The sequence below is a fragment of the Microbacterium paludicola genome (assembly GCF_039529675.1).
GTDB classification, from domain to species: domain Bacteria; phylum Actinomycetota; class Actinomycetes; order Actinomycetales; family Microbacteriaceae; genus Microbacterium; species Microbacterium paludicola.
The window spans coordinates 167,524-273,865 of record NZ_BAAANG010000018.1 but is presented as its reverse complement, the minus strand read 5'-3'; the positions used below and the strand labels follow the sequence as shown (position 1 = coordinate 273,865).

At 70.6% G+C, this 106,342-nt stretch carries 100 protein-coding genes, 2 tRNA genes, 1 pseudogene and 1 riboswitch (1 of these 104 cut by a window edge); of the genes and pseudogenes, 27 read left to right on the top strand and 76 right to left on the bottom strand.

What is annotated here, in order from left to right:
* Positions 1 to 59 precede the first annotated feature (59 nt).
* The 9 genes from ABD161_RS09640 to ABD161_RS09600 all read right to left on the bottom strand — a co-directional run bounded on the left by ABD161_RS09640 (position 60) and on the right by ABD161_RS09600 (position 7,086).
* Positions 60 to 890 carry a hypothetical protein gene (locus ABD161_RS09640; RefSeq protein ID WP_344001889.1) on the bottom strand — a complete coding sequence of 277 codons (831 nt, stop codon included), beginning with the start codon at positions 888 to 890 and terminating at the stop codon, positions 60 to 62.
* 27 nt (positions 891 to 917) lie between these two features.
* Entirely contained in the window at positions 918 to 1,316 is a 399-nt protein-coding gene (locus ABD161_RS09635; protein ID WP_344001887.1) for a TIGR03618 family F420-dependent PPOX class oxidoreductase, read from the bottom strand.
* A 64-nt stretch (positions 1,317 to 1,380) separates the two neighbouring features.
* A complete protein-coding gene (locus tag ABD161_RS09630; protein WP_344001885.1) occupies positions 1,381 to 2,325 on the bottom strand; it encodes a hypothetical protein in 945 nt (314 codons plus the stop codon).
* 53 nt (positions 2,326 to 2,378) lie between these two features.
* On the bottom strand, positions 2,379 to 2,693 hold the full coding sequence (locus ABD161_RS09625) for a DUF7882 family protein (protein WP_135115245.1): 315 nt from the start codon (positions 2,691 to 2,693) through the stop codon (positions 2,379 to 2,381).
* Between the two features lie 108 nt (positions 2,694 to 2,801).
* Positions 2,802 to 3,065, bottom strand: a complete 264-nt coding sequence (locus tag ABD161_RS09620) for a hypothetical protein (RefSeq protein WP_344001883.1) — start codon at positions 3,063 to 3,065, stop codon at positions 2,802 to 2,804.
* Between the two features lie 74 nt (positions 3,066 to 3,139).
* A complete protein-coding gene (locus ABD161_RS09615) occupies positions 3,140 to 4,171 on the bottom strand; it encodes a DUF4232 domain-containing protein (protein WP_344001881.1) in 1,032 nt (343 codons plus the stop codon).
* Positions 4,172 to 4,398: 227 nt separating this feature from the next.
* Positions 4,399 to 4,470, bottom strand: a tRNA-Gln gene (locus tag ABD161_RS09610).
* A gap of 89 nt (positions 4,471 to 4,559) precedes the next feature.
* A complete protein-coding gene (gene gltX / locus ABD161_RS09605; RefSeq protein WP_344001879.1) occupies positions 4,560 to 6,071 on the bottom strand; it encodes a glutamate--tRNA ligase in 1,512 nt (503 codons plus the stop codon).
* Between the two features lie 10 nt (positions 6,072 to 6,081).
* Positions 6,082 to 7,086: a LysR family transcriptional regulator gene (locus ABD161_RS09600; RefSeq protein WP_344001877.1), complete on the bottom strand. Its 1,005-nt coding sequence runs from the start codon at positions 7,084 to 7,086 to the stop codon at positions 6,082 to 6,084.
* Positions 7,087 to 7,167: 81 nt separating this feature from the next.
* Between ABD161_RS09600 and ABD161_RS09595 the strand changes: the two genes are divergently transcribed.
* Positions 7,168 to 8,235: an aminotransferase class V-fold PLP-dependent enzyme gene (locus ABD161_RS09595; RefSeq protein ID WP_344001875.1), complete on the top strand. Its 1,068-nt coding sequence runs from the start codon at positions 7,168 to 7,170 to the stop codon at positions 8,233 to 8,235.
* A 6-nt stretch (positions 8,236 to 8,241) separates the two neighbouring features.
* Here the strand turns inward: ABD161_RS09595 and ABD161_RS09590 are convergent, their stop codons facing one another.
* From ABD161_RS09590 to ABD161_RS09570, 5 genes and pseudogenes are all read right to left on the bottom strand, one after another.
* A complete protein-coding gene (locus tag ABD161_RS09590; protein WP_344001873.1) occupies positions 8,242 to 9,498 on the bottom strand; it encodes an MFS transporter in 1,257 nt (418 codons plus the stop codon).
* Position 9,499: 1 nt separating this feature from the next.
* On the bottom strand, positions 9,500 to 10,273 hold the full coding sequence (locus ABD161_RS09585) for a fumarylacetoacetate hydrolase family protein (RefSeq protein ID WP_344001871.1): 774 nt from the start codon (positions 10,271 to 10,273) through the stop codon (positions 9,500 to 9,502).
* A 143-nt stretch (positions 10,274 to 10,416) separates the two neighbouring features.
* Entirely contained in the window at positions 10,417 to 11,520 is a 1,104-nt protein-coding gene (locus tag ABD161_RS09580; RefSeq protein ID WP_344001869.1) for a branched-chain amino acid aminotransferase, read from the bottom strand.
* A gap of 34 nt (positions 11,521 to 11,554) precedes the next feature.
* Complete coding sequence (locus ABD161_RS09575) at positions 11,555 to 12,607, bottom strand: 3-isopropylmalate dehydrogenase (protein ID WP_344001867.1); 1,053 nt, start codon at positions 12,605 to 12,607, stop codon at positions 11,555 to 11,557.
* 34 nt (positions 12,608 to 12,641) lie between these two features.
* Positions 12,642 to 13,936, bottom strand: a pseudogene (locus tag ABD161_RS09570) (MFS transporter); the annotation flags it as partial.
* On the opposite strand from ABD161_RS09570, the gene ABD161_RS09565 reads away from it, so the two are divergent.
* Positions 13,923 to 14,474: a TetR family transcriptional regulator gene (locus ABD161_RS09565; protein ID WP_344001865.1), complete on the top strand. Its 552-nt coding sequence runs from the start codon at positions 13,923 to 13,925 to the stop codon at positions 14,472 to 14,474. The pseudogene ABD161_RS09570 and the gene ABD161_RS09565 sit on opposite strands and share 14 nt — an antisense overlap.
* A gap of 6 nt (positions 14,475 to 14,480) precedes the next feature.
* Here ABD161_RS09565 and ABD161_RS09560 read toward each other — a convergent pair whose 3' ends face one another.
* From ABD161_RS09560 to prfB, 5 genes are all read right to left on the bottom strand, one after another.
* Positions 14,481 to 14,957 carry a DUF2867 domain-containing protein gene (locus tag ABD161_RS09560; RefSeq protein WP_344001863.1) on the bottom strand — a complete coding sequence of 159 codons (477 nt, stop codon included), beginning with the start codon at positions 14,955 to 14,957 and terminating at the stop codon, positions 14,481 to 14,483.
* A gap of 1 nt (position 14,958) precedes the next feature.
* Complete coding sequence (gene serA, locus ABD161_RS09555) at positions 14,959 to 16,548, bottom strand: phosphoglycerate dehydrogenase (protein WP_344001861.1); 1,590 nt, start codon at positions 16,546 to 16,548, stop codon at positions 14,959 to 14,961.
* A 151-nt stretch (positions 16,549 to 16,699) separates the two neighbouring features.
* Positions 16,700 to 17,044, bottom strand: a complete 345-nt coding sequence (locus ABD161_RS09550; RefSeq protein WP_344001859.1) for a hypothetical protein — start codon at positions 17,042 to 17,044, stop codon at positions 16,700 to 16,702.
* Positions 17,041 to 17,514: a DNA polymerase III subunit gamma/tau gene (locus tag ABD161_RS09545; protein ID WP_344001857.1), complete on the bottom strand. Its 474-nt coding sequence runs from the start codon at positions 17,512 to 17,514 to the stop codon at positions 17,041 to 17,043. Before ABD161_RS09545 ends, ABD161_RS09550 begins: the two co-directional genes overlap by 4 nt.
* An 11-nt stretch (positions 17,515 to 17,525) precedes the next feature.
* Positions 17,526 to 18,635, bottom strand: a complete 1,110-nt coding sequence (gene prfB, locus ABD161_RS09540; RefSeq protein ID WP_344001855.1) for a peptide chain release factor 2 — start codon at positions 18,633 to 18,635, stop codon at positions 17,526 to 17,528.
* A 76-nt stretch (positions 18,636 to 18,711) separates the two neighbouring features.
* On the opposite strand from prfB, the gene ABD161_RS09535 reads away from it, so the two are divergent.
* Positions 18,712 to 20,031, top strand: a complete 1,320-nt coding sequence (locus ABD161_RS09535; protein ID WP_425560852.1) for an MFS transporter — start codon at positions 18,712 to 18,714, stop codon at positions 20,029 to 20,031.
* Positions 20,032 to 20,044: 13 nt separating this feature from the next.
* Here ABD161_RS09535 and ABD161_RS09530 read toward each other — a convergent pair whose 3' ends face one another.
* Together ABD161_RS09530 and ABD161_RS09525 are read right to left on the bottom strand one after the other, a co-directional pair.
* Positions 20,045 to 20,377, bottom strand: coding sequence for an STAS domain-containing protein (locus tag ABD161_RS09530; RefSeq protein ID WP_344001853.1), 333 nt, complete (start codon positions 20,375 to 20,377; stop codon positions 20,045 to 20,047).
* Positions 20,378 to 20,380: 3 nt separating this feature from the next.
* Positions 20,381 to 22,417 carry a glycosyltransferase gene (locus ABD161_RS09525; protein ID WP_344001851.1) on the bottom strand — a complete coding sequence of 679 codons (2,037 nt, stop codon included), beginning with the start codon at positions 22,415 to 22,417 and terminating at the stop codon, positions 20,381 to 20,383.
* A 227-nt stretch (positions 22,418 to 22,644) separates the two neighbouring features.
* Here ABD161_RS09525 and ABD161_RS09520 point away from each other — a divergent pair, with 227 nt between their 5' ends.
* Positions 22,645 to 24,690, top strand: coding sequence for a SpoIIE family protein phosphatase (locus tag ABD161_RS09520; protein WP_344001849.1), 2,046 nt, complete (start codon positions 22,645 to 22,647; stop codon positions 24,688 to 24,690).
* A gap of 14 nt (positions 24,691 to 24,704) precedes the next feature.
* Here ABD161_RS09520 and ABD161_RS09515 read toward each other — a convergent pair whose 3' ends face one another.
* From ABD161_RS09515 to ABD161_RS09485, 7 genes are all read right to left on the bottom strand, one after another.
* Entirely contained in the window at positions 24,705 to 25,130 is a 426-nt protein-coding gene (locus tag ABD161_RS09515; RefSeq protein WP_344001847.1) for a pilus assembly protein TadG-related protein, read from the bottom strand.
* Positions 25,127 to 25,588: a TadE family protein gene (locus tag ABD161_RS09510; RefSeq protein WP_135115228.1), complete on the bottom strand. Its 462-nt coding sequence runs from the start codon at positions 25,586 to 25,588 to the stop codon at positions 25,127 to 25,129. The genes ABD161_RS09515 and ABD161_RS09510 overlap by 4 nt, the downstream gene beginning before the upstream one ends.
* Positions 25,563 to 25,964, bottom strand: a complete 402-nt coding sequence (locus ABD161_RS09505) for a TadE/TadG family type IV pilus assembly protein (protein ID WP_135115227.1) — start codon at positions 25,962 to 25,964, stop codon at positions 25,563 to 25,565. The genes ABD161_RS09510 and ABD161_RS09505 overlap by 26 nt, the downstream gene beginning before the upstream one ends.
* A gap of 2 nt (positions 25,965 to 25,966) precedes the next feature.
* A complete protein-coding gene (locus ABD161_RS09500) occupies positions 25,967 to 26,173 on the bottom strand; it encodes a hypothetical protein (protein WP_344001843.1) in 207 nt (68 codons plus the stop codon).
* A 71-nt stretch (positions 26,174 to 26,244) separates the two neighbouring features.
* Positions 26,245 to 27,189 carry a type II secretion system F family protein gene (locus ABD161_RS09495; protein WP_344001841.1) on the bottom strand — a complete coding sequence of 315 codons (945 nt, stop codon included), beginning with the start codon at positions 27,187 to 27,189 and terminating at the stop codon, positions 26,245 to 26,247.
* The gene (locus ABD161_RS09490; RefSeq protein WP_344001839.1) at positions 27,186 to 28,046 is read right to left on the bottom strand and encodes a type II secretion system F family protein; all 861 of its coding nucleotides are present in this window, start codon (positions 28,044 to 28,046) and stop codon (positions 27,186 to 27,188) included. Before ABD161_RS09490 ends, ABD161_RS09495 begins: the two co-directional genes overlap by 4 nt.
* Positions 28,043 to 29,209, bottom strand: a complete 1,167-nt coding sequence (locus ABD161_RS09485; RefSeq protein ID WP_344001837.1) for a TadA family conjugal transfer-associated ATPase — start codon at positions 29,207 to 29,209, stop codon at positions 28,043 to 28,045. Before ABD161_RS09485 ends, ABD161_RS09490 begins: the two co-directional genes overlap by 4 nt.
* Before the next feature lie 126 nt (positions 29,210 to 29,335).
* On the opposite strand from ABD161_RS09485, the gene ABD161_RS09480 reads away from it, so the two are divergent.
* Positions 29,336 to 29,417, top strand: a tRNA-Leu gene (locus ABD161_RS09480).
* A gap of 91 nt (positions 29,418 to 29,508) precedes the next feature.
* The gene (locus tag ABD161_RS09475) at positions 29,509 to 30,255 is read left to right on the top strand and encodes a DedA family protein (RefSeq protein WP_344001835.1); all 747 of its coding nucleotides are present in this window, start codon (positions 29,509 to 29,511) and stop codon (positions 30,253 to 30,255) included.
* A gap of 41 nt (positions 30,256 to 30,296) precedes the next feature.
* Here the strand turns inward: ABD161_RS09475 and ku are convergent, their stop codons facing one another.
* A complete protein-coding gene (gene ku / locus ABD161_RS09470; RefSeq protein WP_344001833.1) occupies positions 30,297 to 31,181 on the bottom strand; it encodes a non-homologous end joining protein Ku in 885 nt (294 codons plus the stop codon).
* Between the two features lie 78 nt (positions 31,182 to 31,259).
* Here ku and ABD161_RS09465 point away from each other — a divergent pair, with 78 nt between their 5' ends.
* The gene (locus tag ABD161_RS09465) at positions 31,260 to 33,755 is read left to right on the top strand and encodes an ATP-dependent DNA ligase (protein ID WP_344001832.1); all 2,496 of its coding nucleotides are present in this window, start codon (positions 31,260 to 31,262) and stop codon (positions 33,753 to 33,755) included.
* Here the strand turns inward: ABD161_RS09465 and ABD161_RS09460 are convergent.
* Together ABD161_RS09460 and ABD161_RS09455 are read right to left on the bottom strand one after the other, a co-directional pair.
* Positions 33,752 to 34,663, bottom strand: a complete 912-nt coding sequence (locus tag ABD161_RS09460) for a cation diffusion facilitator family transporter (RefSeq protein ID WP_135112986.1) — start codon at positions 34,661 to 34,663, stop codon at positions 33,752 to 33,754. The two genes, ABD161_RS09465 and ABD161_RS09460, sit on opposite strands and share 4 nt — an antisense overlap.
* Positions 34,664 to 34,740: 77 nt before the next feature.
* Positions 34,741 to 35,067 (bottom strand): DMT family transporter, encoded by a 327-nt coding sequence (locus ABD161_RS09455; protein WP_344001829.1) that lies wholly within the window; start codon positions 35,065 to 35,067, stop codon positions 34,741 to 34,743.
* Between the two features lie 9 nt (positions 35,068 to 35,076).
* Positions 35,077 to 35,141: riboswitch (guanidine-III (ykkC-III) riboswitch) on the bottom strand.
* 63 nt (positions 35,142 to 35,204) lie between these two features.
* Between ABD161_RS09455 and ABD161_RS09450 the strand changes: the two genes are divergently transcribed.
* Positions 35,205 to 35,831 (top strand): LysE family transporter, encoded by a 627-nt coding sequence (locus ABD161_RS09450; RefSeq protein WP_344001827.1) that lies wholly within the window; start codon positions 35,205 to 35,207, stop codon positions 35,829 to 35,831.
* Positions 35,832 to 35,844: 13 nt separating this feature from the next.
* Here the strand turns inward: ABD161_RS09450 and rdgB are convergent, their stop codons facing one another.
* The 3 genes from rdgB to murI are packed head-to-tail and all read right to left on the bottom strand — an operon-like array spanning position 35,845 to position 38,041.
* Entirely contained in the window at positions 35,845 to 36,438 is a 594-nt protein-coding gene (gene rdgB / locus ABD161_RS09445; RefSeq protein WP_344001826.1) for an RdgB/HAM1 family non-canonical purine NTP pyrophosphatase, read from the bottom strand.
* A 3-nt stretch (positions 36,439 to 36,441) separates the two neighbouring features.
* Entirely contained in the window at positions 36,442 to 37,182 is a 741-nt protein-coding gene (gene rph / locus ABD161_RS09440) for a ribonuclease PH (protein ID WP_344001824.1), read from the bottom strand.
* A 25-nt stretch (positions 37,183 to 37,207) separates the two neighbouring features.
* Entirely contained in the window at positions 37,208 to 38,041 is an 834-nt protein-coding gene (gene murI / locus ABD161_RS09435; RefSeq protein WP_344001822.1) for a glutamate racemase, read from the bottom strand.
* Between the two features lie 100 nt (positions 38,042 to 38,141).
* On the opposite strand from murI, the gene ABD161_RS09430 reads away from it, so the two are divergent.
* Entirely contained in the window at positions 38,142 to 39,473 is a 1,332-nt protein-coding gene (locus ABD161_RS09430) for a nicotinate phosphoribosyltransferase (RefSeq protein ID WP_344001820.1), read from the top strand.
* 19 nt (positions 39,474 to 39,492) lie between these two features.
* Here ABD161_RS09430 and ABD161_RS09425 read toward each other — a convergent pair whose 3' ends face one another.
* From ABD161_RS09425 to ABD161_RS09415, 3 genes are read right to left on the bottom strand one after another with little or no spacing between them, the layout of a single operon-like run.
* Positions 39,493 to 39,759 (bottom strand): DUF3039 domain-containing protein, encoded by a 267-nt coding sequence (locus ABD161_RS09425; protein ID WP_135112970.1) that lies wholly within the window; start codon positions 39,757 to 39,759, stop codon positions 39,493 to 39,495.
* A gap of 50 nt (positions 39,760 to 39,809) precedes the next feature.
* Positions 39,810 to 41,345, bottom strand: coding sequence for a hypothetical protein (locus ABD161_RS09420; protein WP_344001818.1), 1,536 nt, complete (start codon positions 41,343 to 41,345; stop codon positions 39,810 to 39,812).
* Between the two features lie 11 nt (positions 41,346 to 41,356).
* Positions 41,357 to 42,541: an ABC transporter ATP-binding protein gene (locus ABD161_RS09415; RefSeq protein WP_344001816.1), complete on the bottom strand. Its 1,185-nt coding sequence runs from the start codon at positions 42,539 to 42,541 to the stop codon at positions 41,357 to 41,359.
* A gap of 544 nt (positions 42,542 to 43,085) precedes the next feature.
* Here ABD161_RS09415 and ABD161_RS09410 point away from each other — a divergent pair.
* The 4 genes from ABD161_RS09410 to ABD161_RS09395 are packed head-to-tail and all read left to right on the top strand — an operon-like array spanning position 43,086 to position 46,452.
* The gene (locus ABD161_RS09410; RefSeq protein ID WP_344001814.1) at positions 43,086 to 43,778 is read left to right on the top strand and encodes a phosphocholine cytidylyltransferase family protein; all 693 of its coding nucleotides are present in this window, start codon (positions 43,086 to 43,088) and stop codon (positions 43,776 to 43,778) included.
* A 44-nt stretch (positions 43,779 to 43,822) separates the two neighbouring features.
* Complete coding sequence (locus tag ABD161_RS09405) at positions 43,823 to 44,734, top strand: hypothetical protein (RefSeq protein WP_344001812.1); 912 nt, start codon at positions 43,823 to 43,825, stop codon at positions 44,732 to 44,734.
* 39 nt (positions 44,735 to 44,773) lie between these two features.
* On the top strand, positions 44,774 to 45,079 hold the full coding sequence (locus ABD161_RS09400; RefSeq protein ID WP_344001810.1) for a hypothetical protein: 306 nt from the start codon (positions 44,774 to 44,776) through the stop codon (positions 45,077 to 45,079).
* A 50-nt stretch (positions 45,080 to 45,129) separates the two neighbouring features.
* Positions 45,130 to 46,452, top strand: coding sequence for an HNH endonuclease signature motif containing protein (locus tag ABD161_RS09395; RefSeq protein WP_344001808.1), 1,323 nt, complete (start codon positions 45,130 to 45,132; stop codon positions 46,450 to 46,452).
* A 21-nt stretch (positions 46,453 to 46,473) separates the two neighbouring features.
* Here ABD161_RS09395 and ABD161_RS09390 read toward each other — a convergent pair whose 3' ends face one another.
* A complete protein-coding gene (locus ABD161_RS09390; RefSeq protein ID WP_167760691.1) occupies positions 46,474 to 46,827 on the bottom strand; it encodes a helix-turn-helix domain-containing protein in 354 nt (117 codons plus the stop codon).
* Positions 46,828 to 46,901: 74 nt separating this feature from the next.
* On the opposite strand from ABD161_RS09390, the gene ABD161_RS09385 reads away from it, so the two are divergent.
* The 5 genes from ABD161_RS09385 to ABD161_RS09365 all read left to right on the top strand — a co-directional run bounded on the left by ABD161_RS09385 (position 46,902) and on the right by ABD161_RS09365 (position 53,936).
* Positions 46,902 to 47,120, top strand: a complete 219-nt coding sequence (locus ABD161_RS09385; protein WP_344001805.1) for an SCO4848 family membrane protein — start codon at positions 46,902 to 46,904, stop codon at positions 47,118 to 47,120.
* 115 nt (positions 47,121 to 47,235) lie between these two features.
* Positions 47,236 to 47,991 carry a hypothetical protein gene (locus ABD161_RS09380; RefSeq protein WP_344001803.1) on the top strand — a complete coding sequence of 252 codons (756 nt, stop codon included), beginning with the start codon at positions 47,236 to 47,238 and terminating at the stop codon, positions 47,989 to 47,991.
* A complete protein-coding gene (locus ABD161_RS09375) occupies positions 47,988 to 49,574 on the top strand; it encodes a DNA polymerase Y family protein (RefSeq protein WP_344001801.1) in 1,587 nt (528 codons plus the stop codon). The genes ABD161_RS09380 and ABD161_RS09375 overlap by 4 nt, the downstream gene beginning before the upstream one ends.
* 16 nt (positions 49,575 to 49,590) lie before the next feature.
* Positions 49,591 to 52,995, top strand: a complete 3,405-nt coding sequence (locus ABD161_RS09370) for an error-prone DNA polymerase (RefSeq protein ID WP_344001799.1) — start codon at positions 49,591 to 49,593, stop codon at positions 52,993 to 52,995.
* A 23-nt stretch (positions 52,996 to 53,018) separates the two neighbouring features.
* Positions 53,019 to 53,936: a 5'-3' exonuclease gene (locus ABD161_RS09365; protein ID WP_344001797.1), complete on the top strand. Its 918-nt coding sequence runs from the start codon at positions 53,019 to 53,021 to the stop codon at positions 53,934 to 53,936.
* Positions 53,937 to 53,961: 25 nt separating this feature from the next.
* Here ABD161_RS09365 and ABD161_RS09360 read toward each other — a convergent pair whose 3' ends face one another.
* The 3 genes from ABD161_RS09360 to trpD are packed head-to-tail and all read right to left on the bottom strand — an operon-like array spanning position 53,962 to position 57,263.
* The gene (locus ABD161_RS09360; RefSeq protein WP_344001795.1) at positions 53,962 to 55,179 is read right to left on the bottom strand and encodes an MFS transporter; all 1,218 of its coding nucleotides are present in this window, start codon (positions 55,177 to 55,179) and stop codon (positions 53,962 to 53,964) included.
* Positions 55,176 to 56,168, bottom strand: a complete 993-nt coding sequence (locus ABD161_RS09355; protein ID WP_344001793.1) for a PHP domain-containing protein — start codon at positions 56,166 to 56,168, stop codon at positions 55,176 to 55,178. Before ABD161_RS09355 ends, ABD161_RS09360 begins: the two co-directional genes overlap by 4 nt.
* Before the next feature lie 21 nt (positions 56,169 to 56,189).
* A complete protein-coding gene (gene trpD / locus ABD161_RS09350; protein WP_344001791.1) occupies positions 56,190 to 57,263 on the bottom strand; it encodes an anthranilate phosphoribosyltransferase in 1,074 nt (357 codons plus the stop codon).
* 131 nt (positions 57,264 to 57,394) lie between these two features.
* Between trpD and ctaE the strand changes: the two genes are divergently transcribed.
* Genes ctaE through qcrB form a run of 4 tightly spaced genes read left to right on the top strand, consistent with a single transcriptional unit; the run spans position 57,395 to position 61,663 of the window.
* Positions 57,395 to 58,024: an aa3-type cytochrome oxidase subunit III gene (gene ctaE / locus ABD161_RS09345; RefSeq protein ID WP_344001789.1), complete on the top strand. Its 630-nt coding sequence runs from the start codon at positions 57,395 to 57,397 to the stop codon at positions 58,022 to 58,024.
* A 21-nt stretch (positions 58,025 to 58,045) separates the two neighbouring features.
* A complete protein-coding gene (qcrC, locus tag ABD161_RS09340; protein WP_344001787.1) occupies positions 58,046 to 58,849 on the top strand; it encodes a cytochrome bc1 complex diheme cytochrome c subunit in 804 nt (267 codons plus the stop codon).
* Positions 58,850 to 58,898: 49 nt separating this feature from the next.
* Positions 58,899 to 59,972 (top strand): cytochrome bc1 complex Rieske iron-sulfur subunit, encoded by a 1,074-nt coding sequence (gene qcrA, locus ABD161_RS09335; protein WP_344001785.1) that lies wholly within the window; start codon positions 58,899 to 58,901, stop codon positions 59,970 to 59,972.
* Positions 59,972 to 61,663 carry a cytochrome bc1 complex cytochrome b subunit gene (gene qcrB / locus ABD161_RS09330; protein WP_344001783.1) on the top strand — a complete coding sequence of 564 codons (1,692 nt, stop codon included), beginning with the start codon at positions 59,972 to 59,974 and terminating at the stop codon, positions 61,661 to 61,663. The genes qcrA and qcrB overlap by 1 nt, the downstream gene beginning before the upstream one ends.
* Before the next feature lie 323 nt (positions 61,664 to 61,986).
* Here the strand turns inward: qcrB and ABD161_RS09325 are convergent, their stop codons facing one another.
* The 6 genes from ABD161_RS09325 to ABD161_RS09300 form a co-directional block, all read right to left on the bottom strand.
* Positions 61,987 to 62,481: an endonuclease domain-containing protein gene (locus tag ABD161_RS09325; protein ID WP_344001781.1), complete on the bottom strand. Its 495-nt coding sequence runs from the start codon at positions 62,479 to 62,481 to the stop codon at positions 61,987 to 61,989.
* A gap of 752 nt (positions 62,482 to 63,233) precedes the next feature.
* Positions 63,234 to 63,653, bottom strand: coding sequence for an aa3-type cytochrome oxidase subunit IV (gene ctaF, locus ABD161_RS09320; RefSeq protein WP_344001779.1), 420 nt, complete (start codon positions 63,651 to 63,653; stop codon positions 63,234 to 63,236).
* Entirely contained in the window at positions 63,653 to 65,398 is a 1,746-nt protein-coding gene (gene ctaD, locus ABD161_RS09315) for an aa3-type cytochrome oxidase subunit I (RefSeq protein WP_135112933.1), read from the bottom strand. Before ctaD ends, ctaF begins: the two co-directional genes overlap by 1 nt.
* Entirely contained in the window at positions 65,398 to 66,321 is a 924-nt protein-coding gene (ctaC, locus tag ABD161_RS09310) for an aa3-type cytochrome oxidase subunit II (RefSeq protein WP_344001776.1), read from the bottom strand. The genes ctaD and ctaC overlap by 1 nt, the downstream gene beginning before the upstream one ends.
* A 158-nt stretch (positions 66,322 to 66,479) precedes the next feature.
* On the bottom strand, positions 66,480 to 66,866 hold the full coding sequence (erpA, locus tag ABD161_RS09305; protein WP_135112922.1) for an iron-sulfur cluster insertion protein ErpA: 387 nt from the start codon (positions 66,864 to 66,866) through the stop codon (positions 66,480 to 66,482).
* 96 nt (positions 66,867 to 66,962) lie between these two features.
* Positions 66,963 to 68,357, bottom strand: coding sequence for a dipeptidase (locus ABD161_RS09300; protein ID WP_344001773.1), 1,395 nt, complete (start codon positions 68,355 to 68,357; stop codon positions 66,963 to 66,965).
* Between the two features lie 77 nt (positions 68,358 to 68,434).
* On the opposite strand from ABD161_RS09300, the gene ABD161_RS09295 reads away from it, so the two are divergent.
* Complete coding sequence (locus ABD161_RS09295; protein ID WP_406918015.1) at positions 68,435 to 69,025, top strand: DUF3043 domain-containing protein; 591 nt, start codon at positions 68,435 to 68,437, stop codon at positions 69,023 to 69,025.
* 181 nt (positions 69,026 to 69,206) lie between these two features.
* Here ABD161_RS09295 and ABD161_RS09290 read toward each other — a convergent pair whose 3' ends face one another.
* The 26 genes from ABD161_RS09290 to ABD161_RS09165 all read right to left on the bottom strand — a co-directional run bounded on the left by ABD161_RS09290 (position 69,207) and on the right by ABD161_RS09165 (position 97,662).
* The gene (locus ABD161_RS09290) at positions 69,207 to 70,229 is read right to left on the bottom strand and encodes a quinone-dependent dihydroorotate dehydrogenase (protein ID WP_344001771.1); all 1,023 of its coding nucleotides are present in this window, start codon (positions 70,227 to 70,229) and stop codon (positions 69,207 to 69,209) included.
* Positions 70,230 to 70,257: 28 nt separating this feature from the next.
* Positions 70,258 to 70,746 (bottom strand): transcriptional regulator NrdR, encoded by a 489-nt coding sequence (gene nrdR, locus ABD161_RS09285; protein ID WP_344001769.1) that lies wholly within the window; start codon positions 70,744 to 70,746, stop codon positions 70,258 to 70,260.
* An 11-nt stretch (positions 70,747 to 70,757) separates the two neighbouring features.
* Positions 70,758 to 72,098, bottom strand: a complete 1,341-nt coding sequence (gene hisD / locus ABD161_RS09280; RefSeq protein WP_344001767.1) for a histidinol dehydrogenase — start codon at positions 72,096 to 72,098, stop codon at positions 70,758 to 70,760.
* Between the two features lie 50 nt (positions 72,099 to 72,148).
* Positions 72,149 to 73,636 (bottom strand): hypothetical protein, encoded by a 1,488-nt coding sequence (locus ABD161_RS09275; RefSeq protein WP_344001765.1) that lies wholly within the window; start codon positions 73,634 to 73,636, stop codon positions 72,149 to 72,151.
* Between the two features lie 93 nt (positions 73,637 to 73,729).
* Positions 73,730 to 77,242, bottom strand: a complete 3,513-nt coding sequence (gene dnaE / locus ABD161_RS09270) for a DNA polymerase III subunit alpha (RefSeq protein ID WP_344001763.1) — start codon at positions 77,240 to 77,242, stop codon at positions 73,730 to 73,732.
* 154 nt (positions 77,243 to 77,396) lie between these two features.
* Positions 77,397 to 78,017 carry a cyclodeaminase/cyclohydrolase family protein gene (locus ABD161_RS09265; protein WP_344001762.1) on the bottom strand — a complete coding sequence of 207 codons (621 nt, stop codon included), beginning with the start codon at positions 78,015 to 78,017 and terminating at the stop codon, positions 77,397 to 77,399.
* Between the two features lie 44 nt (positions 78,018 to 78,061).
* A complete protein-coding gene (locus ABD161_RS09260; RefSeq protein ID WP_344001760.1) occupies positions 78,062 to 78,634 on the bottom strand; it encodes a GNAT family N-acetyltransferase in 573 nt (190 codons plus the stop codon).
* Between the two features lie 274 nt (positions 78,635 to 78,908).
* Complete coding sequence (locus ABD161_RS09255) at positions 78,909 to 79,829, bottom strand: RluA family pseudouridine synthase (RefSeq protein WP_344001758.1); 921 nt, start codon at positions 79,827 to 79,829, stop codon at positions 78,909 to 78,911.
* On the bottom strand, positions 79,829 to 80,449 hold the full coding sequence (locus tag ABD161_RS09250) for a signal peptidase II (protein WP_135112899.1): 621 nt from the start codon (positions 80,447 to 80,449) through the stop codon (positions 79,829 to 79,831). Before ABD161_RS09250 ends, ABD161_RS09255 begins: the two co-directional genes overlap by 1 nt.
* 7 nt (positions 80,450 to 80,456) lie before the next feature.
* A complete protein-coding gene (locus tag ABD161_RS09245; RefSeq protein WP_344001756.1) occupies positions 80,457 to 81,095 on the bottom strand; it encodes a DivIVA domain-containing protein in 639 nt (212 codons plus the stop codon).
* 118 nt (positions 81,096 to 81,213) lie between these two features.
* On the bottom strand, positions 81,214 to 81,513 hold the full coding sequence (locus ABD161_RS09240) for a YggT family protein (protein WP_344001755.1): 300 nt from the start codon (positions 81,511 to 81,513) through the stop codon (positions 81,214 to 81,216).
* A gap of 21 nt (positions 81,514 to 81,534) precedes the next feature.
* Positions 81,535 to 82,002 carry a cell division protein SepF gene (locus tag ABD161_RS09235; RefSeq protein WP_135112893.1) on the bottom strand — a complete coding sequence of 156 codons (468 nt, stop codon included), beginning with the start codon at positions 82,000 to 82,002 and terminating at the stop codon, positions 81,535 to 81,537.
* A gap of 34 nt (positions 82,003 to 82,036) precedes the next feature.
* The gene (locus ABD161_RS09230) at positions 82,037 to 82,723 is read right to left on the bottom strand and encodes a YggS family pyridoxal phosphate-dependent enzyme (RefSeq protein ID WP_344001753.1); all 687 of its coding nucleotides are present in this window, start codon (positions 82,721 to 82,723) and stop codon (positions 82,037 to 82,039) included.
* Positions 82,724 to 82,729: 6 nt separating this feature from the next.
* A complete protein-coding gene (ftsZ, locus tag ABD161_RS09225; protein WP_344001752.1) occupies positions 82,730 to 83,902 on the bottom strand; it encodes a cell division protein FtsZ in 1,173 nt (390 codons plus the stop codon).
* A gap of 225 nt (positions 83,903 to 84,127) precedes the next feature.
* Positions 84,128 to 85,078 carry a cell division protein FtsQ/DivIB gene (locus ABD161_RS09220; protein WP_344001750.1) on the bottom strand — a complete coding sequence of 317 codons (951 nt, stop codon included), beginning with the start codon at positions 85,076 to 85,078 and terminating at the stop codon, positions 84,128 to 84,130.
* Positions 85,075 to 86,487: a UDP-N-acetylmuramate--L-alanine ligase gene (murC, locus tag ABD161_RS09215; RefSeq protein WP_344001749.1), complete on the bottom strand. Its 1,413-nt coding sequence runs from the start codon at positions 86,485 to 86,487 to the stop codon at positions 85,075 to 85,077. The genes ABD161_RS09220 and murC overlap by 4 nt, the downstream gene beginning before the upstream one ends.
* A 62-nt stretch (positions 86,488 to 86,549) precedes the next feature.
* Entirely contained in the window at positions 86,550 to 87,623 is a 1,074-nt protein-coding gene (locus ABD161_RS09210; RefSeq protein WP_344001748.1) for a UDP-N-acetylglucosamine--N-acetylmuramyl-(pentapeptide) pyrophosphoryl-undecaprenol N-acetylglucosamine transferase, read from the bottom strand.
* Positions 87,624 to 87,627: 4 nt separating this feature from the next.
* Positions 87,628 to 88,932: a putative lipid II flippase FtsW gene (gene ftsW, locus ABD161_RS09205; protein ID WP_344001747.1), complete on the bottom strand. Its 1,305-nt coding sequence runs from the start codon at positions 88,930 to 88,932 to the stop codon at positions 87,628 to 87,630.
* Positions 88,886 to 90,433 carry a UDP-N-acetylmuramoyl-L-alanine--D-glutamate ligase gene (gene murD / locus ABD161_RS09200; RefSeq protein WP_344001745.1) on the bottom strand — a complete coding sequence of 516 codons (1,548 nt, stop codon included), beginning with the start codon at positions 90,431 to 90,433 and terminating at the stop codon, positions 88,886 to 88,888. Before murD ends, ftsW begins: the two co-directional genes overlap by 47 nt.
* On the bottom strand, positions 90,430 to 91,542 hold the full coding sequence (gene mraY, locus ABD161_RS09195) for a phospho-N-acetylmuramoyl-pentapeptide-transferase (RefSeq protein WP_135112878.1): 1,113 nt from the start codon (positions 91,540 to 91,542) through the stop codon (positions 90,430 to 90,432). Before mraY ends, murD begins: the two co-directional genes overlap by 4 nt.
* Positions 91,539 to 92,951 (bottom strand): UDP-N-acetylmuramoyl-tripeptide--D-alanyl-D-alanine ligase, encoded by a 1,413-nt coding sequence (locus tag ABD161_RS09190; protein ID WP_344001743.1) that lies wholly within the window; start codon positions 92,949 to 92,951, stop codon positions 91,539 to 91,541. The genes mraY and ABD161_RS09190 overlap by 4 nt, the downstream gene beginning before the upstream one ends.
* A gap of 88 nt (positions 92,952 to 93,039) precedes the next feature.
* On the bottom strand, positions 93,040 to 94,833 hold the full coding sequence (locus tag ABD161_RS09185; protein WP_344001741.1) for a peptidoglycan D,D-transpeptidase FtsI family protein: 1,794 nt from the start codon (positions 94,831 to 94,833) through the stop codon (positions 93,040 to 93,042).
* Positions 94,834 to 94,902: 69 nt separating this feature from the next.
* Complete coding sequence (gene ftsL, locus ABD161_RS09180; RefSeq protein ID WP_344001740.1) at positions 94,903 to 95,511, bottom strand: cell division protein FtsL; 609 nt, start codon at positions 95,509 to 95,511, stop codon at positions 94,903 to 94,905.
* Entirely contained in the window at positions 95,508 to 96,461 is a 954-nt protein-coding gene (rsmH, locus tag ABD161_RS09175) for a 16S rRNA (cytosine(1402)-N(4))-methyltransferase RsmH (protein ID WP_344001738.1), read from the bottom strand. Before rsmH ends, ftsL begins: the two co-directional genes overlap by 4 nt.
* 115 nt (positions 96,462 to 96,576) lie before the next feature.
* The gene (gene mraZ, locus ABD161_RS09170; protein WP_135112870.1) at positions 96,577 to 97,008 is read right to left on the bottom strand and encodes a division/cell wall cluster transcriptional repressor MraZ; all 432 of its coding nucleotides are present in this window, start codon (positions 97,006 to 97,008) and stop codon (positions 96,577 to 96,579) included.
* A gap of 258 nt (positions 97,009 to 97,266) precedes the next feature.
* Entirely contained in the window at positions 97,267 to 97,662 is a 396-nt protein-coding gene (locus ABD161_RS09165; protein WP_344001736.1) for a DUF3040 domain-containing protein, read from the bottom strand.
* 64 nt (positions 97,663 to 97,726) lie between these two features.
* Here ABD161_RS09165 and ABD161_RS09160 point away from each other — a divergent pair, with 64 nt between their 5' ends.
* Positions 97,727 to 98,812 carry a polyprenyl synthetase family protein gene (locus ABD161_RS09160; protein ID WP_344001735.1) on the top strand — a complete coding sequence of 362 codons (1,086 nt, stop codon included), beginning with the start codon at positions 97,727 to 97,729 and terminating at the stop codon, positions 98,810 to 98,812.
* 18 nt (positions 98,813 to 98,830) lie between these two features.
* Here ABD161_RS09160 and ABD161_RS09155 read toward each other — a convergent pair whose 3' ends face one another.
* Positions 98,831 to 99,178, bottom strand: a complete 348-nt coding sequence (locus ABD161_RS09155; protein ID WP_344001734.1) for an Rv2175c family DNA-binding protein — start codon at positions 99,176 to 99,178, stop codon at positions 98,831 to 98,833.
* A 267-nt stretch (positions 99,179 to 99,445) separates the two neighbouring features.
* Between ABD161_RS09155 and ABD161_RS09150 the strand changes: the two genes are divergently transcribed.
* Positions 99,446 to 100,951, top strand: a complete 1,506-nt coding sequence (locus ABD161_RS09150) for a LysM peptidoglycan-binding domain-containing protein (protein ID WP_344001733.1) — start codon at positions 99,446 to 99,448, stop codon at positions 100,949 to 100,951.
* A gap of 101 nt (positions 100,952 to 101,052) precedes the next feature.
* Entirely contained in the window at positions 101,053 to 103,230 is a 2,178-nt protein-coding gene (gene pknB, locus ABD161_RS09145) for a Stk1 family PASTA domain-containing Ser/Thr kinase (RefSeq protein WP_344001731.1), read from the top strand.
* A gap of 148 nt (positions 103,231 to 103,378) precedes the next feature.
* Here pknB and ABD161_RS09140 read toward each other — a convergent pair whose 3' ends face one another.
* Positions 103,379 to 104,728 carry a class II 3-deoxy-7-phosphoheptulonate synthase gene (locus ABD161_RS09140; RefSeq protein ID WP_135112862.1) on the bottom strand — a complete coding sequence of 450 codons (1,350 nt, stop codon included), beginning with the start codon at positions 104,726 to 104,728 and terminating at the stop codon, positions 103,379 to 103,381.
* Between the two features lie 44 nt (positions 104,729 to 104,772).
* Positions 104,773 to 105,498, bottom strand: coding sequence for a lysophospholipid acyltransferase family protein (locus tag ABD161_RS09135; protein ID WP_344001729.1), 726 nt, complete (start codon positions 105,496 to 105,498; stop codon positions 104,773 to 104,775).
* Positions 105,499 to 105,568: 70 nt separating this feature from the next.
* Here ABD161_RS09135 and ABD161_RS09130 point away from each other — a divergent pair, with 70 nt between their 5' ends.
* On the top strand, positions 105,569 to 106,342 hold the 5' end (the start) of the coding sequence (locus ABD161_RS09130) for an AMP-dependent synthetase/ligase (protein ID WP_344001727.1). The gene runs 1,050 nt beyond the window's last position; only the first 774 of its 1,824 coding nucleotides appear in the window; its start codon is at positions 105,569 to 105,571; its stop codon lies beyond the right edge, outside the window.

Genomic DNA, 106,342 nt, shown 5'->3' with positions numbered 1-106,342 from the left:
CCCGCCGGCGTCACCCTCTGCGCCATCCTCACCTGGGTCCGACTATTGGGAGACACGACCTAGCCGGCCTGCGCGGGCGTCGGCACGGGCGGTTCAACCCTCCACACCTTCACGACGTCGCCGACGAGCTCGAGCCGGAAGATCGTCCCCTCAGGGGCATCGCCGACCCGCTCGCTCCGGAACGGGTACGCGTCGTCCTGGATCTCGTTGTGCACCTGACCGTCGAGCACAACGTTGAGGGACTGCGCCGCACACGTCGACCAGACGTATGGCGCCGACTCCAGGGGCAGAACGGCGATGCAGCGGAAGCCCTGCATGTGCGGATCCGTCCACGAGCGGATGTCGAGGTCGTGATAGCGCTCGTATATGACGGCGTCCGCCGGCACATCCTGGCGCGCCGGACGATCCTCGTCGACGATCCTCAGCACGGCATCCGGCTGCGGCCCGCTCTGCGCCACGGCGGTGGAAAGCCCTCCACCGAGGAGGAGTCCGGCCAAGAGAGCGCCGGCGATCCACGGCCAGCGCCTGCCGTTCGCCACCGGGGCGGGCCCCGGGGCCGCTGACGGCAGTTCGGCGGGGCCCGCGTGCACGGCGGACGCCGCGGCGGCGGGCGTGGCGCCGTCGGCTGCGACGCCGTCCGCCGATGCGCGAGCGCGACTCTCGAGCTCGCGCAGCCGTTCGAGACCCGCGGCATCGATGCCGCCCTCCGGGCCATAGGCCCGGCGCATCAGCTCGGCGCGCTCGCCGGCATCGACGACGGGGCGTGCCGGCGTCGGCGCCTGCGCGCGGCCCTCGAGCTCGCGCAGCCGTTCGATTCCCGCGGCATCGATGCCGCCTCCCGGGCCGTACGCCCGGCGCCTCAGCTCCGCGAGTTCGGCTGCTTCGTCCACGGGCTCATTCAAGCACCCGCCGGGAGATCACTCGTCCGAATAGTCGAGCGCCCACCACGAGGTCGGCCGCACCACCATCACCGCGAGCCCTTCCCGCAGCTCGTACGGCTCCCCGGTGTACTTCCGCGCGATGCGGTCCACCGTCGGCAGCGCGGCATCGCCCTCCAGCCGCTCCACCACCCCGCCGCGCACCGTCGCCATGTGCAGGGGTTTCCCCGGCTCGGTGATCGAGATGGCGACCCGCGGGTCCCGCGCGATGTTCCGATCCTTCAGCGACCCCGCGACGGTGAAGAACACGAGATCCGACTCACCCTCGACATCGATCCACAGCGGCACCGAGCGGGGACCGCCGTCGGCGCCGACCGTCGCAAGGTGCGCGACCGCGGTGGTGGTGAAGAGGGGCGCGACATCCGACCAGCTGATCATGCTGTCAACGCTAGATCCGCCCGCGCGTCCGAGGGTCAGACGTCGGCGAAGGCCGTCCCGCGGGTCAGCCGCGCAGGATGGCGAGGCGCTCGGCCTCCGCGCGGTCGAGCTCGCGCGCGACATCGCTCGCCTGCGTCTCGAGCCGCTGGTCGATGCTGTCGACCAGATGCTGCGCGGCGGCGACGCGCTCCTGCGCGTCCTGGATCCGGCCGCGTACCGCCCAGGACGAGAAGATGTCGTCGAACCACAGGTCGAACGCGCTCAGGCCGTCGCGGAAGTCGAGGTCGAAGCTCGCGCGCTGACTGATGTGCCCCAGCTCCGCCGACAGGAACCGCAGTGCACGATCGGCGACCTTCAGCTCCTGCGCGGCGGCCTCCATCCGATCGCGCTTGGCGAGGTCGGTGAGGATGCCCGAGTCGAAGAAGGTGTCGTAGGTCGCCCATCCCGACGCCTCCTTGAGCACCCTCGCCGCCGACGCAAGCGGCGGGCGGGCCGCCTCCGCCGCGGCACGCGCCTCGGCCACCTCGCGCTGCTCGGCCTCGAGCTGCGCGACCCGGTGGAGGATCGACGTCAGGGTCTCCGCATCGACGCCGCCGTGGCGCAGCACCCATTCCTCCACGGCGCGTCGCGCCTGCTCCTGCTGGCCGGAGACGTCGCCCAACGCCGCATGACGCTGCTCGACGAGGCCCGCCTGCTCCTCGGCCGCTCGCAGGCCCTCGGTCGCGGCATCGAGGCGGTAGAGGGCCGCCTGCTGCTCGGCGCGCTCGCGGGCGAGCCGCTCCCCCGTGTCCCCGCGGAGATCGGCCCACACCCGCGCGAACGAGACGCGCTCGAGCCGCTCCACATCCGCGGCTTCCTTGCCCAGTTCACTGCGCGCCGCGGCCACGGCGTGGCGGGCGGCGTCGACCTGCGCACGATGTCCGTGCAGCAGCGCGGCGAGCCGCTCGGCTTCGGCGACGGCCCGCTCGGCGCCCGCGAGCGCGCCGCGGGGATCCTCGGTGTTCAGCACACCGCCATCCTGTCGCATCCGGCACGAACCACCGCGCCGGAGGCATTGCGAAGTCAGCTGACGGGCGCGCTCGTGTCCTCGTGCTCGCCCGTGAGGATGATGCCGCCTCCGTTGTTGGCGGAGTCGACCAGGCGCTGGATCCACGCGCGGTTGAGGTCCGTCGGCTCCGCGTCGTCGAAGTCGAACTTCACGGGAATCGCGGGATGGATCCAGATCGTCGTGCGACCGAACTCGTCGGGGCGCGTCCAGGAGAGCGTGAAGCTCTCGTGACGGCGGAGCTTGGTCGTGATCACCACCTGCAGGTGAGCGAGCGTGCGGTCGTCGATCTCGACGGCAGGTCCGATGTGGTCGTAGATCAGTCGTCCCATGTCGGGCCTCCTCGTTAGAAGGCCGACACTACATCGTGGGCTAAGTTTTCGGTGCCTCCTCCATGGGCTGAACCGGCAACACGCCGTGGCTCGCTCGAGGCGACCCCGTCAGAAGGCGTCGAACCCGGTGTCGTAGGGCTCGCCGTCGCGCGGATCCAGTTCCACTGTCTCCGTCGTGACCACAATCTGCACGCCGCTCGAGATGAGCACGCTCACCTTCCTGTCACCCCCGAGCGCCAGTTCCACGAATGTCCCCGGCGCCGCTTCCTGGATGCGCCGCTTCACGTCCTCGGGGTCCTGCCCCGGCGCGAGGACATAGCTGCGCCCATTGACATCGACCTCGATCCTGACCACCGTCTCCGCGTCCCCCATACGCGCCACGGTAGGCCCCGAGGCCCGCTCGGCTCAGGGGGTTGCGCATTCGGCAGAATGCGGAGTGGGCGGCCTCACGATGCGATGTACCAGGGAGTCAGCGTCATCTCGGCGCCGTCGACGATGTCGAGCGTCTCGGTCGCCGGCGTCCGCTGCGCACCCGCCCAGGGAGCCATCAGCACCGTGAGCTCACTCGGGCGTCCCGTCGGTGCGCGCCACACGAGATCGGCGCGTGCGGCGCCACCCGGATCGAGAGTCACTGCGCCTGCGCCGATCGGCCCGCCGGTCGAGGTGCTGTCGCGAGGCGCGATCATCGGTCGGATGGCGTTGCCCTCCGGGGACGCGAACGCGAGGTCGGGCAGGCCGCTCAGATCGCAAGCCTCTGCCGAGACGTTGCGTGCCTCGAACGCGAGATAGCGCGTGCCGGATGCGGCGTCGGAGCCGGCGATCGTCACGACGACGTCCTCGGCCGAGCAGCGTCCGGGGAAGTCCGGGGCGGGGGTCGCTGCGACGTCCGACGGCGGGTCGGTGGCAACCGGCGCCGGTTGCTCGGACGGCTCAGGCTGCGCCACCTCGGTGGTCGCGGAGAGCGCCGCCCCGCGCGTGGCTGCGGCGAGACATGCGCCGGCGACCGCGGCGGCGACCACCAGCGCCAGGATCAGGATGCCTCGGTGTCGTCCCTGGGGATGCCGCGGGCCGCTCAGCACGGCGACGAGGGCGGGACCCCACCCCCAGATCAGCCCCCAGCGCGCAGCTTCCGTCAGCGCGGGAAGGGTGAAGGTGCGCAGGAAGGAGCCACCGAGACCACCGGCCCGCTCCGTCCACAGCAGCCACTCGCCGAGCTGTGCGATCCCCACGACGCCGATCGCGACCACCACCGCGCCGCACCACAGGAGGATCACGCGGACCCACCGGCGTTCCATGCCCCTCGAGCCACGGAGAACCGGGATCGACACGGCCGCCAGCGCGAATCCGAGCGTGAACAGCAGTGTCACCCAGATCAGTGCCGGCCATGGAGCGACGGTGTACCCCGCGTGCGCGGGGACGATGGTCGGCAGCCAGACCTCGATCACCCGCCACGCCTCGATCGGGCTGCGGGACGCCACTGTCCGATGAAGAAGATCGGCGGCGATGGCTGCGAGCACGCCGGTCACAGCGAACGCCGCCCATCCGAGCCAGCCGATGCCCGATTGCCGATCTGTGCCGTGCGATTCGAGGCCCCCCTGAGTCATCACCGGCCAAGTGCGGCATGCGCGATCCGCTGACTCCCCTCGACGACGGCACTCGCACCGGGAACGAGAAAACCCCCGCCTGAGCGGGGGTTTTCTTGAAGCTGGGGTACCTGGACTCGAACCAAGAACAACTGAACCAGAATCAGCCGTGTTGCCAATTACACCATACCCCAAGGGCGTCCGGCCGAAGCCGTACCGAGGGTCTAGCTTACCCGACGGTGCGGGTGCCTCCAAACCGGACGGATCGCCATGGCGTGTCGGGCTAGGACAGCTCCTCCACGAGGGCGACGAGACGACGGATCGACTCGGGCTTGCCGAGCAGCTCCATCGACTCGAACAGCGGCGGCGAGACGCGGCGGCCGGTGATCGCGACGCGGGGCGGGCCGTAGGCGACCCGCGGCTTGAGGCCGAGGCCGTCGATCAGGGCGGCCGACAGCGCGGCCTGGATCGCCGCAGCGTCGAACCCGTCCTCGGCGAGAGGCTCGAGGGCCTCGGCACAGGCCGTGAGCACCTCGACCGCGTTCTCGGGCAGCCCGGCGCGAGCGTCCTCCTCGTACGTGATGTACTCGGCGAACAGGAAGCCGAGCAGGCCGGGGGCATCCCCGAGCAGCGGCAGACGCTCCTGGATGAGCGGCGCGGCCGCGACGATCAGCGCGCGCTGCTCGTCGGTCGGGTTCTCCCCCACCACGTCGGCCTTCACGAGGTACGGCGTGATGCGCTCGGCGAAGTCCGCCGGCTCGAGCATGCGGATGTGATCGCCGTTGATCGACTCGGCCTTCTTCTGGTCGAAGCGCGCCGGGTTCGGGTTGACGTCGGCGATGTCGAACGCCGCGGTGAACTCGTCGAGCGAGAAGACGTCGCGGTCGGGTCCGATCGACCAGCCGAGCAGCGCGAGGTAGTTGAGCAGCCCCTCGGGGATGAAGCCGCGCTCGCGATGAAGGAACAGGTCGGCGCGCGGGTCGCGCTTCGAGAGCTTCTTCGTGCCGTCGCCGAGCACGAGCGGCATGTGACCGAAGCGCGGGATGAAGCTGGTCACGCCCGCGTCGATGAGGGCCGAGTACAGCACGAGCTGACGCGCCGTCGACGGCATCAGGTCCTCGCCGCGCAGCACGTGGGTGATGCCCATGAGCGCGTCGTCGACCGGATTCACGAACGTGTAGAGCGGCGCGCCGTTCGGGCGCACGATCACGAAGTCGGGGAACGACCCCGCGGGGAAGGTCACCTCGCCGCGGATGAGGTCGACGTACGTGATGTCCTCGTCCGGCACGCGCAGGCGCAGCGCCGGCTGGCGCCCCTCCGCGCGGAACGCGGCCTTCTGCTCGTCCGCGAGGTCGCGGTCGTAGTTGTCGTAGCCGAGCTGCTTGGCGCGGCCGTTCGCCTCGTTGCGCGCGTCGATCTCCTCGGCGGTCGAGTAGCTCTCGTAGACCGCTCCCGCGGCCTTGAGCTTCTCGAGCACCTCGAGGTAGAGGTCGGTGCGCTGCGACTGACGGTACGGCGCGTGCGGGCCGCCGACCTCGACGCCCTCGTCCCAGTCGATCTTCAGCCAGCGGAGCGCGTCGAGCAGTTGCTGGTAGCTCTCCTCGCTGTCGCGCGCGGCATCCGTGTCCTCGATGCGGAACACGAGCTTGCCGCCGTGGTGGCGTGCGTAGGCCCAGTTGAACAGGACGGTGCGGATCAGGCCGACGTGCGGCAGACCGGTGGGCGACGGGCAGAAGCGCACGCGGACGTCCGCGCCGGTGGCGGTCGTGGTGCGGGGATCGGGTGCAGAAGACATCGGATCCAGCTTAGTTGCGCGGATCCTCCGCCCGAGGGCCGCGAGCGGAACCCGCCGGCGACGACTCCGGGCCCAGGATGCCGGGAAGGACGCGCTCGACCACCTCGCGCACCGCCCGCACCGACGGCACCCGCTCGGCCCCGCGCGCCGAGACCAGGTGAAGCGTGCGCCGCTCGCGTCCCGGCAGCGACCGGATCGTCACGCCGGCGTGCCGTGGCGTCGCCTCAAGGGCCATCCGCGGCAGGGTCGCGACGCCGATCCCCTGCGCGACGAGGCTCTCCACGGCCACGAAGTTGTCGGTCTCGAACGTGATGCGCGGGGCGAAGCCGGCGCGCGCGCAGAGTTCGAGCAGGTGACGGCGGCACCGGGGACATCCGCCGATCCAGTTCTCCCCCGCGAGCCGCGCGACGTCCACGCCCTCCTCGCCCGCCGCGGGGTGCGCCGCCGGCAGCACGAGCAGCAGGTCATCGTGACCGACGACCTGCACCGACAGGCCGCGCGCACTCTCGCCGTGCGGGTCCTCCCGGTCTCCGGGGAAGCTGAAGGTCAGGGCGAGATCGGCGCGCCCGTCGCGCACGGCGTCGACGGCCTCCGGCGGCTCCGCCTCCACGTACTGCAGCTGGATGCCCGGATGCTTCTGCGCCAGGGCGGCGAGCAGCCGCGGAAGCACGGTGGCGGAGGCGGACGGGAACCCGGCGAGCCGGACTCTCCCGGCCCCGCCGCCGCGCAGCAGGTCGAGGTCGCCCTGCGCCGCCTCCAGCGCGGTGGCGACGGCGGGCGCGTGGCGCGCGAGGACGCGGCCCGCTTCGGTCAGGCGAGCGCGTCGCCCCACCCGCTCGACGAGCGGCAGCCCCGTGCGGGCCTCGAGCCGCTTGAGGTGCTGGCTCACCGCCGGCTGGCTGTAGCCGAGCACCGCGGCGGCGGCCGTGATCGAGCCGCCGTCGGCGACCGCGCGTATAAGACGCAGATCCTGGATGTCGAGGCCGGATGCCCTCGTCCCGTCGGTGTCGTCCACGCGACAACCATAACCCCGCATGATGGACGTCATCCATAACCTGCTGTAGACGAATGGGTGGCGTCCGGCGAGGCTTGAGTCATGCCCGCCACTCCCGCCGTCGCCACGACCTCTCCCCTGCGTGACCGCTTCGCCGGCGGCGCCGGCTACCTCGCCGCGTGCACGGTGGGCCCGCTGCCGGTCGCCGCGCGCGACGCCCTCATCGCCGATGCCCAGGCGTCGGCCGAGGCCCGCGTCGACGCGGCGGCGTACTCCGCGACCGTCGAGCGCACTCGCGGCCACTTCGCGACGATCGTCGGCACATCCCCCGATCGGATCGCGATCGGGTCCCAGACGTCGCCATTCGTCGCGCTGATCGCCGCCGCGCTGCCGGAGGGTGCGGAGGTGCTCATCCCTGATGGCGACTTCTCGTCGCTGCTGCTTCCATTCGTCCACTCCACGCGGCGACTGCGTGTGCGGTCCGTTCCGCTCACGGAGCTCGCCACTGCGGTGAGCGCACAGACGGCGCTCGTCGCGTTCTCGCTCGTGCAGTCGGCCACCGGCGAGGTCGCCGACCTGCCCGCGATCACGGAGGCAGCGCGACGTCATGGTGCGCGCACGCTCTGCGACGGCACGCAGGCGGTGGGCTGGCTGCCCGTGGCGGCCTCCTCCGTCGACGCGCTCGTGTGCCACGCCTACAAGTGGCTCTGCGCGCCGCGGGGCGTCGCCTTCCTCGCCGTGACCGAGGAGTTCGCGCGGGAGATCCCTCCGCTGTTCGCCGGGTGGTACGCCGGGCAGGACCCGTGGACGTCCTGCTACGGCCATGAGGTCGCCCTCGCGGAGGACGCGAGCCGGCTGGATGTCTCGCCGGCCTGGCAGGCGTTCGTGGGGGCCGAGCCCTCCCTCGCCATGTTCGCGGAGGCCGACCCCGAGGCGATCCACCGCCACACCACCGGCCTCGCCCGCCGCTGCCGCGAGCTTCTCGGCCTGCCCGAGCCGGCGATCCCCAGCGCGATCGTGTCCTGGCCGGATGAGGGCGGCGACGACCTCGCCCGCCTCACCCGCGCGGGCATCACCGCGTCGGGTCGCGCCGGTCGCGTGCGCCTCGCGTTCCACGTGTTCAACGACGAGGCGGATGTCGACCGCGCCGTCGGCGCCCTACGCGGCTGATCCCGGTCAGCGCCGGCCGAGCGGCGACAACAGCGCGGTGACGGCCACGATCGCGAGCGCGATGAGGGCGAGCGCGCCGTAACCGGGGCCCCCGAGCACGATGCCGGCGAGCACCGACCCGACCGCCGCCGAGGCGGTCATCGTCGTGTCGCTGAGGCCCTGCCGACGCGGGCGGCGGGCGATCGGCGTGCTCTCCGTCAGCAGCGCCGATCCGGCGACGGTCCCGGCGCTCCAGCCGAGGCCGAGCAGGAACAGGCCCACCACCACCGCGGGCTGCTCGTCGGGCCAGAGCGTCAGGGTGCCGAGCGCCAGCGTCAGGATGCCGAGCCCCGCCAGGATCGTGGTGACGCGTCCGATCCGGTCGGCGAGCCAGCCGAACAGCGGCGAGGCGCCGTACATCCCGAGCACGTGCAGCGCGATCGTCGTGCCCACGAGCAGGGTGATCTCGGTGGTCTCCACTGCGTGTCCGCCGTGCGCCGCGTGCGCGATGTGCGACAGGTGGATGGGCGTCATCGCCATCACCGAGGCCATCACCACGTGCGACGCGGCGACGGCGAGCATCGCGTAGCGGGCCGCCACGGGGCGATCCGACTCGACGACGGGGCCCGACGGGCCGGCGGACAGCGCGATGCGCTGCGCGAGCGCGAGCGGATCCGGTCGCAGCGCGACGAGGTACAGCACGAGAGCGGCGACCTGCGCGACGATCGAGAACAGGTACGCGCCCGTGAGCGGCGGCATCCCGACGACCGCGCCCAGTGCCTCGCCGGGAGTGATCATGAGGGGCCCGAGCACGCCGCCCACCGTCGTCGCCCACACGACAGTGCCGAGATCGCGCCCGCGCCGCTGCGGCGTCGCGAGGTCGGTCGCCGCGAAGCGCGACTGGAGGTTTCCGGCATTGCCCGCGCCGATCAGGATCACTCCGGCCAGCAGCAGTGGGAACAGCCGCAGGGCGGCGGAGAGGATGACGATCGCGATGCCCGCCAGCGCGAACGTGTTGCCGAGGGTGAGGGCGAAGCGCCTGCCCCGCACCCCCGCGAGCCGCGCGAGCGGGATGGCGCACAGCGCCGCGCCCAGCGTGACCGCCGCCGTCGCGAAACCCGACAGCGACTCCTCGCCCGACAGATCCGCCGCGAGCAGCGCCCCGAGCGACACCGTGGCGCCGAACGACACCCCGCCCAGCACCTGGCCGGCGGCGAGCACCCGGACGGTGCGCCCCTGGACGCGCGCGATCTCCTCGATGCCGGGGACGACCGCCGTGCTCACGTCAGGAGGCCAGCGCGTCGCGCGCGGTGTTGCGCAGGATGCCGAGGCCGGGGATCTCGACCTCGATCGTGTCGCCCGCCTGGAACGGCCCGACGCCCGCGGGCGTGCCCGTCAGCAGCACGTCGCCGGGCAGCAGCGTGAACGCCGCGGACGCGTACTCGATCAGGAACGGGATGTCGAAGATCATGTCGGTGAACGGCGCCTGCTGCTTCACCTCGCCGTTCAGCCGGGTGATGACCTCGCCCTCGCGGTAGTCGAAGTCGGTCTCGATCGCCGGCCCGAGCGGGCAGAACGTGTCGAACCCCTTCGCCCGCGCCCACTGCCCATCCGGCTTCTGCAGGTCGCGCGCCGTGACGTCGTTCGCCACGGTGTACCCGAAGACGTAGTCGAGCGCGTTCTCGGCCTTGATGTTCTTGGCGATCCGGCCGATCACGACCGCGAGCTCGCCCTCCCACTGCGTGTCGCTGCTCTGCGCGGGGCGCACGATGGCGTCGCCCGGGCCGATGACGGCCGTGTTCGGCTTGAAGAACAGCATCGGCTGGGTCGGCACGTCGTTGCCCAGCTCGGCGGCGTGGTCGCGGTAGTTGCGCCCGACGCACACGACCTTCGAACGCGGGATCACCGGCGCGAGCAGGGCCGCATCGGCGAGGGAGACGCGCTCGCCCGTGGTGTCGAACCCGGCGAACATCGGATCGCCCGCCAGCACGACGAGCTCTGTCCCGTCGAGGACTCCGTAGCGGATTGTGTCGTTGTGGCTGAACCGAGCGATCTTCACCCGCTCAGCCTAACCAGCAGTGCAGCCGGCGGCACTCGACTCCCCATCTCGTCTACGGCCCGTCATCTCGACTCGCTTACGCTCGCTCGATAACCATGCTCGGTTGCTGAGTGAGCTTGCGAGCCGAAGCGACCGGCCGCAGCTCAGCCCAGCCGGTGCAGCCAGCCGTGTGTGTCCTCGATGCGGCCGTACTGGATGTCGGTCAGCTCCTCGCGCAGCGACAGGGCGAGCTCGCCGGTCGGCTGCGTGTCCTCGAAGCCGGCGCCCTTGAGCGCGCCGATCGGCGTGATGACGGCGGCCGTGCCGCACGCGAACACCTCGGTGATGTCGCCCGAGGCGACCCCCTCGCGCCACTCGGTGAGCGAGACGGGACGCTGCTCGACCGTGAGACCGCGGTCGCGCGCGAGCTCGAGGATCGAGTTGCGCGTGATGCCGTCGAGGATGGTCTCGGAGGCGGGCGTGACGAGCGTGCCGTCCTTCTTCACGAACAGGATGTTCATGCCGCCGAGCTCCTCGATGTTGCCATCGGCGTCGAGGAAGACGACCTGGTCGCAGCCGTTCTCGTAGGCCTCGGCCTGCGGCAGGAGGCTCGCCGCGTAGTTGCCGCCGGTCTTCGCCGCGCCGGTGCCGCCCTTCGCGGCACGCTGGTATCGCTCGGACAGCCAGATCGTGACGGGCTTCACGCCGCCCGTGAAGTACGAACCGGCCGGGCTGGCGATGACGTAGTAGGCGACCTTGTTCGCCGGGCGCACGCCGAGGAACGCCTCCTTGGCGAACATGAACGGACGCAGGTACAGGCTCTGGTTCTCGCCGGACGGCACCCAGGCGCCATCCACCGCGATCAGCTCGCGGATCGACTGCAGGAAGTACTCGACGGGCAGCTCGGGCAGGGCGAGGCGGCGCGCGCTGCGCTGCAGGCGGAGCGCGTTCTGCTCGGGACGGAACGTGTGGATGCTTCCGTCGGCGTGGCGGTACGCCTTGATTCCCTCGAAGATCTCCTGCCCGTAGTGCAGCACGGCCGCGGCCGGATCGAGGCTGATCGGGCCGTACGGCTGCACGCGCGGGCGGTGCCAGCCGCCCTTGACCGACCAGCAGATGTCGACCATGTGGTCGGTGAAGTGCGTGCCGAAGCCGGGATCGGCGAGGATCTGCTCGCGCGCGGCGGGCGACTTCGCCGCGAGGTTCTTGGTGACGGCGAACTCGAGCGGGGCGAGTGCTGCGTCGGTCTGAGCGAGGGTGTCAGTCATGTCGGGTCCTGTCTCGGGCACGTGTGCGCCCAGATTACGCCTGCAGACGGGCGGCGATGGCGTCGCCGATCTCGGTCGTGGTGCGGGGCTCTGCGCCCCGTTCGCTGATGTCCTCCTCGATCGCGCGCGTCACGCGATCCGCCTCTTCGCGCAGCCCGAGGTGATCGAGCAGCAGGGCGACGGAGCCGATGGCGGCCGTGGGATCGGCCTTTCCCGTGCCGGCGATGTCCGGCGCCGAGCCGTGGACGGGCTCGAACATCGAGGGGAAGGCGCCGGCGGGGTTGATGTTCCCCGAGGCGGCGAGGCCGATGCCACCGGTGACGGCGCCGGCAAGGTCCGTGAGGATGTCGCCGAAGAGGTTGTCGGTGACGATCACGTCGAAGCGGCTGGGGTTCGTGACCAGGAAGATCGTCGCCGCGTCGACGTGCAGATAGTCTACGGCGACGTCCGGATGGCCAATCGCCACCTCCTGGACCGTGCGCTGCCACAGTGCCCCGGCGTTGACCAGCACGTTGGTCTTGTGCACGAGCGTGAGCCTCTTCGACCGGCGCTCGGCGAGCTCGAAGGCGTAGCGCACGACGCGCTCGACGCCGTAGGCGGTGTTCACGCTCGTCTCGTTGGCGACCTCGTGCGGGGTGCCCTTGCGGATCGATCCGCCGTTGCCGACGTAGGGTCCCTCGGTGCCCTCGCGCACGACGACGAAGTCGATGTCGCCCGGGTCGGCGAGCGGCCCCGGCTGGCCGGGATAGAGCTTCGAGGGCCGCAGGTTGACGTAGTGGTCGAGCTCGAAGCGCAGCTTCAGCAGCAGGCCGCGCTCGATGTTGGCGTCCTTCAGGCGCGGATCGCCCGGCACTCCCCCGACGGCGCCGAGCAGGATCGCATCGTGCTCCTTGATCGCCTCGAGGTCGTCGTCGGTGAGGGTGTCACCCGTCTCGAGGAAGCGACCGGCCCCCAGCGAGAACCGGGTCTTCTCGAACGCGACATCCGATCCGGCGGTCACGGTGTCGAGCACCTTCTCGGCCTCAGCGACGACCTCCGGGCCGATCCCGTCGCCCGGGATGACGGCAAGCTTCACGACACGCGACATTGCTCTCCTTCTGCCTCCGCCGCGGTCCGGGCGGTCAGCGCTCCGCGGCCCCTCGGCGTCCTCCCAGCGTAATGGCGGCGATGAGGCCGCTGAGCACCACGAGCGCCGCGCCGATGTACGCGGTCACGGCGACTCCCCCGCCGAACGCGGCAGCAGCGGCGTCGCGCAGCGCGGCCCCGACGTCGCCACCGAGGGAGTCCGCCGCGTTCATCGCGCCGGCGAGCGTCTCGCGGGCGTGCGACGCGAGCGGCCCCGGCACGCCGTCCGGGATGACGAGGCTCGAGCGGTAGCCCGCGGTGAGGATGCCGCCAAGGATCGAGGTGCCCAGCACGGCGCCCAGCTCGTAGGCGGTCTCGGAGACCGCACTGGCTGCTCCGGCCTTGGCCGCCGGCGCGTTCGCCAGGATGAGCTCGCCCGAGACCGTCTCTGCGGCGCCGATGCCCATCCCGAGCAGGGCGAACGCCACGACGAGCAGCCACAGGTCCTGCGCGCCGGCGATCCCCACGAGCAGGTACCCGGCAAGCGCGAACGCGAGGCACGCCGGGACGACGATTCCCGCCGGGTGACGGCGGGCGATCGGCGTGACCGCCAGGCCGCCGAGGATCGACAGCACCATGCCGGGCGCCGGAACAGCGACATGTCGAGCATCGGCGCGGTCATCCGCAGCTGCCTCCGCACGAACAGCCACGCGAACACCGCTCCGACGAGGATCGGCAGGGCACCCGCGAACCCGTGGATCGCGACCTCCTTGATCCCGTACGCGATGGGCGCGAGGGCGAGCATCGACAGCGCGATGCTCGCGACATCGACGGGGCCGGGTCGCGGATCGCGGCTCTCGCGCACGAAGAACGGGGCGAGGATGAGCAGCAGCGCGAGCACGGGCACCGCGAGCAGGAACACGCTCTGCCAGGGCAGGTGCTCGATCAGGAATCCGTCGACGATCGGTCCGAGGGCCGCGCCCGCCGAGAACATCCCGGCCCAGATCGCGATCCGGCGCTGGTCGCGGTCGGGGAAGATCCCGCGCAGCAGCGACATCGTCGAGGGCATGAGGCACGCGCCGAACAGGCCCATCGCGGCGCGCGCGGCGATCAGCCAGCCGGCGGTGGGCGCGAACACCGCGAGCACGGACACGATCGTGAAGCCCACGGCGCCGATCAGCAGGATGCGGCGCCGCCCGAAGCGGTCTCCGAGCGATCCCATCGTCACCAGCAGTCCGGCGAGCACAAGCGAGTACGCGTCGATGATCCACAGCTGCTCGGCGCTTGACGGCTCGAGGTCCCTCGCGATGGCCGGGAGCGCGAAGTTGAGGATCGTGTTGTCCACCGAGAGCCGCCCACCGCACGCCCGCGAGAAGGTGCTCGACGCCTTCGAGCAGCTGCTGATCGCCGAGGGAGAGCGTGCCGCGACGCTTGAGAGCGTCGCCCGCGAGGCGGGGGTGTCGAAGGGCGGCCTGCTGTACCACTTCGGCTCCCGCGAGGCGCTCGAGGAGGGCATGTACGCGCGACTGAGCGCCCTCGCCGCTCGCGACATCGAGGCGGTGCGCTCCGCGCCGGAGGGTCCGATCGCGTACTTCCTCTCGACATCGGGCGATGTCGGCCTCCCCCTCGACCGCGCGATCACGGCGGTCGGCCGGCTCGCGCACGGCGGCAACAGCACGGCCTCCGCGGAGCTGGCGGCCGTGCGCGACAGCTGGGCAGACGCCCTCCGGCCCCATGTGCGCGACGATGCGGCACTCGACCTCGTGATGCTCGTGAGCGACGGGATCTACGTGAACTCGGCACTCATGAACGACCTGCCGGGTCCGGTGCCGCGCGGCGAGGCGCTCACCGCGCTGATCCGCCTGGTCGAGACGGCCGCGCGCGACTGACGCGACTCAGCGTTCCGCGCGGCCCCGCTCGACCATCAGCCGGCGGCAGCGCCGCAGCATGGCGTGCACGATCCACGGATGCAGCAGCCCGACCGGCGTGAAGTAGAGCCTGCCGCGCCAGTTGCGGAACCGGACGACCGTGGTCATCCGCACGACTCCCGCGACCGGGTCCACGCCCACCGCGCACCGGAAGTCGAGATGGTCGTCGTCGAACGCCATGAGCGCCTCGTCGCCGACCACCTCCCGCACGTCGAACACGCCGCGTGGCGCGGGGCGGAGCCCGAGGAGCGGCGCGAGCGCCATCCTGACGCCGAACAGCACCCTCACCGCGGGCGGGATCGAGGCGATCGAGAACACCGCCTCGGCCCACTCGCGCGGATCGTCGCTCGTGCGCGGCGGCTTGGCGACGAGGATGACGTCGCCGTAGTCGAAGCGCTCCCGGTCGCGCAGCGCGAGGCTGCGCAGACCGGGAGCGTCGGACATGTCAGGCTTCCGTGATCTCGATCTGGGTGATCAGCGTCGCGTCGATGTCGCGGCCGATCTCCTCGAGCACCTCGTCGGGCACGCGCTGGTCGACCGTCACGATGCTGAGGGCGAGGCCGGCCTTCTCGCGGGCGACCTGCATTCCCTCGATGTTGATGCCGGCGGCCCCGAACTTCGCGCCGTAGATCGCGACGATGCCGGGAGCGTCCTTGTAGATCAGCACAACGTGGTGCTTCTCGATCGGCACCTCGATCTCGTAGCCGTTGATGCCGACGATCTTCTGCACCATCCGCGTGCCGGCGAGGGTGCCGGACACGCTCAGGACGCTGCCGTCGGACAGCGCGCCGCGCAGCGTCGTGATGTTGCGGTACTCGGGGCTCTCGGCCTCGACGGTCATCCGCGTCTCGATGCCGCGCTGCTCGGCGAACAGCGGCGCGTTGACGTACGAGACGTTCTCGCTGACCACGTTCGTCAGGATGCCCTTGAGCGCCGCCAGGCGGTAGACGCTGACGTCGTAGGCGGCGAGCTCGCCGCGCACCTCGAGGTCGAGGCTCGTGACGGCCGCCTTCGCGAGACCGCTGAAGACCTGGCCGAGCTTCTCCACGAGCGCGATGCCGGGGCGCACGAACGGGTCGATGACGCCGCCGGCGACGTTGACCGCGTCGGGAACGAGGTCGCCCTCGAGCGCGAGCTTGACCGAGCGGGCAACGGCGACGCCCGCCTTCTCCTGCGCCTCGTCCGTCGACGCGCCGAGGTGCGGGGTCGCGATGACATTCGGCAGGCCCGTCAGGCGCGTGTCGGCCGGCGGCTCGCTCGAGAACACGTCGAGACCGGCACCGGCGATCTCGCCGTCCTTGAGGGCCTGCTCGAGCGCCGCCTCGTCGATGAGCCCGCCGCGCGCGACGTTGACCACGTACGCCGTGGGCTTCATCTTCTTGAGCTCGTCGGTCGAGATCATGCCCGTGGTCTCGGGGGTTTTCGGCATGTGGATGGTCAGGAAGTCGGCCTGCTCGAGGACCTCGTCGAGCGTGCCCAGCTCGACGCCGAGCTGCTGGGCGCGCTGCGGCGTGACGTAGGGGTCGTAGGCGATCACGCGCATCCCGAACCCCTGCATGCGGGCCGCGACGAGCGCGCCGATCCGGCCGAGACCGACGACCGCGAGGGTCTTCTCGAACAGCTCGGTGCCGGTGTACTTGCTGCGTTTCCACTCACCGCCCGCGAGCGCGGTCGCGGCCGGCGGGATGTGGCGCGCGAGGCTCAGGATGTGACCGCAGGTCAGCTCGGCCGCCGAGATGATGTTCGAGGTCGGCGCGTTCACGACCATCACGCCGGCCGTGGTGGCGGCCTTGATGTCGACGTTGTCGAGGCCGACGCCGGCGCGCGCGATCACCTTGAGCTGCGGCGCCTTTCCGATCGCCTCCTCGTCCATCTTCGTGGCCGACCGGATCAGCACGGCGTTCGCGTCCGCGAGGGCGGAGAAGAGGGCGGGACGGTCGGTGCCGTCGACGGTGCGGATCTCGAAATCGGGACCGAGAGCCTCGATCGTTGCGGGAGAGAGTTCTTCGGCGATGAGGACGACGGGCTTCGGCACGTGGTGGATCCTTCGAGGCGTGCGCGTGGGGACTGCGCTGCTTTACATGGGCGGGGGTGGATTCTGTCCTTCGCGCCACGCCATCGGAGCGCGATCCTGCCCTGCCACTCTAGCCGAGGCGCTCAGGCCGACCCGACGTCATTACGCCGCGTCAGCCGATGATCGGCACGGTCGTCGTGTAGGCGACGACGTCGAGCCAGAACACCGCCACGAGCGCCAGCGCCGTGAGCAGGAAGAGCGTCAGCGTCAACAGCCCGCGCCGCCGACCGAGTGCCACCGCCACCGCGAAGAGCAGGATCGGCAGGATGATCGCGAGCACCCAGACCACCCAGCCCATCGACAGCAGCGAGAGCCCGGCGGCGCCCGCCGCCTGCAGGGTGGCGACGAGGTAGTTGACGGCCGTCCAGACCGCGTAGGCGAACAGCAGGCCGAAGAACCCAGCGATCGTCGCGACCGCCCACAGCGGCGGGCGTCTGCTCGTCGTCGTGGTGCTCATCGGCCGATCGCCCCCATCATCACGAAGGGCCACGGCACAAGAAGCACGATGCCGATCGCCAGGCCCGCGAAGCGCCGCCACAGCGGCCCGCGCCGCGTGACGTGCATGGTCACGAGGAACCAGATCAGGGGCGAGAGCATCCCGAGCCACATCGCGCCCTGGAACATCATGTCGGCGACGGCTCCCGTGTCGCTCTGGATCCGGTCGCGGAGGCGGAACCCGCCGAGCGCCCAGCCGACCGCGTAGAGCGTGTAGATGCCGGCGAGGACGCCGACGCTCACGAGCGCCGCGTTCCCCAGGGGCGTGGGCTCGGCCTCGTCCTCGGTCTCCTCGGGCTCAGCGAGGTCGTCGCTGCCCTTGCCGACGGCGCGCCAGCCGCGCGGCAGCGCGTCCTTCCGCGCAGTCGGGGCCGGATCCTTCAGGTCGTCGTCGCCGTCCCAGGAGAGGGCGTCGTCGTCACCGGAGCTCATGCCGTCTCTGCTCAGTCGTCCGTCTTGCGCTTGCGCCAGCGGATGCCCGCGTTGATGAACCCGTCGATGTCGCCATCGAAGACTGTCGCGGGGTTTCCCGACTCGTGGCCGGTGCGCAGGTCCTTCACGAGCTGCTGACCGTAGAGGAAGTAGGAGCGCATCTGGTCGCCCCAGCTCGCCGTGATCGTGCCGGCGAGCTCCTTCTTCTTCGCCGCCTCCTCCTCCTTCTGCAACAGCAGAAGGCGGGTCTGCAGAACGCGCATGGCGGCGGCGCGGTTCTGGATCTGCGACTTCTCGTTCTGCATCGACACGACGATGCCGGTCGGAAGGTGGGTCAGTCGCACGGCCGAGTCGGTCGTGTTGACCGACTGACCACCGGGGCCGGACGAGCGGAACACGTCCACGCGCAGGTCGCCCTCGGGGATCTCGACCTCGACGGCCTCCTCCATGACGGGGATGACCTCGACGGCGGCGAAGCTCGTCTGGCGCTTGTCGGCGGAGCCGAACGGGCTGATGCGGGCGAGGCGATGCGTTCCCGCCTCGACCGAGAGCACGCCGTAGGCGTAGGGGGCGTCGACCTCGAACGTCGCCGACTTGATGCCCGCGCCCTCGGCGTAGGACGTGTCGAGCACCTTCACCGGGTACTTGTTGCGCTCTGCCCAGCGCAGGTACATGCGCATGAGCATCTCGGCGAAGTCGGTGGCGTCGTCGCCGCCCGCTCCGGAGCGGATCGTCACGACGGCCGAGCGGTCGTCGTACTCGCCGTCGAGCAGGGTCTTCACCTCGAGGTCGCCGATGACCTTCTCGAGGTCGGTGATCTCCTTGCGCGCCTCGGAGACCGAGTCCTCGTCGCCCATCTCGTTGGCGAGCTCGACGAGCACCTCGAGGTCGTCGAGCCGGCGCTCCACGCTCTCGACGCGCGCGAGCGCCGACTGCGCGTGGCTGAGCGCGCTCGTCACGCGCTGGGCGTTGGCGGTGTCGTCCCACAGCCCCGGCTCGGACGCCTCCGCCTCGAGCCGCGCGATCTCGGCGCGCAGCGAGTCGACGTCGACCACCTCTCGGATGTTCGCGAACGTTGTGCGCAGCGCCTGGATCTCGGCGGAAGGATCGTATTCAAGCATGACGCCCCAGCCTATCGCGGCCGGGCCTCCGGCCGCGCCGGGACGGACTGGCCTGCCCCCGGCTAGCGTGGAGGTGATGAGCGCCGACCAGGGATCCGGATCCGGCGACGACGCCCGCGGGCCGGGCAGCGCCGCGGACGCGATCCGCCGTTACGCGCCGATGGTCTACGGACCGACGGCGATCTACTCGCTCGGCCAGGGCGCCATCCTGCCGCTGCTGCCGATCATCTCGCGCGAGTTCGGCGCCGACCTCGCAACCGCCGCCCTGGTGACGGCGATGATCGTCGTCGGCCAGCTGTGCGGCAACCTGCCCGCGGGATGGCTCGTGCCGCGGCTCGGCGAGCGGTACACGATGGCGCTCGCCTCCGCGGTGTCGCTGCTCGGCATCGCCGGCATGCTGCTCTCGCGTCACCTCGGCGTGCTGATGCTGTCGGTGTTCGTGATCGGCCTCAGCGCCGCCGCGTTCGCCCTGGCGCGGCACATGTTCATGACGACGCGCGTACCGGTCGCGTACCGCGCGCGGTCGCTGTCGCTGCTGGGCGGCTCCTTCCGCCTCGGCGCGTTCACGGGACCGTTCGTCTCCGCCGCGCTGCTCGCGATCTTCGGGCGTGAGCAGGCGAGCATCTGGTTCTTCGGCGCCTGCCTCGTGGTCGTGGGCCTGCTCGTGACGTTCGGCCCCGATCCGGAGGAGAAGGCGGCGGCCGCCGCCCGTGCCGAGCGCACGGCGCAGCGCGAGGAGGCGGTCGAGCCCGAGGACACCGGCGAGGCGGTCACCGGATCCATCCCGACGAGCGAGCGGCTCGGCATCTTCGGGACCATCCGCAGCAACCGGGGCGTCCTGTCCCGGCTGGGCGTGGCGGCGGCGTCGCTGTCGTTCGTCCGCGCGTCGCGTCCCGCGATCCTGCCGCTGTGGGGCCTGTCGATCGGGCTCGATTCGTCGACCATCGCCCTGATCGTCGGAATCGCGGGGGCGCTGGAGTTCGCGCTCTTCTACGCCAGCGGCCAGGTCATGGACCGCTTCGGACGCCTCTGGGCGGCGGTGCCGTCGCTCATCCTGATGGGCGGCGCGATGATCGCTCTCGCCTTCACGCACGACGTGTCCGCGGCCGAGATGTGGTTCGGCGTCTTCGCGGTCGTCATCGGCGTCGGCAACGGCCTCTCGAGCGGCATCCTTCTCACGCTCGGCGCCGACGTCGCGCCGAAGCAGAGCCCGGCGGCGTTCCTCGGTGCCTGGAGGACGATCACCGACGCGGGTGGCGCGCTCAGCCCGCTTGTGGTGTCGGGACTCACCGCGGTGGCGTCGCTCTCGGTCGCGGCAGGAGGGATCGGCGTCATCGGCCTGCTCGGCGCGTTGGCGTTCATCCGCTGGGTCCCGCGGTACGTGCCCCGGCGTTAGTCAGTCGAGGGCGTCACCAGCCGCGGGAGGCGTCCTCGACGGACTCGAAGGGCGCAAGGATGCGGTCGAGCTTCGTGAGCCGCAGCACTGCTCGCACCTGCTCCCCCGGATGCGCGATCCGGACGTCGCCACCCGCCTGCCGCGCCGTCTTCAGGCCGCCGACGAGCGCACCGAGACCCGACGAGTCCATGAAGCTCACGCCCTGCAGGTCGACGATGATCCGGGTGTCGCCGCCCCGCACGAGGGCGTCGATGCGGGCCTTCACGACCGGCGCGTTCACCATGTCGAACCGGCCCTGGGGCGCGAGCGCCACGTACCCCTCCGCGTTCCGCTGAGTGATCTCCATCGGTCATGCCTCCTTGCTGTCGACGCGCTCGAGCGTCGCGGTCTCCGGCGCCCGGTAGAACGCTGCGCGGATGATCACGCTCAGCACCACCAGGTCGTACACGGCCCACAGGACGTTGACGACCACGCCGGTCGGATTGACGGGACCCGCGATGCCGATCTGAACGGCCCCGGGAAAGCTCAGGGTGAGAATGCCGGTGACCGCCGCCAGCACGAGGCCGGTCATGAAGGCCAGCTGCGGCCAGATCAGCCGTGCGGGGAATCGCGGGCGCTCGGTCGCGGCGCTCTTGCGCGTGACGGCGAACGACAGCGGACGCCCGAACCACACGTTCGCGGCCGCGGTGACGAGGGCCTTGATCCACACCGGGAACAGCGCAAGCGTGTACTGCTGGCCGCGCCAGGTCTTCACCCCGTAGCCCACCACCGCGAACAGAAGCTGATTCAGCACGAAGTACGGCACGAACAGCACGAGGAACGTTCCGCCCCACGCGGAGACCGGCGTCGCGCCCGTCAGGAGATACAGGATGGGCGCCGCCAGGAAGACCACGGCGGCGAACCCGCTGAGGTAGCTCCACATCGTCGCGAAGTAGCTCAGTCGCTGGCCGGGTCGGAGGCCCTTCAGCGTGAGCGGATTGCGCTTGAGCAGCACCTGCATCGTCCCCTGTGCCCATCGCAGGCGCTGAGTGATCATCGTGCCCAGATCCTCGGGCGCGAGCCCCTTGGCGAGCACCTCGTGGTGGTAGACCGACTTCCAGCCGCGGCTGTGCAGCATCATGCAGGTCTCCATGTCCTCGGTGACCGAGACCGACGACACCGGCATGATCGGCAGGGCCTCGCCCGAGCGATCGACGTCGACCGCCCGGAGCAGCGCGGCAACGCGCTCGATCGCACTGAGCGGTGACCAGTCGCGCTCGGCCAGCTGCTCAAGGGCGTCGTCGTCGAATGTCACGCCCTGGGTGTCGCCCTCGATCTGCGGCGTCAGTGACGCGAGCTCGGCGAGGTCCGCCCGGATGGCGTCGAGGTCGTCCGCGACCCTCGAGCGGCTGGCGGCGTCCACCGCCCTCTGGAAGTCCCAGCTCACGACCTGCACCGGTTCACCGGAGTCGAGGCGCGACAGCGCCTCGTCCGCCGCCCTGCGCAGCGTCGTCACCGCCTGGCGCGTCGCGGCGTGATCGTCGTCCCGCAGTCCGCGCTCGGCCCGGGCGAGCACGCGCCGAGACACGACGAGCGAGGTGCGCACGGCCTTCTCGGTGGCCTCCACATAGCCGGCGATGCCGAGCTGCATCAGCGCCTCGCGTCGCAGGACGGCGTTCGAACCGCAGAAGAACGCCGCGTTCCAGCCGTCCTTGCCCTGTTGCACGGGGCCGTAGAACAGGGGCGCCTGACTGCCGAGCGGATCCGCGTCGGTCACGTTCGAGAACCACTGCGGCGACTGGACCAGGGCGACCTCAGGGTCCTCGAACCAACCGAGCATGCGATCCAGGATCTCGGGTTCGGGGATCTGATCCGCATCGAGGATGAGCAGGAACTCGCCGCTCGTCTGGAAGAGCGCGTTGTTCAGGTTGCCTGCCTTGGCGTGACGGGCCTTGCCCTCCCAGTCGCTGGTGCGCGTGAGATACCCGACGCCGAGCCGCTCGGCGATCCCGCGGATCTCGGGCCGCGCGCCGTCGTCGAGGATCCACGTCTCGTGAGGCCAGCGGATGTCCCGCGCCGCCTCCGCGGTGCGCGCAACGAGCTCGGGAGGCTCGTTGTAGGTGGTGATGAAGACATCGACCGTGGCTCCCTCTCGCGGGACGGGTGCGCGGCCGCGCACCTTCATCCGCCAGATCGTGACCGCGAAGAGCAGCCCGTCGATCAGCGCATACGTCTCGGCGATGACGAGCGGCACAGCGATCCACCAGTGGGCGAGGTTCATCGACCAGCCCCAGCGCCACACGATGTAGACGGTGCCGGCGAGCAAAGAGAGCACCGCGCAGATGCGGATGAGCCCGATGCGCAGCGTGCTCCGCGCCGTGGACTCGTCGGCAGCGTTCGTGGCCATCGCACATCCCTCCCCGCGACGCGGCGTCGTCTCTTCCCCTCACCCTAGGACCGGGTCACGGTGCCGTCCGTGTTCGATCCTGTCTCTTGGCGGCGCGCCGCCCGCACTCCTAGGCTGGAGATTCCGGCGTGCTCACGGTCTGCTGTGTGGGCGCGTGCCGGGCCGACAGCGAAGGGCGGCCATCGATGGTGGCAGACGGACGCGGAGGCCGCACCAGGCGCTCTGCGGTGGTGGTCACGGCCTCCTTCGCAGCCGGGTATCTCCTCGCCGCTCTGGTCGGGCGTACGACCGTCGTCCCCGACCACGACATCAGCATGGTGTGGCCCGCCGCTGCGGTGTCCGTGCTGTGGATCGTCGCCCGCGCCGGTTCGTCCCAGCGCTGGGCCGACTTCGCGCTGATCGGGCTGCTGACGGCACTCGCTGTCATCGCCACCGCCGGCACCCCCTCCCGAGCCCTGTGGGGAGGCGCGGCCGCGGTGCTTCAATGCGTCGTCTGCGACGCGCTGCTGCGGCGGTTCTGCCCCCGGATCTGGCGCGGGCGGGGCCGCACAATGCTCGATCGGCACGAGATGTGGTGGTTCGCGTCCGCCGCCTTCGCCGGGCCGGCCGCGTCGGCCCCGCTCCTGGAGATCGAGGCGCTGCTCTCGGGCGAGGGGTGGACGTGGAGCGTCCTTCTGCTCTGGGTTGCGCGCAACTTCGGCAGCCTCCTGGTGCTCGTCCCGTTCGGATTCATGATCGCGACGCGCATCGACGCCGGCCGTGGGGCCGTTGCCGTCCCCGGCGGGGTGGTCGGTGCGGGTGACGCGCGGATCGGCATCCGCGAAGCCATCGAGCAGGCGCGCCAGACTGTGCGATCCGGTCCGGCGGAGTGGGTGGCCCTGCTGCTGCTCGGACCGCTGGTGCACGTGGCGTGGTTCCTCCTCATCGAGAACCTCACCGTGTTCTTCCCGCTGCTGGTGCTAGCCTGCTGGGCCGGACTGCGCCTGCCGACGGGGCAGATTCCCCTGTTCAGTCTGCTGGTCGCCGCGGCCGTGATCGGATGCACCCTGAACGGGTACGGACCCATCCACCTCGTGGGGGATCCGGTTCTCGAAGTCGCCGTCGGGCAGCTGTACGTCGTCGTCTTCTGCGGTATCAGCCTCGCACTGGCACTCGACCGCGACGAACGAGTCGCGCTCTCAGCGGCGCTTGCCGGTGCTCGCGACGAGGCGCGATCGCAGGCGATGCTTTTCGGCACGATCTTCGACACGATGTCCGAGGGTGTGCGCGTCGTGGATCGACGCGGCAACGTGATCGCACGCAACCCCGCGGCTTCCCGGCTCCTGCTCGGCGAGTCGGCCGCGAGCAGTGAGGCCAGGCCGGGTTCGGATCTCGATTCCCTGCACACGCTGGATGGTCGCCGTCTGCCGGATGAGGCCATGCCGTTCCGCCGCTCGCTCGCGGGCGAGGACGTGCGGGATCTCGACCTGCTCGTGCGCACGCCGGATGCCGAGCGGATCGTGTCGTTCACGACGGCGCGACTGCCCGAGGCCGTCGCGGACGGGGGCGTCGTCACGGTGCTACGCGATGTCACCATCGAACGCCAGGAGCTCATGCGCGCAGCCCGCGTGCAGGCCGGCCTTCTGCCGACCGAAGTACCGCCGCTGCCGGGCTACGACCTCGCTGCACGCACCGTTCCGGCGGGGTCCGTCGGTGGCGACTTCTACGACTGGTACGGCGTCGACGACGGCGCGGTGCTCACTCTCGCGGACGTCATGGGAAAGGGGGCCGGGGCGGCGATCCTCGCAGCGACCACCCGGTCGCTTCTGCGGGCGCATGGCGCGGACGAGAACGTGGTGAGGCCGATGACGCTCGCCGAGGAGAGCATGCAGCGCGATCTGGATGCCGCGAATGCGTTCGTCACGGTCTTCCGGGCCTTCATCCACGCCCCGTCCGGCGACGTGACCTTCGCGGATGCCGGGCACGGCCTGGCGGCAGTGGTGGCCGTCGAAGGCGTACGACCACTCGACGGCGGCGGACTGCCGCTCGGCATCGGCGTCGGCGAATCGCGCCCGGTCGGCCGTGAACACCTCGAGCCCGGCGAGACCCTCCTGGTGGTCAGCGACGGCGTGCTCGACGCGCTCGGGGGCTCGCTCGACGATCTCGACAGGGTGTGGGATGCGGCGCGCACCGCGAAGTCCGCGGCCGACGCCGTGGGCGCCGTGGTGGACGCGGCGCTGTCGGGCACCGTGGAGGACGATCTCACCGTGCTGGTGCTGCGCCGCGAGAAGTGACCTGCGACCGCTTCTCAGTCGAGGGCGTTGCGGCTGGTGGCGGTCGCCTGCAGCGGCACTCCCTCCGGCACGAAGGGCGCCAGGATCGGCGGATGCCAGGACGTCGCGACCGTCACGCGCACCGAGCGTCCGTCGCCGCTGGAGGCGTCGACGAGGACCGGATCCCCCGGCGCGACGTCGACGATCGACTGGGCCTGCACGCGGATCCGCTCGTCGTCGAGCTCGGCCCGCGGGACTCCGGCCTCGAGGGTCAGGGTGAAGCCGTCGGATGCGGCGAGCGCGGCCGCGTCCGCGAGGGCGTCGAGGCGCTTCTGGGCGAGGTAGAGGGAGGTGGCATTGGCGCAGACGAGGATGAGCGTCATCGCGAGGAGGGCGTAGCCGAGCACAAGCGGCAGGATGCTTCCCTCCTCGTCGTGTGCCCGTTCGTCGTGCGGCCTCATCGCGCGTCCTCGTAGCGCGACACCTTCTGCACCGCGGTCGCCTGCACCGGCACGCTGCTCAGGCGCTCGAGTCCGAGGACGGGCGGGATGAATGGCAACGGGACCTCGGCGGTCACGGTGACGTGGACGGTGCCGCCCGGCTCCGGGCAGGCCGTGGACACGGGAGTGCAGCTCACCGAGGCGTCGAATGCTTCGATCCCGTACTGGCCGGTCACGGACGTCAGCACGGCATCCGCATCTCCCTGTCCCCCGGCGAGCGCGCGGGCCGCGAAGCGGGCCGCCGCCTCGACGCCCAGGGACTGCGCCTGAATCTGCCCGAGGGCGAGGACAAGGTACACAAGCGGCACGAGCATCACCACGCCGACGGTCAGGAACTCCAGGGCCGCCGAGCCTTCCTCGCCGCGTGCGGGCTGCAGCAGGCGGCGGGCCGCCTCACGGCAGCGTCTCCACGGGAGCACTCGCACTCACCTCCAGCGCCGCCGGCACCCCGAGGAGCCCCACAAGCGGCAGCACGGTGCGCACCGTCACGGTGACGGACGCCGCCCCTCCGGTTGTGGTGAACGCCGCGGTGACGTCGTCGGCGTACTGCGGTCCCACGGCGCGTTCGATGACGGACCGCGTGCGCTCGATGCCCCGCGCCTGATCCGAGTCGGCGAGGGCGGCGTGGTGCGCCCCCTCGACGGCGGCGTCATGCACGACGTTGCGCACGTACATCGCCAGGCCCAGCTGCAGCACGGCGAGGGTCAGCAGGGTCAGCAGCCCGCCGACGAGCACGAACTCCGCGGAGGCCGAGCCGCGCTCGGCCTCCCCCGTCGTGCGCGTCGCGGGCGACATCCTCAGCCCAGTCCGCCGGTGACCCGGGTGATCGCCTGCTCGAACAGACCGGACAGCGCCGGCCCCGCGAGCGCCCAGATGAGCACGACCAAGCCCGCCGTCATCAGCGTGATGAGCACCCATCCGGGGACGTCACCGCGCTCCTCGTCCACCACGTCGCCCCAGGCGGTGCGTGCCCGGGCCCCCGTCGTCTCGATAAGCCGTTCCATGTGTGTTCCCTCTCTCTGCTGTCTGGTCTGTGATGTCTGGTCTGTGCGGTGTGGTCAGTGCGGGCGGTCCGTCAGCCGATCCCGAGCCGGAGCATGAACACCCCGGGGAAGACGGCGAACAGGACGCTCAGCGGGAGGAGCCCGAAAACCAGCGGGAGGAGCATCAGGATCTCCTTGCGCCCCGCGGCCTCGATGAGGCTTCGCTTGGCGTCTTCGCGGGCATCGGCGGCCTGCGCCTGGAGTGCCTGCGCGAGCGGTGCCCCGCGGTCGAGTGCGGCGACCAGGTGCTCGACCGCACGGGACAGCGACGGCACATGAAGGCGCCGGGACATGGCCGTGAGCGCGTCGGGCAGGCTCGACCCGGTCCCCACGTCGAGCACCACGGCACGCAGCTCGGCGGTGAGCTCGCCCGATCCGACCGCGGCGACGCGGCGCAGGCTGTCCAGGATGCCCTCGCCCGCGGCGAGGCACAGGGCGAGGAACTCCAGCACCGTGGGCATCTCGTCCGCGATGCGGGCCGTGCGGGCCTTCGCCTGCGCGGTGAGCAGCACGTCGCAGGCGATCACGGCTGCGGCTCCGGCGACGATCGGCAGCAGCAGGGTCGGACCCGCGAACGACCCGGCGAGCGCCAGCACCACCACGGCGAGCGCGCCGGCCCCGAGACCCGCCACTCCCCAACCCAGCTGGCGCGCGCGGAACGCGGCCGGATCCGGCTCCCTGCCCGCCTGCGCGAGGCGCGTCGCGAGGGCATCCGATGTCCCCACCAGGCGCACGGCCCAGGACGCCGCCCGTTCGACGGCCGTCGACCAGCCGAGTGATCCGGCCGCTCCCGCCCTGCCGATGAACTCCCACGCCGTCGTGCCCGCAGGGTCCGTGACCTCTCGGATGTACGGCGCGATCCGGCGCGACACGGAGGGGGCGCCGATGCGAGGGACAAGCACAAGCAGCAGGCAGATGCCTCCGCCGAGCCCGCCGCCGAGCAGCACGGCGAGGGCAGCGTCCGTGGCCCAGGTCACGCGAACCACCTGCGCGGCTCGGGAAGGCGGCCGATCCGGATCATCACGCGGTACGCGACGAGCGACACCACGGCTCCGACGATGATCAGGATCACTCCCTCCGGGCTGGAGTACGCATCGGCGCCCTCGGGGCGCAGCGCGAGCATGGCGAGGATCACCCACGGCGCGACCACGCCGAGCACCGCCGCGCCCTTGGTCCACGACTGCCGCGACTCCACCTCGGCGCGCAGCGCCGCGTCGGCGCGCACGGAGGCGGACAGCGCCCGCAGCACCGGCACCAGATCGGTGCCACCCACCTGGCGGGCCATCCGCATGGTCTCGACGATCCGATCCGCCATCGGGTCCGCGAGGGCGCTCTTCAGCCGGTCGGCACTGGAGTCGAAGTGACCGGATGCGCTCATGTCGCGCTCGAACCGCGCGAACGCCGGTCGCAGGGCGGGCGGCGCCGACAGCGCGAGGCTCGCGATCGCGTCAGGCAGGGACATCCCCGCCCGCACCGACGCGATCAGCAGGTCGCAGACATCGGGCCAGAGCGCGCGCCGGGCACGGATGAGCCGGGATCGCCGCGATCGCAGCCACATGACGGGAACGGCAGACCCCGCCAACAGGGCGAGCAGCGCGAGCGTTCCCACGCTCGTGGCGAGCCAGGCGATCGCGCCGCACAGCAGCGCGCAGACGATGCACGCCACGATCACGATGCGCTCCGACACGTGCGACAGCCCGGCGCCGGCGAGCAGCCGGGTCAGCGCACCGTCCCGCGCTGCCTTCGACCGCCTGGTCGCCGACGCGGGCCACAGCCAGGGCGACACCAGCAGCAGGAGCCCGCCGCCGAGCAGGGCTCCCCACAGCACGGTCATCCCGCCGCCTCCGTCGCGCGGTAGACCGTGCGCACTTCGGGCAGCTCCCCCGAGATGCGCCCGGTGGGCTCGACGATCTCGGAGACGCGGCGGAACCCGTCCGCCGTGCGCTCGCAGTGGACGACGAGGTCGACGCTGGTCGCCACGGCGTGAAGCACGAAGCCGCGATCGATGTTGCGGCCGGCGAGCAGCGGCAGCGCCGCGAGGCGGCCGAGCGCATCGGCCGCCGAGTTCGCGTGGATCGTCGCCGCGCCGGGCACGCCGGTGTTGAGAGCGAGCAGCAGGTCGAGCGCCTCGGCGTCGCGCACCTCGCCGACCACCAGGCGATCGGGGCGCATGCGCAGCGCCTCCTTGACGAGACGGCGCAGGGTGATCTCGCCCGTGCCCTCCAGGCTCGGCTGCCGGCCCTGCATGGCGACGAGGTCGGGGGCGTCGATCGCGAGCTCGAACGTCTCCTCGGCCGTGACGATCCGGTGCGAGGCCGGGCTGGCGGACACGAGCGCACCGAGCAGGGTGGTCTTGCCCGCGTGCGTCGCGCCCGACACGAGCAGGCTCCGCCCGTCCCTCATCGCGCCGCGGAGCAGATCGGCAGCCGTCGGCGGCAGTGACCCGAGGGCGACGAGGTGATCGAGCGAGCGGTGGCTCGCGACGAACTTGCGGATGTTGACGGCCCAGTGCTTGCGGGCGATTCCACCGATCACGACGTGGAGGCGAGATCCGTCGGGCAGCGAGGCGTCGACGAACGGCTGACTCAGGTCGACCCGTCGGCCCGTGGCGTGGAGCATCCTCTCCACGAGGTCGCGCACCGTGGTGTCGGTCAGCTGCACCGGCACCCGCTCGGAGACGCCGCCACGCGCGACGAAGATCCGGTCGGGCGCGTTGATCCACAGCTCTTCGATCTGCGGGTCATCGAGATACGGCTGCAGCGGCCCGTAGCCCGTCACCGCCGCCAGCACCTCGCGGATCCGGGCGGGCTCGTCATCCAGCGGCGCCGTGCCCCGGGCGAGGGCGATGTCGTTGTGCCTGCGCACCTCCGCCTGCGCGATGCGGGCGACCGCATCCGGCGCCTCGGTCGGATCCGTCCGGTCGGCGCGCAGCCGCTCGCGGACGCGGTCGACGAGCGAGGCCGTCGCCAGGCCGCGGTCCGGATGAAGCTGGGTCACCCGGTCATGATGACAATCCCGCGCCCACCGGCAGGGAAGTTATCCACAGGGCGGGATGACGCCCGAGAAGTCGGGGGCCATCCTCCCGCGGCATGTCTGCGGCGATAAGTAGACTGATCGCACTTCGCGGGAGTGGTGGAATTGGCAGACACGCAGGATTTAGGTTCCTGTGCCTCACGGCGTGTGGGTTCAAGTCCCACCTTCCGCACCGCCGATCGTCGGCGGCGAGCGCACGCGTCCGTCGTCTCCGTTCCGCACTCCCCCCATCGCAGCAGCAGTAGTCAACGACAGGATGACCGTTGCGTCCCCTCGCTCTCATTCCCTGGCTGGATCCCCAGGCCATCATCGACGCGGCCGGCCCGTGGGCCCTGCTCGTCGTCTGCCTCATCGTGTTCTCGGAGACCGGCCTGCTCGTCGGGTTCCTGCTGCCGGGCGACACGCTGCTGATCATCTCGGGGCTGCTGACGAACACGCACAACGTGTTCGGCGTGAACATCTGGGTCGCCAGCGGGCTGATCGCCCTCGCCGCGTTCATCGGCGGCGAGGCCGGTTATCTGATCGGCCATAAGGGCGGGCCGGCCGTCTTCGAACGCAAGGAATCGGGGCTGTTCAGTACGAAGAACGTCGAACGCACGAATGCCTTCTTCGAACGATTCGGCGGCATCACGATCGTGCTCGCGCGCTTCGTTCCCGTCGTGCGCACCTTCGCGCCCGTCGCGGCCGGCGTGGGTCACATGCCGTGGAAGCGCTATTCGCTCTACAACCTCATCGGCGCCGTGCTGTGGGGCTTCGGCCTCACGATGGTCGGCTACCTGATCGCATTCATCCCGTGGGTGAGCCACTTCGTCACCGAGTACATCGACCTCATCCTGCTGGCGGCGGTCGGCGGCACGGCGCTCGTCACCCTCTGGCACTACTTCGCCGAGCGTCGCAAGGCCCGCCGCGAGCCCGCCCCCATCCCGGTGGAGGAGCTCATCCTCGAGCCGGAGGTGTTCGAGCGCGGCGCCGACATCGACGGCGACGGCAAGCCCGACATCAAGCTCTGACCGCGGTCAGGACCAGCACGTCGATCGAGGCAGACTGCGCCTCACGAGGCCTTCTTCGTCGACCGCTTCCGCTTGGGCTTCTCGGCCTTCTCCTCGGGCTCGGCGTCGTCCTCGGCGTCCTTGCCCGCGTCCCCCTTGTCCCGAGAGGCACGCGAGCGCTCGACGCTCGCACGCAGCGCGGCCATGAGGTCGATGACCTCGCCGCCCTCCTCCTCCTGCTCGCCGAAGGTGGCGTCGGTGTCGATGGCGTCGCCCTTCTCGAGCTTCGCCGCGATCAGCGTCTTGAGCTCCTTCTGGTACTCGTCGACGAACTCATCCGGATCGAAGTCGTTCGAGAAGCTCTCGACGAGGCTCGCCGACAGCTCCAGCTCCTTCGCGGAGATCCTGACCGACTCGTTCAGCGACGGGAACTCGGCCGCCCGCACCTCATCCGCCCACAGCAGGGTCTGCAGCATCAGCACGTCGCCGCGCACGCGCAAGGCGGCCAGGCGCGTCTTCTGGCGCAGCGAGAACCGCACGATCGCCGTGCGATCCGTCTGCTCGAGCGTCCGGCGCAGCAGCACGTACGCCTTCGGCGAGGCGGAATCGGGCTCGAGGAAGTACGACTTGTCGTAGGTGATCGGATCGACCTGCTCGCTCGGCACGAACTCCACGACGTCGATCTCGCGGCTGCGCTCGGACGGCAGCGACTTCAGATCCTCGTCGGTGAGCACGACGGTGCGGTCGCCGTCGTCGTACGCGCGATCGATGTCCGAGTACGCGACGATCTCGCCGCACACCTCGCAGCGGCGCTGGTAGCGGATGCGTCCGCCGTCGGCGTTGTGCACCTGATGCAGGCTGACGTCGTGGTCCTCGGTGGCCGCGTAGACCTTCACGGGGACGTTCACGAGGCCGAACGTCAGCGCGCCCTTCCAGATCGATCTCATGGTCCCAGTGAACACCTGTCACACCCGTCACTGCCAGGGGCTTGATTTCGGGGCCGACCGGCGAAATAGGCTCAGGCCATGGCAGGCGAGCAGATCGTGCGGATCGGCGGCCGTCGCCTGCGCGTGACGAACCTCGAGAAGGTGCTGTATCCGGAGACCGGGACGACAAAGGGCGAGGTGATCGACTACCTCACCCGCATCGCGCCCGTGCTGCTCCCCCACGTCGCTGGCCGCCCGGTGACGCGCAAGCGCTGGGTCGAGGGCGTGGGCACGGCCGACGAGCCCCTCCCGTCATTCTTCGCCAAGGACCTCGAGCGCGGCGCGCCCGACTGGATCCCTCGTCAGCCGATCGAGCACTCGACCGGGTCGAAGGCCTATCCGCTGGTCGACGACGTCGCCACGCTCGCCTATCTCGCGCAGGTCGCGAGTCTCGAGCTGCACGTGCCGCAGTGGCGCTTCGCGCCGGACGGCTCCCCGGGACTTCCCGACCGTCTCGTCCTGGATCTGGATCCGGGGCCCGGCGTCGGCCTGCCGGAGTGCGCGGAGGTCGCCCGCCAGGCGCGCGCCATCCTGACCGACATGGGCCTCGACCCGCTGCCGGTCACGAGCGGCAGCAAGGGCATCCACCTCTACGCGCGGCTGCCCGGGTCGCAGACGAGCGCGCAGGTGTCGGCGGTCGCGAAGGCACTCGCGCAGGCGCTCGAGGCCGACCATCCTGAGCTGGTCGTGAGCTCGATGAGCAAGGCGGTGCGCCCGGGCCGGGTGCTCGTCGACTGGAGCCAGAACAACGGCAAGAAGACGACGATCGCGCCGTACTCGCTGCGAGGGCGCGCGCAGCCGTGGGTGGCCGCGCCCCGCACGTGGGACGAGCTCGACGATGCGGGCCTGCGGCACCTGCTGTTCCACGAGGTGCTGGAGCGGATGGAGCGCATCGGCGACCCGCTCGCGCCGATCGACGCGCCGGATCCGGATGCCGCGCTCGCCCCGTACGTCGCCAAGCGCGACGCGGCGAAGACGCCCGAGCCGATGGGCGGGCCCATCGAGCCGACGGTCGGCGGCGAGCCGCGCTTCGTCATCCAGCGGCACGAGGCGCGTCGGCTTCACTACGACCTGCGGCTCGAGCGGGACGGGGTGCTCGCCAGCTGGGCGGTGCCCAAGGGGATCCCCGAGACGACCGGGAAGAACCACCTCGCGGTGCAGACCGAGGACCACCCGCTCGCCTACGCGACGTTCGAGGGGGACATCCCGAAGGGCGAGTACGGCGCGGGCCACATGGACATCTGGGAGTCGGGCACCTACGCGCTCGAGAAGTGGCGGGCGGACGAGGTGATCTTCACCCTCCACGGCGCGGGCCCGCTCACCGGCGGCGTGCGCCTCGCGCTCATCCGCACGAGCGGCGACGGCGAGAAGTCGCAATGGCTGCTTCACCGCATGAAGGATCAGCACGCCGAGACGCCCGCGGAGCCGGAGAGCCGCACCTCTTCGCCGGTTGAGCGAGGGAGCAAAGCCTCTTCGCCGGTTGAACGATGGAGCGAAGCCTCCTCGCCGGTTCAGCGAGGGAGCGAAGCGACCGAGTCGAAACCCCCGAATCCGCCCACGCCCGCAGCCCGGGCGAAACCCCCGTCCCCCATGCTCGCGAGCAACGGCACCCCGGGGCTCGCGCGCGCGATGGGCGCCGGATCCTGGGCCGAGATGAAATGGGATGGCGTGCGGGCGCTGGGCGTCTGGTCGGACGGTCGGCTGCGCCTGTTCGCCCGGAGCGGCACGGACATCACCGACCGCTATCCCGAGTTCGCCGCTCCGGGCGCTGCGTTCTTCGCTGCGTCGGAGGCGGTCGTCGACGGCGAGATCGTCGCCCTGGACGAGCGCGGGCGGCCCAGCTTCTCGCTGCTGCAGAACCGGATGCACCTGACGAAGTCCGCCGAGATCACCGCCGAGACGCGGCGCACCCCCGCCCGCCTGTACCTCTTCGACGTGCTCGCCGCCGACGGCGAGGACCTGACCGGCCGCCCGCTGTCGGAGCGCCGCGATGTGCTTGAGCGGATCGCGGCCGACGCGGGGGCGGCGATCGACGTCCCGCCGGTGTTCCCCGACATCGACCTGGCCCTCGACATCGCGCGCGAGCACGACCTCGAGGGGGTGATGGCGAAGGACCCGGATGCCCGCTACCGCCCCGGCAGGTCGGACCGCTGGCTGAAGCTGAAGATCACGCGGACGCAGGAGGCGGTGATCGCGGGCATCCGCCCCGGCAAGGGGGGACGATCCGGATCCATCGGCTCGCTCCTGCTCGGGATCCCGGACGACGACGGCCTGCGTTACGTCGGCCGCGTGGGCACGGGGTTCAGCGAGCGGGCGCTCGGCCGGCTGTGGGATCAGCTGGAGCCGCTGCGCGTGACGGAGTCTCCCCTGCACGGCGTTCCCCCGCTCGACGCCCGGGACGTGCTCTGGGTGCGGCCCGAGCTCGTGGGCGAGGTGGAGTTCACGGAGTGGACGCCCGGCGGCAGCATGCGCCACCCGCGCTGGCGGGGCCTTCGCCCCGACAAGGCGGCTCAGGACGTGGTGCTCGAGTCCTAGCGGTGCGCCTCGTCGCGGTCCTCGTGGCCGACGGCTTCGAGCTGGAAGGTGGAGTGCGCGACGTCGAAGTGATCTGCCAGGCACCCCTGCAGCGAGGTCAGCAGCGCCGCGGACCCGCCGCGGTCGAGCACGTCCTTGTCGACCACCACGTGCGCGCTGAACACCGGCGCGCCGCGCGTGAGCTGCCACACGTGGACGTCGTGGACATCGACGACGCCGGGGGCCGCGCGGAGGTGATCCCGGATCTCCGCGACGCTCATCCCCTGCGGTGCCGACTCGGTGAGCACCGCGAGGCCCTCGCGCATCAGCACCCATGCGCGCGGCAGGATGAACGCCGCGATCAGCAGGGACGCGGCGGCATCCGCACGGTCCCAGCCCGTCGCGAGGACCACGACGGCGGCGAGGATCACGACGGCCGAGCCGATCGCGTCGCCGAGCACCTCGAGGTAGGCGCCGCGCACGTTGATGCTGCGGCGCTGGGCGCGCGCCAGCAGCCACAGCGTGAGCACGTTCGCGGCGAGGCCGATGACGGCGAACACGATCATCGTGCCGCCGTGCACCTCGCTCGGCGCGGCGAAGAAGAGTCGCCCGACCGCCGCCACCGCGATGCCGCCGCTCAGTGCGATCGCGAGCACCGCGTTGATCATCGCGCCGAACACCTCGAAGCGCCGATACCCGAAGGTCCGCCGGTCGTCGGCGGGGCGGCGGGCGATCGACTGCGCGATCAGCGCGACACCGAGGGCGGTCGCATCGGTGAGCATGTGCGCCGCGTCGGCCAGCAGCGCGAGGGACCCGGCGACGAGCCCGCCGACCACCTGCAGCCCCACGACGGAGAGGGTGATGCCCAGCGCGATGCCGAGCAGGCGACGGTCGTCGCCGCCCTGCTTCTCGTGCGCGTGGACATGCATGGTCCCAGGCTACGCGCGGCAAACCCCAGGTCCGACGGCTTTCGCCTACTCGGGAATGAGTCCGATTCTCACTCGCGTCAGTGCTCGCCGTCGCTCACGAGCTTCAGGCCCACGACGCAGCCGACGAGGCCCAGGATCAGCAGGATCTTCAGCCATGAGACCGACTCGTCACCGGTGATCATCGCGTAGCCGACGGTGAGCGCCGCGCCGACGCCGACCCACACGGCGTACGCGGTGCCGATCGGGATGTCCCGCATCGCGAACGCGAGTCCGAGCATGCTCGCGACGATGCCGACGGCGAAGACGGCCGTCGGTGCGGGCTTCGTGAAGCCCTCCGACTTGCCGAGGGCGGTGGCCCAGACGGCCTCGAGGACACCGGACAGGATGAGGACGATCCACGACATGGCACGACTCCTGGCAAGTCTTGTCGCGCACCGGGTACTTGACCATCGTCCGGGAGCCTCTTGACGGGCTCTGATGTCAATGCTCGCACGCGTGCCTGTGCAGGGTCGGTGCACACCCCGGCCGTAGAATCCAGAGCATGACGCTCTCGCTCTGGCTGGCCCTCGTGGGCGCCGGAGCACTCATCTCCCTGACGCCCGGCGCGGGCGCGGTGAACACGATGTCGAATGCGATCGCGTCCGGGTGGCGGCGCTCCCTGTGGGGCATCCTCGGCCAGCAGGTCGCCCTGGTGGTGCACATCGTGATCGTCGCTGCCGGCGTGGGCGTGCTCGTGGCGAGCTCGCCGATCCTGTTCGAGATCATCCGCTATGCCGGCGCCGCGTATCTGATCTACCTCGGGGTACGGCAGTTCCTCGCGCGCCCGCAGGACGCGACGGAGGACGGATCCGCGATCCTCGTGCGCGAGAGCGCCTGGTCGATGTTCCGGCGCGGGCTGCTCGTGAACCTGACGAACCCGAAGGCGATCGTCTTCTTCCTCGCCTTCGTGCCGCAGTTCATCCGACCCGATCAGCCGCTGATCCCGCAGTACACGGTGCTGTCGGCGACGGTGGTGGCGATCGACATCGTGGTGATGTGGTTCGTGTTCGCCATCGCCGCCCGCGGGCTCGCCCGCCTCACCCGCACTCCGTCGGGGCAGAAGGTCCTCGGCCGCATCTTCGGCTCGCTCTTCGTCGGCGTGGGCGTGCTGCTCGCCGCCGTTCACTGATCCGACGGGCCGCCTACAGCTGCGCGAGCAGCGGCTTGAGCGCCACGAAGGCGCGGGCGCGGTGCGAGATCGCGTTCTTCTCATCCGCGGTCAGTTCGGCGACCGTGCGCTCGGGCCCGTCCTGGTCGGCGGGGATGAAGATCGGGTCGTACCCGAATCCCGCCTCGCCGCGCGGCGCATCCGCGAGGCGGCCGGGCCAGAGCCCCTCCACCGTGTGCTCCGCACCGGCAGGCGTCACCAGCGCGATCGTCGAGTTGTAGTGGGCGCCCCGGTGCGGGTCCGCGACGTCGGAGAGCTGGTCGAGCAGTAGCGCCAGGTTGGCGCGATCATCCTTCGCGTGTCCTGCCCAGTAGGCCGAGAACACCCCGGGCGAGCCACCGAGGACGTCCACGCAGATGCCGGAGTCGTCCGCGAGCGCGGGAAGCCCCGTGTGCGCCGCCGCGGCCCGCGCCTTGATCAGCGCGTTCTCGGCGAAGGTCGTGCCATCCTCGACCGGCTCGGGGCCGTCGTAGGACACGACCTCGAGATCCGGGCGGACGCGGGCGACGATCCCCTGGAACTCCGCGACCTTGTGGGCGTTGTGCGTGGCGAGGACGATCTGCGCCACCGGTCAGGCCCCCGCGGGCTCGTCGAGCGCCGCCTGCTGGTGAACGCGCAGCTCGGCCGCGCCGGCGACGGCGAGCTCGAGAAGGGCGTCGAGCTCGGCCTTGTCGAACGGCGCACCCTCGGCGGTTCCCTGCACCTCGACGAATTTCCCACCTCCGGTGATGACGACGTTCATGTCGGTCTGCGCGCGCACATCCTCGACGTACGGAAGGTCGAGCATCGGCACGCCGTCGATGATGCCGACCGACACGGCGGCCACCGAGTCGCGCAGCACCTGGGCCTTCTGGCCGATGAACTTCTTCTCGCGGCCCCACTCGATCGCGTCGGCGAGGGCGACATAGGCGCCGGTGATCGCCGCGGTACGCGTGCCGCCATCCGCCTGCAGGACGTCGCAGTCGATCACGATGGTGTTCTCGCCGAGCGCCTTGGTGTCGACGACGGCGCGCAGCGCGCGGCCGATCAGGCGCGAGATCTCGTGCGTGCGCCCGCCGATCCGGCCCTTCACGCTCTCGCGGTCGTTGCGGTCGTTCGTCGCACGCGGAAGCATCGCGTACTCGGCGGTGATCCAGCCCTTGCCCTTGCCCGTCAGCCAACGCGGCACACCGTTCGTGAACGACGCCGTGCACAGCACCTTCGTGCCGCCGAAGCTGATGAGCGCCGAGCCCTCTGCCTGGCTGCTCCAGCCGCGCTCGATCGTGATGGGGCGGAGCTGGTCGGGCGTGCGGCCGTCGGCGCGAGTGGTCATTGCTTCTCCTTGCGGATGGAAGGGATCAGGATCGCGCGTCGAGCGCGGGGAGGTCGATGGCGCCGGTGCGGACGAGGCGCACGTCGCGCACCTCTCGGCCGAGCAGGCGGTTCGCGAGGGCGATGAAGTCGGTGGTGGCCGCGCCCGTCGCCTCATACTCGTGACGCGGCGTCGCGTCCGGGCCTGCCAGCAGGTCGCGGCTCACGAGCTGGCGGTAGACGTCCTTCGCGGTCTCGGAGTCGCTCGAGACGAGCGAGACATCCGGGCCCATCACGTAGCTGATCGCCCCCTTGAGGAACGGGTAGTGCGTGCAGCCGAGCACGAGGGTGTCGACCCCGGCGTGACGCAGCGGCGCGAGGTACTCCTCGGCGACGGCGAGCACCTCGGGCGAGTCGGTGTCGCCCGCCTCGACGAACTCGACGAATCGCGGGCAGGCGGCCGTGGAGACCTGGATTCCCGGGTTCACCTCGAGCATGTCCTGATACGCGCCGGATCCGATCGTCCCCACCGTGCCGATCACGCCGATCCGGCCGTTTCGCGTCGTGGACATCGCCGTGCGCACGGCGGGGCCGATGACCTCGACCACCGGCACCGAGTACCGCTCGCGTGCGTCGCGCAGCATCGCCGCCGACGCGGTGTTGCAGGCGATGACGAGCATCTTCACGCCCTGATCCACGAGCGTGTCGAGGATCTCCAGCGAGTACCGCCGGACGTCGGCGATGGACTTCGGGCCATACGGCGAGTGGGCGGTGTCGCCGATGTAGATCATCGACTCGCGCGGCAGCTGATCGCCGATCGCCCGGGCGACGGTGAGCCCGCCGACGCCGGAGTCGAAGATCCCGATCGGCGCGTCGTTCATGATGTCCCAGCGTACCCGCGGCGCGCACCGCAAGCCGCGCCGCGCTCGCCCGGCGGCCGCGTCGTCCGCGACCTGCGCATCCATGGCTAGGGTTTTCCCTATGAGCGCCTCCTCGGCCCTGTTGACCGACCGCTACGAGCTCACCATGCTCGACGCCGCCCTGCGCGACGGCACCGCCCAGCGGCACTGTGTGTTCGAGCTGTTCGCGCGACGACTGTCCGGCGGTCGCCGGTTCGGCGTCGTCGGCGGCACGGGACGCCTGCTCGCGCTGCTGCGCGACTACCACTTCGGCGACGACGAGCTGCGCTTCCTGCGCGACGAGAAGGTGGTCAGCCCCGAGGCCGTCGCCTACCTCGAGAACTACCGCTTCACCGGGTCCATCTCCGGCTATCGCGAGGGCGAGCTGTACTTCCCGGGTTCTCCGATCCTGACGGTCGAGGGTAGCTTCGCGGACGCGGTCATCCTCGAGACGCTCGCGCTGAGCGTGCTCAACCACGACTCGGCCGTCGCGACCGCCGCCTCGCGCATGAGCATCGCCGCGGGCGATCGTCCCCTGGCGGAGATGGGATCGCGTCGTGCGGGCGAGTCCTCGGCCGTCGCGGCCGCGCGCATGGCGTACATCGCCGGCTTCGGCGCGACGAGCAACCTCGAGGCGGGCCGCCAGTGGGGCATCCCGACGATGGGCACCGCCGCGCACTCATGGACGCTGCTTCACGACAGCGAGGAGGACGCCTTCCGCGCCCAGGTCGAGGCGCTCGGCACCGACACGACGCTGCTGGTGGACACCTACGACATCGCGAAGGGCGTCGAGACCGCCGTCCGCGTCGCGGGCACCGGCCTCGGCGGCGTGCGCCTCGACTCGGGTGACCTGCCGACGGTTGCCGCATCGGTCCGCGCGCAGCTCGACGAGCTCGGCGCGACGCAGACGCGGATCACCGTCACCAGCGACCTCGACGAGTACGCGATCGCCGCGTTGGCCGCCTCTCCCGTCGATGCCTACGGTGTCGGCACGTCGGTCGTGACCGGATCCGGGTATCCGACCGCGGGCATGGTCTACAAGCTCGTCGCGCGTCAGGACGCCGACGGCGGCTGGGTCTCGGTGTCGAAGACCGCCGAGGGCAAGGGATCGCAGGGCGGGCGCAAGACCGCGTTCCGCACGCTCGAGAACGGGGTCGCCACGCAGGAGCTCGTCGAGGTCGCCGACGGCTTCGAGCCGCTCGCGCAGCCGTCGGAGTACCCGGATGCGCGCCCCCTGCAGGTGGCCCTCGTCGTCGAGGGCGAGCCTGTCGCGGAGTACGAGGGCCCGGCCGGGGTCGAGGCGGCACGGGAGCATCACCTGCGCGTGCGCGAGGAGCTGCCGATCCGCGCACTTGCGCTCAGCCGCTCGGACCCGGCGATCCCGACGGTCTACGTCGACGCGGACGAGAGCTGACGGCCGCGCCCGACGCGGGTCACGAGTTCAGCGACTCGTAGATCTCCTTGCACGTCGGGCACACCGGGAACTTCTCCGGGTCGCGGCCCGGCGTCCACTTCTTGCCGCACAGCGCGCGGACCGGCTTGCCGGTGATCGCCGACTCGAGGATCTTCTCCTTCTTCACGTAGTGCGAGAAGCGCTCGTGATCGCCCGGCTCGATGTTCTCCTCTTCGAGGAGCTTCTCGAGCTCGCGGTCGAGGAGGGCCGTTCCGCCGTCGCCGGGGGTATCGAGAGGAGTGCTCATGAGGCCCGAGTCTACGCCGCGGAGACCCCCTCGAGCATTGTCCGCGGGCGTCAGGTGGTGCTCGCGAATGCCATGATCCGCTCGCCGCGGCGCTCGAACATCCACGACCCGAGCAGCACGCCGACGAGCAGCACGCCGACCCCGACGCCGAGCCCCGTCCACATCGCCGCGCCGGCATGTGCGACATCGTCGGTGACGGTGAGCCAGCCGAGCCACAGCGTCGGGGCGCTCAGCACGATCGTGCCGAGCATCACGAGCGCCTGCGCGGCGACGCCGGTCGAGTCGGCCCGCTGCGGCTGCTGGAAAGGACTGTCGCCGGGGCGCGAGACGGCGTAGGGAGCGAGCACCGACGCGACGCTCGACAGGCCCAGGCCCGTTAGGAACAGGCTCGCCGCGACGCCGATCATCGCGGGCAGCACCGCCCACCGGCCGTAGAACGCGGCGCTGAGCGACAGCGCGATCGCGAGCACCGGGATCGCGATCACGAGCACGGGGACGAGGCGGCCGATCCGATCGGATACGCCGCGGATGCCGCTGGCGATGTGCATCCACACGGCGCTCGAGTCGTAGGCGACGTCGTTGTGCGGCAGCCATCCGAAGAACAGCGCCATGATCGGCACGGGCACGAGCGCGACGACGGGTTCGGGCACACCGGCGACCAGCAGCGGCACGGTCGGCAGGAGACCGGCGAGCGGGATGATGGCGAAGTTCACGATGTAGCGGCTGTCGCGCAGCCAGTACACGAGGCCGCGCGCGGCGATCGCGCCCGCGGGAGTGCCGGGCATGACCGCGAACCAGCCGAGCCCGCCCCGCCCGCTCGCGGCCGCGGGGTTCTCGATCGTCGTCAGAGCCCGTTCGACGGCGAACAGCCAGGCCGCCGCCGCGAGCCCGAGCGTGGCGAGCGCCACCAGGGCCGCCAGCCATGCGGCTCCCCCGTTGCCCATCGCGATCGTGCCGGGAAGCGCGGCCGCGGCGCCGATCGGGGTCGCGGCGAGCACGTCGGCCGCGGTGGCGAGCGCACTCGGCACCCGCCCCTCCCACTCCAGCGACGACAGGAACACGATGACCGGCACGAGCACCACGATGACCCCGAGCACGAACAGGCCCGACAGCTCGCGCGTGCGGCGCGTGCGCAGCACCGCGGCGCCGACGGCCATGCTCAGACGCGCGAGCAGCACGCAGGTCGCGACGTGCAGGATCGCCATCAGCGCGCTGACGACGCCGGGAACCCCATGCGCCGTCCAGACGACGGCCGCGCACACGTCGAACACCGCCACCGCGAACACCGGGACGCTCACGAATCCCGCGCCGGCCAGCAGCCAGGCGAGCGGGCGAGGATCCATCCCGAGTACGGCGAAGCGGCGGGGATCGAGCGGATCGGTCGCCGCCGCGACGACGGGACCGGCCGCGAACGACAGGGAAATCGCCGATCCGGCGAGCACGAGCAGGGCGAACGCGACGGCGGTCGGGGCGTCGACGAGGGACAGGACCCCGATGGCGACCGCGACGACGACCGCGACCAGGATGAGCAGCCCCGCCGCCCGGTAGGCGACACGGGTGGCCGGCCCTCGCAGCGCGCCGACCATCAGCGCGAGCCTCAGTCGGAGAACGTGTGCAGCCACTCGAGGCCCTCCATGCTGCTGACCTCGCCCGAGAGCTCGACGAAGCGCTGCTCGAGCGTGAGCTCGCCGCGCACCTCCTCGACGGTCCCCTCGGCGAGCAGCTGCCCCGCCACGATGACCGCGACGCGCGTGCAGACGCGCTCGATCAGATCCATGCCGTGGCTCGACAGCAGCACCGTGCCGCCACGCGAGACGTAGGTGCTCAGGATCTCCAGGATGTTCGCCGACGACACCGGATCGACGGCTTCGAACGGCTCGTCGAGGACGAGCAGGCGCGGCGAGTGGATCATGGCGGCCGCGAGCATGATCTTCTTCGTCATCCCCGCCGAGTAGTCGGACACAACGCGGCCGAGGGCGTCCGTGAGGTCGAACGCGCGCGCGAGATCGGCCGTGCGGCTCGCGACGACGTCGGGCTTCAGCCCGCGCAGCACGCCGAAGTAGTAGAGGAGCTGCCGCCCGGTGAGGCGGTCGAACGTGCGCAGCCGGTCGGGAAGCACGCCCATCAGCGCCTTTGCCGCGCGCGGATCCTTCGCCAGATCGACCCCCGCGACGGAGATCTCGCCCCGATCCGGACGCAGCAGCCCTGCGATCATCGACATCGTCGTCGTCTTGCCGGCACCGTTGGGACCGACGAGACCGTAGAACGATCCGGCGGGGACCGTCAGGTCGATGCCGGCGACGGCGGTCGTCCCGCCGTAGGAGCGGGAGATGCCCCGCAGCACGAGGGCGGGCGGCACCTCCGGCCGGGCCTCGGCGGCCGGGACGGCGGCGGGGTCGGTCGCGGGGCCTGTCGCGGGAAGGACTGCGGTCTCAGGCTCCGCCGCCGGCGCCTCGGGCTCCGCTGCCGGCGCCTCGGGCTCGACCTCGGCCGGGTCGGGTTCAACCTCCGCGGGCGCCTCCGGCACGTCCTCTGCCGGCGTCTCAGGCTGGACGACCGTCGACTCGGGCTCGACCGGTGCCTCGGGCTCGACCACCGGGGTCTCGGGCGCACCCGTCTCCGCCACGGCAACGGTGGCGTCCTCGACCTCGACAGGGGCCTCTTCCGTCGTGGTCGTCTCCGCGGCGGCCGTCTCGGGCGCGGCGGCGGGAGCATCCGGTTCCGTCACGGGATCCGCGGGTCGCTCCACGACGTCCACCACCGGGACGACCGAGGTGGGCACGTCCTGATCGGAGGGTGCGTCGGCCTCTGCGGGAGGCTGGGCGACCGCCGACCTGCCGGCCGCATTCCGCGCCGCCGATGTCTTCGTGCCGGAACGGGGCTTGGGCTTGCCGCCCTGTACCGGTCGCTTCGCCGCGGGCTTGCGCGGTGCGGCTGCGGACGGCGTGGTGTCGCTCTCGCCGGTGTCGCGCTCGGCCGCAGTCCCTTTGGCCGTGGGACGCTTCGCCGGGCGCCTGATCGCGGGACGCTTCGCCGGGGACCCCGCCGAGCCAGGGCGCTGCACGGCCTCGCCGGGAGCGGGCGCGGCACCTCCGCTCGAAGTCGTGCCGGCGTCGTCATCCAATGGCGAAGTGGTCACGGCTTCACCGTAGCAACCGCCACCGACACCTGCCCGGATGTGCCCGTTCCGTGACGTGGTGCACAGAAACGCCGATCAGAGGCCATCTCTGCCGCTTCCCAGGCCACTGTGGCTACCATGGGGGAGCACATCGAGGTGACCGGTCGGTGAACCGATCGCGAACAAAGCACTTCAGGGGGCGCAACAGATGTCTTTCCGAATCGTCATTCTCGCCGCCGGCATGGGCTCGCGGCTCGGTCGCGCGCTTCCGAAGCCGCTCACGGAGCTCAACGACGGCCGCTCCATCATGCAACAGCAGCGCGACAACATCCGTGCCGCCTTCGGTCCCGAGGCCCGCGTCACGACCGTGGTCGGCTACCGCGCCGAGACCATCATCGACGCCTTCCCCGACGCCACGTACGTGCACAACGAGCGCTACGACCAGACCAACACGTCCAAGAGCCTCCTGCGCGCCCTCCAGGCGACGGGCAAGAAGGGCGTGCTCTGGATGAACGGAGACGTGGTCTTCGATCCCCGCGTCCTGGGCCGCGCGATCTCGTACATCGAGCAGGATCTGTCGTTCGTCACGGTCAACACCGCCAAGGTGAGCGACGAAGAGGTCAAGTACACGATCGACGAGGCCGGCCACATCGCCGAGCTCTCCAAGACCGTCGTCGGCGGCATCGGCGAGGCCGTGGGAATCAACTACATCTCCCGCGCCGACAAGCCCGCGTTCATGCGGCACCTCGCGCGCGTCGACGACCAGGACTACTTCGAGCGTGGACTCGAGCTCGCCATCCAGCACGACGGCGTGAAGCTGCTGCCGATGGACATCTCCGACCTCTACGCGGTCGAGATCGACACGGCCGAGGATCTCGTCCACGCCAACGAGTACGTCTGACGGCGTTCAGGCGTCGTTCGCTTTCATCGCTGAGGATCTCGCGCGTGTCCGCCAAGGTCCACAAGATCCACTCGCTTCCTGCCGACGCGCCCTGGAAGGGCGGTCTGCCGCCCGCCGGGCATGAGGACCATCCGTTCCTCGTCCGCGTGCTCGACCGCGTCATCCAGGTCCAGCGGCCCGCGGTCGTCGCGCACATCCGTTCCGTGCGGCTGCGCCATCCGGATGCGACGCCGGATCAGATCGTCCGCATCCTCGAGAATCGCTACCTCGCCGCCGTCACGACGGGCGGCGCGGCGGTGGGCGCGACCGCCGTCGTGCCCGGCTTCGGCACGGCCGTGACGCTCGGCCTGTCGGGAGCCGAGACGGTGGGCTTCCTCGAGGCGACCGCGCTGTATGCGCAGTCGCTCGCCGAGGTGCACGGCATCACGATCGAGTCGCCCGACCGGGCCCGCGCCCTCGTCCTCACGCTCATGATGGGCGATGAGGGAGTGAACCTCGTGCGGCAGCTCGCCAGCCAGGCCTCCGGCAGCGGCAGCCGGTCGGCCTACTGGGGCGAGCTGGTCACCAAATCGCTGCCGCGCGCCACGGTCGGGCCGCTGCTCGACCGGCTGAAGAAGTCGTTCATCCACCGCTTCGCCGCCACGGGCGGAGCGTCGCTGCTCGGCAAGGCGCTGCCCTTCGGCGTGGGAGCCGCGATCGGCGGTGCGGGCAACCACATCCTCGGCCGGCGGGTCGTGGTCGCCTCGCGCAAGGCGTTCGGCGCCCCACCGGCGGTGCTCCCCGCCGAGCTCGAGCCTCTCCCGGGCGCCGAGCGGCTTGAACACAGCGCCATCCGCGGGGTGAAGAAGGTCGGGTCGGCGGTGGGCGGTGTCGTCGGCCGGGTGATCCCCCATCGCTCGTCCACAGGGCCGAAGTCGGTCGAGTCCTCCACGGATCAGGCACCCGACGGCTCCTGACGCCCTGCGGCGTCGCGGGCCGCTCGTAGCGTCACCGGCATGCTGCGAGCGATCGGTCCCACCGAATCCCCTGCCCCCGACGCGCACCGTGTGCCCTGGCACGTGGATCGCGAGGATCCTGCCCATCCCCTGCTGACGAACGAGGGGGCGCAGGCGGCCCAGTACGTGCGCCTCTACGTCGCCGACGGCCGCGAGCCCCCGGACGTCGAGACCTGGGGCCGCCTTCAGCCCGGCGAGTCGCGCGAGCTGTGTCTGTGTGGCTGCGAACTGGACGACACCACCGTGACCGTCGCCTGGTTCCTGCCCGACGACGACCGGGAGTGGGCGTGGTCATTCGTTGTGTGAGCCAGCGCGACACTCGAACGAATGTCCGAGATCGGTGAGACGATGACTGCATGACCAGGACCTCCTTCGCCGAGCGGTGGGATCTCGATCCCGCGCGCCGCGAGGTCCTGTCGACGATCATCGATGGGCTCGCCTCGGCCGAGCGCGTCATCGCGAACGCCGAGGCGGCGAAGGCGATGCTGCTGAAGGCGGCACAGGACAACGGCCTGGAGATCCTCGCCGAGATGGGCGCGCCGTCGGGATGGATCCTGCCGGTGCGGGCGATCGCGGCCGACATCGCGGTCGCCACCAGCGCGTCCGATCGGACGATCCGAGGACGGATGGACGACGCCGCGGTGCTCATCGAGCAGTTCCCCGCCACGTTCACGGCGCTCGTCGACGGGCGCCTCTCTCGCGGGCACGCGACGGCCGTGACGGAGGAGGGGCTGCGGCTGACCGACCCAGGCGCCCGCGGCCGGTACGAGCGGCTCGTCCTGGAGCGCGCGGCGGGACAGTCCCCCGGCCGCCTGCGGGCGATCGCGAAGGCCGTCGCGGAGGAGTGCGAACCGACGACGATCGCCGAGCGCCACGAGGTCGCCTTCGCCGGACGGAAGTCGTGGGTGGAGGCGCGCGAGGACGGCATGGGCGTGTTCTGCCTGCTCACCGGCGCGACGGAAGCGCGGGCGATGCAGAACCGTGCGACGCGCCTCGCGATCACCATCCACCGCGCCAATCGCGCCGATGGCGCGTCTGAGGATGAGCGCACCCTCGACCAGATCCGGGTGGATGTCGTCGCCGACGTGATGCTGACGGGCATCCCCTCCGCGCACGTCGCCGACGAGTCCGGGGGCAACGCCCTGGCGGCGATCCACGCGACGGTGCAGGTCACCATCCCCGCCACCACACTCACGGGCATCGGCGATGACGCGGCGTTCCTCGCCGGGCACGGGCCCATCGACCCCGACACGGCCCGTCGCCTTGCCGGCGGTGCAACGCTGTGGTCTCGGCTGTTCATGGATCCCGACACCGGCTGCCTGCGCACCGTCGACTCCTACGTGCCCACGGCGGCGCAGAAACGCTTCCTGCGCGCACGCGACGAGCACTGCCGGTTCCCCGGATGCCGCCGGCCCGTGATGCGCTGCGACCTCGACCACACGGTCGCGCACTCCGCGGGCGGCCCGACCGCCGTGACCAATCTCGCGGCCCTCTGCCGGGCGCATCATCTGCTCAAGCACTACGGCAACTGGACCGCCCACCACGGCGCCGACGGCACGATCACCTGGCGCAGCCCCACAGGCCGCACGATGCACGACATCCCCGCGCCGGTCGTCCGCTTCGTCCCCTCGGACGGCGTCGATCCGCCACCATGGGACGGTGACCCGCCCGACTTCTAGCGGCGCCGGAGGTCCTGCCGATCAGTAGTCGAGCGCCCCGTTGCCGGCGTAGTAGCGGCGACGGGTCTGCATGTCGCGCGTGCTGTGCCCGTAGGGGCGACGGGTGCCGGGCATGTCCTCCGGCTCAAGGTCTTCGACAAGGTGCGCCAGCGGCACCTCGAGGGCGACCGCGATCTGCATGAGGCTCAGCAGCGTGGGATTTCCGTGGCCTCGCTCGATGCGCTGGAGATGACGCACGTCGAGGTCGGCGCAGTCGGCGAGAGTGGGGCGGCTCAGGCGGGCGCGTCGCCGCAGCGCGGCGATGCGCTCGCCCACCTTCGCTGCCGCCGTGGAATGGGGATCGACCAGACGCGCCGTAGGGGTCGGTTCAGTCATGCGTCTTATGGTGGCGATATTTCACTATGACCAGGTGGGCACCTCTCCCCACATCTCCGCCATAGGCTCGATGGATGACCTCCCTCCTCGCCGCGCTCCTGCTCGGCAACGCCGCCTTCAACGTGCTCGTCTGGCCCACGTTCTATCGACGCGTCTCGCGCGACCCGCGCGCTCGCGACGACGCCGGCCGCCCGACGCGATTCCTGACGGTGCACGCCGTGCTGATCGGCATCGCCCTGCTCCTCGCACTCGGATCGGCGATCGCGGGCATCGCCGCCCTGATCCAGGGCTGATCCGCGCGACCCCACCCTCACATCGCTCATCCGGATCCGGATGTCGGATGTACGAACTAGGGTTCGAAGCAAGATCGACTTCTTCGAACATCGGTTCTACTCTTGAGGGATGGGGATGGCACTTCACGAGACCGCCTCCCGCTGGGGAGCCACGTCAGCACCGGCTGACGCGCAGGCGTCCCCGACGCTTGCAGAGGTGCAGCGCCTGCGGGCCCAGATCACCCGCATGCAGCGCCGCAGCGCACAGGTCGACGCGATGCCGGTGCACGCCGCGCTCGCTCCGCTGTTCCCCGAGGGCGGCCTCCGTCCCGGCTCGGTCTACAGCCTCGACACCTCCACCAGCCTGCTGCTCGCCCTGATGGCGGCGCCGTCCCGCGCCGGCTCCTGGTGCGCCGCGATCGGCATGCCCGAGCTGGCCGCCGAGGCGGCCGAAGGCTACGGCGTCGACCTCGACCGCTTCGCGTTGGTGCCCGACCCTGGCGACCGCTGGCTCGCGGTCGCCTCCGCGGTGGCCGAGGTCTTCCCCGTGGTCGCCGTCCGCCCTCCTCGCGCCGCCCGCGATGCCGACACCGCGCGCATCGGCGCCAAGCTGCGCGACCGCGGTGGGGTGCTGCTCGTGCAGGGGGCCTGGCCCCAGGCAGAGGCGGCGCTGCGCCTGCGCGATCCCGCGTGGACGGGGCTCGGCCAGGGGCACGGGCTCCTCGCCGCGCGCGAGGTGACGGTCACCGCCACCGGACGGCGCTTCCCCGTACCGCGATCCGTCCGCGTGCAGCTTCCCGGGCCGCTCGGGGCTCCCGCGGCGGTCGTCGGCGGCGCCGCCCAGCAGCCGACGTGGCGATCCGTCGGCCGGCTCGAGGCGGTGGCGGGATGACCTCCCCCACCCGCGTCATCGTCCTCTGGCTTCCCGACTGGCCGGTCACAGCCCTCCTGCGCAGCGAAGCGCGCGCCTCGGCGCGCCCCGTCGACGGCGAGGCCGCCGCGGCGGCGGATCCGGGCGATGCGCCGATCGCGATCATGCACGCGAACCGGGTCGTCGCCTGCTCGACCTCCGCGCGGCGCGAAGGCGTGCGCCGCGGACAGCGCCGCCGCGACGCCCAGGGCGCCTGTCCCCGGCTGCGGCTCGTGCCCGCCGATCCGGCACGGGATGAGCGCGCGTTCAGCCCCGTCCTGACCCGGCTCGAGCAGCTCGCCCCCGGCGTGCAGCCGCTGCGCCCCGGGCTGTGCGCGATCCGCGCCCGCGGCCCGGCACGCTTCTACGGCGGCGAGGAGCAGGCGGCGAGCGCCCTGCTCGACGAGCTGGCCGCCTGCGGCATCCCCGACGCGCGTGCGGGCGTGGCCGACGGCCTGTTCACGGCCGAGCAGGCGGCGCGCCTGATGAGCCCGGCGTCCATCCGGATCGTGCCCAGGGGCGCGTCCGCGGCATTCCTGTCTCCCCTCACGATCGCGGCGCTGAACGACGACGATCTCGTCGCGCTGCTCGCCCGCCTGGGAGTGCAGACCCTCGGCGAGTTCGCCGCACTCGACATCGCCGCGGTGCGCGACCGCCTCGGCGACCACGGTGCCCGCCTTCACGCACTCGCCGGCGGATCCGATTCGCGTCCCGTGGTGCCGCGGGTCCCGCCCCCCGAGCTCGCACGCGAGGTGGAGTTCGAATCCCCGCTCGAGCTCGCCGAGCAGGTGGCGTTCGCCGTGCGCACCACCGCCGACGACGTCATCACCGGGCTCGACGACGCCGGGCTGGTGTGCACCGAGGTGCGGATCACTCTGCTCGATGACCGCGGCGGTCGCAGCGAGCGGGTGTGGCTGCATCCCACCTGCTTCGACGCCTCCGCGCTCGTCGACCGCGTGCGCTGGCAGCTGCAGGCGACGCTCGAGGGCGAGTCCGGCGCGTTCGGCGGCGAGAACGGGGGCGTCACCCTCGTCCGCATCGAGCCGGAAGCCGTCGACGACACCGCGCACCATCAGCCCGCCCTGCTCGGGCAGGGTCCGGACGAGCGGCTGCACCACGCGATGTCGCGCGTGCAGGCGATGCTCGGCCACCGCGGGGTCGTCACCCCGCTGCTCGCGGGCGGCCGCTGGCTCGGCGAACGCGAACGGCGCGTGCCCTGGGGCGATGCCGAACGTCCCACCCACCCCCGCGATCTGCCGTGGCCGGGCAGCCTTCCCCAGCCGCTGCCGAGCGAGGTCTACCGCCCTCTCCGGCCCGCCGCCGTCGCGGCGTCCGACGGCTCCCCCGTCGCGGTGGACGAGCGCGGCGGGATGTCGGCTCCCCCCGCCCTCCTCGACGGGCGTCGGGTCGCCGCGTGGGCAGGACCGTGGCCCGTGATCGAGCGGCAGTGGGATCCGGCCAGGGCGCGGCGCGCCCACCGGTTCCAGATGGTCGACGCGGATCAGACGGCCTGGCTGCTTGTGCTCGAGGACGAGCGCTGGTGGATCGAAGGGCGGTACACGTGAACGGGCGGGCCGGCTGATGGGCTGGCAGAATCCCCCGATCTCGTGGTCCGAGCTCGAGCGCGCGCTCAGCGGACGTCGCCCCGAGGCCCGGCCCGCCGGGGCGGAGGGCGGCGACAGTCCCGCGTGGAGCCGGAAGCGGGGCGCCTACGAGGCGCCACCCATCCGGCGCCCCGACGATGCCGTCCCCTATGCCGAGCTGCACGCCCACTCGTCGTTCTCGTTCCTCGACGGGGCGTCCTCCCCCGAGGAGCTCGTCGAGGAGGCCGAGCGCCTCGGCCTGCACGCCCTCGCCCTGACCGACCACGACGGCTTCTACGGCCTTGTGCGCTTCGCCGAGGCTGCGGAGGAGACCGCGGTGAAGACCGTGTTCGGCGCCGAGCTGTCACTGGGGCTGCCGTCCCCGCAGAACGGCGTCGCCGATCCGGAGGGCGAGCATCTCCTGGTGCTCGCCCGCGGCGAGGAGGGCTACCGCCGCCTTGCCCGTGCGCTCACCCACGGGCAGCTGCGCGGGGCCGAGAAGGGCCGCCCGTTCTACGACCTCGACGAGCTCGCCCAGCAGTCAGACGGCCACTGGGCGATCCTGACCGGATGCCGGAAGGGCATGGTGCGTCAGGCTCTCGCCCGGGGCGAGGATCCGGCCGGTCCCCTCGATCGCCTTGTCGATCTGTTCGGCCACGGGAACGTGCAGGTCGAGCTGACCGACCACGGCGATCCGCTCGACTCGCGCCGCAACGACGTGCTCGCAGCCCTCGCCGCCGAGCGCGGGCTGCCGGTGATCGCCACGAACAACGCGCACTACTCCTCCCCCGAGAAGGCGCGCCTGGCGTCCGCCGTCGCCGCGGTGCGCGCGACCCGCAGCATGGCCGACCTCGACGGATGGCTACCGTCGCACGGCTCGGCGCATCTGCGCTCCGGTGCCGAGATGGCGGCCCGGTTCGCCCGCTACCCCGGCGCCGTCTCCCGCACCGTGGAGCTCGCCGACGAGCTCGCCTTCCCGCTGCGCCGCATGAAGCCCGCACTGCCGAAGCAGGAGGTCCCCGACGGCCACACCCCGATGTCCTGGCTGCGGAAGCTCGTGTGGGACGCCGTCCCGCGCCTGTATCCCGAGCTGGGCGACGACGACCGTGCCCGCATCGAGAAGGAGCTCGCGGTCATCGAGCAGAAGGACTTCCCCGGCTACTTCCTCATCGTCCACGACATCGTCGCCGAGGCACGGCGCCGCGGCATCCTCTGCCAGGGACGCGGATCGGCCGCGAACAGCGCCGTCTGCTATCTGCTCGGCATCACCGCGGTCGACGCCATCGCGTACGCCCTGCCGTTCGAGCGGTTCCTGTCGACGATGCGCGACGAGGAGCCCGACATCGACGTCGACTTCGACTCCGACCGGCGCGAGGAGATCATCCAGTGGGTCTACGAGCGCTACGGGCGCGAGAACGCCGCCCAGGTCGCGAACGTCATCCAGTACCGACCGAAGAACGCGGTGCGCGACATGGCCCGCGCGCTCGGTTTCTCGCCGGGCCAGCAGGATGCCTGGTCGAAGCAGGTGGAGGGCTGGGGCGCCGGCCTCGAGACGGGGCCGGATCACGACATCCCGGATCAGGTGATCGCGTACGCCTCCGAGCTGCTGAAGGCGCCGCGGCACCTTGGCATCCATTCGGGAGGCATGGTGCTCACCGAGCGTCCGGTCGGCGAGGTGGTGCCGATCGAGCACGCCCGCATGCCGGGCCGCACGGTGATCCAGTGGGACAAGGACGACGCCGCCTGGATGGGCCTGGTCAAGTTCGACCTGCTGGGGCTCGGCATGCTCGCCGCGCTGCAGCACTGCTTCGACCTGATCCGCGACGCCACGGGTGAGGAGTGGACGCTCGCGACGCTGCCGAAGGAGGAGGCCGCGGTCTACGACATGCTGTGCCGGGCCGATTCGATCGGGGTGTTCCAGGTCGAGTCGCGTGCGCAGATGGGGCTGCTGCCGAGGCTTCAGCCCCGCAGGTTCTACGACCTTGTGATCCAGATCGCGCTGATCCGGCCGGGGCCCATCCAGGGCGGTGCCGTTCACCCGTTCGTGCGCCGCAAGATGGGCGCCGAGAAGGTGACGTACGACCACCCGAAGCTCGAGCCGGTGCTCGCGCGGACGCTGGGCATCCCGGTGTTCCAGGAGCAGCTGATGCAGATGGCGATGGCCGTCGGCGAGTGCTCGGGCGAGGACGCCGATCTGCTGCGCCGCGCGATGGGGTCCAAGCGCGGCAAGGAGAAGATCGACAAGCTGCGCGAGAAGCTCTACGCCGGGATGGCGCGCAACGGCATCACGGGCGACCTCGCCGACGGCATCTACGCACGCATCCAGGCGTTCGCGAACTTCGGCTTCGCCGAGTCGCACTCGCTGTCGTTCGCGCTGCTCGTCTACGCGTCGTCGTGGATCAAGCTTCACTATCCCGCCGCGTTCCTCGCCGGACTCCTGCGCGCGCAGCCCATGGGGTTCTACTCCCCCGCCTCGCTCACCGCCGACGCCCGGCGCCACGGCGTCGAGGTGCGCCGGCCCAACCTCAACCGCTCGGGCGCGACCGAGGTGCTCGAGCCCGTGGCCGACAGATCCGCGGGCGTCACGGGTCGCGACGAATGCCTAGTGCGGGTGCACCCGGCACCGGGCGAGTTCGATCGGGAGGCGCCCGACGAGTCGGCCGCCCACCGCCGCGACGGCGCGTTCGCCGTGCGGCTGGGGCTCGCCGCGGTGACCGGGATCGGCGCGGACACCGCCGAGCGGATCGTCGCCGAGCGCACGCGGGGCGGCCCGTACCGCGACCTTCACGAGCTGGTGCGGCGCACGGGCATCACGCAGAAGCACCTCGAGGCCCTCGCGACCGCCGGCGCGTTCGAGTGCCTCGGCCTATCACGGCGCGAGGCGATCTGGCTTGCCGGATCCGCCGCCCAGGATCGCCCCGAGTTCCTGCCCCACACCGTGACGCCGCTCGGCGCGGAGGGGGTGCAGCCCCCGCTGTTCGCCGATCCGACCAGCTACGAGCAGCTCGCCGCCGACCTGTGGGCGACCGGCGTCTCGACCACGGATCATCCGCTCACCCACTTCCGCGAGGCGCTCGACGCCCGCGGCGTGCTGCCGTCCGCGCTCCTGCGCTCGCATGAGACGGGCCGCCGCATCGAGGTCGCGGGGCTCGTCACCCACCGCCAGCGACCGGCGACCGCCTCGGGCGTGACCTTCCTCAACCTCGAGGACGAGCACGGCCTGGTGAACGTCATCTGCTCGGTCGGCGTCTGGAACCGCTACCGCCGCGTTGTGCGCGACAGCCCCGCGCTCATCGCCCGCGGCATCCTCGAGCGCTCCCCCGAGGGCGTCACCAACATCGTCGCCGATGCCTTCGAAGACCTCCGCGTCGGCGTCAAGCACGCCGCCCGCGACTTCCACTGACCCGATCTGGGACACTGAACCTCGTGACCTCGCGCCTGATGCTGCTCGACACCGCCAGCCTCTACTTCCGGGCCTTCTACGGCGTCCCCGACACCGTGCGATCCGCCGACGGCACGCCCGTGAACGCGGTGCGCGGGCTGCTCGACATCATCGCGAAGCTCGTGACCACCTACGAGCCGTCGCACATCGTCGCCTGCTGGGACGACGACTGGCGCCCGCAGTGGCGCGTCGACCTCATCCCCTCGTACAAGTCGCATCGGGTGGTCGAGGTCGTCGCAGGCGGGCCGGATGTCGAGGAGGTCCCGGATCCCCTCGAGGTGCAGGTGCCGATCATCCGCGAGGCGCTCGCGACACTCGGCATCGCCACCGTGGGCGCCGCCCAGCACGAGGCCGACGACGTGATCGGGACGCTGGCCACACGCGCCACGCAGCCTGTCGACATCGTCACCGGTGACCGCGATCTGTTCCAGCTGATCGACGACGCCCGCGACATCCGGGTGATCTATACCGCTCGCGGAATGAGCAACCTCCAGACCATCACCGACGAGGTCGTCTTCGCCAAGTACGGCGTCCACGCCGCTCAGTACGCCGACTTCGCGACACTGCGCGGCGACACCTCGGACGGCCTTCCCGGCGTCAAGGGCGTGGGCGAGAAGACCGCCGCGACACTGCTCGCCGCGCACGGCGACCTCGCCGGCATCCGCGCGGCCGTGGAGCGGGGCGAGGGGATGTCGGCCGCCGTGCGCGCCAAGTTCGCGGCGGCATCCGACTATCTCGACGTGGCACCCAAGGTCGTCGCCGTCGCCTCCGACCTCGACCTGGGCGAGTTCGACGCGACGCTCCCCCGTCCGGACGAGACCGCCATCGCCCGGGCCACCGAGTTCGCCGGGCGCTGGAGCCTCGGCACCTCGATGGACCGCGTCCTCGCCGCGCTCGCCTGATCCTCGACCCGACCTCCCTGCAGCTTCAGCGACGCACGCGCGCCACGGCGGTGAGCAGGCACGCGCCGAAGCCCACGGTGAGCGCGACGATGACGGTCTGCGGAAGATCCCACGTCCCCGTCGCATCGTGCAGCGCGCCGATCACAGGCGCGCTCGCTGCACCGACGACATAGGCTCCGCCCTGCACCACGGCCGACATCGTCGCGGTCTCGGCGCTCGTCCTCGAGACGGCGACCATCACGGTGAAGATCACGACGAATCCGCCCGAGTGGGCGATGCCCCCGAGCACGACCCACAGCACGAACAGGTGCGGGGCGAGCAGCATCCCGCCGGCGAACCCCAGCCAGCAGATCACGATCAGCGCCGCCGGCACCGCCAGGGGCAGCCGTCGCGCGAGCACGGGGACGACGAAGGGACCGAGGATGGCGACGCCCTGGAACAGCGAGGCGAGGGCGCCCGCCACCGCCGCATCGGCGCCGATCAGGTCGCCGAGCATCGCCGGCAGCCACGTCGACATGCCGTAGTAGGCCGCCGACTGGCAGCCGAAGGCCGCCAGCAGCAGCCAGACCACCGGCTGACGCAGGACGCCGCGCGTCTGAGGGGCGACGACCGGCACCGTCGCGGTCGTCAGCGGCGTCTCGCCGAGCATCCTCTCGTCCCAGCGCACGCCCGGCAGCCGGTCGCGCCATAGGTGAAGCGCCCACAGCAGAATGCCCAGCACCGTCAGCGCGATCCACAGCAGCAGCGCGAGTCGCCATCCGGTGGCCTGGGCGATGGACGCGGTGGCGAGCGTAGTGACCAGCGAGCCGACGTTCAGGGCCGCGGCGTACGCGGCTGTCACGCCGGAGACCTGCGCCGCGGGCACGTCGCGCCCGATGATCACCGGGATGACGACGTTGCCGATCGTGATGCCAGCGCCGATGACGAGCATCCCGACGAGCATCCAACCGAAGCCCGGCAGCGCGCGGATCAGCGTGCCCACCGCCACCGCGACAAGGCACACCATCAGCGCGATCTCGGCCCCGGCACGACGGATGACCAGCACCGCCACCGGCGTCAGCGCCGCGAACATGAGCACGGGGAAGGTCGTCAGCAGCGACGCCGTCGCGCCGTCCAAGCTGTAATCGCCCGCGATGTCGCGCAGCACGGGCGTGACCGCCAGGATGGGCCCGCGCAGGCTCAGCGCGGCGACCAGCACCCCGGCGATCACCAACCACGGGAAGACCCTCCGCGCGGACGTCACGCGCCCCATGCCCAGGCCTGAAGCCTCCCGAGCGGCCAGGTGGTGATGATGCGCTCCGCCGGCACGCCGAGCCGCTCGGCGCGCTCGGCTCCGTGATCCAAGAGCGACAGCTGCCCCGGCGCGTGGGCGTCGCTGTCGATGGAGAACAGACATCCGATCTCCATCGCCAGCAGGATCAGCTCGTCCGGCGGATCCTCGCGCTCCGGACGCGAGTTGATCTCGACGGCGACGCCGTGCTCCGCGCACGCCTCGAACACCGCCCGCGCATCGAACTCGGACGGCGGGCGCGTGCCGCGCGACCCGGTCACCAGCCGGCCCGTGATGTGCCCGAGGACGGTCACGCGCGGGTTCGATACGGCAGCGACGAGGCGCCGCGTCATCGAGGCCGCCTCCATCCGCAGCTCGGAATGCGCCGAGGCGACCACGATGTCGAGCTCGTCAAGCAGCTCGGGCTCCTGGTCGAGTCCGCCGTCGCTCAGGATGTCGACCTCGATGCCGCTGAGCAGCGTGAACCGCTCGTCCCGGAATCCGGCCACCACCTCGAGCTGGGCGCGCAGGCGCTCGGGCGAGAGCCCGCGAGCGACCTTCAGCCGGGGCGAGTGATCCGTCAGCGCGAGGTACTCGTGCCCGAGCCCGCGAGCGGCGGCCACCATCTGGTCGATGGGCGTGGTCCCGTCGGACCACTCGCTGTGGGAGTGAAGGTCGCCGCGCAGCTGACCCCGCAGCTCGGACCGGCGCACATCGCCGAGGCGCTCGCGCAGATCGCTGAGGTAGTCGGGCACGTCGCCGGCGAGGGCCTGCTCGATCACGGCGAACGTCGATGCGCCGATCCCCTTCGCACGGCGCAGGCGATCCGGATCCTTCCGCGTCGCCTCGTCGAGACCGGCGACCGTCGCCGCCGCCGTGCGGAAGGCCTTGGCCTTGAACTTCGATGCACGCTCCCGCTCGAGCAGGAATGCGATCTCGTTCAGCGCCTCGATCGGATCCATGCGCGAACCGCCTTCCTCCGCTCAGGCCGAGGGCTGCTGCGTGCTCAGCTCCTGCGACGCCGCGATCCACGTGTCGAGCTTCTCCGTGGCGCGGCCGTCGTCGACCGCGGCCGCCGCCTCGCCCAGCGCCTCGACGAGCCGCTCGACCATTCCGCGCTGCATCTGCGTCGGGTCCTGCGACAGCCTGAACGCGACGATTCCCGCGGCCGCGTTGAGCAGCACGATGTCGCGCACCGGGCCCTGCTCCCCCTCCAGGGTGCGGCGCAGGACTCCCGCGTTGTGTTCGGGCGATCCGCCCAGCAGATCCTCGAGCTGCGCGGTCGGCAGGCCCAGGTCACGCGGATGGATGTCGAACTCGTGGACGTCGCCGCGAGAGATCTCCCAGATCCGGCTGTAGCCGGTGGTGGTCAGCTCGTCGAGGCCATCCTCGCCTCGGAAGACCAGCGCCGTCGCGCCGCGGGTGCGGAACACGCCCGTGATGAGCGGAACCACATCCGGGTTCGCGACGCCGACCGCATTCGCCTCCGCACGCGCGGGGTTCACAAGCGGACCGAGGAAGTTGAACACCGTGGGCACGCCGAGCTCCGCGCGCGTGGGACCGGCGTGACGGAACCCCGGGTGGAACGCCGCGGCCCACGCGAACGTGATCCCGGCGCGATCGAGAACGCCGGCGACGGCCTCGGGCGGCAGGCGGAGGTCGATGCCGAGCGCGCTCAGGACATCCGACGATCCCGACTGCGAGCTCGCCGCCTTGTTCCCGTGCTTGACCACGGGGATCCCGGTCGCGGCGATCACGATCGATGCCGTCGACGAGATGTTCACGGTCCCGACGCGGTCGCCGCCCGTGCCCACGATGTCGAGCACGTTGGGGTCGACATCCAGCGGCACTGCCGCTTCCAGGATCGCGTCGCGGAACCCGATGATCTCCTCGACCGACTCGCCTTTGGCGCGCAGCGCGAGCAGGAATCCGCCCAGTTGAGCGGGCGTCGCGCGGCCCTCCATGACCTGGCGCATCGCCCACGTGGCCTCCGACACGCTGAGGTTCGTGCGCGAGAGCACGGTCGTGAGCACATCCGGCCAGGTCGGTTCCGCCATACGAGCGATCCTACTCAGGCGGATTCACGGGGTTCTCACGCGGGTGCCACAGGGAGCACTTAGGCGGCACTTACTTCGGCGCGATGTCGAAGTTGCCGAAAACCCCCTTCGGGATCGGCAATAATGGACGAGTGACTGCACCAGCAACGTTTGCCCCGGCACCGAGAACAGTCAAGCGACCCGACCCTGTCGCCGTCGGCACGATCGTCTGGCTCGGCAGTGAGGTCATGTTCTTCGCGGGCCTCTTCGCCATCTACTTCACGCTCCGCAGCACCTCGCCGGAGCTGTGGGCTTCCCGCACCGAGCTCCTGAACGTCCCGTTCGCGCTGGTGAACACGATCATCCTGGTGATCTCGAGTGTCACCTGCCAGATGGGCGTGTTCGCGGCCGAGGGCCTGAAGTTCAAGAGCGCCCTCATGCAGAAGCTCGTCGGCTGGGGCGTCGTGCCGTGGTTCTGGGTGTCCTTCGCCCTCGGCGCGTTCTTCGTGTCCGGCCAGGTCTGGGAGTACGCGACCCTGGTCAGCGAGGGGATGCCGATCAGCGCCGACTCCTACGCGTCGGCGTTCTACCTCACGACGGGCTTCCACGCCCTGCACGTGACCGGCGGCCTCGTCGCGTTCCTGCTGACCATCGGCCGCTTCTACGCGGTCAAGCGCGCCCGCCACAAGGAGGCCGTCACCGCCATCGTCGTGTCGTACTACTGGCACTTCGTCGATGTCGTCTGGATCGCGCTGTTCGTTGTCATCTACTTCCTCAAGTAAGAGCGGAGCTACATCACCCTTATGGCACGAGAGAAGAAGAAGCGCCGCTCGAACGGTCGCCGCTCGCCCCTGGCCGCCGCTGCCCTCATCGGCATCGGCCTGCTCATCAGCGGCGGCGTCTACGCCGGCGCGAGCGCCGCGGTCGCTGCGACGTCCGAGACGAGCGCCCACACCGCCCTGACGGCCGACGACGGCAAGAAGCTGTTCCAGGCGAACTGCGCCACCTGCCACGGCCTCGACCTCGAGGGAACCGACAACGGCCCCTCGCTGTACGGCGTCGGCGCGCTCGCGGTCGAGTTCCAGGTCTCCACCGGTCGGATGCCGATGCAGCGCCAGGATGTCCAGGCCCCGCAGAAGCCCGTGCAGTTCACCGAGGACCAGATCGTCGCGATGGCCGAGTACGTGCAGTCGGTCGCGCCCGGTCCCGACTTCCCCGACGAGCACCTGCTCGACGGCGAGGGAGATGTGTCCCGCGGTGCCGAGCTGTTCCGCATCAACTGCGCCATGTGCCACAACGTCGCCGCCGCGGGTGGTGCGCTGACCGAGGGCAAGTACGCCCCGGACATCATGGACACCAGCGCCCTCCACATGTACGCCGCCATGGTCACCGGTCCCCAGAACATGCCCGTGTTCAACGACATGAACCTGACGCCCGAGGACAAGCGCGACATCATCTCGGCCCTGCTCTATCAGCAGGAGGCTCCGGCCCCCGGTGGCTTCACGATCGGCTCGCTCGGCCCCGTGTCGGAGGGTCTGTTCGTGTGGATCTTCGGCATCGGCGCGCTCATCGCGATCACGGTGTGGATCACCGCGAAGTCCAACTGAGGCCGGCGCACGGAGCATGACGAACGAAGAAGACGTGACGAGGAACACCATGGCTCACGAGAACGACGCGCACACGGTGGAGGCCTACAGGCCCTCCCCCGGCCTGGCCGTCTCCACTGCCGACCCCGTGCAGAACCCGGGCCTGCCCCCGCACCGGGCGCGTATGACCGACAAGGACCCGAAGGCGGAGCGTGCGGCGAACCGCACGGTCTACACGCTGTTCTACGTGTCGGTCGCGGCGAGCATCTGGGCGGTTGCCGCCTACATGCTGTTCCCGATCGAGGACGGCTCGCTGCTCTCGATCCGCAACAACAATCTCTGGATCGGTCTGGGCATCGCGTTCGCGCTGCTCGCCATCGGCGTCGGCGGCATCCACTGGTCCAAGGCGCTGATGAGCGACAAGGAGTACGTCGAGGAACGTCACTCCACGCGCGGCTCCGAGGAGACCCGCGCGGCGACGGTCGAGGCGTTCACGATCGCCAACGAGGAGTCGGGCTTCGGTCGTCGCAAGATGATCCGCAACTCGCTGTTCGCGGCCGTCGCGGCGTCGATCCTGCCCGGCATCACGCTGTTCCGCGGCCTGGCCCCGCACTCGACGCCCGAGGACCCGATCGCCGGCGACCCGGTCGCGCTGATGAACCGCACGATGTGGAAGGAGGGCGAGCGTCTCGCCCTCGACCCCAGCGGTCTGCCCATCAAGGCGTCGGACGTGACCCTCGGATCGGCCTTCCACGTCATCCCCGAGTCGCTCGCCGACCTCGGCCACGGCGACGGCTACCTCGAGGAGAAGGCGAAGGCAATCGTCCTTCTCATGCGACTGCTCCCCGAGCAGCTCAAGGAGGAGGAGTCGAAGAAGTCCTGGTCGTACGACGGCATCGTCGCGTACTCCAAGGTCTGCACGCACGTCGGCTGCCCCGTCGCCCTGTACGAGCAGCAGACGCACCACCTGCTGTGCCCCTGCCACCAGTCGCAGTTCGACGTCACCGAGCACGCGAAGGTCATCTTCGGACCGGCCGCGCGCCCGCTGCCGCAGCTGCCCATCGCCGTCGATGACGAGGGATACCTCATCGCGCAGAGCGACTTCCACGAACCCGTCGGCCCGAGCTTCTGGGAGCGTCATTGATGAGCACCACCACCGTCGCTGAGAAGCCCGACACCCGCACCCCCGACGCTCCCCTCGGCGGGAAGTTCGTCGGCGCCGCCGCGAACTACATCGACGAGCGCACGAGCATGTCGGGCTTCGTCAAGGCCCTCGGCCGCAAGGTCTTCCCCGACCACTGGTCGTTTATGCTCGGCGAGATCGCCCTCTGGTCGTTCGTCGTCGTGCTGATCTCGGGCACGTTCCTGACGTTCTTCTTCCAGGCGTCGATGGTCGAGACCCACTACAACGGCGCGTACGAGCCCATGCGCGGCATCGCGATGTCGTCGGCGCTCGAATCCAGCCTGCGGATCTCGTTCGACATCCGCGGCGGCCTGCTCGTCCGCCAGATCCACCACTGGGCCGCCCTGGTCTTCGTGGCCGGAATCGGCGTGCACATGCTCCGCGTGTTCTTCACCGGCGCGTTCCGCAAGCCGCGCGAGCTGAACTGGGTGATCGGCTTCGTCCTGTTCATCCTCGTCATGGCCGAGGGCTTCACCGGCTACTCGCTGCCCGACGACCTGCTCTCGGGCAACGGCCTCCGCATCATCGACGGCATGATCAAGGGCCTCCCCCTGATCGGCACGTGGACCTCGTTCCTCCTCTTCGGCGGCGAGTTCCCCGGCAGCCAGATCGTCGGCCGTCTGTACACGCTGCACATCCTGATCCTGCCGCTGCTCGTCATCGCGCTCGTCGCGGTGCACCTGCTGCTCATGATCGTGAACAAGCACACGCAGTTCGCCGCCCCCGGCCGTACGAACGGCAACGTCGTCGGCTTCCCGATGATGCCCGTGTACATGGCGAAGATGGGTGGGTTCTTCTTCATCGTCTTCGGCGTCATCGTGCTGATCGCGTCTGTGGTCCAGATCAACCCGATCTGGAACTACGGCCCGTACGACCCGTCGCCCGTGTCGGCAGGTACGCAGCCAGACTGGTACATCGGCTTCGCCGACGGTGCCCTGCGTCTTGCTCCGTCCAACTGGGACATCGTCGTCGGCAACTTCACGTTCTCGTTCGGCATCATCGCCCCGGTCATCGTGCTCGGCCTGTTCATCGTGCTCGTCGCGATCTACCCCTTCCTCGAGGCGTGGATCACCGGCGACAAGCGCGAGCACCACATCGCGCAGCGCCCGCGCAACGCCGCGACGCGCACCGCGATCGGCGCCGCCGGCGTGGTCTTCTACGCGGTGCTGTGGGCAGCCGCCTCGTCGGACATCATCGCGACGCACTTCATGCTCACGATGGAGGGCGTGATCCGCTTCCTGCAGATCTCGCTGATCCTCCTGCCGATCATCGTGTACTTCTTCACCAAGCGCGTGTGCCTCGCGCTCCAGAAGAAGGACCGCGAGATCGCGCTCCACGGCTACGAGTCGGGTCGCATCGTGCGGATGCCCGGCGGCGAGTACCGCGAGGTGCACCGCCCGGTCAGCGAGTACGAGCGCTGGAAGCTGGTCGACATCGAGACCTACGCTCCCCTCGTCCTGCGGCCGAACGACCAGGGCCGGATCCCCTTCAGCGAGAAGCTGCGTGCCAGCATGTCGCGCTGGTTCTTCGAGGACCGTCTCGCCCCGCTCACGCAGAGCGAGCTGGACGCCGCCGTCGAGCACCAGAAGCACGCGCTGCACGAGTACGGCCCGAGCCCGCGTGAGCTCGAGTCGGGTCACGACTCGCACTGAGCCCGTCCCCGAAGCCCCCGGTTCCTCGCGAACCGGGGGCTTCGTCGTTTCCGGGAGCAGTCGTCCGGAGGCCGCTGAATCAGAGCCGGATCGGCCGCCTACAGGCCGGATGTGACCAGAGTCACCTCCTGCGTCCGGCGAGCCTGCAGCACGGCCGGTCAGCCTGCGCGCGGGCAGAACGCTGGGCCGCAGGGCGATGGCGGGTCGGCCGCCTACAGGCCAGATGTGACGCCAGCGACCCCCGAGCCAGCTGAGCCTGCGCCACGGCCGGACAGCCTGTACGCGGCCGACCGTGGCCGTACCAACCGCGAGGCTCGCCCGCTTCAGGCACCCGCGAGCTGCTTGCGGCCGACGAGCAGGTAGCCCCGGAGCGCGGCCTCGACGCGGTCGAGATGGAACAGGATGTCCTCCGCCAGGGCCCGGTAACTGGCATACCCGCGCTTCGCGAGCTCCTGGTCGCGGCGCCGGTCCTCGCGCTGCTCATCCGAACTCGAGTGGTGCGCCTTGCTATCGCACTCGACGACCAACCAGCCGTCCAGGAGCAGGTCCACGCGTCCGACGCCATCGATGTACTTCTGCACCTCGACGCGGAAGCCGAGCCGGATGGCCAGCAGCCGCACGATCGTCTCGGTGCCCGACTCGGCCCTGCCATTCACAAGCCGACGCAGAAGCCGTTTTGCCGGACGCACGGCGCTGAACAGCCGATCCAGATCACGTCTCGTCAGCAGCTGCAGGTGCAGTGCCGAGTCGACCGCGGCGACGAAGTCGACGTCGTCGACGCACTCGCTCGCGTGGATGAGAGCGTCGAGCACGCTCACGGCACAGAGCTCTGCGGGCGCTTCGGTCGAGAGGGGCCGCCAGTGGAGAACGCCGTCCCCCGGCACAGCCGTCCGCGACGCTGACCGGGGCACGTGAGCGTGCACGCCCTCTGGCTGCTCTCGTACGAAGACCCCGTACTTCGACAGCAGCGTCACGCAGGTCAGACGTGCCGAGATCGCGGCGGCGACGCACGCATCGTTATCCGCATCCCGTCGCACGTATCTCCCCCGCCGAGCGCGGATAAGGGACCCGGTGCTGACAGCGGCGGCGATGGAGTGCTTAGACATGCCAGACGCCCGCAGCTGCGCGGTCGTCCACATCCACAGGCTGTTCTGCTGGTCAAGCGTCAGAGGCGTGATCACGACCTCAGCGTCGCCGACCGAAGAGCTGCCGCCGCAGCGAACCGGCAACTGGGGACGGCGCGGGTGGAAACCGACGCCTGGGGACGAGCCAACGGTGACTTGGCACCACGGGGGTCAACCCGCCTCCTCCCAAACAGGCTGGATGGGCGCGAGACAGGCACATCCGCCCCCGCAGTGCACTCCCGCACCATCCAGCCTGCACAGGGCGGCCGCAGGCACACGCGCCGCGGCCGCACCGCCCGTGCACAGGCCACCGCGACCGCGTGCAGGCTCATCCGCCCCGCTGAGCCACTCCTGCACCACCGAGCCTGTACGAGGCCGTCGGGCCAGAACTGCGCACACGCAAAACGGCCCCGGAGCCGAAGCTCCGGGGCCGTTCGAGAGGTGCGTCAGCGCGCGAAGTACCCGCGGTAGTACTCGTAGACCCAGCCGACGATCGCGATGACGAAGAGACCGAGCGCGATCGGGATGAGGAAGTGGCCGACGGCGAGACCGACGATCATGATCGCGGCCGAGCCGGCGAGCACGAGCGGCCACCACGACCAGGGGCTGAACTCGCCGAGCTCGGTGTCGCCGTCGTCGATGTCCGCGTCGTCACGGTCCTCCGGCAGGTCGACGCCGTGCTGACCCTTGTGGATGACCTGGATGTAGAACGCGATCATCGCCGACATGAAGATGCCGAAGCCGAAGGCCGTGGAACCGGCCCACTCGACCTCGCCCGTGGCGAGCAGGTTCCAGACCGTGTACGTGACCGCCATCAGGGCGAAGAAGCCCGCGAGCAGCCACCAGATTCCGATGTTGGAGCGCATTACTTGACCTCTCCGTCCGCAGCATCGATCACGGGGGCGTCAGGCGCGTCCTTCGCCGGTCCGATGCCGACGGGGATGCCGGCCTCGGGGTGGTTGAGGTCGAACGCGGGACGCTCGCTGCGGATGCGCGGGATCGACGTGAAGTTGTGCCGCGGCGGCGGGCACGACGTCGCCCACTCGAGCGAGCCGCCGTAACCCCACGGGTCGTTGACGGTGATCTTCGGGGCGGTGCGCGCCGTGATCCACACGTTCAGGAAGAACGGCAGCAGCGAGGCGCCGAGGATCATCGCGCCCACCGTGGAGAGCTGGTTCTGCCAGGTCCATCCGTCGGCGTACGAGTAGTCCGCGTAGCGGCGCACCATGCCGTCGACGCCCAGCCAGTGCTGGATGAGGAAGGTCATGTGGAAGCCGATGAACAGCATCCAGAAGTGCACGTACCCCAGACGCTCGTTCAGCATGCGGCCCGTCCACTTCGGCCACCAGAAGTAGAAGCCGGCGAACATGGCGAACACGACCGTGCCGAACACGACGTAGTGGAAGTGCGCCACCACGAAGTACGAGTCGGACAGGTGGAAGTCGAGCGGAGGCGCCGACAGGATGACGCCCGTCAGACCGCCGAACACGAACGAGACCAGGAAGCCGAGGGCGAAGACCATCGGCGTCTCGTACGTGATCGATCCGCGCCACATGGTGCCGATCCAGTTGAAGATCTTCACACCCGTCGGGACCGCGATGAGCATCGTCATCAGCGCGAAGAACGGCAGCAGCACCGCGCCGGTGACGTACATGTGGTGCGCCCACACGGCCACCGACAGGGCGGCGATCGCGATGGTCGCGTACACGAGCGTCTTGTAGCCGAAGATCGGCTTGCGGCTGAAGACCGGGAAGATCTCCGAGACGATGCCGAAGAACGGCAGCGCGATGATGTACACCTCGGGGTGACCGAAGAACCAGAACAGGTGCTGCCAGAGCAGGACGCCACCGTTCTGCGGGTCGTAGATGTGCGCGCCGAGCACACGGTCCGCACCCGCGGCGAAGATCGCCGCGGCGAGCACCGGGAACGCCACCAGGATCAGCAGGCTCGTGATGAGCGTGTTCCAGGTGAAGATCGGCATGCGCCACATGGTGAGGCCGGGCGCGCGCATCGTGATGATCGTGGTGATGAAGTTCACCGCACCGAGGATCGTACCGAAACCGGAGAGGCCGAGGCCGAGCATCCAGAGGTTTCCGCCGACGCCCGGCGAGAACGTCGCATTCGCGAGCGGCTGGTAGGCGAACCAGCCGAACGACGCGGCACCCGACGGGGTCAGGAAGCCGGCGACCGCGATCGTCGAGCCGAACAGGAACAGCCAGAACGCGAACGCGTTCAGACGCGGGAACGCCACATCCGGCGCACCGATCTGAAGCGGCAGGATCGCGTTCGCGAAGCCCGCGAACAGCGGCGTCGCGAACATCAGCAGCATGATCGTGCCGTGCATCGTGAACAGCTGGTTGTACTGCTCCTTCGTCGGCAGCACCTGCATGCCGGGGGCGAAGAGCTCCGCGCGGATGATCAGCGCCATCACGCCGCCGATCGCGAAGAACAGCACCGACGCGATCAGGTACATGTAGCCGATGGTCTTGTGGTCGGTGGAGGTGATCCACTTGACCACGATGTTGCCCTTCTGCTCAGTCCGTGAACGGCTGAGCAGGGCTGCCTGACGCGGCGGGAGCGTGGTGCTGTGCTCCTGGAGTGTGGTCGCCATCAGTGGCCCTCTCCCTCGGAATCGGTGGTGTCGGGGGCGGCACCGGTCGTGCCGGGCGCGTTTGCCAGGCGGTCGTAGGCGTTGTCGATGTCGCCGGTCTGGCCGGCGGCCTCGAGCTCGGCGAGGTAGTCCTCGTACTCGGCCTCGCTGACGACCTCGACGTTGAACAGCATCATCGAGTGGTACTCGCCGCAGAGCTCGGCGCACTTGCCGGCGTACGTTCCCTCACGGGTCGGGGTGAACGACCAGGTGTTGTCGCGCCCCTGGTACATGTCCTTCTTGTAGAGGAAGTCGATGATCCAGAACGAGTGGATGACGTCGCGCGACTGAAGGTGGATCGTCACCTGCTTGTCGACCGGCAGCACCAGCGTCGGCAGCTGCGACTGGTCGATGTTGCCGTCGGCGTCGGGCTGCGCCTGGATGCCCATGGTCCACACGGCGTCCGAGTTGTCCTCGGCCTCGCCGTTGTACTGGAAGTCCCAGGCCCACTGCTTGCCGATGGCGGTGATCTCGACGTCCGGGTCGTCCCACTGCGTCTCGATGGCCGACTGGTCGCGCGCCGTGAAGGCGAACAGACCGAGGACCAGGATCAGCGGCACCGTCGTGAAGAAGATCTCGATCGGCATGTTGTAGCGCAGCTGGACCGGCAGACCGGTCTGACCCTTGCGGCGGCGGTACACGACCATCGCCCAGAGCATGAGGCCCCAGGTGATGATGCCGACGGCGAGCAGAACGATCCACGAACTGGTCCAGAGCGATGCGACGCGCTCGACCTGGTTGGTGGTCGGCTCGGCGGCCTGGCCGTCGAGCTCGAACCCGGGAAGGTATCCGTGCAGCTCGGTCGGAGTGCATCCTGCTAGGGCCACGGCTGCGGCGGTTGCGACCGGGATCGCGGCCCAGCGGAGACGGCGTTTCGACGGCACGAATTCACCTTTCGAACGTGGATGAGGCAACGTCCAGTCTAGGGCAACCTCTCACCCGCTTCGGGACAACCGCCCAGCTCGGGGCGTGTCTCGCGGCGGCGTCCTGACACGCGAAAAAGCCCCATACCACGAGGGCTGGGGCTCTTTCGCGGAGCGGCTCAGTGGAAGCTGTCGCCGCAGGCGCAGCTGCCGGAGGCGTTGGGGTTGTCGATGGTGAAACCCTGCTCCGAGATCGTGTCCTTGAAGTCGATCTTCGCGCCGTCGAGGTACGGCACCGACATGTTGTCGACGATGACCTCGACGCCGTCGAAGTCGACGGTCTCGTCGCCCTCGAGGTAGCGCTCGTCGAAGTAGAGCTGGTAGATGAGGCCCGAGCAGCCGCCCGGCTGGACGGCGACACGCAGACGCAGGTCGTCGCGGCCCTCCTGCTCGAGGAGGTTCTTCACCTTGGTCGCGGCGGCGTCCGTGAGGCTCACGCCGTGAGCGCGCGTTTCGGCGACGCCCGTGTCGATTCCGGGGGTGTCGGCGAGGGTCGTGTCGGTCATGACGCTCCTAACGGGGTGCGGCCCGCCCGATCGGGATCGACCGGGACGGCGGGATGGCACGATTCTACCGCGCCAGGATGAGACGGGCCCCGACGATCAGACAGTCCGCGCGTTGATCCGCCCCAGCAGCAGCGTCTCGGCGCGCACCGCGTTGCGGAAGGTCTCCAGATGCAGCGACTCGTTGGGGCTGTGGGCGCGCGAGTGCGGGTCCTCCACGCCGGTGACGAGGATCTGCGCACCGGGGAACTGCCGGACGAGATCCGCGATGAACGGGATGGATCCGCCGACGCCCAGATCGACGGGATCCTTGCCGTAGCCGTCGCGCATCGCGTCGCGCGCCTCGGCGACGGCCCATCCGCTGGTGTCGACGAGGAATCCGTTCCCCAGGTCCACATTCGCGAACGTCAGCTGTGCACCGAAGGGGGCGTTCGCACGCAGGTGCGCCTCGATGGCCGCGAACGCCTCCTTGGCGTCCTGCCCCGGCGCGACACGGGCGCTCACGACGACCGTCACCTCGGGAGAGAGCGTGTTGGAGGCGGCGGCGACGCTCGTGAAGTCGATCCCCGTCACCGTGATCGACGGCTTGTTCCAGATGCGGGACAGGATGGTCCCCTCCCCGATCGGCGAGACGCCGTCGGGCAGGCCGGCCTCGTCGCGCAGGGTCGCCTCGGTGTATTCGGGCGTCTCGGCGTCGCGGGCCGCCAGGCCCTCGACCGCGACGGCGCCGTTCTCGTCCCACAGGGTCGAGAGCAGCTTGATCGTGGCGAGCATCGCATCCGGCACCGCTCCCCCGTACATGCCCGAGTGCGAGGCGTGCTCGAGGGTGCGCACGGTCAGGTGGAACGTCGCGTTGCCGCGCAGCGAGACGGTGACTGCGGGGGTCTCCGAGTCCCAGTTGCCCGAGTCAGCGACGACGATGACGTCGCTGCGCATCGCGTCGGCGTTGTCGGCGAGGAACTGGCCGAACGACCGCGACCCGAACTCCTCCTCGCCCTCGATGAACAGCACGATGCCGAGGTCGAGATCATCGCCCGCCACCTCGCGCAGCGCCCGCAGCGAGGCGATGTGCGCCATCACACCGGCCTTGTCGTCGGCGGCGCCGCGCCCGTACAGACGTCCGTCCCGCACCGTCGGCTCGAACGGCGGCGTCTCCCAGAGGGCGTCGTCGCCCGGGGGCTGCACGTCGTGGTGGGCGTACAGCATGACCGTGGGCCGGCCGTTGCGGGCCCGGCGGGTGGCGAGGATCGCCGGCTGGCCGTGCTCGTCGGTGCCCGGGATGGCGGCGGTGAGGATCCGCACCTCATCGAAGACGCCTGTCTCCTCGGCGAGGCGGGCGATCTCCCGAGCGCTCAGCTGCAGCTGCTCCTGATCGAACGCGGGCCACGCGATGCCCGGAATGCGCACGAGACGTCCAAGATCGGCCAGTGCCGAGGGGATCCCTCCTTCCGCGGCGTCCAGCAGGCGGTCATCCACAGAAGGCTCCGAACTCATGCGGGTAATCTTAGGCAGATCCACTACTGCGATTCCCGGGCCGGAGCGGCGCCGGGACAGATCCGAGGTGCATACCCGTGAGCAAGACCCCGGCCGTGAACGACGGCACGACCAAGGGAACGGTCCTCAATGGCGAGGTCATCGGCGAGCTCGCCACCGGCAAGGGCCGCCCGACGCCGACGCGCGCCGAGCGCGAGGCCGCCCGCAAGCGCCCGCTCGTGGCGAACACCAAGGAGGCGAAGGCCCGCGCCCGCGCCGAACTGCGCGAGCGCCAGGACCGCGCCCGCATCGGCATGGCGAACGGCGAGGAGAAGTTCCTGCCGCTGCGCGACAAGGGCCCCCAGAAGCGCTTCGCCCGCGACTACACCGATGCCGGATGGCACCTGGGCGAGTTCCTGATGCCCGCGATGGTCGTCGTGATCGTCACCACGTTCATCCCGCTCGAGTTCTTCCAGTTCTGGTCGTTCGTGGCGCTGTGGGCGTTCATCCTCTTCGTCGTCGGCGACATGATCATCCTGTCGACGACCGTGAAGCGGAAGGCCGCGGCGAAGTTCGGCAAGGACAAGCTCGAGAAGGGCCTCGGCTGGTACTCGGCGATGCGCTCGGTGCAGATGCGCTTCATGCGCCTGCCCAAGGCGCAGGTCAAGCGCGGGCAGTACCCCTCTTAATAGCTCGCTTCGCTCGCCCTCGAACTCTCGCGCCCGCATTGGACGCATCCGCGGCACGCTCGCTTCGCTCGCAGGTGGCGCCCACCAGCCCGCGCAGTGAGGCCCCGGTAGTTCGTCGTGCGCTGCCAGGCTCTGAGCTTGATCAGGCCGCGGATTCCGCCGCGGCGCCCGCCCGGCGCTGTCAGCCCCGGAGCTTGAGCAGGCCGCGGTTGATCTGGCGGGCCCAGAGGGGGCCGCGGTAGAGGAATGCCGTGTAGCCCTGCACCAGGGTGGCGCCGTTGTCGAGGCGCTCCTGCACGTCCTCCGCGGTCTCCACACCGCCGACCGAGATGACGCAGAAGTCACCGGGAACGGCAGCGCGCACGATGCGCAGCACCTCCAGCGACCGCGCCTTGAGCGGAGCGCCCGAGAGCCCGCCGGCGCCCATCGCCTCGACGCGCGCGGCGTCCGAGGCGAGCCCGTCGCGGGAGATCGTCGTGTTGTTCGCGATGATCCCCGCGAGCCCCTCGGATACCGCGAGGTGAGCGATGGCGGCGATCTCGTCATCCGGCAGATCCGGGGCGATCTTCACCAGCAGCGGTGTGGATCCCGCGGCGTCCCGGACCGCGCGCAGCAGGGGCGCGAGCGTCTCGACGGCCTGCAGGCCGCGAAGGCCCGGCGTGTTCGGCGAGGAGACGTTGACGGCGAGATAGTCGGACAGCGGCGCGAGCATCCGCGCGCTGGTGACGTAGTCGGCGGTGGCGTCGTCGACGTCGACGACGCGGCTCTTGCCGATGTTCGCGCCGATAATCGCGCCCGAACGGCGCAGACGCGCGAGGCGACGTGCGGCCGCCTCCGCGCCGCGGTTGTTGAAGCCCATGCGGTTGATCACCGCGCGGTCGGCGATCAGCCGGAACAGACGCGGCTTCGGGTTGCCGTCCTGCGGGATCGCGGTGACGGTGCCGACCTCGACGTGGCCGAAGCCGAGCGCCGCGAGGCCCCGCACGCCGACCGCGTTCTTGTCGAAGCCGGCGGCGACGCCGAACGGCGACGGGAACACGTGCCCGAGCGCCTCGACGGCCAGCTCGGGAGCGGGGCGCGTGAAGCGTCCGACGACGGCGGCGACCGGCGCGATGCCCGCGAGGCGGATCACGGCCATTGCCAGGTGATGGGCGGTCTCGGGATCGAAGCGCGCGAGAACGTGCCGGAAGAGGAGGGGATACATCCCGTCCAGGTTATCGGTCGGCCGGAGGTCAGTCCGACGCGGTCGCCGCGGCGTCGCCCACGCGTGCTCGCGCGTGGTCGGCACGGAGCTCGGCGATCGAGGCCTCGAAGTCCTCGAGCGACTCGAACGCTTGGTAGATGCTGGCGAAGCGGAGGTAGGCGACCTCGTCGAGCTCGCGGAGCGGGCCGAGGATGGCGAGTCCGATCTCGTTCGCGTCGATCTGGCTGAGCCCTGTCTGGCGCACCGCCTCCTCCACGCGCTGGGCGAGGATGGCGAGGTCCGCGTCGGTGACGGGGCGTCCCTGGCACGCCTTGCGCACGCCCGAGATGACCTTGTCCCGGCTGAACGGCTCGACGGCGCCGGAGCGCTTGATCACGTTCAGGCTCGCGGTCTCGATGGTCGAGAAGCGGCCGCCGCACTCGGGGCACTGCCGACGTCGCCGGATCGACAGGCCGTCGTCGCTCGTGCGGGAGTCGATGACACGGGAATCGCCGTGGCGGCAGAACGGGCAGTGCATAACGCGACAGCCTACGCGGAGGCGCCTGAGAGATCCTGCGGGCCCTGGTCGCCGGCGAAGCGGGCGGTGATCGCCTCGCCGTGCGCGGGGAGAGCCTCGGCCTCGGCGAGTGCGACGATGCCGTCGCGCACCTGCGCGAGGGCGGCGCGGTCGTACTCGATCACCTGCTGCGGGCGCAGGAAGGTGTGGGATCCGAGGCCTGCGGCGTACCGCGCCTGTCCCCCGGTCGGCAGCACGTGGTTCGAGCCGGCGAGGTAGTCGCCGAGGCTCACGGGAGCGTAGGAGCCGACGAACACCGCGCCGGCGCTTGTGCAGCGGGCGGCGGATGCGGCGGCGTCCGCCACGTGGATCTCGAGGTGCTCGGGGGCGTAGGCGTTGCTGAAGGATTCAGCCGCGTCGAGGTCGTCGACGAGGACGATCGCCGACTGCTCCCCCGCCAGCGCGGCGGCGACCCGCTCGCGGTGCCGGGTGGCCGATCCGACGCGCTCGACCTCGGCGGCGACGGCCTCCGCGAGGCGTGCGGACGGGGTGACGAGGACGGCGGACGCCTGCTCGTCGTGCTCGGCCTGGCTCACGAGGTCGTACGCCACGAGCCGCGGGTCGGCGGTGTCGTCGGCGATGATCAGGATCTCGGTGGCCCCCGCCTCCGAGTCGGTGCCGACCACTCCGGCGACGGCGCGCTTTGCCGCGGCGACGAAGTTGTTGCCGGGACCGGAGACGACGTCGACGGGGTCGAGCCCGAGAGAGGGCACGCCGTGGGCGAGCGCGCCGATCGCGCCGGCTCCGCCCATCGCGTAGACCTCGTCCACGCCGAGCAGGCCGGCGGCAGCGAGGATCGTCGGGTGCACGCGGCCGTCGTGATCGGCCTGCGCCGGCGACGCGAGCGCCACGCTGCGCACCCCGGCGACCTGCGCGGGAACGACGTTCATGACGACGCTGGAGGGGTAGACGGCCTTGCCGCCAGGGACGTACACGCCGACGCGCGACACCGGCTGCCAGCGCTGCGTGACACGCGCGCCCGGCCCGAGCTCGGTCGTCCGCGGCGCCGGGACCTGGGCGGCGGATGCCTCGCGGACGCGACGGATCGCCTCCTCCAGCGCGGCGCGGACCTCGGGATCGAGGGATGCGACCGCGTCCGCGATGTGGTCTGCGGGCACGCGGATCGCGTGGTCGGTCACGCGATCGAAGCGCTCGGCCTGCTCGCGCAGGGCCTCCTCGCCGCGGACGCGCACGTCCTCGACGATCTCCGCGGCGACATGCAGCGCGGTCGCACGGGCCTCGGCGGCTCGGGGAACGACGGCGAGCAGTTCCGCGACGCGGAGCGACCGGCCACGGAGATCGATGGTGCGCATCCCCTCATTCTGCCAGCCCGCCCCCGCCGTTCCCTGCGGGGGCGCCGGCGTCAGCCGCGGGTGATGCCCGACGTGTCGTGGAGGAAGCCGATGCGGCCGTCGTCGTGGCGGACCACGTACGAGTCACCGCGGTCCTCGATGACGAGCGCCCACGCGGTCGGTCCGATGCGGAACAGCGGGGCCCCGTAGGCGTCGACGACGTCGCGCTCCTCCGGGGCGAGCGCCCAGAAGGCCTGCGGCGCGGACGCCACCGTCGTCCCGTCCTCGGCGGGCTGCGCGCCCGCCTCGTCCTCGGCCGGCTGCGGCTCGGGCTCGATGTCGGAGCGCGGCGTCGTCGAGATCGTGTGCTCGACGTCCTCCGCGGCGACGGCATCCGGGTCGTTGTCGGCCGCGGTCGCGTCTGCGAAGTCCTCCCCCGCGGCGGGCAGCACCTGGGTGACGGGCTCCTGCTCGACGGGCTGCTCGGGGCTCGCCTCCGGGGCGGGGACGGCGTCATCCAGTGGTGCGGAAGACTCGACCGCCGCGGTGCTGTCGACGACCTGTTCGGTGATCGCCTCGGCCTCCGGAGTGCCGTGCGGCGCGGACGACGCGAACGGCTCGGCCGCCTGCGGCTGCGCGTCGACCTGCGGCCCTGCGGGAAGCGGGAACTGCTGTCCGTAGGCGGGCGGCTGGCCGTGCGGCGCCCCGAACGCGGGCTGCCCGAACGGCGGCTGGCCGTACTGAGGCTGGCCGAACTGGGGCTGCGGATACTGCGGCTGGCCGTACTGCGGTGCCTGCCCGTAAGGCTGCTGCCCGAACGGCGCCTGGCCGTAGCCCTGCTGCCCGTACGGGGGCTGGCCGTACGGAGGCTGCCCGAACGGCTGGGCTGCGCCCTGCGCCGGCGGCTGGCCGTAGGGCGGCTGGCCCTGCCCAGGCTGCGGCCACGCCTGCGGCGTGGGCTGTGAAGCGGGGCGCGGGCGCTGGGCGACAGGTCGCACGGCGCGCGCCACGGGATGCGCGGGCGACTCGGCGCGCACGAAGTCGTCCTTGAACGGGGCGACGAAGGGAGCCACCACGGTGAAGAAGACGCCGGCGAGCGTGAGAAGCAGCTCGATCCAGACGACCCACGTGATGCCGAAGCCGAAGCCGTCGGCGAGGTTCTGCACGCCGAACCCGAGCGTGCTGAACCACAGCAGCGCCGAGACCGAGAACGCGACGGAGGCGAACTGGTCGACGGAGAGCGAGCCCACGCGCAGGCGCGCCGTCGGCGAGACGCGGCGGATCACGAGCATCACTCCGGCGGCGACGGGAAGGCCCACGCCGAGCACCCAGTCGAGCGACGAGCTCCAGATCGGCGAGTACACGCGGTCGAACGTGTACATCGAGAAGAACGAGAACAGCAGGATCAGCGCCGCCAGGCCGATCAGGATCGCCTCGCGGATCGTGAACGGGCCGACGCCGTGAAGGGGCGTCGGCTGGTCGCCACGGGGCTCCTCGGGGGCCGCCTCCGCGGTGGAGGGCTGCTCGGGAGCCGGGGATGCCGGGTACTGGTCGGTCACGCTGATCCTCTCGAAGACGTGGCACGGATGCGGACGATCCTACCGGCGGCGCTCCGCCCCTTCCGGGGCAGCCCGATCCGGCGGCCGCCCGGCTTACCCCAGGCACTGCGGGCCGAGCAGCGACTTGAGGTCGCCGAACAGGTCGGCAGTGATCTGCACGTGCATGGGCACCTCGAACACCTTCGCCGTGCGTCCCTTGTGCATCTTCAGCCGCACCTCGGTGTCGCCGCGGTGACGGCGCAGCACGTCGGCGAGCTCCTGGACGACCTGCTCGGTCGCCCGCTGCTCGGGAAGCACGAGGGTGAGGGGACCCGCCTCGTCGAAGGATCCGACATCCGGAGTGAACGCCGACTGGGCGTGGAGGTTCATTCCGTCATCGCGTCGGGACACGCGGCCGCGGACGACCAGGATGGCGTCCTGCTGCAGGATCGGCTGGAACTCGGTGTAGGTCTTGCCCATGAACATGACCGTGACCTCGCCCTCGAAGTCCTCGATCGTGATCATGCCGTAGGGGTTGCCGCTCGACTTCGCCACTCGGTGCTGCGCGCTCGTGACGAGACCCGCCACCGTGACCTGGTCACCGTCCTGCAGGTCCTCGGAGGCGAGCAGGGCGCTGATGGTGATGGTGCGGTGCTTCGCGAGCGGCACCTCGAGACCGGCGAGGGGATGATCCGAGACGTAGAGCCCGAGCATCTCGCGCTCGAAGCCGAGCTTGTCCTTCTTCGTCCACTCGGGTCGATCCGGCACCTTCTGCACGCTCTGCGGCTCATCCCACAGGCTGTCGAAGTCGAAGCCGATCGCACCGCCCGCCGCGTTGCGCTTGTCGTTGACCGCGACCTCGACGGCGCCCTCGTGGATCTCGACGAGCGCGCGCCGCGTCGATCCGGTGGAGTCGAACGCGCCCGCCTTGATCAGCGACTCGACCGTCCGCTTGTTCGCCACGTGCAGGGGCACGCGGTTCAGGAAGTCGTGGAACGACGTGTACGGCCCGTCGGCGCGCCCGGCGATGATGCCCTCGACGACGTTGGTGCCGACATTGCGCACGGCGCCGAGTCCGAAGCGGATGTCGGTGCCGACGGCCGCGAAGTAGTTGATCGACTCGGAGACGTCGGGCGGCAGCACCTTGATGCCCATGCGACGGCACTCGTTGAGGTAGAGCGCCATCTTGTCCTTCGAGTCGCCGACGCTGGTCAGCAGCGCGGCCATGTACTCGGCCGGGTAGTGGGCCTTGAGGTACGCGGTCCAGTAGGACACGAGCCCGTACGCGGCGGAGTGCGCCTTGTTGAAGGCGTAGTCCGAGAAGGGCAGCAGGATGTCCCACAGCGCCTTGATGGCCGCGTCGCCGAAGCCGCGCTCCTTCATGCCGCCCGAGAAGCCCTCGTACTGCTTGTCGAGCTCGGACTTCTTCTTCTTGCCCATCGCGCGGCGGAGGATGTCTGCCTGGCCGAGGCTGAAGCCGGCCACCTTCTGCGCGATCGCCATGACCTGCTCCTGATAGATGATCAGGCCGTAGGTCGTGTCGAGGATGTCGCGCAGCGGCTCCTCGAGCTCGGGGTGGATGGGCGTGATCGGCTGCAGGCCGTTCTTTCGCAGCGCGTAGTTCGTGTGCGAGTTGGCACCCATGGGGCCGGGGCGGTACAGGGCGATGACGGCCGAGATGTCCTCGAAGTTGTCGGGCTTCATGAGGCGCAGCAGCGAGCGCATCGGCCCACCGTCGAGCTGGAACACACCGAGTGTGTCGCCACGGGAGAGCAGGTCGTAGGCGGCGCGATCGTCGAGCTCGAGCTTCTCGAGGTCGAGCTCCTCGCCCCGGTTCAACCGGATGTTGTCGAGCGCATCCGAGATGATCGTCAGGTTGCGAAGGCCCAGGAAGTCCATCTTGATCAGGCCGAGGGACTCGCAGGCCGGATAGTCGAACTGGGTGACGATCTGGCCGTCCTGCTCGCGGCGCATGATCGGGATGATGTCGAGCAGCGGCTCGCTCGACATGATCACGCCCGCGGCGTGCACGCCCCACTGGCGCTTCAGGCCCTCGAGTCCCACGGCGCGGTCGTAGACCGTCTTCGCCTCGGGGTCGGTCTCGATCAGCGAGCGGAACTCGCTCGCTTCCTTGTAGCGCGGGTGCTCGGGGTTGAACATGCCGTCGAGCGGCATGTCCTTGCCCATCACGGCCGGCGGCATCGCCTTGGTCAGGCGCTCCCCCATCGAGAAGGGGAAGCCGAGCACGCGACCCGCGTCCTTGAGCGCCTGCTTCGACTTGATGGTGCCGTAGGTGACGATCTGCGCGACGCGCTCCGAGCCGTACTTGCGGGTGACGTAGTCGATCACCTCGCCGCGGCGACGGTCGTCGAAGTCGACGTCGAAGTCGGGCATCGAGACGCGGTCGGGGTTCAGGAAGCGCTCGAAGATCAGGCCGTGCTCGAGCGGGTCGAGGTCGGTGATGCGCATCGCGTACGCCACCATCGAGCCCGCACCCGAGCCGCGACCCGGGCCGACGCGGATCCCGTTGTCCTTCGCCCAGTTGATGAAGTCGGCGACCACGAGGAAGTACCCCGGGAAGCCCATCTGCAGGATGATGCCGGTCTCGTACTCGGCCTGCTTGCGGACCTTGTCGGGGATGCCGGCGGGGTACCGGTAGTGGAGGCCCTTCTCGACCTCCTTGATCAGCCAGCTGTCCTCGGTCTCGCCCTCGGGAACCGGGAAGCGCGGCATGTAGTTGGCCGAGGTGTTGAACTCGACCTCGCAGCGCTCGGCGATCAGCAGCGTGTTGTCGCAGGCGTCGGGGTGATCGCGGAAGAGCTGGCGCATCTCCTGCGCTGTCTTGACGTAGTAGCCGTCGCCGTCGAACTTGAACCGGTTCGGGTCATCCAGTGTCGAGCCCGACTGCACGCACAGCAGCGCGGCGTGCGCATCGGCCTCGTGCTGGTGCGTGTAGTGCGAGTCGTTGGTGGCGACCAGGGGGATGCCGAGATCCTTCGAGATCTTGATGAGGTCGGTCATCACCCGACGCTCGATCGAGAGGCCGTGATCCATGATCTCGGCGAAGTAGTTCTCCTTGCCGAAGATGTCCTGGAACTCGGCCGCCGCGGCCCGCGCCGCGTCGTACTGACCGAGCCGGAGCCGCGTCTGGATCTCGCCCGACGGGCATCCGGTGGTCGCGATCAGGCCCTTGCCGTAGGTCTGCAGCAGCTCGCGGTCCATGCGCGGCTTGAAGTAGTACCCCTCCATGCTCGACAGCGAGCTGAGGCGGAAGAGGTTGTGCATTCCCTCGGTCGTCTCGCTCCACATCGTCATGTGGGTGTAGGCGCCGGAACCCGAGACGTCGTCGCTCTTCTGATCGGGTGAGCCCCACTGCACGCGCGACTTGTCGCTGCGGTGGGTGCCGGGCGTGACGTACGCCTCCAGGCCGATGATCGGCTTGACGCCCGAGGCCTGCGCGGCCTTGTAGAACTCGAAGGCGGCGAAGGTGTTGCCGTGGTCGGTCACCGCGATCGCCGGCATGCCGTAATCGGCGGCCGCCTGGGTCATCGCCCCGATCTTCGCGGCCCCGTCGAGCATCGAGTACTCGCTGTGCACATGCAGGTGGACGAAGGAGTCGGATGCCATGGATCGAGTCTAGGTTTCACCACCGACATGCCGGCCCGGCGACCCGGGTGTCGGGATCGCCGGGCGCGGCGTACGGAGGAGATCCGGCCGAGAGAGGACGAATCCCGGTGGGATCTCCTCCGGTCGCCGGATCTCCTCGCGACGAGGGATGGGTTCAGTCCGTCGGCGCGGCCCTGTCGTCGATCCGCGTGGTGAGGCCGTCGATACGCGCGATCGCGTCGTCGAGGGCCGCGACGGAGGCCCAGAGATCCGGATGCGCCGCGCGCACCTCGTCGAGGGACATGCCGACCGAGCGCAGGGTCGCGAGGTCGTAGCTGAGGTTGGTGCGGGCGCTCGCGAGCGCGGCACGCAGGGCCGCCGCGGCGACGGCGACGTCTGCCACGAGGGCCGGATCGCCGTGCGCGGCCAGATGCTCGAGATCAGGGATGGCGCCGCGGGCGCGGTCGCCGAGGCGCGCCGAGGAGCGGGCGGCCTCGAGCGACGCCTCCCGGATCGCCTCCGCCCGGCCCTCGTCGTCGCGCCGGAACGCGGCGCCGAATGCCGCGGACGCTTCGGCATCCGCATCGGCGGCGTCGAGCGCGGCCTGTCGCAGCTCGCCCGCCCGGGCGACGACCTCGTCCGCTCCCGAGTACCGCGCGACCATCGAGATCAGCCCCGCGGCGAGCGCGAGCATCACGCCCGCCGCCGCTCCCCCGCCCGGATCGCCCTGCGCCTCGCCCAGGTGCGCGGTCCAGCGGTCGATCGTCGCGTCACGCGTCGTGATCCGGCCTGGCATGCGCCCATCCTCGCGACCGCGTTGCCCAGCGACCAGGGGTTGACTCAGCGCAGATCGCGGCGCATGAGCACTCGCGGAAAGCCGCCGGACACCGACTCCGTATCCGCGGCCTTGTGGAAGCCGGCCCGCTCGAACATCGACCGGAAGCCGACGAAAGCCATCGTCTGATCGACCTTCGCCCCGCGGTTGTCGACCGGATACCCCTCGATCGCCGGTGCCCCGCGCTCACGTGCGAACTCGACGGCCCCCTCCAGCAGCAGATCGAGGATGCGCTTGCCGCGATGCCCGGGCCGCACCCGGAAGCACCACACGGTCCACACGGGCAGGTCGTCGATCACCGGGATCTTCCGGCTCCGCGCGAACTGCGTGTCGGCGCGCGGCGCGACGCCCGCCCAACCGACCGGCTCGTCGCCGTCGTACGCGAGCACCCCCGGCGGGAGATCCGACTCGCACATCCGCCGCACGAACTCACCGCGCTCGGGCCCCTGCAACGACGAGTTGACCTTGCTCGGCACCCGGTGGCTGAGGCACCAGCACACGTTCGCATCCGGATTCTTCGGCCCCACGAGCACGCGCACGCCCTCGAAGTCGGTCGCCGCCCGCACCGTGATGCTCATGCGGCCAGCGTGCCACCGGCCCCGGACATCCGCGATGCGGCAGCCACCGCGCGAGACTGCCACCGTCGGGTGAGACTGCGCGCGCCCGCCGCAGTCTCACCCGCACGGTGCACATTCGGCCGCGTGCCGCAGTCTCACCGCACCGACGGTGCGACCACCGCACGAGAATGCAACCACCGCGTGAGACTGCGCGCGCCCGCGGCAGTCTCACCCGCACGGTGCACAGCCGGCCGCGCGTGCCGCAGTCTCACCGCATCGGATGCAGTGGCGCCACCTACTCGCCGCGCAGCACCGCCAGCGCGTGAGCCAGGTCCGCCGGGTAGTCCGAGGTGAACGTCACCCAGTCGCCGGTGGCCGGATGCGCGAACGACAGCTCGTGCGCGTGGAGCCACTGCCGGGTGAGACCGAGGCGCGCCGACATCGTCGGGTCGGCGCCGTAGAGCGGGTCGCCGACGCAGGGGTGCCGGTGGGCGGCCATGTGCACGCGGATCTGGTGCGTGCGCCCCGTCTCGAGGTGGATCTCCAGCAGCGACGCGCCGGGAAACGCCTCGATCGTCTCGTAGTGCGTGATCGAGTCCTTGCCGTCGGGCGTGACGGCGAACTTCCACGAGTGGCTCGGATGCCGCCCGATGGGAGCGTCGATCGTGCCCGCGAGCGGATCCGGATGCCCCTGCACGACCGCGTGATAGATCTTGTCGACCGTGCGCTCCTTGAAGGCGCGCTTGAGCACCGTGTAGGCGTGCTCGGTCTTCGCGACGACCATAAGACCGCTCGTGCCCACGTCCAGCCGGTGGACGATTCCCTGCCGTTCGGCCGCGCCGCTGGTGGCGACACGCACTCCCGCGGCGACGAGCGCGCCCAGCACGGTCGGGCCCTCCCAGCCGAGCGAGGGATGCGCCGCCACGCCCGACGGCTTGTCGACGACGACGATGTGGTCGTCCTGGTACGCGATGCCGAGATCCGGCACCTCGACGGGGATGACCCGCGGCTCCTCCTTCGGGCGCCACTCGATCTCCAGCCACCCGCCGGCGCGGACACGATCCGACTTGCCGAGCGTCACGCCGTCCAGCCGCACGCCGCCGGCCTCGGCGACGTCGGCGGCGAAGGTGCGCGAGAAGCCCAGCATCTTGGCGAGCGCCGCGTCCACGCGCGTCCCGTCGAGTCCGTCGGGAACCGGAAGGCTGCGCGACTCCATCAGCTCTCCCGCCGGCGGTCGTCCACGCCGTCGGTCGTGCCGTCACCGGTCGTCTCCGCGGCATCCGCCTCGTCCGCGGCCGACTCGGCCGCCGCCTCGGCCACGGTCTTCCGGCCGGACCCATCGAGTGACACACCGAACAGGGTGAGCGCCGCGACGGTGATCATGCTGCAGACGATGAAGATGTCGGCGACGTTGTAGATCGCGGGCATCATCCACGGGGTCGAGATGAAGTCGACGACGTGCCCCACGGCGAAGCCCGGGTCGCGGAAGAGACGATCCGTCAGGTTGCCGAGGACGCCGCCGAGCAGAAGACCGAGGACGACCGCCCAGATGCGGGAGCCGACGCGGGTGAGCCCGATCCAGATGATCGCGCAGGCGACCACCGCGAGTGCGATGCTGAAGATCCAGGTGACGCCCTCGCCGATCGAGAACGCGGCGCCGGGATTGAGCACGAGGTACCACTGCAGAACCTCGCCCAGGACGGGGACGGGGGTCTGGAACTCGAGCGACCTCAGGGCGAGCTGCTTGGCGAACTGATCGGCGGCCAGCACCAGGACCGCGAGGATCGCGATGGTGGTGCTGGCCGCCGCAGTGCGCAGGGGTGCGCGGTCAGTCAAGACCGGCTCAGAGACCGATCGCCGAGACCGGCGTGTCACCCGAGGTCGAGCCCGAGGCGTCCAGGTCCTTCAGCTTCGACTCGAAGTAGCTGCGCATCTGGGCGCGGTAGTCGCGCTCGAACTGACGCAGCTCGGTGATGCGGCTCTCAAGCGTGGTGCGCTCGCGCTCGTACTTCTCGCTGAGCTCGCGCTGCTTGGCCTCGGCCTCGCTGCGGATGCGGTCGGCCTCGGTCTTGGCCTCGTCGACGAGCTGCTCGGCCATCTGGCGACCCTCGGCGACGTGCTCGTCGTGAAGGCGCTGGGCGCGCTCGATGATGCTGGCGGCGCTGGTGGCCGTGCTCGAGACGTCACCGGCGGGAGCGGCGACGGGCGCCGGGGTGGGCTCGGGAGCCGCAGCGGGCTCAGGCTGGGCCTCGGCCGGTGCCTCGACGGGCGTCGTGGCGGGAGCGGCCTGCTCGGCCGGAGCGAGCTCACCGGACTCGTACTTGGCCAGCTTGGCCTTGAGCTCGTTGTTCTCCTCGATCGTCTTGCGCCACTCGACGACGATCTCGTCCAGGAAGTCGTCGACCTCGTCCGGGTCGAAACCCTCCTTGAACCGGACGTGCTGGAACTGCTTGGTGACGACGTCATCCGGCGTCAATGCCATGGGTGGCTCCTCTTCCGTGGGGTGTCTGTGGCCGTGGGCCGAGCCCTGGGCACTTCTCCGGTTGCAAGCATAACCGTCACCTCCGGCGCCGCGAGAGGCGAGACCGAAGGCGACGGACTCAGATCATGAAGGCCCGCGTCACCGACAGCAGCACAAAGCAGAGCAGCATCGTGAGCGCGAACCCGAAATCGATGGCGATCCCGCCGATCCGCAGCGGCGGGATGAACCTCCGCAGAAGCCGGATCGGGGGGTCGGTGAGCGTGTACGTCACCTCAGCCACCACAAGCAGCGCCCCCTTGGGACGCCACTCGCGATTGAACATCGGGATGTACTCGAACACCAGCCTCGCGAACAGCACGAGGATGTAGAGCAGGATGACGAGATTGAGGATCGAGGCGATCAGCCCGACGGGACCCACGACGAGACGAGGCGGTGTGCGTCAGGCCTGCGCGAAGGGCGCGGACTCGGGGTCCGCGTGCGCGATCCCACCGTCACCCGACACGGCGATGTTCTCGGGCGAGAGCAGGAAGACCTTGCTGGTGACACGCTCGATACGCCCGTAGAGGCCGAGCGACAGGCCGCTCGCGAAGTCGATGAGGCGGCGCGCGTCGGCGTCGCTCATCTGCGAGAGGTTGATGATCACCGGGATGCCGTCGCGGAAGTGCTCGGCGATCGTCTGCGCGTCGCGGTACTGCTTCGGGTGCACCGTCACGATCTCGTTCACGGCAGCCGCCGCGGGCTGACGGATGACGGCCGGGCGTCGCAGCGGAGTGACGGGCGCCGGCTTGGCGTCGTCGTGCTGCGGCTCGTCCCGATGCGTGCGCTGAGGCTGCTCGTGCGCATCCTCGTACTCCTCCTCGTCGGCAAGGCCGAGGTAGACCATCGTCTTCTTGAGCGGGTTCGCCATGGCGTCCTCCGTAGTCTGCTCGTCTGTTTCGAGGCTACGCCCGGGGTGGGCGCGGTCCCGTGATTGCGGAACCGATCCGCAGGTGTGTCGCACCGCAGGCGATCGCCTCGGCGAAGTCGCCGGTCATGCCGGCGGAGATCCAGGTCGCCTCGGGCACGACGGCCCGCACGCGGTCGGAGTAGCCCGCGAGGCGCTCGAACGCAGCGGTGGGCGCCTCGTCGAGCGGCGCCACGGCCATCACGCCCCGCAGGCGGAGGGTCGCGGCGGCGGCGATGCGCTCGGCGAGCGGTTCGATCCCGTCGGGGCTCACTCCCCCGCGCCCGGCGTCGTCCGTGAGGTTGACCTGCACGAGGACGTCGAGCACGGCATCGCCGGGCTCGGCGGCCGCGTCGAGCGCCTCGGCGAGGCGCTCGCGATCCACCGAGTGCACGACCGCGGCAGCCCGCCGGATGGCGCGCGCCTTGTTGGTCTGCGCCTGCCCGATGAAGTGCCACCTGGTGTCGGGGAGATCGCTCGTCTCCTCGGCCTTGGCGCTCAGCTCCTGCTGGCGGTTCTCGCCGAGATCGCGCACCCCGAGGGCGTGCAGCTCTCTCACGAGCGATGCCGGATGGAACTTCGTCACGACGATGCGCGTCAGTTCCCCCGGATCCCGCCCCGCCGCACGCGCAGCCTCGCCGATGCGGAAGTCCACATCGGCGAGGCGCTGCGCGAGGTCGGGCACCGGCGCTTACTTCAGGAAATCGGGGATGTCGAGGTCGTCGTCCCCGAACGCCGAGTCGAAGCCCGAGTCGGGCAGGACGGGCGCCTGCGCGGCGACCGCGACCGGCTCGCGGGCCGGCTCGTCCTTCTTGGCGGTCTCGTTCGACGCGCTGCTGCCGAGGCCGCTGCCGGGGAGCGTGGGCATCGACGCGCGGTTCGAGGCGAGCGACGGCACCTCGAGGCGCGTCTGCGGCTCGCCACCGTCGAAGCCCGCGGCGATCACGGTGACGCGCACCTCGTCGCCGAGCGTGTCGTCGATGACCGTGCCGAAGATGATGTTGGCCTCGGGGTGCGCGGCCTCCTTGACGAGCTGGGCGGCGTCGTTGATCTCGAAGATGCCGAGGTTCGATCCGCCCTGGATCGACAGCAGCACGCCGTGAGCGCCCTCGATCGACGCCTCGAGCAGCGGCGACTCGACGGCGAGCTCGGCCGCCTTGATCGCGCGGTCGGCGCCGCGGGCGGAGCCGATGCCCATGAGGGCCGAGCCGGCGCCCTGCATGACCGACTTGACGTCGGCGAAGTCGAGGTTGATCAGACCGGGGGTCGTGATCAGGTCGGTGATGCCCTGAACACCGGCGAGCAGCACCTGGTCGGCCGTGGCGAACGCCTCGACCATGGAGATGCCGCGGTCGCTGATCTCGAGGAGGCGGTCGTTCGGCACGACGATGAGCGTGTCGACCTCTTCCTTGAGCTGCGCGACGCCGGCCTCAGCCTGGCTCTGGCGGCGGCGCCCCTCGAAGGAGAAGGGCTTGGTGACGACGCCGATGGTCAGCGCGCCGATCGACTTCGCGATGCGCGCCACGACCGGGGCACCGCCCGTGCCGGTGCCGCCGCCCTCGCCCGCCGTGACGAAGACCATGTCAGCACCCGCGAGCGCCTGCTCGATCTCCTCGGCGTGATCCTCGGCGGCGCGGCGACCCACCTCGGGGTCGGCGCCGGCGCCGAGACCGCGCGTGAGCTCGCGGCCCACGTCGAGCTTGACGTCCGCGTCGCTCATCAGCAGCGCCTGCGCGTCGGTGTTCACCGCGATGAACTCGACTCCGCGGAGACCGAGCTCGATCATCCGGTTGACGGCGTTCACGCCACCGCCGCCGACGCCGACGACCTTGATCACGGCGAGGTAGTTCTGGTTCTGGCTCATGCCGGCCTCCGTTTGCTCCGAACCCCTGGTCTCATCCGGGCTTGAACCTTCATGTTCGACGTGAGGGTTAAAGTATTGCCCGGTATGCAATTCCTTCCATGAAGGTATGCGCGCGGGCGCCGCACGCGCGGATTGGCCCTGGGCGTGTCGCGAGTCGTGTCCGCAACGCGCCGGTCCGGCCCGCTCAGCGGCGCTCCACCGGCGATCGGATGGATCGCGTGCGGCTCAGCGGACGATGACGGTGCCGAGCGAGGAGACGTCGTAGAAGGCGTGCCCGTCGGGTGCGGCGAGCAGAGCGACGGCCTTGTCGGTCGAATGATCCGCGCTCCCCCACAGCACCTCCGTGCCGTCGCGAAGAGTAAGGGTGACGTCATCCTGCGTCGTCGCGCGCGCACCGACCACGAGGCCGTGGACGTCCTCCGGCAGCGATCGCAGCACCTGCCCCACCGCGGCGAACGCGGGCGAGTCGAGACCATCGCGCGCATCGATCAACGGCTGGTCCTCCGGCTGCGCCTCCGTCGTCGAGAGCACAACGCCGGCGGCATCCACGACCGTGAATCCAGCGTCGGAGCGCACCACGCCGATCGCGGTGCGCTCGACGATCTTCACCACCAGGTCGTGCGGCGGCCGTGCCTCGAGCGTGTACGTCTCGATCAGGGGGAACTCCACAAGCGCCGCCTTGATCTCGGCGTGATCGACGAGCGGCAGCGGCCTGCCCACCTGCGCCGAGAGCGCTTCCTGCAGGGCGGCGTCGTCGAGCTTCTCCGCCCCGACGACCGAGATGCGCTGCACGGCGAACAGCGGGCTGTAGGCCGCACCGACGCTGCCGATGACCAGCAGCAGGAGAGCCGAGAGCGAACCGATCCAGATCATCCGCCGGCGGCGCGAGCGCACCGTGAACCGGCGGATCTCCGAGCGCAGCGCGCGGCGGCGGGCACGCGCGGCGCGCCAGACGTCACGCCAGCCGGTTCCCCGCGGCGGCTCGGCCGGTTCGTCCTGCGCCGGCGCATCCAGCTCCGCCTCGTCCCGCTCGCGACGGCGGAACGGAACCACCAGGGCACGGCGACGCGGCTCGTCCTCCAGCGGGACGAGCCCCTCCGGGTCGACGAGCGGTCGCCGCCCGGTCCGCTCGGCGGCGCGCTCCTCCGGAGCAGGGAGCGGGCCGGGGCGCCTCACTGCGACTCGCTGCCCTCGCCCGTCCGCAGCGACTCGAGCACCTGCGGGATGATCTGGTACACGTTGCCGCAGCCGAGCGTGATGACATAGTCGCCCTCACGCGCGACCGATGCCGTGTAGTCGGCGGCCTCCTGCCAGTCGGCGACGAAGTGCACGCGCTCGGGGTCGTCGAAGGCCCCGCTCACGAGCTCGCCCGTCACGCCGGGGATCGGATCCTCCCGCGCGCCGTACACGTCGAGCACAACCGTGTGATCGGCGAGCTCCTCGAGCACGTGCGCGAACTCGCCCGCCATGAGCTGGGTGCGCGAGTACGTGTGCGGCTGGTGGAGCGCGATGATGCGCCCCTCGCCCACGACCGTGCGCGCCGCGGAGAGCGCGGCGGCCACCTCGGTCGGGTGGTGCGCGTAGTCGTCGTAGACCTGAACGCCGCGCTCGGCGCCGTGAAGCTCGAAGCGGCGCACGGTTCCCTCGAACCCGGCGGCGACCGCCTCGAGCGCGGGGTCCAGCTCGTGACCCAGCGAGATCAGCACCGCGACCGCGCCGGCCGCATTGATCGCGTTGTGCTCGCCCGGCACTGCAAGGCGCGCGGAGGCGCTGCGCCCGTCGTGAGTGAGCGTGAACGACACGGGCCCGTCGGTGACGATGTCGGTGATCCGGACGTCCGCGTCCTCGGCCCGCCCGAAGGTGACGACGTTCGCGTGGCTCAGCCCCGCGGCGACGCGCCGCGCGCCCTCGTCGTCAGAGGAGATCACCACGGCCTCGCGCGCCGCGTCGGCGAACCGCACGAAGGCGGCGTCGAAGGCGTCGTGCGAGCCGTAGTGGTCGAGGTGGTCGGCGTCGACGTTCGTGATCAGGACGATCGACGTCTCGTAGAGCAGGAAGGATCCGTCCGACTCGTCCGCCTCGATCACGAACAGCTCGTCGGAGCCGGCGTCGCTCGAGACGCCGAGACCGGCGATCACGCCGCCGTTGACGTAGCTCGGGTCGACGCCGAGGCCGCGAAGCCCGGTCACGATCATGCCGGTCGAGGTGGTCTTGCCGTGCGCGCCGGCGACGGCGACGAGGCGGCGGCCGCCGATCAGCCAATGGAGCGCCTGCGACCGGTGGATGATCGGCAGGCCCCGCTCCTTGGCGAGCAGGTACTCGGGGTTCTCGGGCCAGATCGCACCCGTGAAGATCACCGTGTCGGCGTCGCCGAGGTTGGCGGCGTCATGACCGACGTGGACGGTCGCGCCGAGCGCCTCGAGATCGCGCAGATTCTGGCTGTCGGAGCGGTCGGATCCCGACACCTTCACTCCGCGAGCGAGGAACATCCGGGCAAGGCCCGACATGCCGGATCCGCCGATGCCGATGAAGTGCGCGGCACCGATGTGTGCGGGGATCGGGGTGCTGAGGTCGGGTCTGATCATGGCCCTACGAGTGTAGGTCGACGAACCGACGCGCGGCTGTCCGGCACGCGGGGCGCGATCCGTCAGCGGCCCAGCGCGCGATCCAGCTGGGCGATCACGTTCTCAGTGCCGTGCCGCTCGCCGGCGTTCTCCGCGGCCGCGGCCATCCGAACGATGCGGTCGTCGTCCTTCAGCAGCGGCACGACCTCCGCGCGCACGCGATCCGGGGTGAACGCCGCGTCGTCGATCAGGATCGCCGCGCCCGCCGCGACCGAGGAGGCGGCGTTGAGCCGCTGCTCGCCGTTCCCGACCGCGTACGGCACGTACACCGCGGGGATCCCGAGCGCCGCCACCTCGCTGACCGTCGACGCACCGGCGCGCGAGACGATGAGATCCGCGAGCGCGAAGGCGAGGTCCATGCGGTCGAGGTAACGGACCATCGCGTATCCGTCGGCACCGGGATCCTCGAGGTCGGAGCGCTCCCCCGTCGCGTGCAGCAGCTGCCAGCCGGCGTCGAGGATGTCGCGCCAGGATCCGGCGAGGGCCTCGTTGATGCGACGGGCTCCCAGCGATCCGCCGAATGCAAGCAGCGTCTTCTTGGCGGGGTCGAGCCCGAAGTACTCGGCGGCTTCGGCACGCCGCCCGGCGCGATCGAGCTCCACGATCTCGGGACGCAGGGGCATGCCGACGACCTCGGAGCCGCGCAGCGGCGTGCCGGGGAACGTCACCCCGACGCCGGCCGCGCGGCGCGCTCCGAGCACGTTCGCGAGGCCGGGACGGGCGTTGGCCTCGTGCACCACGAACGGGATGCGCTCGCGCCGCGCGGCCACATACGCCGGGGCGGAGGCATAGCCGCCGAAACCGACGACCACCTCGACGCCGCGCTCGCGGATGTACCCGCGGACGCGCGCGACCGCGCGCTGGAAGCGTGCGGGGAAGGCGACCGCGGCACCGTTCGGGCGCCGCGGGAAGGGAACCTTCTCGACGATCAGCAGCTCATAGCCGCGCTCGGGAACGAGCCGCGATTCGAGCCCCTCCTGCGTGCCGAGCACCAGCACATCCGCGTCGGGTTCGCGGCGGCGCAGGCCGTCCGCGACGGCGAGCAGGGGGTTCACGTGCCCAGCGGTGCCACCGCCGGCGAGGAGATACGTCGTCACGTGACTATCTTCCCGCCCGAGGGTGGTTCGGTCGTGCAGGACGACGCTTGGCCGACCCCGGAGTGTTGGCCGCGCCCCGCGCGGTGCCCGGCCGGCGCAGCGCCACCTGGGACGGATCCGGCAGGGTCCGGCAGAACGCCAGGAGCACGCCGCACGCAGCCAGCACTGCGACGAGGGAGCTGCCGCCGGCCGACAGGAAGGGCAGCGGCACGCCGAGCACGGGGAACACGCGCAGCACGACGCCGATGTTGATCAGCGCCTGACCGAGGATCCACACGGTGATGCCGCCCGCCGCGATCTTGACGAACGGATCGTCGCTGTTGCGGATGATCCGGAACGCCCCGACGGCGAACGTGGCGAACAGCAGCAGCACGACGATGCAGCCGATGAGCCCGAGCTCCTCGCCCACGATGGCGAAGATGTAGTCGTCCCCGGCCGCGGGGAGCCAGTTGTACTTCTCGATCGAGTTGCCGAGGCCCCGTCCGAAGATCCCGCCGCCCGCGAGGCTCCAGATGCCGTGAAGGGGCTGGTAGCACTCCTTGATGTAGTCGCAGTCCGGATCGAGGAAGCTCATGATGCGCCCCATGCGGTTGGGGCTCGTGATGGCGAGGGCCGCGACCACCAGGGCTCCGGCGAGCACCGGAAGCACGAAGATGCGCAGCTTCACACCCGAGAAGAACAGGCACGCGAGCAGGATGAGCACAAGCACCATCGACGTGCCGAGATCCTTGCCCGCGAGCACCGTGCCGATCGCGAGCACCGAGACGGGCACGAGCGGGATGAAGACGTGCTGCCACTTGGAGAGCAGGTTGCGCTTGCGGTACAGGATCATTCCCGCCCACAGCGCGAGCGCGAGCTTCAGCAGCTCGGAGGGCTGCAGGGAGAAACCGGCGATCCTCAGCCAGTTGCGGTTTCCGTACACCTCGACGCCGAGCGGCGTGAACACGAGCAGCTGCACCACCAGGGCGAACCCGAGCGCGACCCATCCGATCCGCCGGAAGAACCTCACCGGCAGGCGGCTGACGACGAACATCATCGCGAGGCCGAGCAGGGCGAACATCGCCTGCTGCATGCCGTCGTTGTAGGGGCTCTGGCCGCGGCTCAGGGCTGAGGCCGTCGTGGCGGAGGTCACCATCACAACGCCGAACCCCGTCAGCAGCAGGGCAGTCGACGCGATGAGCAGGAACTCCAGGGGCACGGGCGCGAACACCCTGCCGAGCGACACGCGCGCCGTCAGCGCGCCCGAGCGCGGCTCCGGCTTCTCAGGCGTCGCGCGCGCCTTCGGGGTTCGCGTCGTCGTCGTGCTCACGGTCCGCTCCCCCCTCGATCCGAGCCCTCACCGCGGCGGCGAAACGCGAGCCGCGGTCGTCATATCCCGTGAACTGGTCGAACGAGGCGGCCGCGGGTGCAAGCAGCACCACGTCGCCCTCTCGCGCGACCCCGGCCGCCAGCTCGACGGCCCGGGTCATGACGCTCTCAGTCTCCGCGTGGTCGACCTCGAACACCGGCACCCCGGGCGCGTGTCGCTCGAACGCCGCCACAACCTCCGCGCGCTCCACGCCGATCACGACGGCCGCACGGCTCGCGGGCCCGCGCTGCGCGACGAGAGCTCCGATGTCGACGCCCTTCAGCTGGCCGCCGACAATCCAGACCGCTCCCGGGAAGGCCGCGAGCGAGGAGGCTGCGGCGTGGGGATTCGTCGCCTTCGAGTCGTCCACCCACGTGATGCCGTCGGCGCGGCCGACGACCTCGATGCGGTGAGGGTCGAGGCGGAAGCCGTCCAGCGCGGAGCGGATCGCACCGGGCTCGACGCCGAGCGATCGAGCCAGCGCGGCCGCCGCGAGGGCGTTCGCCACGATGTGCGGGGCGGCGAGGCCGCGCTGGCCCAGCGCGGCGACGGTCGTGAGCTCGAGGGCCGACGTGCGGCGCTCCTCGAGGAAGGCGCGGTCGACGAGGATGCCGTCGATCACGCCCAGGTCGCTCGGGCCCGGCACGCCCAGGTCGAAGCCGATCGCGCGCGCACCTTCCACGACGTCGGCGTCCTCGACCATGCGCATCGTCGCGTCGTCCGCCTTGTTGTAGACGGCGGCGACCTTGGTGTGCCGGTACACGACGGCCTTCGCGTCGCGATAGGCGTCGAATGAGCCGTGCCACAGCAGATGGTCGTCGGCGAGGTTGAGGCACACGGCGGCGTGAGGGAACGGCGATCCCGGCCCGTCCTCCAGTCCCAGGTACCAGAGCTGGTGACTCGACAGCTCGACCACCAGCACGTCGAAGCCCGCCGGGTCGCGCACGGCGTCGAGGATCGGCACGCCGATGTTGCCGCACGGGGCGGCGCGCAGGCCGCCCTCGACGAGCATCGTTGCGGTCAGGCGCGTGGTGGTGGTCTTGCCGTTCGTGCCGGTGACGAAGACCCACTCGGCCGGCGTCCCATCCGCCCGCATCACCTTGTCGCGCACGCGCCAGGCGAGCTCGATGTCGCCCCACAGCGCCACGCCCGTCTCGCGCGCCCACGCGACGACGGGATGCGACGGCGGGAAGCCGGGCGAGGCGACGACGACCTCGGGCGCGAAGTCGACGAGCGCGGCGGGCACCTCGGCGAGGGACCCCTCCCACAGGCGCGCGCCGATCACGGGCAGAAGACGCGAGTACTCCTCGGCCGCGGTCTCGGTCACGACGAGCACATCCGCGCCGAGTTCGCTCAGGGTGTCCGCCACCGAGAATCCGGTCGAGGCGAGACCGAGCACGGCGACGCGCAGCCCCTTCCAGTCGGCGTTCCAGCTGGTCAGGGAGTCGAGGCGATCGGTCATGTCCGGCTGAGCCATTCCACGTAGAAGAGACCGATGCCTCCCACGGAGAGGAGACCGGCGATGATCCAGAACCTGGCGACGATCGTGACCTCTGGCCAGCCGCGCATCTCGAAGTGGTGATGGAGCGGGCTCATCAGGAACAGGCGCTTGCCGCGTGTGGCCTTGAAGTACAGACGCTGCAGGATGACCGAGCCGGACGAGATCACGAACAGACCCGCGATCAGGATGCCGAGCAGCTCGGTGCGGGTAAGCACGGCCATCGCGGTCACGACGCCGCCGATCGCCATCGACCCGACATCGCCCATGAAGACCTGCGCCTTCGGCGCGTTCCACCACAGGAAGCCGACGAGACCGCCCACCAGCGCGGCGGAGACGATCGCGAGGTCCAGCGGATCGCGGGTGCTGTAGCAGGCCTGCGCGAGCTCGGGCTCGAGCAGCAAGCGCGTGCACGCCTGGTTGAACTGCCAGAAGGCGATGAGGCTGTACGCGCCGACGACGAACACGCCGGCGCCCGCCGCGAGTCCGTCGAGGCCGTCGGTCAGGTTGACGCTGTTCGAGAAGCCGGTGCCGAGCAGCGACAGCCACGCGAGGTAGAGCAGCCAGCCGAGCACGGGCGTCAGGGCCATGAACGACAGCACGGGGATGTCGCGGAACAGCGAGATGTATCCCGTGCCCGGCGTCTGGCCGTACGCGTTCTCGAAGTTCAGCGCCGCGATGCCGAAGGGGATGATCGCGAGCACCTGACCGGCGATCTTGCGCCATCCGCTCAGGCCGTCGTAGTGGTCCTGCTTGACCTTCAGGTAGTCGTCGATGAAGCCGACCGCGCCGAAGGAGAGCATCAGCCAGATCACGAGCCAGCCGGACGGCGTCGGCGGGTTGCCGCCCGCGAAGCAGCCGACGAGATAGCCGAACACGGTGCCGACGATGAAGATCGTGCCGCCCATCGTGGGCGTGCCCCGCTTGACCTCGTGATCGGGGGCGAGCATCTTCGCGCTCGCGACGCGGATCGGCTGGGCCCAGCCCCAGCGCCGGAACAGGCGCAGGAACACCGGGGTGAGGAAGAGCGAGAACGCCAGGGAGATCGCCGCCGCAGTCAGGAGTGATCTCACGAGAACGATTCTCCCAGACGATCGCCGAGGAACCTGAGTCCCGCCGCGTTGGACGACTTCACGAGCACGGAGTCGCCGGGACGCAGCTCGGTCTTCAGGTACTCGAACGCCTCGTCGGCACTCTCGAAGAACACCGCCTCGTCGCTCCAGGAGCCCTCCGCGACGGCGGCGAGGTACAGCGCGCGCGCCTCCTGCCCGACGACAACGATGCGCGGGATCCGCAGGCGCACGGCGAGCAGGCCGATCTTCTGGTGCTCCTCGACCGAGTGCTCCCCCAGCTCGCTCATGGCGCCGAGCACGGCGACCATGCGCTCGTCGGGGCCGGTGATCTGCGCGAGCGTGCGCAGCGCGGCCGCGACGGCGTCGGGGCTGGCGTTGTACGCGTCGTTGATGATCCGGATCGGCGACTGCGTGAGCACCTGCATGCGCCAGCGCTCGGCGAGCTCCATGGTCTCGAGGCGCTCGATCGCCGTCTCGGGCGCGATGCCAAGGGCGCCGGCGGCCGTGATGGCGGCGAGAGCGTTCTTGATGTGGTGTCCGCCCAGCACCCGCAGGTGAAGGGGAAGCTCCCGACCCTCGACCGTCACCGTCGTATGCGTGCCGGTGGCGGTCACCTCGAGGCTGCCGGAGCGGACGTCCGCGCGCTCGGACTCGCCGAACCAGCGCACCTGCAGCTCGCGATCGTCGGCGATCGGGGCCATCCCCGCCACGCGGTGGTCGTCGGCGTTGAGCACGGCGATGCCGCCGGGGCGTACGGCGCGGACGAGCTCGGACTTCTCGCGAACCGTGCCGTCGAGACCGCCGAAGCCGCCGGCGTGGGCCATGCCGACCATGAGCACGACTCCCACGTCCGGGGAGACCAGGCCCGCGAGGCGCCCGATCTGGCCGGGCGCATCCGCGCCGAACTCGCACACGAGATACCGGGTCTCGTGCGTCACCCGCAGCATGGTGAGCGGCGCGCCGACCGCGTTGTTGTACGAGCCCTTGGGCGCGACGGTCTCACCCTCGGGGCGCAGGATCGTCGCGAGCATGTTCTTGGTCGTCGTCTTGCCGTTGGATCCGGTGATCCCGACGATCTTCAGGTCGCCGGCGGCGCGCACCCGCGCGACGACCTCGCGCGCGAGGTCGGCGATCGCGAGGACGACATCCGGTACCACGATCTGGGTGACGGGCTCGTCCACGACGCGCTCGACGAGCGCGAGCACCGCGCCCGCCTCGACGGCCGTGCCGACGAACAGGTGGCCGTCGGTCGTCTCGCCGGGCTTGGCGACGAACACCGCACCGGGCTCCATGGTGCGCGAGTCGGTGTCGACCACGCCGGAGACGACGGTCTCGGCGCGGCCGGTCCCGTGCAGGTGCAGTTCGCCGTTGACCGCCGCCGCGATCTCCGTGAGCGTCAGGGCGATCATGCGGCGCGCGCGATCATGTGGGCAGGACGGATCATGCGGATGGGATACCTCCGTGGCGCACGCACTTCCCGGGGATCAGGGCGGCGTGTCACTTCAACATGGGGAGCTTGGTCTCGGGCTCCGAGCGCCCCGGAACGACCCGATATGACTGCAGCACGTACTTCATCGCCTTCTGAAGCGCGGGCGCCGTGGCCGCAGACGAGGTTACCCGCTTCGGTTCGTCGAGCGTAATCATGACGACGTACTGGGGGTCATCCGCCGGGGCGAAGCCGACGATGCTGGTGAAGTACACACCGGGCTTGTACCCGCCGCCCGCCGCCGGCTTCTGCGCCGTGCCGGTCTTGGAGGCGATGCTGTAGCCGGGCACCTTGATCTGCTCGGCAACCGAGCTCTGGAAGCCGACGTTCTCGAGCATGAGCTGCATCTGCTGGGCGGTGCTCTCGCTGATGACGCGCTCCGGCTCGCCGGTCTCGGGCTTCTTCACCTCGCCGTCGGCCGTGGTGCACGACTCGACGAGCCGCAGCGGCACGCGCACACCGTCGTTGGCGATGGTCTGGTACGCGCTCACGACCTGCGGGATCGTCGCGGTGAACGCCTGCCCGAACGTGGTGGCGTAGTGCTGCTGGTTGTCCCACTTGTCCGGGGATTCGATCCAGCCGTTCTCCTCGCCGGGGAACCCGACGACGGGCCCTGCACCGATGCCGAACTTCTTCAGCCACTCGTAGCGCGTCTGGTCGGGAAGCAGCTCGCCGAACTTCGACAGCGCCACGTTGGACGAGTCGATGAGGGCGCCCGCGAGGGTGTAGGTCTGCTCGGGGTGGGGGTGCGAGTCGCCGAGGCGTGCACCGTTGGGGAACTGCTCCCAGTCCTTCGCGGTCACCGAGCTGAGCGGCGTCGCCACTCCCTCCTCGAGCAGCGAGGCGGCCGTGACCGCCTTGAACGTCGAGCCGGGCTCGAAGGTGGTGCCGAACACCAGGGATCCGCGGAACTCCGGATCCGTCGCGAGGACGTCATTCGGGTCCATCGACGGATACTGCGCTGCGGCGAGGATCGCACCGGTGTCCACTTCGGCGACCGTGACGGTGCCCGAGATCGCCTTCTGGTTCTGCGTCTCCTCCGCGATCATCTGCTGCAGGTACCACTGCAGGTCGGAGTCGAGCGTGAGGGCCACCTCGCCGCCGTCGACGGCGGGCGTGACCTTCTCGGACCCGGGGATCCGGATGCCGTCGGTCGCGCCGATCTGGTAGCTCTCCTCGCCGTTCTTCGCCTCGAGGCACTGGTCCTGCCAGCGCTCGACGCCCGCGAGGGCCTCGCCGTCGCTCGACTCGAAGCCGAGAAGGTTGCCGGCGACCGCGCCATTCGGATAGGCGCGCGCCGGACGGGGGTCATACGTCAGGTACGTGACGCCGAGCTCGCGCAGTGCCTGGAACTGGGCGGTGGAGACGTTTCGCTTCAGCTGCGCCCACTGCGACTCCGGCTCGTTCTTCTTCTTGTCGGCCACGATGCGCCTGACCTCCTCGGCGTCCATGCCGAGGATCTGGGCGATCGCCGCCGACTGCTCCTCCCAGAGCTTCGCGTCGGCTGGATCGATCGTGCCGTCCCGCTTCGCGGGCGTCACGACCGTCGGGTCGATGTTGACGTCGTAGCGCATCGTGGTGCTCGCGAGCACCACCCCGTTGGCGTCGACGATGGTGCCGCGGTTGCCGTACAGCGTCTCGCTGCCGGCCATGTTGCCCGTGCTGATCGAGTCGGCGACGTGCTCCTCGGCGTGAACGACCTGGATGTCCACAAGTCGCACCACGAAGCCGCCGAGGACCGTCAGCACCAGTGCGGCGGCGACCATCGTGCGGCGGCGCGATGAGCGCTTGGCGATCGGATTCATCGGGCTCCCCTGCGTGCGGCGGGCTGTCGTCGGGTCTGTCAGGTGAACGGGATCGCGGATCGGATGCGATCAGCGGGTGGTGGGGCTCGGGAGCCCCTCCGTGAGCGGGGGCGGCAGTTCGGCCTCGGGCTTCTCCTGGAGAGCGGCCTTCGCCGGTTCCTCCTTCTTGCCCTCGATCGTTGCCTTCGGGTCGGTGGTGAGCGGACGGCGTTCGAGCAGCGCATTGCCGACGGCGCCGCGCTTGGCGGCATCCACGGTCGAGACGGCACCGGCCGCCGCGCTGTCTCCGATGATCTTCCCGTCGCTCAGGCGGAGGAAGCTCGGCGCGCCGTCGATCACCATTCCCATGGCCGCGGCATTCGCGGCGAGGTACTGGGGCGAGCTGAGACCGGCGACCTCGTCGCGCAGCTCCTGGGCCTGCAGCGAGGCCTCGCGGCGCTCCTGGTTGAGGTTCGCGAGCTCGTACGACGACTGGGTGGTCAGCACAGACAGGCTCATCTGCGCGACGGCGATGGCGACGGCGCCGGCGAACGCGACGATGGCGTAGCCGAGGCGCGGACGCCGCCGCGGGGCGGCATCGGGAACCGCCTGCAGGCGACGGCGCGGGCTCCCCGGCGCGGGTCGCTCGGCGGGACGGACGGCGCGGTCGTTCACCGCGGCCGTGGTTGCGAGACTCACACCGCCTCCTTCACTCGTTCGATGGCGCGCAGGCGCACCGGCTTGGCGCGCGGGTTGCGCGCGGCCTCCTCGTCACTTGCCAGCTCGGCGCCCTTGACGATCAGCCGGAACTGCGGCGCGTGCTCCGGCAGTTCGAAGGGAAGACCCTTCGGGGCGGTCGAGCTCGTTGCCTCCGCGAAGAGCCGCTTCACGAACCGGTCCTCGAGCGACTGGTACGACAGCACGACCAGGCGTCCGCCGACCGCGAGCGTGCCGAGCGCGGCGGGGATCGCGCGCTCGAGCGCGGCGAGCTCGCCGTTGACCTCGATGCGCAGCGCCTGGAACACGCGCTTGGCGGGGTGTCCCGCGTTCTTCAGGGCCGCGGGAGTGGCCGCCTGCAGGATGTCGACGAGCTGGCCGGAGCGCGTGATGGGCGTCGTCTGCCGGGCGGCGATGATCGCGCGGGCGTAGCGTCCGGCGAGCTTCTCCTCGCCGTAGCGCTCGAAGATCCGGCGGAGGTCGCCCTCGCCGTAGATCGCGACCACGTCGGCGGCCGTCATCCCCTGGGTGGGGTCCATCCGCATGTCGAGCGGCGCGTCCTGCGCGTAGGCGAACCCGCGCTCCGCCTCGTCGAGCTGCAGGGAGGAGACCCCGAGGTCGTACAGGATCGCATCCGCGTGGTCGTGGCCGGCGGAGGCGAGCGCGTCGGCGATGCCGTCGTACACCGTGTGAACGAGCGCGATCCGATCCGCGAACGGCGCGAGCCGCTCCCCCGCGATGCGCAGCGCATCCGGGTCGCGGTCGAGGCCGACCAGGCGGATGTCCGGGAAGCGCTCGAGGAAGGCCTCGGAGTGGCCGCCCATGCCGAGGGTGCCGTCGACGTAGACGGCGCCGTCGCGCTGCAGGGCGGGGGCGAGCAGCTCGACGCAGCGCTCGAGCATGACGGGGATGTGGATGTCGCGGAGGTTCATGATGCGTGGGGTCCGTTTCGGTGAGGCGGTCCCCCGGCTCTGATCCCCATCCGCTCGACCTGGCGCCGGGGAAGTGCGTCAGGGCTGCGGCTGGGGGTCACAACCGGGGTCACGTCTAGAACAGGCCCGGAATCACCTCCTGCTCCATCTCCGAATAGCTCTCCTCGTTGCTCTCCAGGTACGCGTTCCATGCCGCGGCGTCCCAGATCTCGGCATGGGCACCCACACCCGTCACGACGAGCTCCTTGCCGAGCCCGGCGTACGTGCGCAGGTGCTGCGGGATCGTGATCCGGTTCTGGCCGTCGGGGGTCTCGGCGCTCGCTCCGGACAGGAACATGCGCAGGAAGTCGCGTGCCTGCTTGTTGCTGAGCGGGGCCTGACGAACCCGCTCGTGGACCTGCTCGAACTCAGCCGTGCTGAACACGTACAGGCATCGCTCCTGGCCGCGCGTCACGACGACGCCGCCCGCGAGCTCCTCGCGGAACTTCGCCGGCAGGATGACGCGGCCCTTGTCGTCGAGCTTGGGGGTATGCGTACCCAACAGCACTGGCCATCACCCCCTTTGTCCGGCCGGTCCCGAGGTATTCCCCACTTTACTCCACTTCTCCCCACTGTCTAGTGCCAATCGTGCCGAATCCGCCCCGTGTCGTGCCGGAGAGCCGCATGATTCCGCGGTGGAGCGCCGGTGGGGCGTGGTGGAGGGGATTCCGCCGAAATCGCACGCCGAGGAGGCCTCAGGGATGGTTCAGGGCATGAAAAAAGCGCCGACCCGAAGGTCGACGCTCTTTTGGAGAGAAGTGGAGGGCTACTGATCGCCGTTCTGGCGGCGCTCCCAGCGCTCGTTCATGCGATCCATGAAGGAGGCGTTCTGCCGCGGTCCACGCGGTGCCTGTCCGATGCCGCTCGGGCGCGGGGCCGGCGCACTGCCCTTGACGGGCGTGAGAGCGAGGATGACGCCGCCGAGCATGGCGGCGAAGCCGACGACACCGAGGGTCAGACCCAGGGGCAGGCTCGTGCGCCACAGGGCGATGCCCGCGATCACCGCGCCGAGGCCGCCGAGCACGACGAGCGCGCCGATGATCAGATTGCGATAACTCAGCACCTGCGGTCCCGCAGGCGCGCTCACGACATCGGCGTCGTTCTGCATGAGATGGCGTTCCATCTCGTCGAGAAGGCGCTGCTCCTGTTCGGAGAGTGGCATCGTGTCCCCCTCTGTTCGTTGCTGCCCCCATTCTAGTCCGGGGCCAGAGAACTAGGCTAGGCCCGTGCCACCCTCCCTCCCCCTTGTCGAAGCGATCTCCCAGCGTGTCGATAGGTTCACGGCGCAACGACGAGACGAGGCGGCCGAACTCGGCCCCGAGGCCCTCACCTTCCTCGATCACGCGGCCGCGAGCCTGCAGGGTGGCAAGCGCCTGCGCGCCCGCTTCTGCTGGTGGGCCTGGAGGGGCGTCGCCGGCCAGAACGCCGCCGATGAGGACGCCGTCGTCGGCGCCGCGGCGGCCCTCGAAGTGTTCCAGGCCGCCGCGCTCGTGCACGACGACCTCATCGACAACTCCGACACGCGCCGAGGGCGTCCGTCGGCGCACCGCGCGCTCGAAGCAGGCCACCGGGGTGCGGGCTGGGCGGGCGATGCCGAGGCCTACGGCCGCGCCGGGTCGGTGCTGCTGGGCGATCTGCTCGTCGCGTGGAGCGACGATCTGCTCGAGGAGTCGCTCGCCGCCCTGCATCCGGCCAGCGCTGCGATCGCCCGGGCCGAGTACGCGCGCATGCGCCGCGACGTCACCGCGGGCCAATTCCTCGACATCGCCGAGGAATCGGCATGGAGCACCGCGCCGGACGACACGCTCGCCGACCGCGCGCTGCGCGTCGCCTCCTACAAGTCGGCGCGCTACAGCGTGCAGCAGCCGCTGGTGATCGGCGGCGCCCTCGCGGGTGGCGACGAGGCCACACTCGCGGCGCTTCGCGCGTTCGGTCATCCGCTCGGCATGGCCTTCCAGTTGCGCGACGACGTGCTCGGCGTGTTCGGGGACCAGGCCGAAACCGGCAAGCCCGCGGGAGACGACCTTCGCGAGGGAAAGCGCACCGCGCTGGTGGCTTACGCCCGCGCCGTGCTCGCGCCCGACGAGCGATCCCGATTCGACGAGCTGCTCGGCGATGGCGGGATGGCGGATGCCGACATCGCGTGGCTGCGCGAGCGCATCACATCCACCGGGGCGCTCGACCGCGTGGAGCGGCTGATCGTCGATTACGCGGCGGAGGCGGACGCGGCGCTGAATGCCGCGCGTCTCGACGCCGAGGCCGCGGCCGAGCTGCGATCGCTGGCGCGCGCCGCCGTGCAGCGCCGCGCGTAACCCGGTCGGCGCCGCTTCTCAGCCGAGGGTCTGGGCGACCCGGCGCACCTCGGCCTTGCGGCCGGCGCGCAGAGCCTCGATCGGCGCGACGCCGATGGACTCCTCGGGGGTGAGCAGCCAGTCGATCGCCTCGTCGTCGCTGAAGCCCACGTCGTGCAGGACGAACACCGTGCCGCGCAGCGAGGACAGCACCTCGCCGTCGAGGAAGAAGATCGCCGGGATCTTCACGGGGCCCTCGCGGCGCGAGCCGACAAGCGCGTTGTCGTCGAGCAGGCGGCGGACGCGCCCGGGCGTCTCGTCGAGCAGCTCTGCCACCTCGGGGATGCTGAGCCACTCGGTCTGGATCCGGGAGTTGTCGTCGGTCACGGTGCAACTATCTCATCCGGATCGGCGCGAACGCTGATGCCGTCGATTGCGCGCAAATCACATCCGTCACAGTGATCACTTTGATCGCTTTCGACACGCCGTTAACACAGATAACACCCGATACCACTGGTTGACACGATTTCACTTCCGTGACACGGTTTCTGGAGCCGAATCTTCCACCGCACCTGGCGGAAGTCGACCGAGGGGACCCCGACCGTGCACCGACGCCTTCCTGCACGCGCAAGCCACGCCCGCGCCAGCCAGCCGATGCGCTCGCTGCTCACGACCGTTCCGGTGGCGATCGCCGGATCCATCGCGCTGTCTCTGGGCGCGACGCCTGCGGCGGCGCATGCCGACGTGAAGCTGCGCGACGGCGTGCGCGACGGGAACGCGCGCACCGATGCCTTCGGCGCGGTGCACGGCGCGAACGCGGTGGCCGCCGCTCCGGCCCCGCGCGTCGAGGCGGCCGTCCGCACCGCCGCGGTGCCCACCACGCACGTCGTGCAGCCCGGCGACACGATCACGCGCATCGCGATCCGCGCCGGCCTGCGCACCATCGACGTCCTGACGTGGAACAACCTCAGCTGGTCGAGCACCATCTACCCCGGCCAGACGCTGCGTCTCACCCCGGGCGGCGCGCCCGCCAAGCCGGCGGCGAAGCCGGCGTCCGCCGCGCCCGCCGCGACCGGCAAGACCTACACCGTGAAGGCCGGCGACACCGTCTGGGGCATCGCCTACCGCCACGGCACCACCGTCGCGGCCGTGCTCCGTGCAAACGGTCTCGGCGAGTCGGCCGTGATCTACCCGGGTCAGAAGCTCACGATCGGCGGGTCTGCCGCCGCCGCGAAGCCCGCCGCCGCGCCGGCACCGGCATCCGCTCCCGCCGCCCCCGCGGCCAAGCCGGCCGCTGCCCCCGCAGCGAGCGGCGCCACGTACACGGTCAAGGCCGGCGACACCGTCTGGGCGATCGCGCAGAAGCACGGCACCAGCGTCGCCGAGATCATCAAGGCCAACGGCCTGGGTTCGGTCGCGACGATCTTCCCCGGTCAGAAGCTGAAGCTCTCCGGCTCCGCCGCGCCCGCGCCGGCCACCGTCGCGGTCGTCGCCCCCGCCCCCGCCGCGGTCTCCACCCCCGCGAAGAGCGTCGGCGGACGCACGCACGAGGTCAAGGCGGGCGACACGCTGTGGGCGATCGCCGCCAAGCACGGCGTCAGCGTCAAGACGATCCTCGCGGCCAACGGACTCTCCGAGGGCGCGATCATCTACCCGGGTCAGAAGCTCAAGCTCTCCGCGCCCGCCCCGGCTCCCGCCGCAGCGCCCGCGACGGCCGCCGAGCAGGAGGACCCGCGCATCCAGCGCTCGGCCGTGCTCGACGCCCAGCAGATCGAGAACGCCCGGATCATCATCCAGGTGGGTCGCGAGCTCGGCGCGTCGGACCGCGCGATCGCCATCGCCCTCGCCACGGCGATGGTCGAGTCGGGCATCCGCAACCTGAACTACGGCGACCGCGACTCGCTCGGCCTCTTCCAGCAGCGCCCGAGCGCCGGCTGGGGAACGCCCGAGCAGATCCGCGACCGGGTGCGCGCGACGCGCGTGTTCTTCGGCGGCCCGCAGAACCCCAACGGCGACAAGACCCGCGGCCTGTTCGACATCCCGGGCTGGGAGAAGATGGAGTTCACGAAGGCCGCGCAGGCCGTCCAGATCTCCGCGTTCCCGAACCGCTACGGGCAGTGGGAGACGGCCGCGTTCGGCTGGCTCGCCCAGCTCGGCTGACGCGCCACGCCCGTCGACATCTCCGAACAGCCGCCCTCACGCGGCGTTCCACTGGTGCGCCGTTCCCAGGCTCACAGGAGCCCCGAACGTAGAATTCACACGTGAGTACGAGCCAGCAGGTCGATCCCCTCATCGGGCGGCTTGTCGACGGCAGATACCGTGTGCGGGCCCGCATCGCCCGTGGCGGGATGGCGACGGTCTACGTCGCGACCGATCTGCGGCTCGAGCGACGGGTCGCGCTCAAGGTCATGCACGGCCACCTGAGCGATGACAGCGTCTTCCAGAGCCGGTTCATCCAGGAGGCCCGTTCCGCCGCGCGGCTGGCCGATCCGCACGTCGTCAACGTCTTCGACCAGGGCCAGGACGGCGAGCTCGCCTACCTCGTCATGGAGTACCTGCCCGGCATCACGCTGCGCGAGCTGCTCAAGGAGCAGCGCCGGCTGACGGTCACGCAGACCATCACGATCATGGACGCCGTGCTGAGCGGCCTGGCCGCCGCGCACCGGGCCGGGCTCATCCACCGCGATGTGAAGCCCGAGAACGTGCTGCTCGCCGAGGACGGCCGCATCAAGATCGGCGACTTCGGCCTCGCGCGCGCGTCATCCGCCAACACCGCGACCGGCGCCCAGCTTCTCGGCACCATCGCCTATCTCGCGCCCGAGCTCGTCACGCGCGGCACCGCGGACGCGCGCAGCGACATCTACGCGCTCGGCATCCTGCTCTACGAGATGCTCGCCGGCGAGCAGCCCTACAAGGGCGAGCAGCCGATGCAGATCGCCTTCCAGCACGCCACCGATTCGGTGCCGCGCCCGAGCGTGAAGAACCCGGGCGTGCCCGAGCAGCTCGACGAGCTCGTGCTGTGGGCGACCGAGAAGGACCCGGACGAGCGTCCCTCCGATGCGCAGGAGATGCTCGAGCGGCTGCGCGAGATCGAGCGCGAGCTGGGGATCGCTCCCCTGCCGACGCGCTCCTCCCCCGCGTTCGAGACGCGCGAACTACCAGCCGATGGCGGCGGCGCCGGCGCCACCAAGGTGCTCGCGGGCGTGCTGCCGACGACGGCGGATCTCACCGGTGACGTCTCCGACACCGGACCCACCGAGCCCGACAACGCCTCCCGCCTTCGCCGTCGCACCGACGAGCGGCGCCGCCGCGGCGGCATCCTGCTCGCGCTCGTGCTGCTGCTCGCCGCCCTCGCCGGCGCTGCCGGCTGGTGGTTCGGGTCAGGCCCCGGCTCGCAGGTGCCGGTGCCGGAGGTCGCGGGCCTGACGTTCGCCGAGGCCCAGCAGAGGCTCGAGGACGCCCAGCTCACGGCGGTCGAGACCAGGGACACGAGCCCCACGGTGGAGGCCGGGCGGGCCATCGGCACCGACCCCGAGGTGGGCACACGCCTCGACAAGGGCGAGGAGGTGTCCGTGGTGATCTCCACGGGCCCCGCCGAGGTGACGCTCGGTTCGTTCGAGGGGATGCCGCTCTCGGATGCGCAGGCGGTGCTCGATGAGAACTACATCGCGTACGACGATGCCGAGAACCTGCTCGTCTACTCGGACGCGCCCGCCGACCAGGTCATCGGCCTCGACATCCTGCCGGCGGCGAGCGAGGAGCGGGTCGACTGCTTCACCGGCTGCACGGCGTTCCAGGGCGACACGGCCGACCTCATCGTCTCGCTGGGCCCACTGCCGGACGTCACGGGCAAGCCGCTCGCGGAGGCCCAGCAGACCCTCGGCGACGCGGATCTCGACGTCACGGTGGCCGAGGAGTTCACGACCGAGGTCGCGGCCGGCACCATCATCCGCGTGGAGCCCCGCGCCGAGGAGGGCAACTGGCGCCCCGGCGACTCCATCACGATCGTGAACTCGCTCGGCGCGCTGCCCGATGTGACGGGCCGCCCGATTTCGGAAGCCAAGCAGGTCCTGGAGGACGCACGCCTCGCCGTGACGCTGGTCGAGGACTACAGCGATACCGTGGCCGCGGACCACGCCATCGGCATCGGCCCTCGCGATGCCGAGGGCAACTGGCGCCCCGGCGACTCCGTGACGTTGGTGAACTCGCTCGGGGAACAGCTGTTCCCTGTCCCCGACGTCACGAGCATGACCATCCGTGAGGCCGTCGCTGCCATCAACGGAGCGGGGCTCGTCGGTGTCACGGCCCTCCCGGATGAGAACTTCTTCGGTGTCAATCCTTGGGACTACCACCGCGTGTGTGCGACCAACCCGGCGATCGGGGAACGACTGCCTAGACAGTCTCAGGTCAACATCTCCGAGTTCGACCCCTACTGCTGAGGCACGGCGCCCACACGCGAGGCCGCGATCGCCCGCCGAAGCCAGCGCGATCGACGCCGGTACTGACGGCGGGCTGCGATCTCGGAGTCCGTGACTATGACGAAGGGCGCCCGCGCGATGCGGACGCCCTTCGTCATTGAGCCGGAGGTCAGCGCTTCTCGAGCTCCTCGGCGACGAGGAACGAGAGCTCGAGCGACTGCATGTGGTTCAGGCGCGGGTCGCACAGCGACTCGTAGCGCGTCGCGAGGGTCGCCTCGTCGATCTGCTCGGAGCCACCCAGGCACTCCGTGACGTCGTCGCCCGTGAGCTCGACGTGGATGCCGCCGGGGTACGTCCCCACCGCGCGGTGCGCCTCGAAGAAGCCGCGCACCTCGTCGACCACGTCGTCGAAGCGACGGGTCTTGTAGCCGGTCGGGGTCGTGATGCCGTTGCCGTGCATCGGGTCGGTGACCCACAGCGGCAGCGCCCCCGAGTCCTTCACCGCCTCGAGCAGCGGCGGCAGCGCGTCGCGGATCTTGCCGGCACCCATGCGGGTGATGAAGGTGAGGCGACCGGGCTCGCGCTCGGGGTCGAGCTTGTCGATCAGGGCGAGCGCCGTCTCGGGCGTCGTGGTCGGACCGAGCTTGACGCCGATGGGGTTGCGGATGCGCGAGAAGTAGTCGACGTGTGCGCCGTCGAGGTCCCGCGTGCGCTCACCGACCCACACGAAGTGCGCCGACGTGTTGTACGGCAGGCCGGTGCGCGAGTCGATGCGGGTGAGCGGGCGCTCGTAGTCCATCAGCAGGCCCTCGTGACCCGTGTAGAACTCCACGCGCTTGAGCTCGTCGAAGTCGGCGCCCGCCGCCTCCATGAACTTGATGGCGCGGTCGATCTCGGCGGCGAGGCGCTCGTAGCGGTGGTTCGCCGGGTTCTCGGCGAAGCCCTTGTTCCACGAGTGGACCTCGCGCAGGTCGGCGAATCCGCCCTGCGTGAAGGCGCGGATGAGATTCAGCGTGGAGGCGGACGTGTGGTACGCCTTCAGCAGCCGCTGGGGGTCCGGCGTCCGCGACGCGCTCGTGAAGTCGTAGCCGTTGGCGATGTCGCCGCGGTACGCCGGCAGCGTCACCTCGCCGCGCGTCTCGTTGTCGTTCGAGCGCGGCTTGGCGAACTGCCCCGCCATGCGCCCCATCTTGATGACGGGCATCGACGCGCCGTACGTCAGGACGACGGCCATCTGCAGCAGCGTCTTCACGCGGTTGCGGATCTTGTCGGCCGTGGCGCCCGCGAAGGTCTCGGCGCAGTCGCCGCCCTGCAGCAGGAACGCACGCCCGGATGCCGCCTGCCCGAGGCGCTCCTTCAGGCTGTCGACCTCGCCGGCGAAGACGAGCGGCGGAAGCTGGGAGAGCTCGGCCGAGACGCGCTCGACCTCGGCATAGTCCGGCCACTCCGGCTGCTGCTTGATCGGAAGGGAGCGCCACGCGTCAAGGGCGCTCGGATCGAGAAGAGCCGTGTCTTGCATGCTCTCGATGCTAGTGCCGCCCGAGAGGTGCGAGAGACCGTGTGTCAGCCTGCGACGGCGTCGGTGACCGGCTCGGACACCGCGTCATCCATCGACGAGCGCTGCTTCTTCACCGACGAGGCGTACACGTCGCGGTACTTCTGCTGCCCGAGCTGCTGGAGGGAGACCATGATCTCGTCGGTCACCGAGCGCAGGACGTACCGGTCGTTCTCCATGCCCTCGTACCGGCTGAAGTCGAGCGGCTTGCCGATCACCATGCCGACGCGCATGACCCGCGGGATGCTCCGCCCGATCGGCATCATCGTGTCCGTGTCGACCATCACCACGGGGATGACGGGGACCTTCGCCTCCATCGCCATGCGCGCGATGCCCGTGCGGCCTCGGTACAGGATGCCGTCGGGGCTGCGCGTTCCCTCGGGGTAGATCCCGAGCAGGTCGTCGCGCCCGAGCACCTGCAGGGCCGTGTTCAACGCCGCTTCGGAGGCGGATCCGCCCGAGCGGTCGATCGGGATCTGGCCGGTGCCCTTCATGAACCACTTCGTGGCCCAGCCCTTGAGCCCCTTGCCGGTGAAGTACTCCGCCTTCGCCAGGAACGTCATCGGCCGCTCGATCATCAGCGGAAGGAAGACCGAGTCGGCGACGGAGAGGTGGTTGCTCGCGAGGATCGCGCCGCCCGTCGGCGGGATGTTCTCGACGCCGATGATCCAGGGACGGAAGATCGCCTTCACGATCGGCCCGACCACGATGTACTTCATCAGCCAGTAGAACACGGGGAAAGTCTAGAGGGACGCTAGAATCGACCGAACCCGATTTACCCCGTCCGGTACCGAAGGAGCTGCCGTGATCGAATTCTCGACACCCGCGATCGTCCCCGCCGACCCTGAGGCGAACATCGCCGATCTCCTGGTCGAGCGGGCACGCACCACCCCCGACAGGGCGATCTTCTCGGTCCCCGACGGCGATGGCTGGCGTGACATCACCGCCTCCGAGTTCGAGCGGCAGGTCATCGCCCTCGCGAAGGGACTCGTCGCCGCCGGCGTGCAGCCCGGCGAGAAGATCGGCTTCCTCGCCAAGACCACCTACGAGTGGACCCTCATCGACTTCGCCTTGTTCTATGCGGGCGCGATCATGGTGCCGGTCTACGAGACGAGCTCGCCGTCGCAGATCCAGTGGATCCTGTCCGACTCGGGCGCGGTGGGCCTCATCGTCGAGACCGCCGCGCACGCGGAGTCGTTCACGACTGTCGCCGACGAGCTGCCGCTCATCCGTCAGGTGTGGCGGATGGATGAGGGCGCGATCGCGTCGCTGACGACGCAGGGCGCCTCGGTGGAGGACGCCGAGATCGAGCGCCGGCGAAGCATCGCCAAGGGCTCCGACATCGCGACTCTCATCTACACCTCGGGCTCCACGGGCCGGCCGAAGGGCTGCGTTCTCACGCACAGCAACTTCGTCGAGATGTCGCGCAACGCCGCGAAGGCGCTCGAGGGTCCGCTGCGCGACGCCTCCACCGTGCTGTTCATCACCACGGCGCACGTGTTCGCCCGGTTCATGTCGGTCATCTACATCCACGCGGGCGTGCGCACGGGCCACGAGCCGAACACGAAGAACCTCGTC

Bases quoted from the DNA above. Each gene is read 5' to 3' on its own strand.
- ABD161_RS09595 (WP_344001875.1), top strand. From the start codon at position 7,168: ATGCCCGCCACTCCCGCCGTCGCCACGACCTCTCCCCTGCGTGACCGC.
- ABD161_RS09430 (WP_344001820.1), top strand. From the start codon at position 38,142: ATGAGCGCCTCCTCGGCCCTGTTGACCGACCGCTACGAGCTCACCATG.
- ABD161_RS09140 (WP_135112862.1), bottom strand. From the start codon at position 104,728: ATGCAAGACACGGCTCTTCTCGATCCGAGCGCCCTTGACGCGTGGCGC.
- ABD161_RS09395 (WP_344001808.1), top strand. From the start codon at position 45,130: ATGACCAGGACCTCCTTCGCCGAGCGGTGGGATCTCGATCCCGCGCGC.
- ABD161_RS09235 (WP_135112893.1), bottom strand. From the start codon at position 82,002: ATGGCGAACCCGCTCAAGAAGACGATGGTCTACCTCGGCCTTGCCGAC.
- ABD161_RS09455 (WP_344001829.1), bottom strand. From the start codon at position 35,067: ATGTCGTGGATCGTCCTCATCCTGTCCGGTGTCCTCGAGGCCGTCTGG.
- ABD161_RS09490 (WP_344001839.1), bottom strand. From the start codon at position 28,046: ATGACCGTGCTGTGGGGAGCCCTGCTCGGCGGCGGGCTCCTGCTGCTG.
- ABD161_RS09410 (WP_344001814.1), top strand. From the start codon at position 43,086: ATGTCTTTCCGAATCGTCATTCTCGCCGCCGGCATGGGCTCGCGGCTC.
- ABD161_RS09165 (WP_344001736.1), bottom strand. From the start codon at position 97,662: ATGCCACTCTCCGAACAGGAGCAGCGCCTTCTCGACGAGATGGAACGC.
- ABD161_RS09530 (WP_344001853.1), bottom strand. From the start codon at position 20,377: ATGGAGATCACTCAGCGGAACGCGGAGGGGTACGTGGCGCTCGCGCCC.
- ABD161_RS09355 (WP_344001793.1), bottom strand. From the start codon at position 56,168: ATGGATCCGATCGAGGCGCTGAACGAGATCGCATTCCTGCTCGAGCGG.
- qcrC (WP_344001787.1), top strand. From the start codon at position 58,046: ATGGCACGAGAGAAGAAGAAGCGCCGCTCGAACGGTCGCCGCTCGCCC.
- ABD161_RS09420 (WP_344001818.1), bottom strand. From the start codon at position 41,345: ATGGTCGGCGCGCTGCGAGGGCCGGCCACCCGTGTCGCCTACCGGGCG.
- murC (WP_344001749.1), bottom strand. From the start codon at position 86,487: ATGATCAGACCCGACCTCAGCACCCCGATCCCCGCACACATCGGTGCC.
- ctaF (WP_344001779.1), bottom strand. From the start codon at position 63,653: ATGCGCTCCAACATCGGAATCTGGTGGCTGCTCGCGGGCTTCTTCGCC.
- rsmH (WP_344001738.1), bottom strand. From the start codon at position 96,461: ATGAACCTCCGCGACATCCACATCCCCGTCATGCTCGAGCGCTGCGTC.
- hisD (WP_344001767.1), bottom strand. From the start codon at position 72,098: ATGCGCACCATCGATCTCCGTGGCCGGTCGCTCCGCGTCGCGGAACTG.
- gltX (WP_344001879.1), bottom strand. From the start codon at position 6,071: ATGTCTTCTGCACCCGATCCCCGCACCACGACCGCCACCGGCGCGGAC.
- rph (WP_344001824.1), bottom strand. From the start codon at position 37,182: ATGACCACTCGCGCCGACGGCCGCACGCCCGACCAGCTCCGCCCCATC.
- ABD161_RS09425 (WP_135112970.1), bottom strand. From the start codon at position 39,759: ATGAGCACTCCTCTCGATACCCCCGGCGACGGCGGAACGGCCCTCCTC.
- ABD161_RS09625 (WP_135115245.1), bottom strand. From the start codon at position 2,693: ATGGGACGACTGATCTACGACCACATCGGACCTGCCGTCGAGATCGAC.
- ABD161_RS09560 (WP_344001863.1), bottom strand. From the start codon at position 14,957: ATGTCCGACGCTCCCGGTCTGCGCAGCCTCGCGCTGCGCGACCGGGAG.
- ABD161_RS09400 (WP_344001810.1), top strand. From the start codon at position 44,774: ATGCTGCGAGCGATCGGTCCCACCGAATCCCCTGCCCCCGACGCGCAC.
- ABD161_RS09505 (WP_135115227.1), bottom strand. From the start codon at position 25,964: ATGTCGCCCGCGACGCGCACGACGGGGGAGGCCGAGCGCGGCTCGGCC.
- ABD161_RS09465 (WP_344001832.1), top strand. From the start codon at position 31,260: ATGGCAGGCGAGCAGATCGTGCGGATCGGCGGCCGTCGCCTGCGCGTG.
- ABD161_RS09150 (WP_344001733.1), top strand. From the start codon at position 99,446: ATGCGCTCGCTGCTCACGACCGTTCCGGTGGCGATCGCCGGATCCATC.
- ku (WP_344001833.1), bottom strand. From the start codon at position 31,181: ATGAGATCGATCTGGAAGGGCGCGCTGACGTTCGGCCTCGTGAACGTC.
- murD (WP_344001745.1), bottom strand. From the start codon at position 90,433: ATGACCGATCGCCTCGACTCCCTGACCAGCTGGAACGCCGACTGGAAG.
- ABD161_RS09575 (WP_344001867.1), bottom strand. From the start codon at position 12,607: ATGTCGCGTGTCGTGAAGCTTGCCGTCATCCCGGGCGACGGGATCGGC.
- ctaD (WP_135112933.1), bottom strand. From the start codon at position 65,398: ATGGCGACCACACTCCAGGAGCACAGCACCACGCTCCCGCCGCGTCAG.
- ABD161_RS09635 (WP_344001887.1), bottom strand. From the start codon at position 1,316: ATGATCAGCTGGTCGGATGTCGCGCCCCTCTTCACCACCACCGCGGTC.
- ABD161_RS09260 (WP_344001760.1), bottom strand. From the start codon at position 78,634: ATGAGCATCACGGTGCGGGCGGCGACCGACTTCGAGGGCGTGCGCGTG.
- ABD161_RS09300 (WP_344001773.1), bottom strand. From the start codon at position 68,357: ATGAGTTCGGAGCCTTCTGTGGATGACCGCCTGCTGGACGCCGCGGAA.
- ABD161_RS09545 (WP_344001857.1), bottom strand. From the start codon at position 17,514: ATGAGCTCCGGTGACGACGACGCCCTCTCCTGGGACGGCGACGACGAC.
- ABD161_RS09535 (WP_425560852.1), top strand. From the start codon at position 18,712: ATGAGCGCCGACCAGGGATCCGGATCCGGCGACGACGCCCGCGGGCCG.
- ABD161_RS09380 (WP_344001803.1), top strand. From the start codon at position 47,236: ATGGCACTTCACGAGACCGCCTCCCGCTGGGGAGCCACGTCAGCACCG.
- ABD161_RS09580 (WP_344001869.1), bottom strand. From the start codon at position 11,520: ATGACTGACACCCTCGCTCAGACCGACGCAGCACTCGCCCCGCTCGAG.
- ABD161_RS09185 (WP_344001741.1), bottom strand. From the start codon at position 94,833: ATGAATCCGATCGCCAAGCGCTCATCGCGCCGCCGCACGATGGTCGCC.
- ABD161_RS09190 (WP_344001743.1), bottom strand. From the start codon at position 92,951: ATGATCGCCCTGACGCTCACGGAGATCGCGGCGGCGGTCAACGGCGAA.
- ABD161_RS09385 (WP_344001805.1), top strand. From the start codon at position 46,902: ATGACCTCCCTCCTCGCCGCGCTCCTGCTCGGCAACGCCGCCTTCAAC.
- qcrB (WP_344001783.1), top strand. From the start codon at position 59,972: ATGAGCACCACCACCGTCGCTGAGAAGCCCGACACCCGCACCCCCGAC.
- ABD161_RS09265 (WP_344001762.1), bottom strand. From the start codon at position 78,017: ATGCCAGGCCGGATCACGACGCGTGACGCGACGATCGACCGCTGGACC.
- ABD161_RS09375 (WP_344001801.1), top strand. From the start codon at position 47,988: ATGACCTCCCCCACCCGCGTCATCGTCCTCTGGCTTCCCGACTGGCCG.
- ABD161_RS09370 (WP_344001799.1), top strand. From the start codon at position 49,591: ATGGGCTGGCAGAATCCCCCGATCTCGTGGTCCGAGCTCGAGCGCGCG.
- dnaE (WP_344001763.1), bottom strand. From the start codon at position 77,242: ATGGCATCCGACTCCTTCGTCCACCTGCATGTGCACAGCGAGTACTCG.
- trpD (WP_344001791.1), bottom strand. From the start codon at position 57,263: ATGGCGGAACCGACCTGGCCGGATGTGCTCACGACCGTGCTCTCGCGC.
- ABD161_RS09500 (WP_344001843.1), bottom strand. From the start codon at position 26,173: ATGGAACGGCTTATCGAGACGACGGGGGCCCGGGCACGCACCGCCTGG.
- ftsZ (WP_344001752.1), bottom strand. From the start codon at position 83,902: ATGAGCCAGAACCAGAACTACCTCGCCGTGATCAAGGTCGTCGGCGTC.
- ABD161_RS09620 (WP_344001883.1), bottom strand. From the start codon at position 3,065: ATGGGGGACGCGGAGACGGTGGTCAGGATCGAGGTCGATGTCAATGGG.
- ABD161_RS09390 (WP_167760691.1), bottom strand. From the start codon at position 46,827: ATGACTGAACCGACCCCTACGGCGCGTCTGGTCGATCCCCATTCCACG.
- ABD161_RS09450 (WP_344001827.1), top strand. From the start codon at position 35,205: ATGACGCTCTCGCTCTGGCTGGCCCTCGTGGGCGCCGGAGCACTCATC.
- murI (WP_344001822.1), bottom strand. From the start codon at position 38,041: ATGAACGACGCGCCGATCGGGATCTTCGACTCCGGCGTCGGCGGGCTC.
- ABD161_RS09525 (WP_344001851.1), bottom strand. From the start codon at position 22,417: ATGGCCACGAACGCTGCCGACGAGTCCACGGCGCGGAGCACGCTGCGC.
- ABD161_RS09515 (WP_344001847.1), bottom strand. From the start codon at position 25,130: ATGAGGCCGCACGACGAACGGGCACACGACGAGGAGGGAAGCATCCTG.
- prfB (WP_344001855.1), bottom strand. From the start codon at position 18,635: ATGCTTGAATACGATCCTTCCGCCGAGATCCAGGCGCTGCGCACAACG.
- ABD161_RS09550 (WP_344001859.1), bottom strand. From the start codon at position 17,044: ATGAGCACCACGACGACGAGCAGACGCCCGCCGCTGTGGGCGGTCGCG.
- ABD161_RS09460 (WP_135112986.1), bottom strand. From the start codon at position 34,663: ATGCATGTCCACGCGCACGAGAAGCAGGGCGGCGACGACCGTCGCCTG.
- qcrA (WP_344001785.1), top strand. From the start codon at position 58,899: ATGGCTCACGAGAACGACGCGCACACGGTGGAGGCCTACAGGCCCTCC.
- nrdR (WP_344001769.1), bottom strand. From the start codon at position 70,746: ATGCACTGCCCGTTCTGCCGCCACGGCGATTCCCGTGTCATCGACTCC.
- ABD161_RS09255 (WP_344001758.1), bottom strand. From the start codon at position 79,829: ATGGAGTCGCGCAGCCTTCCGGTTCCCGACGGACTCGACGGGACGCGC.
- ABD161_RS09245 (WP_344001756.1), bottom strand. From the start codon at position 81,095: ATGGCATTGACGCCGGATGACGTCGTCACCAAGCAGTTCCAGCACGTC.
- ABD161_RS09290 (WP_344001771.1), bottom strand. From the start codon at position 70,229: ATGTATCCCCTCCTCTTCCGGCACGTTCTCGCGCGCTTCGATCCCGAG.
- erpA (WP_135112922.1), bottom strand. From the start codon at position 66,866: ATGACCGACACGACCCTCGCCGACACCCCCGGAATCGACACGGGCGTC.